Genomic DNA, 109,854 nt, shown 5'->3' with positions numbered 1-109,854 from the left:
GCCGACCCCGGAACCGGGCCCGCAACGCGCCCCCGTCGTACAGGCTCAACCTGCGCTGATCGCCAGTACGCAGGTACCCGGCGGCGACCGCCGCGGCCAGTTCCGCCATGCGTAAACACGGATCCAACCCACCGGCCGTCAACGGCGACACCGCGCCCGCCGCGTCTCCGACGAGCAGCCCGGCGGGGCACGCCAACCGTCGCAGCACACCGCCGACCGGGATCGGACCACCACGGCGCTCGACCGGACCGGTCGGCGCCGCCCGGCCGGGCGCGTCCGCGGCGAAAGCGTCCAGCAGGTGACGGACACCGGTCCGCATCGCGCCCGGATATCCCGCGACGCCGACATGCGCGTGCCGACCGTCGTCGATGACCCACCCCAGGTACCCCGGGGCGACCCGAGGGTCCAGCACGCAATGGAACGCCGGGGTGGTCGTGCCCGACGCGACCGGATGGACGATCTCGGCACCGACGAGAAAGCGCCGGTTGACATCGAGGCCGAGATCACGCGCCACCCGGGAGCGGGCGCCGTCCGCGCCGACAATGAACCGAGCCCGCACCGGCTCCGCACCCGCGAGCTGCACAAATCCCATCGACGCGCCGACATACCGCACGCCCAGGAAGACCCGCGCCCCGGCCGACTCCGCCGCACGGCGTGCATGCTCGTAGACGGCCGCCATGTCAGCCACGCGGTACTCGTCCCGCTCACTGGTCAGCCGGATCGGCGCCCGCCGCGACGGCGGATACAGCAGCACGTCCCTTACGCCAGGCCCGAGCAGCTGGTCCGGCAGGTCGAAGTCATCAAGGGTACGACGCACGAAGATCCCGGTCGTACGGATGCCCGCCGACAGCGACCTGCGGCGGTCGACCACCATCACATCCAGCTCCCGCAGCGCGAGCAGCCGAGCCGTCCGCAGCCCGGCCAGTCCCGCCCCCACGACCAGTACATCCACTGTCCGCATATCCAGCGACGCTAGGGGCCATACCTCACCCACGGGACCATCTGCACACGACCCGCCCAGTACCTCTACACCGTCACCACACTCACGCCCGTGGACAGCCCCAGACAGGCCTCGACGGAGCTCCCGGGCCTCCTGTGCGGAGTCCACAGTAGGAGGCTTCCAGCAGCATTCCGTGCTCTACGGCCTCCACAGCATGCAGGTGGACGAACGCCGGCTGCTACATCAGGCGCGGGACTCGCTGAACCAGCGCCCAGCCGAAGGCAGAAAGAGCAGGACTATGACAGCCCAAGCGAGTATGTGAGAGCCGAACACCGCTGGGCCGAACCGTATGATCCACTTCATGCCGATCCCCCGAGCGGTCGCCGTGGTCGTCGACGGTACCCAAGTCCTGGTCATCAAACGGTTCCTCCGACGCGGGCCAGGCGTCACCTGCGTCATGTGCGATGCCGGAGGCCGGCGGGGGTCGCAGTGTCCCGGACACCACTACGCGGTTCTTCCCGGGGGCCATGTGGAGGATGGCGAGTCGTCGGAGAGTGCGGCGGTCCGTGAACTCCACGAAGAGACGACTCTCACCGGGAAGATCGACCGGTTGCTCTTCACCAGCTCACACAATGGCCGGCCCGCCTTCTACTACCTCATGCGCGACGTCAACGGCGTACCGTCGCTCTCCGGCGAGGAGGCTCTGGAGCACGGGCCGGACAACAGCTTCGAGCTCAGATGGGCGACGGTCGCCGAGTTCGAGCAGCTGAACCTGTATCCCGCGGATGTGCGTGGACCGCTCGCGGAGCTGCTGCGCGGTTGACCCTTGCTCGGAGCGCCAGCTTCTCGGCCGAAGCCACTTGCCGCACTTGGCGCTTGGTCATGCGGAACGTCGACGACCACCAGCTCGCGTTGCCACGCGATGCTTCCCGACCGCTACGCCCGTTATGAGGTCCTGGCTTCGACCATCGCGGCCGGCCAGCCGCCCTGGTCGCCGATCTCGCGCGGGGCTTCACTTCCATCCCGCGCTTCTCCGCGTGGCGGAGCGGGCCACCGGCGTCGGCCGAGCGCGCCACATCCCGCAACGTGAGCACATCCTCCATTCGCTGTTCGCGGTCCAGTAGGACTCGCTGTGCACCGGCTCGATGTTCTCCACCCGAATCGGCGTGGTCGGCAGCACGGTGGCCGGATCGGCGCCGAACCCGGCCGCCGCACCGTACGGCACCACCCGGCGCAGCCTGCGCGCGGCCGTGGCGAAACCCTCGACCCCCGTACCCGCGACCCTGAACTTCGGCGTGGCTGAACCCCCGCGATCCTCCATGCCCCCAGGTTCTCGCTCGGTTTCCGCCCGGCGCTTCCCTCATTTGCGGGGGTGGGCCGGGGCGGCGAATGAAGGAGGCTCTTGCCGAGCGAATCCCCCTTGGCCGCACAGGCGATCCCGACGAGATCGCTGCCGCGGCGGTCTTCTTGGCCTGCGACCAGAGCTCGTTCACCACTGGCGCCGAACTTTTCGTCGATGGCGGCCTGGCCCAGGTCTGAACGCCGCAACGCGAGGAGGCCCAGCGCGCCACCTTCGCCACCCCGGCTCCCCGGCTCCCCGGCTGCGGGGACTTCCTCACGACAGAGCTCACCGCCGAAGTCGGCCGGATCGGCCTCGCACCTCGACGCGGACTTGGAGTCGGCGATCCACAGCGGCAGCCCGCCGGGTGCCGACAGTGCCTGGAGGGTGCCGGCGTACCGGCGGGCCTTGCCGGAGTCCAGGCGTCGATGGGCTCGTCCTTGACACTGATGGTCTGCTCGGCGCAGCGATCGATCGGGATCAGAGTGCCGTCCAGGGTGACGTAGGCCAGTCCGTCGGTTTGGGCGCGGTCGAGGGCTTCGTGCAGATCGGCGGCTTGAGCTGCGAGAGCTTCGATGCCTTCGCGGATGAAACGCTAGGCGGTGGCCCAGGAGATGCGAGGGTCGCGCCCGAGCTCGGGAACGTCGTGCTCGCCGCGGAACCAGCGCAGCACTTTTCCGACTTTCGGTGGCTCCTCCAGAAAGGCCCGGAACGCCACGGGCGGCGGCCAAGAAACTCCAATGGCCCCAGCTATTCGCTGGGATCACCTCAATGTTCGCGCGGCGCCGGGGTGTTGGTGAACACGGCGATGTCACGGTCAAAACAGACGATGACGTGTCCATCTACGCTGATTGCCACCTCTGTTACGGGTTTGGGGAAGTGCAAGTCGGGTCCGATTTGCCTGCGGGTGGTGAGTTTCCACACGCGTACCGTCTGATAACTAGAAGTGACAGCAATGGGTTGACCGTCCACTGTGGCGGCAGCGACGGCTCCGGTGGCTCTGGTGGGAAGTTCGCCGAGGGCGTTGCCCGTGGCCAGGTCCCATATCTTCACGGGGTCTGAGCTGTTGCGGCTAGCGGTGATCGCGGCCGGCCGATCGCCGATGGTGGTGACGGCGAGGTTTTGCACGGATTCGTCGTGCCGATCGGCGGCGGAGGTCGTGGTCGACCGGTTGGTGGTGAGGTCGAGCACCTCGAGGGTGCCGTCTTGGGTGACGGTCAGGGCGACTGGTCGGCCGTTGAGGGTGGTGGCGCCGACTGCGCCCGTCCAGCGCCGCCGGCTGGCGCGGGACGCATCGATCTCTTCGCCTGTGTTCAGGTTCCACATGCGGATCGTTTCGTCGTAGCTGCCGGTCACGGCCACCGGCTGCCCATCGAACTCCACTACGGCAGCCATGCAGACAGCGTCGGTATGACCGGTGAACGGCCCGCCTATCTGCGTCCCGGAGCGGAGATCCCATATGCGGACGGCCTTGTCGGAGCTGCCGGTGACCGCCGCCGGTTGGCCGCCGACAAGCGCGGTGGCAACCGCGGTAACCATGTCGGTGTGACCGGTGAGCGGATCACCGACCTGCTCGCCGGTAGGCAGATCCCACACCCGGACGGTCTTGTCGTAGCTGCCGGTCACGGCAACGGAACGCCCGTCAAGCACCGTGGCGGCGACGGCGGAGACATAGCCGGTGTGGCGGTTGAGGGATTCATCGACTCGCCGCCCTGACGACAGGTCCCACATCCGTACCGTGTAATCGTCGCTGGCGGAGACGGCCACCGGCCGCCCATCCACCACCGTCGTCGCAATCGCCCGAACGTGATCGGTGTGCCCGGTGAGCGACTTGCCGATCTGCTGGCGTGACTCCAAATCCCAGATCCGTACAGTTCCGTCGATGCCGCCGGTAACGGCCACCGCCCGCCCGTCCAGAACCGTGGTCGCAATCGCCTTCACAAAGCCGGTGTCGCCACTGAACGGTTTGCCCATCTGCTGGCCTGAGCTCAGATCCCACAAGCGTAGAGTTCCGTCGTCCGCACCGCTGGAAATTGCCACCGGCTGCCCGTTCACCACCGTGGTCACAATCAGCTCAACGTAGTACGTGTGGCCCCTCAGCGGTTTGCCGATCCGCCGGCCCGACTTCAGATCCCACAAGCGTAAGGTGCGGTCGTGGCCGCCGGAGATGGCCACCGGTCGTCCATCCATCACCGTGGTCGCAATCGCTGTGACCCAATTGGTGTGGCCTCTGAACGGCTGGCCGATCTGCTCGCCTGACCTCAGATCCCACATGCGTACAGATTTGTCGTGGCCGCCGGAAACTCCCACCGGCCGCCCGTCCATCACCGTGGTCGCAACCGCTTTGACCCAATCGGTGTGGCCTCTGAACGGCTCGCCGACTTGCTGACCGGACATCAGATCACACACCCGTACGATTCCGGTGTTGCCACCGGCGAAGACCGCCACCGGCCGCCCATCCATCACCGTGGTCGCAAGCGACTCCACGTAGTCGTAGTCGCCGCGACCGGTGAACGGTTGAGCGATCTGCTGACCTGACGTCAGGTCCCACAGGCGTAGGGTCCGATCGCGACCCCCGGAGACCGCCACCGGCCGCCCGTCCACGACTGCGGTCGCAAGCGCCCATACCCGATCGGTGTGGGCGGTTCGTGGCACCCCGACCGGCTCGCCGAACGCCAGGTCACTCGCCGGCCGACTGGTCCACGCCAACGTCCACCGGGAATTCTTCGTGAACGGAATGCGGGCCGCGCCCGATCGAGAAGAAGACATGGCGGGCATGCTAGCCGCCACCCCTGACAAAGATCAGCGGAGGAAGCGCACGCCTTTGATTGCCGTCGGTCAGGTGCGCGCCGGGTCACCGGGTCATAGGGACTGCTGCCATTGGCCGAACGGCGCGGCATACCGGCTCTTCGAATTCAGGCGGGGTTGAGGTGCCCACGTCCGCGTCGGGGGGTGGCGCATCGGGTCCGTAGTCGCCGGGTTTCGGGGTTGCGGAAGCTGTGGGCGTCGCGGGCGGTGGTCTTGATGTCGTGCCCGAGCCGGACCGGGTGGCCGACTGGATTCAGCACCTCATCGAGCCGGCGCGGCCGTTCAGCCCGAAAGCCACACCGGCTTGTCCCGGTGCCGGCCGCGATGAGGTGATCGGGCGGCAGCACGCCGCCGCCCCCTGCTGCCACCTGCTGCCACAGCGGACCCGCTGATCCGACGCTCATAGGGGCGGACGAACCTCCCGTTCCGGTCATGGCCCCGCACACGCGTCGTTGTCTACGCGGTGTTGGTCGGCGACCTCAGACGGGGCGAACGCAGGCGCACTGGCATGCCGCGAGTGTGCCCTCCGCAGCCTCTGCGGCTTCCCGCGTGGCGACTTCGGTCCTGGCGGAAGCAACCACCGCTCCGGCCTCGGCCTTCCTGATGCGTGGCTGGACCGCCGCTGCCGTACGCCCTCCGGCCTCGGCCTTCTCGTCGCGCGGCCAGACCACCAGTGCCGTGACAGCTCCGATTGCCGCCAGGCCCGCCAGCACGGTCCAGGTGGTCGTGAAGCCCGCGTTCGTGGCGACCCATCCGGCGATGGGATAGGTGACCAGCCAGGCCAGGTGGGACAGCGAGAACTGGGCGGCGAAGACCTCGGGAATTCCGGTGGGATCGACCGCCCGGCGAAGCACCCGCCCGGTCGGCGTGACGATCAGCGCCATCCCGCCGCCGACTGCCGCCCAGATCACCCCGGTCGGCAGTGATGCGGCGATGCTCACCGCGGACATCGTGACCGCCGCGCCCACCGCGAACAGCAGCACGGCGGCACCGATCAGCATGACGAACCGGTCCGCCACCCGGTCCAGGACGCGCGGGAGGACGAGGGCCACCAGCAGCGTCCCCGTTCCGGACGCGGCGAGCACCCAGGCCACGTCGGATTGGGCTCCGCCGAGAACGTCGCGGACGTAGTTCACGGTGTTGACGACCACGATGGAGCCGACGGCGGCGACCACGAGGTTCAGCGCCATGACGCCGCGCAGACTCGGGGTGGCCGCGAAAGTGCGGATCCCCGCCACGGCCCGGTCCCAGGCCTTCGTGTGCGAACTGGGGCGCGCGTTGGGGATGCGTGTGGACAGGACCAGCAGCGCGGACACGGCGAACCCGATGGAGGTGCCGAGGAACAGCAGGTTGAACGACATGAAGGTGAGCGCCACAGCCGCGAGCACCGGGCTCAACAGGCTCTCCATGGTGTAGGCAACCTGCGATGCGGACAGGGCGCGGGTGTAGTCCGCCTCCTTGGTCACGATGTCGGGGATGACCGCCTGAAACGTCGGGGTGAATGCCGCTGACGCGGTCTGGAGAACCCCGATCAGGACGTAGATGTGCCACACCTCGGTGACGAACGGCAGCGCGATCACCACCAGAGCGCGCACCACATCGAGGATCGTGAGAAACCAACGTCTGGGCAGCCGATCGACGTACGCGGCCGCGAGCGGCGCGACAACCACGTACGCGACCATCTTGATCGTCAGCGCGGTGGCGAGAACCGCACCGGCACGCGGACCTGCGAGCTCGTACGCGAGCAGCCCCAGCGCGACGGTAGCCAAACCGGTACCGAACAACGCGATGACTTGAGCGCTGAACAGCCGCCGGTAGTCGCGAATCGCGAACAATCCCATGTCCGTCTCCTCCCGGGCAACCGCAGTCACCGCCAAGCGCCGAATCGTATACCCCGTGGGGGTATTGCCTCGGGAGTGTTCTATACTAGGTGGGGGTATATGTCAACGGAGGGCCAGGGGCGGGACATCGCGCCACGGAAGCGCTCGGCGAGTTCGTTGGCGCTGGCTCCGGTCTTTGCCTGCTCCGCCCGCAGCGCGACGTCGAGCAGGGCGCGAAACCCGGCCGGGAGCTCGATGGCCCTGATCGCGTTCGGAAATGCCTGTTCCGGGGGGGACGTCTGCCTACACGGATTCCGATCCCGACGCGCAGGCAGGTCATCTCCACCTCCTGCCGCATGCAGGAAATCCTCCCGTTGAGCACATCCCACGGCAGGGGCGACCGTGCGCATACGAGGGTGTCCGGGTCCACATCAGCGCCCGTACTGCGTTGCCGGCGCACCAGGTCGTAGGCCATCAGCCGCATCGCCTTGCCCGGGCATGACACATCCAGCAGATAACGAGATCACCAAGCGCGACTCGCGCTGGAACGGCTACAAGGTGCACCTCACCGAGACCTGCGACACCGACGCCCCGCATCTGATCACCTACGCGATCACCGCGCCGTCGCCCGGCAGCGACTACCTCGCGATCGTCAACCAGGACGGTGCGGTGCAGGTCAACCGGAATCTACCCAACGAGGTCGGGACGGTGCTGCGGGCGATCGGCGATTCACGTCCATGCGGTCGACGTACCGTGTCAGGCCGGTGGCGCCAGGCGTTTTCACGCCCGCTCTGGGCACGTCACACGCCCGCGACGTCCTCGGCCTCCCAGCGCAGCAGGTCGCCCGGCTGGCACTGGAGCACCTCGCAGAGCGCGGCGAGCGTCGTGAAGCGCACCGCCTTGGCGCGGCCGTTCTTGAGTACCGCCAGGTTGGCGGGCGTGATCCCCACGCGGTCCGCGAGCTCGCCCACGGACATCTTCCGCCTGGCCAGCATCACGTCGATGTCGACGGTGATCGGCATCAGATCACCTCGTCCAACTCGGCCTGCATCTGCGTCGCTTCGACGTCGCGGGCGACGGCCTGGGCGAGCAGCATCCGCAGCACGAACACGATGAGCGCGACCCCCAGGATGGCCACGCCAATCCCGCCCATGATGACGGTGACACCCGGGTCCTCCCGCTGGCCCGGCGCGTTGAGGGCCGTGACCGCGAACCACAGGAGGGCAGCCGCCACGATCGCGCCGATCACGGCGTCCACGTACCGGAAGGCGGCGTGGGAGAACACGGTTCCGCGTCGCACCATAGTCACCAACCGCCACACGCTGACCAAGGCGACCTGGCCCGACACCATGCCCAGGATCGTGATAATGCGCAGCGCGGTCAGCGGAAGCGACCCGTCCTCCGGGTCGCTCCCGCTGACCAACACCCACACCATCGATGCCTGTACGAGCACGGTGCCGGCGAGCACCACCACGAGCACGACGCGCAGTGCACGCACTGCCAGTTTTCCCATGTCCCATCCTTCCATCGAATTACGATGAGAATCTATCGAATTTCGATAGCTTAAGCAAGAGCGGAGGGTGGGCGGCGGTTTCGCACCGTGACGGCCACGCGCCGTGGTCCTGCTTCCGGCCCTTGTCCCCTGTCCGTGATCACCCCTTCCGATCACGGCAGTCGATCACCGTGGAGCTCGGGGGCGAGCTCCGCGATGCTGAGCCGCTCTGGGTTACGCCGACAAGGCGGGACAAGGCGGTCGGATGTAACAACTTTGGGCAAAGAATCTTCATCTAACGCGCCGTGGACGCACTGAGCGCGGGGGATCCGCAGCACATCGGGGATTACTGGCTGGCTGGACGCCTCGGCTCGGGCGGTCAGGGAGTCGTGTACGAGGCCTACGACCCCGAGGGACGCAGGGTCGCCATCAAGGTGCTGCACGCGTCGGACAACAACGGCAGCCGCGACCGCTTCGCCAAGGAGGCGACCGCGGCCGGCAGGGTGGCCTCGTTCTGCACGGCCCGGGTGCTCGCCGCCGACCTGGAGGCGAGCAAGCCGTACATCGTCTCGGAGTATGTGGCGGGACCGAGCCTGCGCAAGGCCGTGATGGAGGGGCGCAAGTTCACCGAGGACGATCTCCACCGGCTGGCGACGGCGATCGCCACCGCGCTGACCGCGATCCACGACGCGGGCGTCATCCACCGCGACCTGAAGCCGGACAACGTGCTGCTCGGCCCGGACGGCCCACGCGTGATCGACTTCGGCATCGCCCGCACCATGGACATGTCGCTGACGAAAACGGGCGAGGTCTCGGGCACGCCCAGCTACATGGCGCCTGAGGTGTTCATCGGGGAGCGCGCGGGGGCACCCGCCGACGTGTTCGCGTGGGGTGCCGTCATGGTGTTCGCCGCCACGGGGCAGGACCCGTTCAAGGCGGACACCCTGGGCGGCATGATGCACCAAGTGCTGTCCTCCGCACCGGATCTGCGGGGGTTGCCGCCGCGGCTGGCCCCGCTGGTGGCGGCCGCGATGGCGAAGGATCCCGCCGCCAGGCCCGCGGCACGCGACCTGCTGCTCGCGCTGGTCAGCGGCAACGCCGCCGACACCAGGGGCCTGCTGGCCGCGGGCAGCCGCTCGGCGCAGGGCGTGCACGGGCTCGACCAGGGTGATCCCGAGCTGGGGACGATCGCGGAGGACGCCTACACGGCGCTCACGCCGGAGGAGCGCGACCTGGCCGCCGCGGTGTTCCTGCGGATGGTGACCGTGGGCGAGGACGGGTACGAGAGCGGGCGGTGGGCCTCGCGCGAGGAGCTGTACGGCGGGCGCCCGGAGCGCGAGGCGGCGGCGGTCGAGCGGATCCTGCGGGCGTTCTCGTACGTGGTGACCACGAAGGACACCTCGGTCGCGCTGTCCAGGCCCGCGCTGCTGAGGGCCTGGCCGCGGTTACGCATGTGGGTCGACGCCGACCGCGACGGCCTGGCCGTACTGGGCCAGATCTCCGCGGCGGCACGGCACTGGTCCGACAACGGCAGGCGGGACGGCGACCTGCTCCAGGGCAGCCGTCTGGAGCAGGTGCTCAGCTGGGCGGCGACCGGCCGCCGTCACGTGACGCTCACCCCCGCCGAGCGGGACTTCCTGCGGGCAGGCACCGAACTGACCAGGAAGCGGACCCGTCGCAGGACGCTGACCACGATCGCGCTGGCCGGGCTGCTGGTCGTGGCCATGGTCGCGGGAGGGCTGGCCGTCTATCAGCGGCAGCAGGCCACCGAACAGCGTGACATCCTCACCGCCAAGCAGGTGGCGACGGAGGCCGACCGGATGCGCACGACCGACCCGGTCAAGGCGATGCTGCTGAGCGTGGCCGCCTGGCGGGTCTCACCGCAGTTGGAGACCCGATCCAGTCTCATCGCCTCCCTGCAGCAGCAGGAGGCGGCGGTCTTCCGCGATCCCCTGGTCAAAGGCCTTGCCCATCGCGCCCTCAGCCATGACGGCCGCACCCTCGTCAGCGTCAGCGAGGCCGGCGTGAACGTCTACGACGTCCGCACCGGCAGGCGCACCGGTGGCTGGGCCGGGCTGAGGCTGAAGGACGGGACTCCCCAGGAGCCGGCGCTCAACAAGAGCGGCCGCCTGCTCGCCCTGACCATCGGTTCGGAGCTCGGCGTCTGGGATCTCACCTCGGGCAAGCAACTGGTACGGCGCTCCCTGTCGGAACGCGGCGGGTTCAGCGCGATCTGGGGTGAGCACGAGTCGATCCTCACCGTGATGCGCCAAGGCGAAATCGTCTACCTGTTGGACGTGGCGACCGGCAAGCAGTTCGGCAAGACCCCCTACACGGACGGCAGCATGGTCCCGTCGCAGCCTCCGCTCGTCGATCCGACAGGCAAACACCTGCTGATGACGGGTGGGCGCTTCGACGAGCTGGCGCTGCCGGGATGGACCCCGGAACGGCGCCTGGCGCCGTGCCGGACTCACTCGGACGTGGCGGCTTTCACCCCGGACGGCAAGACCATCGCCTGCGCGAACGCCACGATCGCGCTCGTCGACGCGGCGACCGGTCGTGAGCACAAACAGGGCGATGAAGACTGGCCCTGCGACATCTGCACGAAGTCCGGGGCCAAGCTGCGCTTCAGCCAGGACGGCGACTACCTGGCCGCCTTCGCCGAACGCGAGCTGCGCGTGTGGAAGGTCGCCGATCGCAAGCAGATCCTCACCTACCGGGCCGAGGACGAGCTGACCGACCTTCGGTTCGACCCCGACGGCAGGACCCTGCGCTACCTCTACGACAACATGGTCATCAGCCTCGACCTGTCGCCGAGAGCCGGCGCCACCCATGTCCGGAAGGGAGTGGGGAAGCTCAGTCCCGGAGGACAGTGGGTGGCGATGGAGGATCCCGATCAGAACCGCCTCGGGCTCTTGGACCTGCGCAGCCGCAAGGAGGTGGCGACGTTCCCGCTCGGCGAATTTGGGGCATGGGGATTCGACCGGACCGGCACACGCATGCTCATCGCCGACATCGCGAGCGTGCGGCTGATCGACCTCGCGACACGCAAGAAGCTCTGGCAGATCTCCACGCCGCACACGAACACGAACAACCCCGAGCGTGTCGACTTCAGCCAGGACGGCAAGACGATCACGCTCACGCTCCAGCCCTCTTCCCAGGAGGGCAGCTTCCGGCTACTCGTGCTGGACACCGCCAGCGGGCACGTCCTGCGTACGTTCAGCTCGCAGATCGACGGCGGGCCGTACACACCGGACGGACGCCTCGCCTCGACCTTCGGAAGGTTCATCGACCTCACCGCCGGCAGGCCGGTCGACGCGGCCTTCGATGTCGTACGCGGTGCCTCGGCAGTGGCCGTCAGCGGCCAGGGGCGGCTGGCGTTCAGCGCCGGCCCGGCCGGCCGCATCGCGATGTGGAAGGTCCAGGGGCCGGCCCAGATCACGCCGGTCCTACGCGGGACGACGGGTGAGATCGCGGAACTGGCCTTCTCCCAGAAGGGCGATCTGCTCGCCGGCGTGACCACGGACGGCATCCTCCAGGTCTGGGACGTCAACGCCATGCGGCGGCTCGGCGGCGCGTTCAACCTGCACGGCTCCCAGATCACCTCGCTCGCCTTCAGCCCGGACGACTCCACCCTCTACGCCGCCGACTGGGGTTCCGTCTACAAGCTCCCGATCGGTGCCGAGCGGATCGTCCAGGACGTGTGCCGCCGTGCCGGGCACACGCTCTCCCCGGCAGACTGGGCCTCCTTCCTCAAGGACGTGCCCTACCGCGACATCTGCCCGACCAGGCAGCCCTAGTGAGCTGGTGGCACTGGTGCACCTGCCTGGCGATGGAGCACGGTGAGTTCTGCTGCTCCGGCACTTCACGTCAAGCCGCTCATGCAGATCATCGACGATAAGGGAGCCTTCCGTGGCAGGGTCGGCGCGGAAGCCTCCTTCTCGACCGGCTCCCGGGCGGCGGACATGATGGCGGTGTTCCGCATCACCGACTTCCGCTGACCGGCCGGGCCCTGAGCGGCAAGCTGTCCCGAGTTCCGCGCTGCGCCTTGAGAGATCATGCCGCTGACCAGGCGCTGATGTGCGCCTACATGTCTCGTTCAGCCATCGTGAAGCCTCACCAGTGCCCTGGATGTCTCGCCGCAGCGCGCAAGACAGGGCTTGCGCGCCTGGGATGGCCCCCTCTGCCAGCCCTGACCCGAAAAGGAGGCAAGGAATACCCCGCTCGCTTTCAGCAAAGACTATTACCACTTGGGATCCGATCTGCACAGGATCGTTATAAGACATCCCTTATCCCGCCAACCCCACTCTCTTACTCTTTTCCCTGCTATATCCCCCAAGCAAGGACCCTGATGAAACTTTTCTTCGCAGGCCTCGTGGCAACGGCCGCGGCCGTGTGCGCGGTGGCCGTACCGGCTCAGGCGACATCCGTCGCATCCGTGCAGGCCGCTCCGGTGAACCCGGTGAAAGCCCTGAAGGCCCAACTGGTCCCGGGCAAAGGCGTAAAGATCAACGAATCAAGCGGCATCACTCTCGATTTCACCGCCGACGACCAGGCTATGCAGGTACAGGTGAACACCAACACGGTCGGCACCCTGGCTTTCGGCAAAGGCAACGTAGCGGCTGCCGACCTCCGTGTCCGCATGTCCTCACGCCAGAAAAAGCCCAACCCTCCCTACCGGGTCATCGCTGAGGGCAGAAACGCCTACGTGACCAACGCCGGCATCGCCAAGGCGCTGCCTTCCGGTCTTTCCTGGATCCAGTCGAAGGCCAGTGGGCGCGACAACGCTCTCCTCAACGTGGGCGTCACTCCCGCAGAACTGCAGTTCATGCTGGACAACGCATCAGAAGTAGCGACCGGCCAATATCAAGGCACCGCCACACTCGCCGAATTCCGGCACGACAAGTCCGCCGGGGAAGGCAACGTCGAGTTCCACCTGTACTTCGATGAACACAACCAGCTCACCCGCACGGTCGTCGACACGACGACCTTCCCGGACGACGACACCACGGCCTATGACCAGATGGCCTTCCACACCGATACCAAGTATTCGGGCTGGGGCGCCAAGGTGAAGATCGCCGCACCGGCGGCCAGCAAGGTCATCAGCGAGAAGAAACTCAACGCTAAGACCCGCAAGGCCGTCATAAAGGCCGGCTATCCGGAGAGCGGCCCCTTCTGACCTGCACGTCGGCGAGCAACGCGTACATCTTTCCCACCTGAGCGGCGTCCCCTTCAGAGGGGCAGGGGACCCCATCAGGAGGCCGTCCGTGGCTGAGCCGGCCAAGAGCACATTCCTGCAGATCTGGCAAAGGTCCGTGAAACGGCTCGGAGCCCCGAGGACCACACCGCACCGCCCTCCTCTCCACGTGGCCCAACGCGGGCGTACCGCCGACGCCTCATTGAGGCCAAGACGAGATCGCCAAACGGCCAATCAGCGAGGTCCCAGGCTCCGGAGTGTGGGGCCGCATTGGGGACGATCAGCCGGCATCGCCCGACAGCCACCGGACACCGAAACATGATCTACAAGCGAAAAGCCCTGGTCATCGCTGAGATAACCAGGGCAAGAATTGAAGCAGGGCGTTCGCCGGCACGTAGAAGCTGCGGCCGGCACGGCACTCGATCACATCGTTGAGCACATCACTGCGCGCAATCCGACCAAAAGGGAGTGCGCCCTGCTCGACGTCAAGAGCTCGGCTGTACTGCTGACCGTCTACGCCGTCGCCCGCGACGCCACCGGCGAGCCCTCCACAGATGCTTGCGACGTGACAGGGGAACAAGGTCACCTGACGTGGTCCGGTAGCCCGGTACTCGGTGGGTCAAGGCTGAGGAACGAAGCCTTGGACCTTCGATCGTCCCCAACCACCTACGGCGACCAACCACCGCATGGCGATCGTAGGGGGAACATCGGAAATCTCAGCGACTCACCCGTTCAGGTCTTCCTGCGATGTCGGCGGCAGCCCCAACACCTCCTCAACAGCCTGAATGATGATCTCGGGTTGCTCGAGTGGAATCTGGTGACTGGCATGCTCGGCGACCATCACCTGCCCGTGCGGGGACTGGTCGGCCAGAGCGCGATGGTCGGCGTTCAGATGCTCCAGATGCGCTTTGGGCATCCGCGGCCGCCTGCCTGCCGTGATCACACGGATGGGCACAGGTGGCAACCCGCTCTCCTGACGCACCTGGGCGACCTCACGCATGGCGTCCTGCATCCCGGTCAGGGTGACGGCCAGTTCGCGCAGTGGCCGCGCGTGGGTGCCGCCGAACATCGCACGCAGACGCAGCAGCCGTGGGGCCAGGAGGAACGACAGGTCGCGTACGAGCGCCGAGCCCGGCGGGGTTCCGCTGGCGGTCGGATCCACGAAGACCAGCCCCGCCACATCACCGGGATGGCGGGCGGCGTAAAGCTGGGTGACGAGCCCACCGTATGACCAGCCCACGAATACCGCTGGCAGTTCAAGGTGCAGGGCGCGAAGAAGCCGGCGCAGGTCGTCGGCCATCTCGGTGACGGTACGGGCCTGCGATCCACCGGAACGGCCGACGCCGGCCCGATCGTAGGTCACCACAGTGACACGCTCGGCCAACGCGCGCTCCAATTCTTCCCCCCAGACGCCCACGCCCTGGCCTGAGCCGCCACTGTCGAGAACCGCTGTGGGGCCTTTCCCGCAGACCTGTGCGCATAGCGCGTGATCACCTACGTCGACCATGATCGGCGTCGGTACATCGTCGTTTCCGGGTTTCTCATCCCATCCCATGGCGTCAACTTAGATTGACCAGCATGTTGGCGTCAACCATTGTTGACGATTGAGTTCGGAGTGAGTGTCCTGGAGTCATGCGGCGGCGTGGCGGTGGTCGGCGGCGCGTTTGTTGGGTTGCGGCGTGGCGGGCGTGCGGCGATGCCCCGCGCGGCGCCGCGCCGTGACCGGCCCCCAGGCCGCAGCGCGGCACGGGACGCCGGCGCACGGGCTGATGTTCCCGACAGCCTTCGGCAACCCGTCCGACCCGGACACCTTCTCGCGCCTGTTCTCCTGCCTGGCCAAAGAGACGGGTCTCGGCCACTGGCACCCGCACCAACTCCGCCACTCCGGCGCCTCGCTCATGCTCGCCCAGGGAACCCGCTCCACGTCGTCTCCGAAATCCTCGGCCACGCCAGCATCGCGATCACCAAGAACGTCTACGGACACCTGCTGGAGGGCGACCGCCGCGCCGCCACCTCCAGCGCTTTCCTGGGGGAACTGCCCCCGGTGGCTCCCAGGGCGGCTCCCAAAGACGCCGAAGACACCGGTCGAAGATCAGAAAACGAAAGGCCCTGATGGCTTAATACCTACTCAGGGGCCTTTCAGTTGCAGAGCCGACGAGGGGAATCGAACCCCTGACCTTCTGTTTACAAGGGACTTCGAGACCGTCCACCGGTGTCCACCGCCGTCATGGACGCCTGCTCAGAGCTGCCTCTGGAGCGTTCCCACTCCAGAAGCATCCAGGCTTGTCCAGAGCGGTTGTTAGCATTCGCGTTAGCAAGATCACTGACCTCGAATGACGAGCAGATAGGTTGCTTTCTGATCTTGTTCATGACCGCTGTCCGCGTAAGGGTACGGAGCTCGAGTCCGGCCTTCTGGCCGTTGGCGATCGTAGAGGCGGAGGCACGCTTTTCTCGAGACCCGAGGTAACCCCCGGCGTGTCCGGACGGATGTGACCTGACCTGCCTGTCTCACCCGTTGGAAGGCTCCGTTGCAGGCCCCAGCCCCCAGACCCGCACGGTACCGTCGTCGCTGCCAGCGGAAAGCGCGATCGTTTCGCCGTGCAGTTGACCGACCGCGACCGAACGAACTTCGGCGGTGTGGCCGGTGAGCGGGTCGCCCAGCTGCTTGCCCGTTGCCAGGTCCCACACTCGCAGCGTGCCGTCCTTGCTTCCGGACACCGCGATCGTCTTGCCGTGCAGTTGACCGACCGCGACCGAACGTACATCGGCGGTGTGGCCGGTGAGCGGATCGCCCAGCTGCTTGCCCGCTGCCAGGTCCCACACCCGTAGCGTGCCGTCCTTACTTCCCGACACCGCGATCGTCTTGCCGTCGAGCTGCCCGGTCGCTACCGAGAAGACGTAGTCGGTGTGGCCGGTGAGCTCGTTCCCGAGCTGTTTGCCGGTGGTCAAGTCCCATACCCGCACGGTGCGGTCATTGCCGCCGGAGACCGCGATCATCCGGCCGCCGAGTTGTCCGAGCGCCACCGCGTAGACGGCCCTTCGGTGGCCGACGAGCATGGTGTCCGGCAGCCGTCCCGCCCCCAGGTGCCACACCCCCACCCGGCCGGCCTGATCTCCGGCGACCGCGATCGGCTTGCCGTTCACCTGCCCCAGGGCGATCGATGACCCCACGCCGACGAAGTCGCCGATTTCCTCGCCGGAGGCCAGATCCCACATCCGTATGGGGTCGCCGCCGCCACCACTGGCGACGAACTGCCGACCGTTCATCGACCCGACCGCCAAGGCATCGATGAAGGCGTCGCTGCGGCCGTCGTCGAAGGCCGTACCGATTCTCTTGCCAGCGGACAGATCCCACACCTGCGCCTGGTCACCGTGCGCGACGATGGCGACCGTGCGGCCGTTGGACTCCGTCACGGCCACGGCCCCAGCCCATCTGGGGTCGCCGACGATCGGCTCGCCTATGAGCCGGAACGAAGGAGCCGCGTCCGGCACAGAGGCAGCCACGAACAACCCCGCCGCGACCGTCACGATCATCGCCACCGCGGCCATGACCCAGCGTCGTGGGCGTCTAGGCTGACTCCCTGCCGCTGCGTGCGGTCTCGGTGGCGGCGCCACGTCGCCGGGAGACAAGGAACGGTGATCAGTCACCAGACCTCCAGCGGATACTCGGCCTGGCGGACGAGACGGGTAACAAACCCTAGATCACCATTAGTGCGAGCGAAAGAGCAGGCCAGGAACAACGCAAGATCGGCGCCTGCTCCTTCCGGCCACAAGTCGGCTCTGGCAACGGACACGCTTCATCTTTGTGCGGGATGCGCATACTTGATCTTGTATCGGTGAACCGTACGCCGACAGCCGGAAACCCCTGTTATCCGGTGGCAAGCGGACCCGGAGCGCAGGGCCGCCACGGCCCGAGCACCGGAAGCCGCGCGGCAGTCGATCGCCCCAGCCGGTTCGGAGAGTACCGAAGTGAGCGATCGTCACCTCGTCAATTGGTGACTTCTGACGCCTGAGGGGCGCGCTGGGCGGTGCGTGCCCGGACCGGCCGAAGAGCCGCAGCCGGGCACGCAGACCGGCCAGCGCGCCCGGCGGACCGCGCAGCGGTCCGCCCTTGAAGACGTAGAGAAAAGTCTCATCCGGCCACCTGCCCTTCTGATGATCTTGATGGGAAGTCGACAGACTGCACGATCATGTGGGCATGGTCTTTGCTGCCCCTCCCGAACGCCTCCCGACAGGACCGGACCTGATTAAGGTGTGGTTCCGGTTCGTACCGCGGGAAGGTTGGCTTCCCTACGACACCGAAGGCCTCTGGGCCACGCGTTTGAGAGGGGGCACCGCGCGTGTGGCGAACGCCCCCTTCCTGCAGGACGGGGTCGCCGAGGGCGACGTGGTGCGCTTCATCACCGATGGCGAAGGCCTTCACTTGGCTTGTGAGCGGGTGGAAGTGTCGGGCAACTGCACGGTCCGGGTCCTGCCGGTGCCTGGTGGACCGTTGGGGCGCAGCGCGCAGGCTGTGCATGAGCGGTTGGCCCCGTTCGGGCTGGGTGGGGAATCCTTCAGTTCGGAGCTTCCCCTGGTCGCCTTCACCGTGCCCGCTGACGCAGACCTTGGGCGGATCAAGGCGCTGCTGACGCGTGGCCAAAGGGATGGCTGGTGGCACTTTGAGGAGTCCTGCGTCACCGACGCGTGGCGAAGCGCCTAACGGTCGGTTTGCTCCTGAGCGCTGTCGAACGGGTCCACGTTCCACGCCGCAGGCAGGTTGCTCCCGCAGAAGACGCAGACAAAGTAGTCCTCTCGCACGATGTTGCGCTCCCGACAGGCGAGGCAGCGCCGGAAAACCACCTCGGTCGTGAAGCCGGACGGACGCCTCAGGCCGGCGTCCCGGTCCACGTCGTCGCGGCTCGCCTAGGGCACGCCGACCCGGCGATCACCCTGCGGGTCTACGCCCACGTCATCCACGAGCAGGCGGCGTCCGCGGCCGACGTCTTCGCCAAGGCCGTCAACGGCTGAAGACGGGAGCCACCGTGTTAGCAAGCCCGTTAGCAAGATCTCAACATTCTCCTGACAAACCAGGAAGCCCCTGACGGCGAATCGCCTGTTCAGGGGCTTCCTGTTGCAGAGCCGACGAGGGGAATCGAACCCCTGACCTTCTGTTTACAAGGGCAGGGCAGATATCCCGTCAACGCGCGGCCGTCCTGCTCAAGTGGTGGTCGTGAAGAGTCGGCATGCGACCGGGTGAGACGGCGTTGCTGTACGCGCTGCTGTACAGCAGAGGGGAAGCGTCCCCAGCAGCAAATCCGCCCTTACTATCGCAGGACGATCGAGACTCCAGGAACAGCAACATGGGCAGTTGCCTCCGTAGTGAGTCAGCCGCTGGCCATCCGCAGGTCGCCACCGAAGCTCTCTGCTACTACAGTCCCCGAGTCGAACGCGAACTCCGCTCCCACACGCTCGGTGCCGTCCACCCCGCCGCCGAACCGCTCGACAACGCGTACGAGCCGTTCGCCGATGTGCCGTACGAAGGGAACGTCATCCGGAGCGGAGATCACATCGACGCGGCTGCCAAGCTCTTCCATCACGTAGCTCTGCCCTGGTTCGCATGGCTCGATCCGAAACGACCAATCGGCGGCGACTTCGACGCCAATAGTCACTGACTCCAACCGCAGCCACACATCGATGACTTCAGGGGCATCGGTTCCACGCACGAACTGGGCGACTATCACTTCGATCAGACGCTTGTGCGCCAGACCCGCAAGATCCATGGCATCCGCTACTTTGCTCTAGTCACAGCCCCGGGCAATCTTGGCCACGGTACTCACACCCCGCATGATGCCCGACAACCGGTGGCAAGGACCGACGCAGTCGGTCCGCGGCAGCCGATCGCCCCAGCCCGAGAAGGCGGGTACCGAAGTCAGCGATCGTCACGGCCGGGCAAGGCACATGTCCTTGCTCAACGGCAAAGCCACGTTCAGGCGCTGAGCTGTGGCCGCTCCGCCTTCGACGACCGACCGTACAACTCCCGATAGGCCTCGCGTAGTTCGACGGCTTCGACCAAGCCGTGCTCCTCGACGCCCGCGATCACCTCCTTGGCTCGCCAGTAGTTCGAGGGCACGAGCAACCCGCTCATGACCGCCTGGAGGGTGATGTGGCCGGCCTCTCCCGGCTCGTCCGTAGCCAGCAAAGCCAGGGCCAGATCGAGACGAGCGGAGGCGGCTCTACGGGGACGCGGCCCGCCGTCGTCAGTGGACTCCAGCCGTGCGAGTACCTGCCGTGCATAGCCCACCGCCGCGGGATCGCCCAGCCACGAGAGCGTCGTCGCGGTGTAGGCCTCGCTCTTGGCGGGGTCGTACCTGAAGTGGTGCTCCGGCCGATCCGGCATGGGCATGGGAGAGACCATCTGGTGAATCCGGTTGAGCGCGGCCCTGGTCTCGGTTCCCTTCCCCATCCGTGCCCACGCCCGGCCTTCCTGCCCGGTCGCCTGGATGTAGGCCGAACTCCTGCGGGGGGAGACGTCTTGCGCTCCCTGGGAGAGGACCATCGCGTGCTGGTATTCGCCCTCGGTGAGGGCCTGCCACGCCTCTGTTTCCAGGCACCACCCCTTGATCTCGGGGTGCTCAGCGTGGTCGGCCAACTGGCCAGCGGTCCGCAGGCGAGCTGCGGCGGCGGGATACTGTCGCAAGTCGATGTGGCAGGTTGCGGCGAGCAGTGACAACCAGCCACCGGCCACGAGCAGACGTCGATGCTCCGTGAGCGTCTTCCTGCCGTCGAGAAGCCGGACAACATACTCCAGGTGTCGTTTCACGCGCCCAAGTAGCTGTGCTGGGGGTGTGCGAGGGTAGGCCGACGCCAGGTCGTCCACGGCGAGTTCCAGCCGCTCCAGAGTTTCCTGGCCGACGTCGCTGGCCCCTGCTCGGCGGGCGAGCTCAATCGCATCGATCTCGTCGCCGAGGTACATCTCATGGTCAACATCGCCGAAGAGGGCGTGCTCGCTCAGCCCGTACAGTCGGCAGTACAGCTCGGCGTACTCGTCGTCCGGCCGGTGCTTGCCGCACTCATGGTCCCGGATTCTGCGGATCACGCTCTCGGGCTCGGGCAGAACCCTGTCGGCGACCCTGGACAACTGCACCGCGAGATCCCGTTGAGACCATCCTCGCCTGGTCCGCTCGGTACGTAGCCGACCAGCCCAGGCCGGAACCTTGCTCATCGCGCACACCTCCGGGGGATGGGCGGACACAGGCGGATGGCCGGGTGCGCCTCCAGTGTCCTCTCCCGCAGTCGTACCACGGGTGACTGAGATGGAACCGTGCAACGGGATACAAACAACCGCGACGCGATGACCGACGCTGAGCTGCGAGCGATCACCCAGGCTGCCGGCCCGAACGTCCGCCAGGTCATCTCCGATGCCGCGCTCGTACTGGATCTGCGCGGACGTCAACTCTCGGTGCTCCGCAACACTTATCCGGGCTGGGACATCGACTATGAGAGCGATGGGTCCGGACGGATGTGGTGGACGGCTGAGCTGCGCCGGATGCCCACCTTGGACATGGCAACCGCAGGCGTGATGCGGAGCGTCCGGCAGGAGGATGCCATCGCGCTCGCATCCACGCTGGCCTGGCAATCAGCTCTCTTGCACACCACGCGGCCCGGCATTAGGGCACCGCATACCCCACCCACCGGCGACGGCGCATGACCACCGGACCTGATCGCTGCAACGACTGCGGCCAGGACGTGTTCGGGGTCTACCTGTTCGATCACGGACGCCTCAAAATCGACCTCGACCTCAAGCCAGTCGTCGGAGGCGATTACACATACTGGAACCCCACCTACGGGACCGGCCAGCACTGGCGTGCCACCTACCGACCCGCCAAGGTATCCCCGCCACTGAACATGTCCGACCAGGACGCCAAGCAGTGGGATGGAGAGAAGGCCGCGAACGAACGTTCGTGGTTCGTGCGACATGTGTGCGGGCTGACGGCTGCACAGATCGTCCAGGAGCGGCACCGCAGGAAGAGCGCATAGTTCGCGCTCCCGTCTGGCGCCGCAGAAAGCGGAGGGCAGCAAGACGAGCGTGACGTCATGAGCAGGCGCAGCAACTTGAGTCCCGCGCTCTCTCCAGGACGGCCTCATGATCTCGCGGTTTGGATGCAACGTCGTTTCATCGCCGCGCAGCGCTTGGATACATGACGTGAAATGCCGAACATAGATTCGACCCTTAGCATTCGGCATCCTTTAAGGATGACCGAAAAGGCATGTTGATCGAATCGATACAAGAGGTCGCGGGCTCAAGAGATGACAGAGGGAGGAAGTCGTTGAACAATCGCCTTCGTGAAGGATCGCGAGAAGGCAAGCAACGCAGCACTCCCGCACATCTTCCGCGTAGCGGACAGTGATCTTGGAGCGCTCCAGCAGGTCATTCAGCTTGCGGATAAAGCACGCAAAACACTCGGCTTCCTTCCTCCGGCAGCCTTTCGTCAGGCTGCAGAACGCAGGACGCTTCTCGCGGTTAAAATGGGCGACACAATAGCCGGTTACGCCCTTTATACGCTTCCACGACAAATAGTGCGCCTTACTCATCTGTGTATTGCACAGGAGTATAGAGGCACAGGATTGGCTCGACGACTCGTCGATACAATCACCGAGTATCACAAGGACAGGTTCGGCATTACGTTGCGATGCCGGACCGACTATAAAGAGAACGATCTCTGGCCGCAGCTAGGTTTTGTCGAACGTGGGCAAATGCCGGGGCGAAGCAAGGCCGGCCACCCACTATCAATCTGGTGGAAAGATCACGGCCACCCGGACCTATTCTCCGCATCGGATTCACTCGCCATACTCAAAGTCGCTATCGATCTAAATGTTTTTATTGACATTGAAGATGGAGACAGCCGAACGGCGGCAAAGGAGTCACTTGCGCTCAACGCGGACTGGCTAGCCGACCAAATAGAACTAACGGTAACTCCAGAACTGGCACGAGAGGTCGCACGGCTTCCGGAATGCACCAACAAGCGAGAGCAGACCAAGGCACTCGGAAAGTATTGGCAACTTACAGCCGACCAAACGACCTCGAACGCCATGCATCAAAGGCTTATAGATCATGCGCGCACAAGCCTTGAACTAGATCTTTCGACCAATGAATCAGACCGCTCTGACGTTCGACATATATCTGATGCATACGCCGCCGGCATCACGGTCTTCGCTACAAGAGACGAAAGATTGCTGCAGTGGTCAAGGACGGCATTGGACATCTGCGGTGTCCGCGTAATGCGCCCTGCAGACGTTATCCTTTATATCGACGAACTTGCGCGGGCCCAAGCCTATATGCCGTCCCAGCTCCTCGATACCGAATATCGCCTGGAACCCATTCGCTCAGTGGAGAAGGAGCATCTCCTAGCTTTCCTCAACACGTCCGACGGCGAACGGAAGCCAGATTATCTTAGATTGATCAGGGAGCTATCTGCCGAAGGCAGGAGGTGGGAGCGCATGATCTTGCGCAATCCAAATGGCACGGAAACTGCGCTGATCATCTTTGGCGTAGACGACTACAGCCTTCGCGTACCGCTAATGAGAGTAAGCAATAACCGCATATCGGAGACGATCACACGACAGCTGATTCAGCTTGCTCGCACCCATGCTAGAAGCTTGAGCAAAGAGATAGTGTGCATCACCGATAATCATATGCCAGCGTCGACTCATGCCATTCTACGCAGCGAAGGCTTCGTCCATCATCAAGGAAGCTGGCTTGCCTTTGTAATAGATGCATGTGCCAATGCGGAGACGATTGAGGAGCACACCGCACGTGCGGCCGAACACGTGAACCTGCGCCTACCAACGTTGACAACGAACCTATCTCCCATTATCGCGGCAGACCTCGAACGATCGCTTTGGCCCGCGAAGATAATCGACTCCGCGCTGCCGACATTTATGGTGCCTATTCGCCCGTATTGGTCGTCCGAGCTATTCGGTTTCCCGCATATGCTAACGCCGCGCTCCAACGCTCTGGGCATAAGTCGCGAGCATGTCTACTACAGAAGCCCCACCCGAAGAGGCGAGCATACACCTGCCCGCCTGCTCTGGTACGTAAGCGGTGACAGGTCGGGAGGTCCGTCCAGTGCAATAGGCTGCTCACGTCTCGAAGAAGTGGCCATTGATAGCCCACAGATTCTGCATGGCCGATTCCAGCACCTCGGCGTCTGGAGTAGACAACAGGTGATGAACGCCGCCAAAGGAGGGAAAGCACTCGCTCTTCGGTTCGCCGATACAGAACTCTTTCGTCGTCACGTTCCGCTAAAGCGGTTGCGACAGATTGCTGATACTTTCGGCCAGCCCCTTCCGCTAAGATCAGTATCGAAGATCTCTTCGGATCTGTTCGCGGCCATATACGAGGAGGGGCAAGTCCGGTGACTACCGAGGAACGGGCTCTCTTGCTGTCGATACGTCCTAGATACTCCGAAGCGATCATGGCAGGTGATAAGTCGGCAGAGCTACGTCGTCAGCGACCCGACGTAGCCCCAGGCTCATCCATGATCATCTACACGACAGCTCCTGTAGCAGCTTTGACCGGAACCGCCAAGATCCTTGGCATCTCAGAAGGTTCCCCCGATGAGATCTGGGAGCGCCATGGCAGTGAGCTAGGACTCTCCAGAGAAGAGTTCGACGTCTATCTCACCGGAGCTGCTACTGCATACGCGCTCATGTTGAGCGATCCCCGGCGTCTTTCAGAACCCCTGCCCTTGCGTGAGCTGCGAGAAAAGGCTTCTTTCCATCCACCTCAGAGTTTTCGCTACATGACGCGAACTATGATCGATCGGTTGGCTGGAGGCAATCATCCAGATTACGGACTTCTGGAAGACTTGCTTTCGGCTGGAGTCCAGCAGCCTTTGCCCTCCTAACGCGGCTCCAGCAGTCGTCGGCTCAGGGCTGGAGTGTCTGCTCCTGCGACAGACTGCGGACCTTGCCGTTCTGGTGTCGATGGGTAGCGCTGGCACGAGGACTTTGGGGAGCTTCTACGCGATTCCGCCTGCGTTCGATGGTGCGGCGGGGCGGCCGGGCGGGACCGGCCCGGAGAGGCCGCACGCCCGCCCGGACCGCCCGGCCGCCCGCCGCCCAACGGGCGGCGGCTTGAACCCGTATAGAAGGTTGTAACCACGTCCGATCTTGTCGCTGCCGTCCATTCTCTTGACCTGCGCTAACGGGTGCCAAGAGGCACTGTGGCGTAGGTGTTCCAGCGGTAGACCCGCTCGGGGTCCAGTACCCGGTTCTGCACGATCAGGGCCACCTGATCCACGTTGACGTTTGCCGCGTCGGCATCGACCGCGTTCAAACCGTCCATATAGGGCTTGGCTGGTCCTGGTGTGTTGAAGTAGGTCAGGCTCACGTGTGGGCGGAATCCCTTGGCCTGCTCAGCTGCTGTTGGCGCGTTTCCAGCGACTTCCGCGATGCCGGTCCTGATCTCGTCCCAGATCTGGTGCAACGGCCCTACAGGGGTAGGAGCCAGCACTACGGCCTCGCCGATGACGACAGGCTGATGGAAAGTCAGCTCTATGGGGGCGAGTTGCCCCAGGCGTACGCCGACTGCCTTGATGACCTGGTCAAGCAGTTCTTCGGACACCTCGTCGACGAACCCCACTGACTGCACGGTGAGGTGCAGCCACTGGGCCGGGATCGGGTTGTGCCCGCGGATCGTGGAGAGGGCGGTTTGGTAGCGCTCCGCGAGCTGGTGCAGTTGCGGTGCGTGCTCAAAGGTCAGATGCCAGGTGTAGACCAGGCGGCCGGGCCACCAGCCTTGTCGTGGCCACCAGTGTGAGCGGACCTCGTCCACGTTCTCGATGGTCATCGGTGTGCCTCAGATCTGGGAGGGGGTGTCGGGGACGTTCGGCTCTTGGTCGATCAGGTACTCATCGATGATGGTTACCCGGTCTGCCGGCCAGATCGACTCCGACACCTCCAGCACTGCGTCATCCTCGGCTCGGGCGGTGTGGATGACGTGCATGACCTGGCCACCCTGCGGAAGAGCCAGAGTCATGGCCTCCTCCGGTGTGGCGCTGCGCGCGATCCACTGGTCGCGGGCGTGGTGGTAGCGCTTGCCACTCAGGTCCTCGACGCAGAGGAAGAGTGCTTTAGGGACGACGTCACGCTTTTCCAGGAAGGTCCCGCGGGCGATGTCGGTCGGGATGTAGCTGGCGCCGATCTCCTCGGGCGTGTTGCTCTCCTTGTCGTAGAGCACGCGGCGGCGGGTGATGACCTCGGTGCCCTCGTCGATGCCCATGGCGGCGGCAATACGTGCCGGCGCCTGTTCTGGACCGGCGAAGACGATGTCGTGCCGCAGATGCGCCGTGAGGAGTTTCTGGTCGCCGCGTGCACGGCCGTAGCGATGGCGGGAGCGCCGTTCGAGCCGGTGGTCCTGCCGTACGAAGGTGCCGATGCCGTGCTTGGATTCGGCGATGCCTTGGGCTCGTAGAACGCCGATGGCCTGTCGGATGGTCGGCAGACTGACTCTGAATCGTTCGGCCAGGGCTGTTTCCGCGGGGAGTCGCTCCCCCGGTTGGTAGCGGCCCTCGTTGATGTCTCGCCGCAGTTCCTCCGCGATGCGCTGGTATTTCGGGGCGAATCCGCCCAAACCTGCTGTCACTGTTTCCGCCTCGTGGTGATCGAACAGTAAAAACTGTCCTCGCCACGAAGTCTACTCCTCATTAGGAGTTGACGACAGGAGGTCTGCGTGGCCATCATCAATCCTACAGTCCTCATTAGGAGTTGAGGACCTTAGGTCTGGGAGAACCATCATGCGTAACATCCCCGTCGACATCACCAGCCTGGCGTTCACGGTCGCGGGCGAGCCCGAGCCCAAGATCGTGGACCGCGCCACCGGCGAGGTGAAGCGAGACGCGGAAGGGCGGGAGCTCTACACCATCCCGCTCCTGCCCAAGCCGAACGACGACCGGCGCAACCCGGTGATCGTGGTGACGTTCCCGAGTGAGACGTTCCCGCAGATCCCCGAGGGCGTGCAGGTCCGGCCGGTCGGCCTGGCCGCGTTCTTCTGGTCGATGAACGGCCGCTCCGGACTCGGTTTTCGCGCCGAGACCATCACGCTGGCCACACCGAAGGCGGCCTAGCCGCATACATAGCACCCCTGGAGCGGGCGCATCGCCTGGCAGCTAACCGCCCGCTCCGGGGCCTTCCTTCCGATGGTTCGAAAGGACAGTCCCGATTATGTCCGACTGGCTCATCCCGCTGGCCATCACCGTGGCCTCGGTCTGCACGGTCCTGCTGGTGTGGCGCACGCTGCATCCGGTCTCACTCTGGCTGTGCCTGGGCTACCCGCTCAAGGCCGCGCATGTCTACCTCACCTGGGGCAACGTCGCCCTGGGCTGCACGCTCACCCGTAAGCTGCGCCGCTGGCGCTACACCCTCGACGGCCTGCCGGTCGTCGGTCACGCCACGATCTCCCTGTCGCAGAAGCGGAAGATCCGCCGCGTCCAGATCGACAAACCGCCCCGCCTGGGCCTCATCCGCCCACACCGGCTCGGCTTCCGCGTCAACGTCAAGCTGATGGACGGGCAGACGCCCGAGGACTACGCCGCCCGCCTATCGAACCTCGCGCACGCCTGGCGCGTGCACTCGGTCCGGCTCGTCGCATCCCGGCCGGGCCGCGTCACGCTGCTGGCTACCCGAGGCGACCCACTTTCGGAGGTCCGCGCCCCGGTCCTATCCGAAGGTCTGCTGAGGGTAAGGGTTGGCCTGCTGGAGACCGGCGCGCCATGGGTGGTCGACTTCCGCACCGTTCCACACTGGCTCAACACCGGAGCCACCCAATCCGGCAAGTCCACCTTGCTCAACGCGCTCATCACCGGCCTGTCAGCGCAACCCGTCGCCCTGGTGGGCTTCGACCTCAAAGGCGGGGTGGAGCTGACCGCCTACGAGCCGCGCCTGTCCGCCATCGCCACCGAACGAGCCGAATGCGTCGGCCTACTCGACGACCTGATCTGCCTGGTCAAAACCCGAATGGCACTGTGCCGCAACAACAAGGCACGCAACATCTGGAAACTGCCAGAGGACCTACGGCCGACACCAGTCGTCGTCCTGGTGGACGAGGTCGCCGAACTGTTCCTGATGGCCCACAAAGGCGAGAAAGACGAGATCGCCTCCACCGCCACCGCCCTGCTGCGACTTGCCCAGCTCGGCCGGGCCTTCGGCGTCTACCTGTTCATCTGCGGCCAACGCGTCGGCTCCGACCTCGGCCCCGGCGTCACCGCCCTGCGGTCACAGCTCTCCGGCCGGGTCTGCCACCGAGTCAACGACCCGGAGACCGCCACCATGACCCTCGGCGACACCGACCCCGCCGCGCTCGACGCAGCCCGCCAGATCCCGGCAAACATGCCCGGCACCGCCGTTGTCGTCGCCGATGACGGCCGCTGGTACCGCGCCCGCTCCGTCTACGTCAGCGAAGAAGTAGCCGAGGCCGCTGCCCACACGCACGCCGACCTCGCGCCCACGTGGGCCGACCTGCTCACCGCCACCGATCTGACCGTCACCGACGCGGAGTTGGAGGCGCTGGCCCGCGAGGGCGAGCCCACCTGACCCACACCCTGTACGGCCCGGCCGCGAGCCCATCGCGCCAGGTCCCTATCCCGCCCATGCCCGAAACCCGAAAGGAGGCGCCCGATATGGACCGCATCCGATCGCGTCTGCTCGACACCGGCCCCGTGGTCGTCCTGGCCGCCATCGCCGCTGTCGGCTCGTTCACCCACATCAGCGACCTGGCCGCCCGGCACGGGCAACACGGCTGGCAAGCGTGGGCGGTCGCCGTGTGCATCGACCTGATGTGCGTGATGGCCGCCCGCGAACTCCAACGCGACAAACGCACCGGCCGCCACCGACACGGCGTCATCTCGTGGCCCGCGCTCGTGCTCACCGGCGGCATCGTGCTCACCTTGGCGGCCAACCTCGCCACCGCGCACCCGAGCGTGTGGGGCTGGATCACCGCCGCCACCCCAGCCGTGGCGTTCCTGGTCGCGGTCTCCATGCTCGAACGCCGCGCCTCACACCGCACCCGGGCACCCGCCGAACAACCGGTGACCGAAGACACCAGCACACCCGTCGAGCAGGTCACCACCGACACACCCGCGTTCGACGCCGCCACGCCACGACCGACCGGACCCGTCACGTCGCCGGCACTCGTGGCCTACGCCCGCCGCCTGGCCGACGACCACCACACCACCCACCAAAAGCCCATCACCAGCGAGCAACTACGCACCCGCATGGGCATCACGGCCGACCTGGCCACCGACCTGCTCACCCAGATCCGAAAGGAACCCATCTCATGACCCACCCCACCTCGTTCGAACTGGCCGAGGCCGCCCGCGCCTGGGCACGCGGCTCCTACGCCATGGAAGCCGCCGTCGAACTGCTCATCCAGCACGGCATATGGCTCCACCGCGCCGACTTCCACCGCTACGCCATCGACTACGTCCCCGCCGCCCGCACCCGCCCCTCGTACGCGGTCATCGACTGGCAGGCCGCCCACACCGCCCTGTCCGCCGGCCGACTGCCCTGCTGCGGCAGCGAGGCCGCCATCCTGCGCATCGCCCTCTCGCTCGCCGACAGCCTGCCGGTCGAGCTCCGCCCCACCATCACCGGCCTGGACCGCACCAACCTCCGGCGCGTCCTGGCCGCCATCGCGCACGCCAACGGCGACCGCGACGCCTGGATCACCACGCAAGGAGACCCGACATGAACCAGCCCTACTGCCGCCGCTACCTCGGCTCCGGCGCCATCAGAGGCACCCGATGACCACCGAGATCCACGCCTACGCCTGCGCCACCTGCAACGGCACCGGCCTCTATGACGACGACACCTGCCGCGACTGCTCCGGCACTGGCATCGACAACCACAACTGAACGCAAAACGACGCCACCACGGGGCGGCTCAAGCCTGGCAGCCACGCCGCCCCCGTGGGGCGTCACCCTCCGCACTCAACGAAGGAACTCCAGTATGCGCCACCGGCCATGCCCGGAATGCGGCGGATACGGCTCCGTCCGCGTCCGCTCCGTCCGCACCAACCAACTGATCACCATCAACTGCCCGTGCTGCGAAGGCACCGGAGAGGAGGCACCATGACCGAGGCCATCGAGCTACCCGCACCCATCAGCGCCCTCATCGGCCCGGTCATCCGCGACCTCGCCCGGCGCTCCAGCTACGACGTGACCCGCTGGCTGCACCAGGTAGAGCGGCTACGCGGCTGCCGCGAGCCCATCCGCCTCACCGGCGAGTCGGACACCATCGACAGCTTCACGGGCGAACTGCTGCGGCACTACACCACCGCCCACGAGCCCCACGGCCAACTCCTCGTCCGCTGCGGCAACCGCCGCCAAGCCCGCTGCCCGGCCTGCGCCGAGACCTACAGGCGCGACACCTTTCACCTCATCCGCGCGGGCTTGCTCGGCGGCGACAAAGGAGTCCCGGCCACCGTCCGCACCCACCCGCGAGTGCTGGCCACCTTCACCGCACCCACCTTCGGCCCCGTCCACCGAGGCCCATCCAAGGACGGCACAGCACCCATCTGCCACCCACGCAGGAGCGGCCCGGACTGCTTCACCCGCCACCAGCAAGGAGACCCGGCCATCGGCCAACCACTCGACCCGGACACCTACGACTACGTCGGCCACATCCTGTGGAACGCCCACGCCGGAGACCTGTGGCGGCGCTTCACCATCTACCTCCGCCGGCACCTGGCCGCAGCCGCCGGCCTGACCCGCAAGACCTTCGACAAGACCGTACGGATCTCCTTCGCCAAGGTCGCCGAGTACCAGGCCCGCGGTGTCGTCCATTTCCACGCCGTCATCCGGCTGGACACCCGCACCGAGGACAACACACCCGTCCCGCCACCGCCCTGGGCCACCGTCGAACTGCTCGACGACGCCATCCTTTCGGCCGCCCGCGCCGTGCACCTGCCCTCACCCGACCTCGGGCAGCCCACCCGCGAACTCCTCTGGGGCGACCAGATCGACGTCAAACACATCGCCACCACCGACTCCAGCAACGACGACATGACCGAAGAGAAGGTCGCGGGCTACATCGCCAAGTACGCCACCAAGGCCGCCGAGACCTCAGGCACCCTCGACCGGCCCCTGACCAGCGCCACCATCCGCCAGCTCCACCGCCTCGACATCGGCAACCACCCGGCACGCCTCATCCGCACAGCCTGGACGCTCGGCAACCCGACCGCTCACCCGGGCCTTGCCCACCTAAGGCTCCGCGACTGGGCTCACATGCTCGGCTTCCGAGGTCACTTCTCCACCAAGAGCCGCGCCTACTCCACCACCCTCGGCGACCTACGCCAGGCCCGCATCGACTGGACCCGCGCCCGCCTGCCGTACGACCCGGAAACCACCTTCGTCCTCGGCCACTGGCAGTACGCCGGACAGGGCTTCACACCCGGCGAGCACGCTCTCGCCGCCTCGCTCACACAGGAGGCCACGCATGACCGCTGAACTGCTCACCGTGCCCGAGGCCATGGCCGTGCTCAAAATCAGCCGATGGACCCTCTACAACCTGATCCGCTCAGGCGAGATCACGTCCATCCTCGTCGGCGCTCGCTGCCGCCGGATCCCCTCGTCCGCCCTGGACGCCTACGTGACCCGCCTATGTGAGGAGGCCGCCTAATGAGTAAGCGATCGAATGGAGAAGGCTCGATCTTCCCGTACAAGGACGGCTGGGCGGGCTACGTCTGGGTCACCACACCCGAGGGCAAGCGCACCCGCAAGTGGGCCTACGGCAAGACCCGCGAGGAGACCCACGAGAAGTGGCTCAAGCTCCACGAGCAAGCCAGCAAGGGACCGGTGGCCACCAAGCACGAGACGTTGGCGGCCTTCCTCAACCGCTGGCTCGCCGAAGTCGTCGAGCCCAACCGGGAACCCACCACGTACGTCGCCTACGAGCCGCTCATCCGGCTCTACATCATCCCCCGCCTGGGTAAGAAGCGCCTCGACAAGCTCACCGTCCGAGACGTACAAGCCTGGCTGAACACCCTGCCCACCCTCTGCACCTGCTGCGACCAGACGAAGGACCACAAGCGACCAGAACGCAAGCGCCGGTGCTGCGCCATCGGGAAGTGCTGTAGGAGCTTCCCTGCCCGGTACACGATCATGGGTATCCGCCGCACTCTTCGAGCGGCCCTCGGCCATGCCATTCGCGAGGAACTGATCTCCAAGAACGTGGCCGCCCTGACCACAATGCCCAGTGCCAGCAAGACCAAGAAAAAGCGGCAACAGGTCGTCTGGAGTGTGGACGAGGCTCGCCGCTTCCTGGAGCACGTCCAGAATGATCCACTCTACGCGGCCTACGTGCTCATCCTCGTTCTCGGCCTGCGTCGTGGCGAGGTGCTCGGGCTGGCCTGGGACTGCGTGGATCTCGACGGTGGTGAGCTCCACATCACTCGCCAACTCACAAGGGTCGGGGGCCAGCTCCTGCACCGCGACAGAACCAAGACGGACGTCTCCTCCGACTCGCTTCCGCTCTTGGGGCTGTGCATCTCAGCGCTCAAGCAGCGACGAGGGCTGCAAAACCAGGCCCGCGAAGAGGCTGACGCCAGGTGGAAGGAGTCGGACCTGGTGTTCACCACTAGGTACGGCACGCCCGTCGAACCGCGGAACCTCAATCGTGCCTTCGACTCGCACTGCCAGAACGCCGGTGTCCCGCGTATCCGCGTCCACGACACCCGGCACACCTGTGCCTCGCTCCTGGCTGCCCTCGACGTTCACCCGCGTGTGGCGATGCGCATCCTCCGCCACTCTCAAATCTCAGTGACCATGAACGTCTACACCCAGATCCCTAGCACCGAGACCCGCAAGGCCCTCGACAAGCTCAACCAGAGCCTCGACGGCTGAAATCGCTGAAAGAGCAGGGCCTCTCATGAACCGTGAGGGGTCCTGCTTCATGTCCGCTCAGTGGCGCGGTGACCGAATCGCAGCGGATCAATTACAGATATATGCACCCCTATGTGCATTTTCCTACTATTTGCCGGGAAACAAGTCCGGACCTGCACAGTTGGGCGACCCTTTTGCTCTTGACAGAACTGGAGATAGAACTTCTCTCGAGGCCAATACTCCCGAAGGATCAAGAACGGAGGCTCTCCAGATGGTTGTCCAGTGCCCGAAGTGCGGCCACAAGATCTACCAGCGGCGCCCGGCTAGGCGGCGTCCCATCGACCCGAGCGCGCTTGTCGAGCGTCCTCCTCTCCTCGAAGAAGGTGACTGGCTTACCACCGAGCAGGTTGCGGCAGAGCTGTCCATTAAGCCCGCCAGTCTGGCGAGCATGATCTCTCGCAAGAGGTTCCCGAAAGCAGACCTCAAGTGGAGGAGGCGCAATTACTGGAAGCCCTCCACCGTGAAGCGCTGGCAGGATGAGGAGTTTCAGCGGATCGTCTTCATGCCGGCCGACGGCTGGCCTCAGGAGGAGCCTTCGGAGACGCCTCCGCGGGGAGAAGGAGGAAGGTTCATCAAGATCGAGGCAGTTGAGATCATCATCCGTCCTTAAAGACCAGTCAGAGAAGATCCCTGGCCACCGATAGCGCAGTCGATGTGCCGCACTGACGACACGGAGAGGTACAGGTCGGGTAGCTGACGCGCGCCTGATGCTTGATCAGTTGAAGCAGGGCCCGCCAGCTGTGGCGAGAGACCGTTGCTGTATCCCACTGCTGTACAAGATCAAAAAGGCCCCTTCCGCGTCCCGGAAGGGGCCTTTGAGCTGCAGAGCCGACGAGGGGAATCGAACCCCTGACCTTCTGTTTACAAGACAGATGCTCTGCCGATTGAGCTACGTCGGCGCGGCCTACCAGTGTAGACGCTAGAGGCGCCTGTGACGAGCGACTTCGTACAGCGCCACTCCGGCCGCCACTCCCGCGTTGAGCGACTCTGCGGCCGCCTGCATCGGGATCCGGGTCACCACGTCGCACTGCTCCCGGACCAGCCGCGAAAGGCCCTTGCCCTCCGAGCCCACGACCACCACCAGCGGCTCGGCGAGCAGGTCGACGTCGCCGATGTCGGTCTCGCCGGCGCCGTCGAGGCCGATGACGAACAGGCCCGCTTCGCGGTACTCCCGCAGCGCTGCCGTCAAGTTGGCCGCGCGGGCCACGCGCATGGTGGCGAGGGTGCCCGCGGAGGTCTTCCAGGCCCCGCCCGTGACCCCGGCCGAGCGGCGGGAGGGGATGAGGAGGCCGTGGGCGCCGAAGGCGGTGGCCGAGCGGGCGATGGCGCCGAGGTTGCGCGGGTCGGTGACCGAGTCGAGGGCCACGATCAACGGGACCTCGGCGGCGTCGTGCGCGAGCTCCACGAGGTCGGACGGGTGCGCGTAGTCGTACGCCGGGATCTGGAGCGCGATGCCCTGGTGGACGACGCCCTCCGACAGGCGGTCGAGCTTGTCGCGGGAGACTTCGAGCAGGGCGATCCCGCGCTCGGCCGCGATCCTGATGGAGTCGCGTACGCGATCGTCGTTGTCGATGCGCTGAGCGACGTAGAGGGCGTTGGACGGGACGCCCGCCTGCAGGGCCTCGAGTACGGGGTTGCGACCGCCGATGTACTCGGGCGCGTCCTCGGAGCGCCGCTGCCGCGCCGGAGCGGGACGTCGGGTGCCGCCGCGATCCTCGCGGGCGATGCGCTCTGTACGGGCCTTGTCCTTGTACCAATGCCGCATTTCGGCAGGCGGGGTCGCGCCCTTGCCCTCGAGCGACCGGCGGCCCTGCCCTCCGGCGCCTTTGGACGGGCCCTTTTTCTTCGCGGGCCTGCCCGAAGCCCTACCGCCTGCTGCCATGCCAATAAGGGTACTCGGGCCGCCGGGCGCCTTATCCCACGCCGGGAACGGCGCGTTCCTCCGGGGCCGGGATGCGGAAGATTCCGTACAGAGCACCCAGCGCCGCCGGGTCGCCGGACGCCTCCGCGCGACGCTCCTTGACCGCCTCCGCGAACGTCGTACGCCCGGCCGCCATGTCCACCAGCACCTCGTCGTCGGTCTCGATGACGGCGTCCGGACGCTGCGCCGGACCGTGCTGGGTGTCGATCGTCCCGTCCTGGACCAGGGCATGGAAGACCTCGTCCCCCACCCGGAACTCGTACATCGCCCGCACGCCCCGCGCCGCCTCCGCGTCGAAGCAGGCCCTCAGCCCCAGAACCGCCCATCCGCCGTGGAACGCCTCGCCCTCCCGGCGTTCGCCCATGGCCCACTTCATGCCCCAGCGCGCCAGGGCCAGCACGGCGGGCGCGAGTTCGGCGCCGGCCTCCGTGAGCGTGTACGCGGGGGTACGGGCGGGCGCCGGGAGTGTGACCTTCCGCACCAGTCCTTCACGTTCGAGATGCTTCAGGCGCGCGGCCAGCAGGCCCGTGCCGAGCCCGCGGAGGCTGTTCTGGAAGTCGGAGAAGCGCTTGGGGCCGGTCAGCAGGTCACGCACGATGAGCAGCGTCCAGCGCTCCCCTACGAGGTCGAGCGTCCGCGCTGTGGCGCAGAACTGGTTGTACGTCCGATCCACTTCATCAGCTTAATCTCGGGCTTCCCCTTTTCGAACCCTCGACTACGTCGACGAGTAGCTGGGTGAGTAGTTCTGGATGTACGAGCATCACGTCGTGCGGGCCCTCGATCGCGAGCGTCCGGTAGCCGACCGACTTGGCGAACTGCTCGAATGGAAAGGTCTGGGGCTGGCAGAAGATGCCCGTCCCGGGGATCCGGTCGACGGCCCCGCTGAGGCGCGTCGTGTCCGTGAATGTACGCAGCGGGTGCGGGCGCAGCCTCTCTCGGAGCCAGGCAGCGTCGGCGGGGTCGGTGATGCCGAAGAGCTCCGGCGCGGGGGCGGGGATCAGCCCGCCGTCAGCGGAGGCGCGGATGGCCTGTACGAAGGTGCCGGGGGCGAGGGTGAACATGCCGGCGCCGTTCGGGCCTGCCCAGCCGTCCACGAGCACGACATGGTGTACACGTTCCGGCCGGAGGTCGGCCGCCTGGCGCACCACCAGGCCCGCATAGCTGTGTCCGACGAGCACCGTACGGTCGTCCTCGGGTGCGGTGTCCAGGGCGGTGAGCACCTGTTCGACGTGGTCGTGCAGGCCGGTGTCAGGGGTGTGGGGCAGGTCCGGGGTGATCGTGCGGGCGCCGGATCGTTCCAGGAGAGGTACGACGCGGTCCCAGGCCCAAGGCCCGTGCCAGGCGCCCGGCACCAGGACGAACGTGGTCATCTCTCCCCCGTCCTGGGCATCACCTGCGCGGCGAACTCCTCCATGGCCGCCCGGTGATCGTCCACGGCCAGCCTGATCACCACATGCCGGGCACCTGCCTCGATGTAACCGTTCAGCCAGTTCGCGGCCTCTTCTGGGGTGCCGGCGAACATGGCCTGGATGCTCTCGACGAACTCGAGCGGCGCGTTGTAGTAGCGCTCGATGCTGGTGCGGAGGCGGTGACGGGCGCGTTCGGGGTCCTCGTCCAGGCAGATGGTGGCGTACAGGGCCGGGGTGAAGGGGTGGGCCGCCGAGGCTCTGGGGGATCCGTGCTCGCGCATGCCGTCCGTGGGCGGCACTTCGGGGGTGCCGGCTGTCGACGAGGCCCCGGAGGCTGCCCACGAGACTTCAGGGGTACTGCCTGTTGATGGGGCTGCCGACGAGGCTTCGGGGGTGCCGGCTGTTGATGAGGCTGCCGACGAGGCGTCGGGGGCACCGGCTGTTGATGCGGCCTGGAGCGTGCCGACCGACGTCAGCGCGTTCAGGTCTTCCGCGTAGACCTTCTGCGTCGGCGGGTACGGCAGCCAGCCGTCGGCCAGGCAGGCTGCGCGCCGCAGTGCCCGTTCACCGCTGCCCGGCAGCCATATCGGCGGCCCACCGGCCTGTACGGGTTTGGGGTCGAGCGTCACATCGTGGAACGTGAAATGCCCGCCCTGGTGAGAGATCGTTTCGCCGGCCCAAAGGCGTCGCATGATGTCGATCGACTCCTCCATGCGGCTGATCCGGCGCTTGAAGCCGACTCCGAGCGCCTCGAACTGGGCCTCGGTGTTCGGGTGGGCGAATCCTCCGCCCATGCCGACGATCAGCCGTCCGTCCGCGATGCCGTCGAGTGTCGCCAGTTGGTGGGCAAGGAGGAGCGGGTGGCGGAGGGCGGGGAGCAGTACGGCGGTGCCGAGCGTGATCTGGTTCGTGGTGGCGGCGACTGCGGCAAGCATCATCAGCGCGTCGGCTCTGGGGCGCGTCACCGGGCTGTCGCCCGCCCACACCGAGTCGAACCCTAATTCCTCGGCCAGCCTCGCCTGCTCGATGAGCGCGAAGAGGTTGTGGTTGCCGAGCACTGTCCAGTCACGTGTCGGGAGTAAGTAGCCGATTTTCGGTCTCATGGGATCGTCTCCGGGTCGCGGGTGGGAGTCGCCGGTGGGGGTCGCCGGTGGGGGTCGCCGGTGGGGGTCGTGGTCGTCAGATGGTGGTCATTGGGATCTGGTCGGTGGTCGAGGTGCTTGAAATCGCAGGGGATCACGGGGGGGGGCAGGCGCCCGGACGAGGGCGGCGGAGATCGCGCTGACCCTGCCATGGGGGATGGCCGCAGAGCCGGTTGTTGGGGACCGGATGCCGGAGATGTCGGCGGTTTGGCCGCACTGCCCCGAATCCGCGCACGCGACCGGCGGGATGTTCTGGCTTGTGCGTCTAAGGGCGTGCGTGCGGATGTCACCTCGCTTTCCGCCATGCCATGGTCGCAATATTAGCCATGAGCTTCCTGATTTTGAAGTGGCATGTTCAATTTCGGGAAGCCACGAAGGGGAGGGTTCTGACGAGCCGCTCCGCGCGGTGTAGGCACGCGCGGCGAGAAGGCCATCGCACCGGCGCGGTGTACCAGCGGACGGCGTTTCTGGACGCCGACGCGGGAGCCTCTCATGAACGCCAGCGCGGGAGCCTCTCCTGAACGCCAGCGTGGGAGCGTCGCCTGGACACCGACGCGGAAAAGGCGGGTCGCACGTAGAAGCTCTCTCGGAGGTGCTGAGCTTCTGAGGGGAGCCGCGACCTTGATACCGACCAGACTGCGGGGGCGTCTCTAGCCTGACCTGGGGTGCGGATGGCATCGCCGGTCGGCGGACAGGTAGGCCTTGCAGCTCAGCTCAGCTCAGCTCACCTCGCGAGTGGCCCAGAGTGGCCTCCATCAGCCGCACCCTGCTCCGCAGTGGGAACTGCCGACGCCCGCCCCGGTCCCCGCCTTCATCCGCCTTGTCGAGCCCGTCGACCTGAGAGATTGCCCCTTTGATGCAGCGCCTTCCCTGGTCAACGGCCTCCCGCGACAGTGGCAGCCCCGCGCATACCGCACGAGACCACCGCCTATCGCGACAGTGGCGGCCAAGTGCACACCGCACGAGACCACCGCCTATCGCAACAGTGGCGGCCCTGTGCACACCGCACAAAGCCGCCACTGCCACCAGAACGTCTGCCTAGCGGGTGAGCTCCCAGCGGGCCCCATGGGGGGTGTCCTCCACCGTGATCCCCGCCGCCGCCAACTGGTTCCTGATCGCGTCCGCCGCCGCGTAGTCCTTGCGCTCCCTGGCCGCCTTGCGCTGTTCGAGCGCGACCGCCACCAGCGCGTCCACCACCGGCGAGAGGTCCGAGCCCGCACTCCGCCACTGCGGCGAGCGGGGGTCGAGGCCGAGGACGTCCAGCATGTTCTGGGTCTCGGCGAGCAGCCGGGCCACGGCCTCCTTGTCGCCGCGCGACAGCGCCACGTTGCCCTCGCGCACCACCTCGTGCACGACCGCGAGCGCCTGCGGCGTGCCGAGGTCGTCGTCGAGGGCGTCCACGAACGCCTGCGGCAGCGGCGCGTCCGCGTCGACGTCGTGGATGACCTCGGCGGCGCGCGTGACGAAACCTTCGATGCGCTGGTACGCGGCGGCCGCCTCCAGCAGGGCCTCCTCGGAGTAGTCGATCGAGGAGCGGTAGTGCGGCGCCGCCAGGTAGTAGCGCAGCTCCACCGGCCGGACCTTCTGCACCATCTCGGGGATCAGCAGCGAGTTTCCGAGCGACTTGCTCATCTTCTCCGCGCCGATCTTGAGCATGCCGTTGTGCATCCAGTAGCGCGCGAAGCCGTCGCCCGCCGCCTGGGACTGGGCGATCTCGTTCTCGTGGTGCGGGAAGATCAGGTCGATCCCGCCGCCGTGGATGTCGAAGGTCGGGCCGAGGTACTTCGTCGCCATGGCCGAGCACTCCAGGTGCCAGCCGGGGCGGCCGGGACCCCAAGGGGTCGGCCAGGTCGGCTCGCCCGGCTTCTCCCCCTTCCACAGGGCGAAGTCGCGGGAGTCGCGCTTGCAGGACTCGTCGTCGGTGTCGGCCGCGGCCCGCATGTTGTCCAGCTTCTGGTTGGACAGCGCGCCGTAGCGATCGGCGTAGGACCGGACGTCGAAGTAGACGTCGCCGCCGGAGGCGTACGCGTGGCCGCGGGCGATCAGCCGCTCCATCAGCGTGATCATCTCGGGCACGTGGCCCGTGGCGCGCGGCTCGACGGTCGGCGGGAGGCAGCCGAGCGTGTCGTACGCCCAGGTGAAGGCCCGCTGGTTGCGCTCGGCCACGACGAACCAGGGCACGCCCTCCTGGGCCGCCACCCTGATGATCTTGTCGTCGATGTCGGTGACGTTGCGGCAGAAAGCCACGTCATAGCCGGATCGTGTCAGCCAGCGCCGGAGCACGTCGAAGTTCACGCCCGAGCGGATATGCCCGATGTGCGGAGGAGCCTGCACGGTCGCCCCACACAGGTAAATCGACGCCCGGCCGGCTTCGACCGGAACGAATTCACGGATGGCGCGCGTGCTGGTGTCGTAGATGTGCAGGCTCACGAAGGCAAGGCTAACGCCTCAGAGGGCTAGTCACGCCGATAAATCCCGCCGTCACGCCGATAAATCAGCCTCGCAACGTCACTCTGTCCGGCGAGATCCGTACGATTACTCGCTCGACGCCCGGTTTGTCCTCCCATGGGAGCCCTCGGTACTTGTGCGAGAGCTCCTGAATGAGCGTACCTTCCGGGTCGGACGTGATGGTCACGCGCCCGCGTACCTCCACATACCTGTATGGATTGTCCGGATCGATGACCAGCAGGCTCGCCCGCGGGTCACGTTCGAAATTCCGCGGCTTCCGGCGCCCCCGCACAGTCGAGAACAGCACGTCGTCACCGTCCGTGCGTACCCACACGACCGTCGACTGCGGCCCGCCGTCAGGATTGAGGCTGGTCACCGTCGCATAATTCGGGGCATCCAAGAGTTTGCGCGCATCTTCCGACAGCTCGGCCATGTATCTCCCTTGATCGGTCCTGGTCCTCATTCTTCTGTAGGCTCGAACCGCCATGGACGTGACTCCCCCCTCTATACTGCGCCGCCTGGGCATTGCCCTGGCCGGGCTCGCGGTCGCCGCCCTTGCCGGGGCCGCGTGCGCTCTCTCCTTCGACGACCTGCGCGCGCTGGCCATCACCGGCGAGGCGGGTCAGGATCTCGCCTTCCTCTATCCGGCGGCCTTCGACGCGCTCCTGGTGGTCGCGCTGATCGACGTGCTGTTGCTGCGCTCCGCCCGGCTGCTGGTACGCGCGCAGGCCGCGTTCGTGCTGGTCGTGCTCATCGTGGCGGCAGCGGCGGCCAACGTGGCGACGGCGGTGCGGTTCGCGTTCGACGTGCGGGCGACGGCCGTGGGCGTGGCCCTGGCGCCCTGGGTCATGCTGGCCGTGGCCCTGTGGCTCTGGCTGCTGCTGATCAAGCACGTACAGGCACATCGAGCGGAGAGCGAGGAGACCGCGGCCGAGCAGGACATCGTCCCCTTCCATCCGGAGCCCGAGCGGCCGCCCGTCGAGATCTACTCGGAACGGCTCTCCGAGACGCCGCAGCCGGCGCCTGTCCAGGAAATCCCCAAGCCGGTCCGGGAAGTCCCCGAGCCGGTCCGGGAAGTCCCCGAGCCGGTCCGGGAAGTCCCCGAGCCGGTCCAGGAGGCCCCCGAGCCGGTCCAGGAGGTCGAAGAGACCCCTGCCCCGGTGGCGGCGCAGGTGGCGGAGTGGCCCGTGCAGCACGAAGAAGCACCGGAGCCCCCCACGCGCCCCGTCCGCTGGGGCGACCGGGTCAAGCCGACGGACGTCCTGGTCCACCCGCGCGTCGACGAGAAGGACGTGGACACCCAGCCGCACCCCGTGATCGAGGACGACGTACCGGATCCCGGGCACGGCCCCGAGCTGGCCGACGACCTCGAGCGCCCGCGGGAGGACGAGTTAGAGGACACCGCCCCCCACCCGGTGATCCACGACGACGACGCCCCGGCCCCCGCCGAACGCCTCCGCAGCACCCCACGTCCCCCTGAAGACTGAGCCGTAAGACATGAGAGGGCCCGTCCGGCACGATCCCGGGCGGGCCCAGCTATTTCCGTATTTCCGTCTAGACGCTGGAGCCGCGCCGGAGCCCGGCGACCAGGCCCACGCCGACGATGGCCAGCACCACCTGCATCACCAGCTCGATCCAGTCGATGCCGTCGGTCGTCGCGACGCCGAGCACCTGAGCGATCAGCGTGCCTACCAGGGCGGCCACGATGCCGACGACGATGGTGAGGATCCAGCCGATGGCCTGCCTGCCGGGGAGCAGGAGGCGACCGATAGCGCCAATCACGGCGCCGATCACGATGGCGCCAAGGATGGACTGGATAGTCATGGTACGAAACCTCCCCGCGAGAGTGAGCGGTTCACTCCCACGGAGATGCTCGCTACCCGATCTACCGCTTTTATGCGCGGTCTTTACGAATGAGCAGGTCAGGTGGGTGTTCCGCGCGTACGCCCGGTGCGTCCCGCGGTGAAGCGCGTCACGAGGAGCACACCGATGACCGCCAGCACGAGCTGGAGTATGTGCTCGATCCAGTCGATCCCCCGCGTGTCGGCCACGCCGGCGGCCTGCGCGATCAGCGTTCCGATCAGGGCTGCCACGATGCCGACGATGAGGGTCAGCCCGATGGACATGTTCTGCCTGCCAGGAACGATCAGCCTGGCCAGGGCGCCGACGATGGCGCCGATGACGATCGCGGAAACTATCGCGCCGATCATGTGCTGCTCCCCCCGAAACGTTCACATGTCGTGGGGACACATACCCTCAGAGCAGGCAAAACAACCAAAAAGGGGAGACGGCGGTCCGTACCGCGCCAGTGACGAACCGCCGCCTCCTGATACAGCGGGCTTCGCGACGACCCGCCGGGACACCCTCACGCATCCACACGTAAGACGCCCGGCGTTCAGGAAAGGTTGACGACCAGGGCTGTCGCGACGGCCGCGATGCCCTCTCCCCGCCCGGTCAGCCCGAGCCCATCGGTGGTGGTGGCGGACACGCTCACAGGCGCGCCCACGGCGGCGCTGAGCGCCTTTTCGGCCTCGGTACGGCGCGGCGCCAGCTTGGGCCGGTTGCCGATCACCTGAATGGCCACGTTGCCGATCTCATAGCCCGCGGCACGCACCTGCCGCGCGGTCTCCTCCAGCAGCGCGACGCCCGAGGCACCCGCCCATCGCGGGTCCGCGGTCCCGAACAGCTGCCCGAGATCACCCATGCCGGCCGCGGACAGCAGCGCGTCACACGCGGCATGCGCGGCCGCGTCGCCGTCCGAATGGCCCTCGAGTCCGGTCTCGCCCGGCCAGTGCAGGCCGGCGAGGTTGAGCTCACGTCCCGAGGCTCCTGAAGCGAACGGGTGGACGTCGACTCCGACGCCCACCCGTGGAAGATTGGTGTTCAGGAGTTGAGAACCTCGTCGAGCAAGGCCTCAGCCTTGTCCTCGTTGGTCTTCTCCGCCAGGGCAAGCTCACTGACCAGAATCTGACGCGCCTTGGCGAGCATGCGCTTCTCGCCCGCGGACAGGCCGCGCTCGCGGTCTCTCCGCCACAGGTCCCGAACGACTTCGGCGACCTTGTTCACATCGCCGGAGGCGAGCTTCTCCAGATTGGCCTTGTAGCGACGAGACCAGTTGGTCGGCTCTTCCGTGTGCGGCATCCGCAGGACATCGAAAACCCGCTCAAGGCCTTCCTGGCCGACAACATCGCGCACACCGACGAGTTCTGCGTTTTCGGCTGGCACCTGGACGGTAAGGTCGCCCTTGTCGACCTTGAGCACCAGGTAGGTCTTTTCCTCACCCTTGATGGATCGCTTCGTGATTGCTTCGATCCGAGCAGCCCCATGGTGGGGGTAGACGACTGTGTCGCCGACCTGGAAAGTCATGTGACAAGTACCCCTTCCGCTGTACTCCAGGGTACCACGCATCCACAGCCTCCCGGAACAGTGAAATCCTCATAACTGCAGGTCAAGGCCGCATATTAGGGCTTGACAAGTGCTCAACTCTATGTCTGGCATTTCCGGACATAGCTAATGACCTGCGGGGGCGTGGATATGACCATGGATTCGGATGGATATGGTGGGCGCTGCACATCACGCATGCGCGCCACCTGCGCTTAGCGCATGCGCGAGCCCTCCGCAAGACCAAGGAGAACCCGCCCGTGACCAGCCGTCGCTGGATTGTCGTCGCCGCGTTCTTGGCAGCCCCCATGCTGGCGGGCTGCGGGGCTGGATTCGACGCCACCACCAACAAGCCGTACGCGCCCAACGAGGCACTGGCATTGATCGAGAACGGTGCTTACGGCACGCGCGGCATTCAGATCCCGCAGGCGTTCATTCTCGGGCCCGACGCCGGTGCGCAGCTCGCCTGGCGCGGCTCCGCCCCGATCTACCTGAACATTCTCAACACCGCCGACACCCCCGACACCCTCGAGGCGGTCTCCGCGGGGAGCATGGGGACGGTCAAGGTCGCGGCCCCGATCCAGCTCCCGAGCCGCCAGCTCGTGAACACCGGCAAGCCCACCCCTCAGCTCATGCTCGACGCGATCCCCAAGAGCCTCAGGGGCGGCGAGAGCATCAAGCTGGACCTCCAGTTCGCCAACGCCGGGATCGTGTCCTTGAACGTCCCTGTGGTGACGCGCAGCCGTGAGTTCAAGGACTACCCACCGGCGCCGAACGCCCCCGCGGCCCCCACGCCCACCCCGACGCCGTCCGCGTCGGCCTCCGAAGAATCCCACTGACCCTTCCCCGGAAACGCCGAAACCCTTGTTCCGGTACGCGACTCGTACCGGAACAAGGGTTTTCTACTCTTCGGTGGCGTCGAACTTGTAGCCCAGGCCGCGCACGGTGAGGATGCAGCGCGGGTTGGACGGGTCCGACTCGATCTTGGCGCGCAGGCGCTTGACATGGACGTCGAGGGTCTTGGTGTCGCCGACGTAATCGGCGCCCCACACCCGGTCGATGAGCTGGCCACGGGTCAGTACACGCCCCGCGTTGCGCAGCAGCACCTCCAGCAGCTCGAACTCCTTCAGCGGCAGCTGCACCTGCTCACCGCGCACGGCGACGACGTGGCGGTCGACGTCCATGCGTACGGGACCGACGGCCAGCACCGCGGTCTCCAGCTCCTCCGTCACGTCACCCTGGCGGCGCAGGACCGCGCGGATGCGGGCCACCAGCTCGCGCGACGAGAACGGCTTGGTGACGTAGTCGTCGGCGCCCAGTTCGAGGCCCACGACCTTGTCGATCTCGCTGTCCTTGGCCGTCAGCATGATCACCGGCACCTTGGAGCGCTGCCTGAGGGAGCGGCACACCTCCGTACCGGGCAGACCCGGAAGCATCAGGTCGAGCAGCACCAGATCTGCTCCGTTGCGGTCGAACGTGTCGAGAGCCTCGGGCCCGGTCGCCGCGACCGACACCTCGAAACCCTCTTTACGGAGCATGTAGGACAGGGCGTCGGAGAAGGACTCCTCATCTTCGACGACAAGTACGCGAGTCATTGGGCTGTCTCCAGGGGAATCGAGGGTGGTACTGCCACCGCCGTGCCGCCGAAGGCGGGCAGGCGGAGCGTGAAGGTGGAGCCGGACCCTTCCTTGCTCCAAACGGACACTTCGCCGGCGTGTGCGGCGGCGACGTGTTTGACGATGGCCAGGCCGAGCCCGGTGCCACCGGTCGCCCGCGACCTGGCCGCGTCGACGCGGAAGAACCGCTCGAAGATGCGTTCGAGCGCCTCCTCCGGGATGCCGATGCCCTGGTCGCTGACGCTGATCTCCACCGAGTCACCGGCGGGCCGCACGCTGACCACGACCCGGGTGTGCTCCGGACTGTACGCGACGGCGTTGTCGATCAGATTGCGCAACGCCGTCACGAGCAGTTCGTCGTCACCCCAGATGCGCAGGCCCTCGGTGCCGCCGGAGACCAGGGTGATGTCCTTGGCGACGGCCTTGGTGTTGCAGTGGTCGATGGCGTCGTGGATGGACTCGTCGATCGAGACCTGTCCGGGGGTGGGGATGGGCTCGGCGCCCTGGATCCTGCTGAGTGTGATCAGGTCTTGGATGAGGTAGTTGAGCCGGGCGGCCTCGTGCTGCATGCGCCCGGCGAAGCGGCTGACCGCCTCGGGGTCGTCGGCGGCGTCCTGAATGGTCTCCGCCAGCAGGCTCATGGCGCCCACCGGGGTCTTCAGCTCGTGGCTGACGTTCGCGACGAAGTCACGGCGTACGGCCTCGACCCTGCGGCGCTCGGTCTGGTCCTCCGCGAGCACCAGGACCTGGCCGTGCGAGCCGAGCGGAGCCACGCGTACCGCGAAGTTCGTGGTCTCCTGGCCGAACTTGTGCCCCGCCACGTCGATCTCGCTCTCGCGGATCTCGCCGTCACGGCGTACCTGCCGGGCCAGCGCCAGCAACTCGGCGGCCATCAGCCGGTCACCCTTGACCAGCCCGAACGCCCGCGCGGCCGAGCTGGCGCGCAGCACCTTGTCATGCGCGTCGAGCACCACGGCGGAGGAAGGAAGCACGGCCAGCACGGACGCGACGCCCTGCGGCAGCGCGCTCCCGGTCTGTGTGCCATCCTCCACGGCAGCGCGTTTCGGAGCCTCGATCTGGTTTCGGTAGAAAAGGACCGCCAGGGCGCCCACGACGAACCCGGCCAGGGCCGCGAAGCTCATGGCCATCTCACTCATGTCTTCGATGGTAGGTGGCCTTCTCCCAGGCGCAGACCCTCTCATCAGGGATGGAAGGCCCCTTTCCTGGAAAGTTCATCTGACGGTAGGGGTTCGTTCATCGAGAGGCACGTACGGTGACCACATGCGCGACGCGTACCACGAAGAACTTGATTCGCTGACCGACAAGCTGGTCGAGATGACCAGGCTTGTCCGCTCGGCCATTTCCCGTGCCACCACGGCCCTCCTCGACGCCGACCTTCAGCTCGCCGAGAGTGTCATTTCCCGGGACGAGGAAGTGAACGCGACGTTCGCCGAGGTCGAGGCCTCGATCTTCGACCTGATGGCCCGGCAGCAGCCGGTGGCCGTGGACCTGCGGATGGTCATCACGGCGCTGCGCATGGGCACCGACCTGGAGCGCATGGGCGACCTCGCCGTCCACGTCGCCAAGGTCGCCCGCCTGCGCCACCCCGAGTCGGCGATCCCGGCCGAGGTGCGCTCGACCATCGTGGAGATGGGCCAGATCGCGGAGAACCTCGTCACCAAGACCGGCAGCTGCATCGCCTCGCGGGACGTGGACTCGGCGCTGGAGCTGGAGCAGGACGACGACGCGATGGACCGGCTGCACCGGCGGCTGTTCCGCAACATCCTGTCCAAGGACTGGGAACACGGGGTGGAGCCGGCGATCGACATCACGTTGATCGGGCGCTACTACGAGCGGTACGCGGACCACGCGGTGCGGGTGGCGGCGGATGTCGTCTACCTGGTCACGGGGGCTCGGCCCAGCTGACAGCGAGGCCTTCCCAAAGGCGCGGTCTTCGCAGGCGAGGCGCGCTTCGCGCGAAAGGGCTCAGGCTGTGTTGTGTGGGGGCAGGCCCCCACACCCCCGGCGAGGGGACTCCCGTCCCCTCGCGCTCCCCTTGCCTGGGCCCTCTCGGTATCGATGTTGGCTTGGAGCATTCCGCCTGGTCTCGGTTCACAGAGTCGACAGGGCCGAGTCCGTCCTTGCGTGACCCTTCACTGCAACAGGTAGCGTGCTGGCAGGAAGGGGTTGGCAGGCATGAGCGAACATCGCGAGACGACCGGTCGGTGCTATGCGTGCAAGCGCACCTTCAGCTTCGACCCGAAAGAAGTCGTGACTGTCCTGATCGATCCCGAGACCCACATGCCGCCAGGGATCACTGTCGTCGGCTCTCTTCGTCCGGCCAAACCGGAAGCCGTGGCCAGGTCTGTCGACGAGCCCATCTGCGCTGACTGCGTGACCAAAGCGCAGCGGTACAACGAGGAGAGCGGATCGGGTCGCTCCTGGGGAAGCTGGCCGTCGAGTAGCAATTGAGCTCTCGTGCCCCGAGATCAAGGTCAAAAGCGGCGAGGCGAGTCCCGAGCGCAGCCTCGGGCGAGGATGCAGCGATCTTGTGGCACAGCAAAGCACCGCCCCCTGGCCTTGAGCCCGCAAAGCGGAAGACGCAGTGAGGGCTTCGACAAGGCAGACAATGCCCGTCAATAGCGAGATCTGAGCCGTCCGGTCAGGTTTCACCGCGTTGTCCGGACACCTGGTGGAGCCATTTCCTGAGGACCGCCGGATTCTGCGCCACGTTCCAGCGCTCCAGGAATGAGCGGCCCGGCACCTCGATGTCCGCTATGACCAGGTCTGGCTCCTCCGCTTGCGCTGCGGCGGTTACCCGGCCGTCCGGGGCGATGATCCGGGTCGCCCCTCCTCCCGCACGCCCACCCGCCGTGCCGGCGACATCGGCCGCGATCACCCAGCAGTCGTTCTCCACCGCCCGGGCGACGAGCGTGGACCGAGTCCTGACCGCCCAGCCGCGCGTGACGTCCACGGGCAGGTCGTTGTTGAGCGGGCACGCCAGGACGCGCGCCCCGGCCAGGGCCAGGAGGCGGGACGGCTCGACGAAGTTGGCGTCGTTGCAGATCACGACGCCGAAGGCGTAGTCGTCCTGGCGATACAGGGGCAGGTCCTCGCCCGGGCTGAAGGCGGGTTCGCGGGGGAAGAGCTTGCGGGTGACCTCTCCGGCCAGCCGCCCGGCGCGGACGACGGCCGCTGAGCTGTGCAACCGCCCGTCGGCTGAACGCTCGGTGAAGCCTGCGACGACGGTCATCGTGGGCGGGCAATCCCGCAGGGCCGAGATCAGGTTCGCGTATGGGGGTGACATTGCGACGGCCTCGGCAGCCGGTTTGTCCGGCGGCATGCCGCCGAAATAGCACTCTGGCAGGACGAGCAGCTCCGCCCCGGCTCGTTCGCACTGTTCGATCACCCGTGGGAGGTCACCGGCCGCCGATCCCGCGAGCTCCGCCTGGAGCGCTGCCACTCTCATCCAGTGGCGCCGACGAAGCGCTCGCGAAGTTGCACGCGTGGTCCTGCCAGCCGGGACGCCAGAGCACCCTTCTCAGCCGAGGTTTCGATCGGCACACGCCATCCCGACGTCAGCACTCATACTTCAGTTGAGGAGCACAGTACCGGGCTTCACGGCATGCGCTCAAAGCTCACCAGACGATGGGCGGCATTCTTAGCCGGAGGCGTTGATCTCCGGCCGTCAGGTCACGCGTGGCTGGCTCTGAGATTCCGGCCCTCGACTGTGACACGGCCTGCCATGACTGGTCGCACGACGGCCGAGGCCCGGGGAGCGCGAGGGGACGGGAGTCCCCTCGCCGGGGGTGTGGGGGCCTGCCCCCACACAACACAGCCTGAGCCCTTTCGCGCGAAGCGCGCCTCGCCTGAGAAGACCACGCCTTTGGGGGTCGAAAGCCCCCTGGGAAGCACTGTCTGGAACCCCTGGAAGGCGTCGCCTCAGCGTCCCTGGTTGGCGACGGCCTCGATGGCGGCCTTGGCGGCGTCCGGGTCCAGGTATTCGCCGCCCGGCCGCTGAGGCTGGAAGTCGGAGTCGAGCTCGTACAGCAGCGGAATCCCCGTCGGGATGTTGAGGCCCGCGATCTCCTCGTCGCCGACCCCGTCCAGGTGCTTGACCAGGGCTCGCAGGGAGTTGCCGTGGGCGGCCACCAGGACCGTGCGGTCGGCCGACAGGTCGGGGACGATCGAGTCGTACCAGTACGGGAGCATGCGGTCGACCACGTCCTTCAGGCATTCCGTACGGGGCATCAGCTCCGGGGGAAGCAGGGCGTAGCGGGGGTCGCCGGCCTGGGAGAACTCGTCGTCGTCCGCGATCGGGGGCGGCGGCACGTCGTACGAGCGGCGCCACAGCATGAACTGCTCGTCGCCGAACTCCTCGCGCGTCTGGGCCTTGTTCTTGCCCTGGAGGGCGCCGTAGTGGCGCTCGTTGAGGCGCCAGCTCCGCTTCACCGGCAACCAGAGCAGGTCGGCCTCCGCCAGCGCCAGCTGGGCCGTCTGGATGGCCCGGGTCAGCAGGCTGGTGTGGACGATGTCCGGGCGCAGTCCGGCGTCCTGGAGGAGCTTGCCGCCGCGGCGGGCCTCGTCCTCACCCTTGGCCGAGAGGCTCACGTCCACCCAGCCGGTGAACAGGCCCTTCGCGTTCCAGTCACTCTCGCCGTGCCTAAGCAGCACCAAAGTCGCCATATCGCCAATCCTATGGTCAGGGATTACCGGCCCGGGTCGGCGAATCGGGCGAACGCCTGCAGGTTGGCCAGCGACTCCCCGCGCTTGGCCCGCCATTCCCACTCGCGCCTGATCGACGAGGCGAACCCCAGCTCCAGCGCCCGGTCGAACCAGTCGTCCGAGTACGTCAGCACGCACCCCAGCAGCCGGTCCACCTCCGCCTCCGTGACGGCGGCCAGTGGCACCCGGCCCACCAGGTAGACGTCCCCCACGGGGTCGAGCGAGAAGTGCACGCCGTACATCGCGCCGTTCTTGCCGAGCAGCCAGCGGTAGAACTCGGTGTGGTTCTCGTCGGGCTGGCGGCAGAAGAACGCCTCGACGTGCAGCGCCTGCTCCCCCACGATCAACCACGTCATGGTGGCGAGCTTGTGCTGCCCGGGCAGTTTGACCAGGAACGCGCCCGGCCGCGGCTCGTCGTAGGTGACGTCCGCGGCCTTGAGCGCGGCTTCGACGACATCGCGCATGCCGACAAGGATAGAAGGCCGCCAGAACAAAGGTCGGGCTGGAAAGGGCTAGAAGTTCAGGGCGATGGGCGTTTTGTGGAGGTTTGCGATGGCGGCCGCGTACACCTCCACCAGGCGGGACGCGGTCGCCTGCCAGCCGAACGCCGCCGCGTGCGCGCGGGCTCCCGCCGACATCGAGTCGCGCCAGCGCGGCGAGACGACGAAGCGGCGCAGCGCCTGCGCCCACTGCGCCGGGTCGTGGCCGTCCACGAGCAGGCCCGACACCCCGTCCCGCACGGCGGTGCGCAGCCCGCCCACGGCGGCGGCCGCCACGGGGGTGCCGCAGGCCTGGGACTCCAGGGCGACGAGGCCGAACGACTCGCTGTACGAGGGCACGACCGTCACCGAGGCCGCCCGGTACCAGTCGGCCAGTTCCTCCTGGGGAGCCGGAGGAACGAGGCGGACGACGTCCGAGATGCCGAGTTCGGCGGCCAGTTCGGTGAGCAGGGACGGCCTGGCCAGGCCGTTGCCCGAGGGCCCGCCGACGCAGACCACGACCAGGCGCTCGCGCAGCGACGGGTCGTCGATGAGCATCCTGGAGGCGGCGCGGAGCAGCACGTCCGGGGCCTTGAGCGGCTGGATGCGGCCCACGAAGAGCAGGACGTGCGCGTCCTGCGGCAGGCCGAGCCGGCGGCGGGCGGCGCCCTGCGAGGCGGGCTGGAAGACGGTGAGGTTGACGCCCGGGTTCACGACGGCGACGCGCTCCTCGACGGCGCCGTACAGGTCGATCAGTTCCCGCGCCTCGTCCACGGTGTTGGCCACGAGGCGGTCGGCGACCTGCACGACCTGCTCCTCGCCGACCACGCGGGCCTTGGGCTCCGGGTTGTCGCCCTGGGCGAGCAGGAGGTTCTTGACCTTGGCCATGGTGTGCATGGTGTGCACGAGCGGCACGCCCCAGCGCTCCTTGGCCAGCCAGCCGACCTGGCCGGAGAGCCAGTAGTGGGAGTGGATGACGTCGTAGCGGCCCGGGTCGTACATGGCCTCGGTCCGCAGCACCCCGGACAGGAACGCGCAGAGCTGGCTCGGCAGCTCGCTGCGTTCCATCTCCTCGTACGGTCCCGCGGTGAGGTGGCGGACGAGGACGCCTGGGGCGAGTTCGGCCACGGGCGGGAGGTCGCGGGCGGTGGCCCGGGTGAAGATCTCCACTTCCACGCCGAGGTGAGCCAGCCGCTTGGCGGACTCCACGATGTACACGTTCATGCCTCCGGCGTCGCCCGTTCCGGGCTGGTCCAGGGGCGATGTGTGCATGCTGATGGTCGCGACCCGGCTGACCCGTCGTCGCCTCACTCGACACCACCTCCAGACGGCTTATAACCATCCAGATTTTTGCGACATTCCCGACACATGGTCATAACAGGGTATTTAGGGCGGTCGTCAACATGCCCGGGAGGGCTGGCAGGATGAGGAGCATGCGGAGAACGGCTGTGGTGACCGGGGCGAGCAGTGGGATCGGCGAGGCGACCGCGCGGCGGCTCGCCGCCGAGGGTTTCGAGGTGGTGGCGGGCGCGCGGCGGCGCGAGCGGCTCGACAAGCTCGCCGCGGAGGTGCCCTCGATCAGGCCGGTGACGTTGGATGTGACCTCCCAGGAGTCGGTCGACGCGCTGGCGGACTCGCTTGAGCGGTGTGACGTGCTGATCAACAACGCCGGTGGCGCCCTCGGCCTTGAATCGGTCGCGGAGGGGCACCTGGATGACTGGCAGCAGATGTACGAGGTGAACGTGCTCGGCTCCCTGCGCATGACCCAGGCGTTCGTGCCCAAGCTCGTCGAGTCCGGCGACGGCGTGCTGGTGATGGTGACCTCGACGGCGGGCCTGGTGTCGTACGAGGGCGGCGGCGGCTACGTCGCGGCCAAGCACGCGCAGACCTCGATGGTCGAGACGCTCCGCCTGGAGCTGGTCGGGCAGCCGGTGCGGATCGTGGAGATCGCGCCGGGCATGGTGCAGAGCGAGGGGTTCGCGGTCACCCGGTTCCGCGGGGACGAGGCGGCCGCGGCGCGCGTCTACGAGGGCGTGCCCGGCCCGCTGACCTCCGACGACGTGGCCGACGCGATCGCCTGGTGCGTGACCCGCCCCGCCCACGTGAACATCGACCGCATGATCATCCGCCCGCGGGCCCAGGCCGCCCAGCACAAGGTGCACCGCGTCAGTGGCTAGACCGGCCGGGGCCGCCAAGGCGGGGGGCAGACCGGTCGGCGCCATCACCAGGGGCACGACCGGGCACAACCGGCTGCGGCGCTCCGACCGGTGGATCGCCGCCGCGCACGGCCGGCTGCTGCGGGCCGCCGAACGCCCCCTCGTGGTGGATCTCGGGTACGGGGCGTCGCACACCACGACGCTGGAGCTGTTCACCCGCCTGCGCCGGGTGGCCCCCGGCGTCGAGGTGGTCGGGATCGAGATCGACCCGGCGAGGGTGGCGGTGGCCAAGCCGTACGAGCGGGAGGGCCTGAGCTTCCGGCTGGGCGGCTTCGAGCTGCCCGTCGGGCGCCCGCCGACGCTGGTGCGGGCCTTCAATGTCCTCAGGCAGTACGGCGAGGCCGAGGCGTGGCACTACTGGGACGTGCTCAGAGGCCGGCTCGCCCCCGGCGGCGTCCTGGTCGAGGGGACCTCGTCCGAGAACGGGCGGCGCGCGATCTGGGTGGGGCTCTCTCCGGAAGGGCCCCAGACGATCACGTTCTCGGCCCGTTTCGATGCTTTCGAGCGGCCTTCTGACCTGGCCGACCGGCTGCCGAAGACCCTCATCCACCGGAATGTGCCGGGCGAGCGGATTCATGCGTTCCTGAGCGACTTCGACCACGCGTGGGCGGTGAGCGCGCCGTACGGGGCCCATGGGCTGCGGCAGCGGTGGATGGCCTCCGTGCGCGCGCTGTCGGGCTCCTGGCCCGTCGCCGGGCGGCCGCCGCTCGGCGGCCCGGCCCGGTGGCGGCTCGGCGAGCTGACCCTCCCGTTCTCGGCGGTGGATCCCCGCGATCAGAGGCGCGCCTCGAACACGGCGTAGGCCGCGCTGTCGAACAGCACGAAGCGGACGTCCTCCACGGACGTGTCCGCCTGCCGGACCGTGTCCAGGGCGATCCGCGCGGCGTCGTCCATGGGCCAGCCATAGATCCCGGTCGAGATCGCGGGGAAGGCCACCGACCTGGCCTCCAGCGTGTCGGCGACCCGCAGCGACTCCCGGTAGCAGGAGGCCAGCAGCTCCGAACGGTCCACCGACATGGAGTACACCGGCCCGACCGTGTGGATCACCCACTTCGCGGGCAAGCGCCCGGCCGTCGTCGCGACCGCCTTTCCGGTGGCCAGCCCCTTGCCGTAGTGGCCGGCCCGCAGCTTCCGGCACTCCTCGAGGATCTCCGGACCGCCGCGGCGGTGAATGGCGCCGTCCACGCCTCCGCCGCCCATGAGGGAGGAGTTGGCGGCGTTCACGACGGCGTCCGTCGGCTGCTCGGTGATGTCGCCTTTCACCAACGTGATGCGCATCTCACCGAGATTGGCATCAACGGCCGCCCCGCACCAGCACCGCGGTCCCCCTGCCGGCCATGCGCACGGCCAGCAGGACGAGCCCCGGCAGCGGCAGGAGCATGGCCACGGCTCCGGCCAGGCGCTGGTCGGCGAGGACGCCGGGCGCGCCGGACGGGGCCACGAGCGAGATCCAGTCGGCCGCGACCGGGGGCGCGAGCAGCAGATACGTCCCGACGGCGAGGTGGGTCAGGGTCACGGCGGCCAGCAGGCGGGCACGGTCGCCCCACGTCACCGGGTCCGCCTGGGTCAGGACGCCGAACACCAGCAGCCCGAGGCCGAAGAACAGGAGCTCGGTGAGCAGGTGAGGAGCGTAGCCGGACAGCGACCACGACAGCCAGGGAGTGCCGTAGAGGAGGACGAACGCCCCGAAGTAGACAGCGGGATGCGCGAGGAACCGGTACCGGCCGGCGACGGTGAACGGGGCGCCCAGGCAGAGCAGGAGCGGGGCGACGACGGTGAGCACCGTGTGCTGGACCGAGTGGACCGACAACATCGCCCGCGCGTAGCTCCCGACCCCGCCGAGCAGCACGAGCGCCGTCAGCGCCAGGCCCGCGTACCAGGCGATCGCGCGGCCGGCGGGCCAGGAGGCCGCCCTGCGCGCGGCGACCGCGTAGGCGACCGCGGGCAGCATCAGGAGGATCAGGACGGTCGGGTCCAGGCGGAGCTCGGTGATCAGCGCTCCCGGGGTGAAGGGGGCGAGCGCGTACTCCAGGGCGGCCTGGTCGTGACCGCCGCCGCCACCGGGCGGTGGCGGCGTGCGGGACAGGCCGATGGCCAGCCCGACGGCCGCCGCCATCACGATCACCTCGCCGGTGGCCAGGCGGACGAAGGTCCGGCGTACGGACCGGTCGGCGATGCCCGCGACCGTGCGGCGGCGATGGGTCCAGCCGAACACGCCCAGGAGCACGAGGGCCGCGGTCTTGGCCAGCAGGAGCTGCCCGTACGCGCTCTGCCAGAGGTCGGACGGGGCGCTGAGCCGTACCCAGGCGCTGGCCACGCCCGAGACGGCCACGGCGGCGAAGCAGCACAACGCGAGCGCGCTGAACCTGGGCAGCACCGCCGGCAGGTCGGGGGACCTGCGGAAGTGGAGGAGCACCGCGACCAGGCCGCCGACCCAGACCGAGACCGACACCAGGTGCGACATGAGGGCGGAGACGGCGATGTCGTGGTCACCCGCGGAGGCCGCATGCCCGACGTAGGCGGGCGGCAGCAACCCGAACACGGCGACCGCCAGCCGGACCGCCGAGGGCAGCCGCCAGGTGAGCCCCACGACGACGGTGGCGGCCAGCACCACGAGCAGGGCCTGGGTCTGCGGGATCGAGGTGCCGAACTCCAGCAGATCAGGCGAGGCGAGCAGGGCTCCGGCGGGCAGCGGGATGAGGTTGGACAGGGTGAGCACGTAGCTCAGCCCGGTCGCCATGGCCCAGCCGAGCGCCCACCAGCCGGCCGCGCGGCGGCAGGTTCGGGACTCGGGCGAGGAGGCGGGGGCCAGGAGGGCGGCGACGAGCGTCCCGACGCAGCCGACCGCGCACACGTCGAACCAGAACCGGGCCAGGGGCAGCCCCCACTCGGTGAACGGCCCGGCGGTGGGCAGCCCGGGAAGCTCCGGCTTGATGGCCCCGCCGAACCGCAGGACGACGACCAGCACCACGACGCCGGCGGCCACCGCCGCACCGGCGTAGGTCCTGGCCGACTTCCCTGCCGCGACCGACGGGACCGATGGGAACGCCCTGGCCATGGGTCAGCCCGCTTGCTTGGCGATCTCGGCCAGCTCCGCCTTCTGAGCCTTGATGATCTTGTCGGCCAGCTCGAGCGTGGGCCCGTGCTTGCCCGACTTCTTGACGGTCTCGGCCATCATCACGCCGTGCTCCAGATGGCCCGACAACGCCGACAACCACTCCTTGTCGAAGCCGGAGCCGGCCTTCAGGTCCGCGCCCATCCGGTCGGTCGGCTCCGGCGGCACCGTCTCCTTCCAGGACTGCAGCCACGACGACATCATGTCGATGTCCGCCTTCTCCTCCGCGATGAGCTTGGTGCTCAGATCACGGACGTACGAGGACTTTCCGCTCTTGGCCGCCACCTCGGCCAGCTGGATCGTCTGCTGGTGGTGCGTGATCATCTCCTGGCTGAAGACCACGTCAGCCTGATCGTGTGTCGTCGACGTGCTGTCCGCCGAGGCCGCGCACCCGGCCGCCAGCACCAGACCGAGCAGGGCCACAACCGCTGTACTCCAACGCATGCACGGAGATACGCACGACACGGAGACGTGGTTCACACGCCCCAAATGCCTGCTCGACAGGTTGTAGAGCTAGCCTGTAGGGCGTGAAGGGTCTTGGCGAGCTTGAGCGCAGCATCATGGACATCCTCTGGGCGGAGAGCGGCGCGCTGACCGCCCGTGAGGTCGGCAGGCTCATCGCCGACCGCGACCTTGCCCCCACCACGGTGATGACCGTGCTCGACCGCCTCACTCGGAAGGGCTTCCTCCAGCGCACCCGGGACGGCCGTGCATGGAGATATCAACCGGCCGAAAGCCGCGACGCGTACATCGCCGAGCTTATGCTGGAAGCCTTGGACATGACGGGCGACCGATCGGCCGCCCTGACTCGCTTCGCCCAGGCCGTGTCGGGCTCGGAGGCGGAGATCCTGCGCAGAGCCCTTACGGAGCTGGAGGAAGAGTGATCACGGCAGCGGCGCTGGCAGCGCTCGCCACGGCGTGCGCGGTCGGCTCCTGGCGTTTCACGACTGCCCGGTGGACCTCACGCGCTCCTCGGCTGGCCATCATCGTCTGGCAGTCCCTGGGGGTGTCCTGGGGCCTGGCCACCACCGGCGCCATGCTCGCCTACGCGGTCCAGCCGTACGGCGAGGGGGTGCTGCCCGGGCTGTTCGCGTTCGCGCGGGGGGAGGCGCCCCTGGAGGCGTGGGACCCGCTGCACGTGCTGGCCCTGATCGCGGGGCTCACCGCCCTGACCGTGCTGATCGCGGTGCTGCTCACCGCGGGTGTGCAGGCGCTGCGCGCCCGCCGCAGGCACCGCATGCTGCTCGCGCTGATCTCCCACGACGACCCCGGCGTGCCCGGGGTGCGGGTGCTCGCCCACCCCGGCGCCGCCGCCTACTGCGTGCCCGGCCTGCGTTCGCAGGTCGTGGTGAGCGAGGGCGCGCTCAAGCTGCTGTCGGAGGACGAGATGGCCGCCGTGCTCGCGCACGAGGCCGCGCACGTGCGCGAGCGGCACGACCTGGTGCTGCTGCCGTTCGCCGCACTGCGCAGGGCGCTGCCCTGGTCGAAGGTGGTGGCCGACGCGCAGGCGCAGGTGGAGCTGCTCATCGAGATGGCCGCCGACGACCGCGCCCGGCGCTACTGCTCGCCGCGCAGGCTGGCGACGGCGCTGCTCAGGTTCGGTACGGCGGGCGCCATGCCGACCCCCCACGGCATGCTCGGCGTGCACGCCAAGCACGTCATGGCCAGGGTCGACCGCCTGATCAAGCCGGGTCCCGAGCTGGCCGCCCCGGTGCGCTACGGCTACATCGCACTCTCTGTGACGTTGGTCACCTCGGCGCCTCTCCTGTGGGTCTTCCAGCTCTGACGTGCTTGCTGGCGTTAACCGTCCTGTTTGCAATTGCAAGCACTACGGGGCAGACTATGAGGCATGGCACTACCCAAGGTCGACTCGATCGGTGAATACATCCGCGAGCAGCGGCAGCAGGCGAAGATCTCGCTGCGCCAGCTCGCGGCGGCGGCAGGGGTCTCCAACCCCTACCTGAGCCAGATCGAGCGTGGGCTGCGCAAGCCGAGCGCGGAGATCCTCAACCAGATCGCCAAGGGTCTGCGCATCTCCTCGCAGGCGCTCTACGTGCAGGCGGGCCTCATCGAGGACCGCGAGCCGCCGAGCGACGTCATCACGGCGATCAGGGCCGACACGCACCTCAGCGAACGGCAACGCCAGGTGCTGATTGATATCTATGAGTCGTTCCGTAAGGAGAAGCGCGCCGAAGACGAGCAGACCTCCCAGAATGCTCGCCCCCGGCACGACTCCGGATCGGACGACGGACCGCTGTCAGAGGAGTTTCTCGCCGCTCTTGAGCCCTATACGGCGACCTCCGGCAACGGCAACGTCACCCAGGAAACCAAGGAAGGTTAACCCATGACGCTCGCAACCGAGGTCAAGAAGCTTACGGAGTCCAAGCCGTTCTACGCCGTCGCGGGTGTCGGCGACTTCGCGGTCGAGAAGCTCCGCGAGTTGCCCGAGCAGCTGCAGAGGCTGCAGTCGCGCCGCACCGAGCTGACCAAGGACCTGCCGGAGATGGCCCGCGTGTACGCCGGCAAGGCCGAGAGCTTCGCCAAGGAGTTCCCGGAGAAGGCCCGCGGGTACGCCGACCAGCTCGCCGGCAGGGCCACCGAGGCCTACGAGGACTTCGCCACGCGCGGCCGCCGGGTCGTCAGCAAGACGAGCGGCGACGCCGCGCTGGAGCTCGAAGAGGTGGCGCAGGCCGCCAAGCCCGCCACCCCGGCCAGGAAGCCCCGCACCACCAAGGCGAGGGGCTGAGCTGACGCGAAAGCCCGTCTCCCGAGGGAGGCGGGCTTTCCGCTTTGGGGTGCCCGTCTGTCAGGGTCGCCTATTAGGCTGAAGCCGATTTCATTGCGGCGTTGTGCGGAGCCAACAACATGAATTTGATCAACAGTGTCCTCAATCTCCTCTTCCTGGTGCTCGCCGCCGTCATCTTCGGCATGTCGGCGTACGCGCTCGTGCACGCGCTACGGGTGCCGACCGGCGCTTTCGTCTCGGCGGGCAAGCTGCAGAAGAACATCTGGCTGCTGATCCTGGCGCTGGCGACGCTGTTCTCGGTGGGCGGCGCCTGGAGCTACTTCATCGACTTCCTCATCGTCGGCGGCGCCGGTTTCATCGGCCTGGGCGCGCTGGGCTTCTTCTCGATCGTTGCGGCCATCGCCGCCACGATCTACATCGTGGACGTCAAGCCGGCCGTCAAGGGCATGGGCGGGCGGGGCAACAACGGTCCCTACGGCCCCTGGTGATCGACCCGGGCGTTAGGCTGCCGACATGACCTACGACCTCCACGGGCGCACGCAGCGGCTGGAACTGTCCGACCAGGTCCTCCGCGACTTCGAGGCCGTCGTGCTGGACGCGACGCCCGAGGGGATCGTGCTGGACAGGTCGGCGTTCTATCCGGGCGGCGGCGGCCAGCCGGCGGATCACGGAGTGCTGATCTGGCAGGGCGTGGAGACGCGCGTCGTGGGGGTGCGCAAGGGTGACGACCTCCAGCTGATCCCGGCCGAGGGCGATCCGATCCCGCCGGTGGGCACCGTGGTCGAGGCGGCGGTGGCCGACGAGCGGCGCTCGGCCCTCATGCGTACGCACTCGGGGCTCCACGTGCTGTGCGGGGTGGTGTTCAGGGACTACGGCTGCCTCGTCACCGGCGGCAACATGGACGAGCTCAGCGCGCGGATGGACTTCAACCTGCCCGAGGTGCCTTCCGGGTTCAAGGAGGCCGTCGAGGACGCCTGCAACACCGAGATCGCCGCCGACCGGCGCATCGACGTACGCGTCCTGCCGCGCAAGGAGGCGTTCGACATCCCCGACATCATCCGCACGGCCACCAACCTGGTCCCGGAGACCGTCCAGGACGTGCGGATCGTCGACATCGTGGGCCTCGACACCCAGGCCGACGGCGGCACCCACGTGGCCTCCACCAAGCAGATCGGCCACATCAAGGTGGCCAAGATCGAGAGCAAGGGCCGCGGCTTCCGCCGGCTGCGCATCCAGATCTCCGACTAGTCGATCACCTCGGCGAGGCCGTCGAGCAGCGGGCCGAGCCCGAACTCGAAGAGCCGGTCCAGGTCGAGGTCGAAGTCGCCGGCCAGCTCGGCCACGACCCCGGCGAAGGCCGGATAGTCGTTCGACTCGGCGATCCAGAACAGGTGCTCCTCCTGCCCGGCCATGAACTCTTCGGCGCTGAGCCCCGTGGCGGCCTGGGCCTGCCGCTCCAGCTCGAGGTTGGCGGCGATGCCCTGCACGTAGCTGTAGACCAGGGTGTGCACGTGCATCTTGGCCGTGGCGTCGAGCCTCGTGCCCGCCAGCGCGGCCATGACCCACTCCGTGTGCCTCAGCAGGCTGGCCGAGGGCAGCGGCCTGGTCAGCGAGGTGACGCCGGCCATCCACGGGTGCGCCCGGTAACCGGCCCACTGGAGGCGAGCCGACACCTCCAGCCTGGCCCGCCAGCCCTCCGGGCGCTCCACGGGCAACGGGAACTCGTCGATGACGGCTTCGACCATCAGCAGGACCAGGTCGTCCTTGCCGGCCACGTGGCGGTAGAGGGACATGGTGGCCATCCCGAGCCGGTCGGCGAGGCCGCGCATGGTCAGCTCGGAGAGGCCCTCGGCGTCGGCGATCTCGACGGCGGCCCGTACGATGCGCTCCCGCGTCATCTCGTTGCCTGAGATCTCCGGCCGCCGGGCGGTGGTCCTGCCCCCGCGCGGCTCCGCCACGATCGTCCCCACGCGCGGCTCGGCGACCACGACGCCCTCCTGGGCCAGGAGCGCGAGCGCCTTGGCGGCGGTGGCCAGGGCGACTCCCCGGTCCCTGGCGAGCTGCCTGGTGGACGGGACGCGGTCTCCGGGGCGGAGCCGGCCGTCGGCTATGCGGCGCTTGATGTCGGCGACGATCTCGGCGTAGGGGGCTGCCATCCCATCCTCCTGTACTAGTACAGATCTTGTCATCTTACCCTTGCGAGCTGCTGTCCGTACTCCGTACATTCAGCGTACAACGTCAACATCTGCGAACAAGGAGCAGATCATGAAGGTCCTCATCTCGGGCGCGAGCGTCGGCGGTCCCGTCCTGGCGTACTGGCTGCGGCGGCACGGGTACGAGACCACGCTCGTCGAGCGGGCCCCGGCCCCGCGCAAGGGCGGTCAGGCCATCGACATCAGGGGCGCCGCGCTGGACGTGGTCGCGAAGATGGGCGTCATCGAGCAGATCAGGGCTCTGCGGACGACCATGCGCGGCATGTCCATGGTGGACGGCGACGGCAACGAGCTCATGCGCAGCTACGAGCAGACGGTCAGCGGCGGCCGGTTCGACAGCCCGGACATCGAGATCATGCGCGACGACCTGACCGCCATCCTCACCTCGGTCTCGGGCGCCGAGTACGTGTACGGCGACTCGATCGCCGCCCTCGACCAGGACGCCGGCGGCGTGGACGTGACGTTCGAGAGCGGCGGCCGGGGGCGCTACGACTACGTCTTCGGCGCCGACGGCCTGCACTCCAACGTGCGCAGGCTCACCTTCGGCCCCGAGGCGCAGTTCCTCAACCACCTCGGCACGTACGTCTCCATCTTCACCGCCGACAACTTCCTCGGCCTGGACCACTGGCAGACCTGGTTCCGCGAGGGCGACACGGGAGGCGCCCTCTTCAGCGACCGGGACGCCACCGTGATGCGGGTCAACCTGGGCTTCGGCGCGGGTCCGATCGACTACGACCACCGCGACGTCGAGCAGCAGAAGCGCCTGATCCAGGAGCGCTGCTCGGGGCTGCGCTGGGAGGTGCCCAAGCTGCTGGAGGCCATGTGGAAGGCCGACGACTTCTACTTCGACGCCATGGCCCAGGTCAGGATGGAGCGCTGGTCGAAGGGCCGGGTCGCGCTGGTCGGCGACGCGGGCTACTGCGCCTCGCCGCTGTCGGGGCAGGGCACCAGCCTGGCGCTGGTGGGGGCGTACGTGCTGGCGCAGGAGCTCGGCAGGGACCCGATCGGGGCCTTCGACCGGTACGAGGAGCGCATGCGCCCGTTCGTCGCGCAGAACCAGGCGCTCGCCCACGAGAACTCCGGCCAGGGCGCCTCGCCGGAAAGCGTTCAGCGGGCGGCAACCAGCATCACGCTGGACTGACAGTCACGAACCGATACGATTTGCCGCCATGGGTACCAGACTCACCATGGCCGCACTCGGGGCCACCGCTCTGACGTTGACCGCCGTACCCGCGTACGCGGCGGGCGCCGGGATCACGGACGAGGTGACGATGACCCTCGGCAAGAACGGCACCCTGCACGTGGTCGAGAAGATCAGCGGGGCGTCGGGTGAGCTCAAGCGGACGTTCATCACCAGGACGCGGTACGACGACGGCAACGACCGCGTCTACCAGATCTCGAACGTCAAGGGCGGCACCCTCGCCGGCGACGTGCTCACCGTGAAGGGCGACGGAACGGTCGAGTACGACGTCAAGGGGGCGGTGACCACCTCGGGCGGTGTCGAGGAGCTGCGCTGGTTCGCGGTGAACGGCTGGAGCCAGCAGGTCGCCAAGGCGACGGTCAAGGTGAACGGCCCCGGGCAGGTCCAGAACCTGTCCTGCTTCGCCGGCGAGCTGACCTCGGCCATCGGCTGCACCTCGGCCTCCATGGACCACTCGGCCACCGAGGCCGACTTCGAGCAGGAGAACATCGCCCCCAGCCAGGCCCTGACCGTGGTCGTCGGCTACCCCAAGGGGTCCAGCTCCGGCGTCCCCATCCTGGAGAGGCGCTTCTCGCTGGCCTCGGCGTTCACCCTGAACACCGTCACCGGCGGCGCCCTGGCCGGCCTGCTGGTGCTGCTGCTCGGCGGCGTCGCCCTGCTCTACTGGACGCGCGGCCGTGACGCCAGGGCCGCCGGCCACGCGCAGGGCCCGGTCGATCCGGTGCAGAACGGCCACTTCTCCCCGCCCGACGGGGTACGGCCCGGCCAGATCGGCACCTTGGTGGACGAACAGGCCGACGTGGTCGACGTGACCGCGACGATCGTCGACCTCGCGGTCCGCGGCTACCTGCGGATCGACGAGCAGCCGCGCCAGACGTACGACGCGCCCGACTGGATGCTGGTCAGGCTGCCGAACGCGCCGGTCAACGCGCTGCTGCCGTACGAGCGCGCCCTGTACGACGCCATCTTCGACGGGCGGGACGCGGTGTTGCTGTCGCAGCTGTCCGGCTCGTTCGCGGCCCACCTGGGCAAGGTGCGCGACGCCCTGTACGCCGACGTGGTCAAGCAGGGCTGGTTCGCCCGCCGGCCCGACACCGAGCGCACCAGGTGGACGACGATCGGCGTGGTGCTCATCGCGGTCGGCGTGCTGGCCACGGCGGGGCTGGCCTGGTTCACCACGTACGGGCTGCTGGGTCTGGCCGTCGTCATCGCGGGCGGCGCGCTGGCCGTCGGCGGGCAGTACATGCCGGCCAAGACGGCCAAGGGCTCGGCGGCGCTGGCGCACACGATGGGCTTCCGGCAGTACCTGTTCTCCGGCGAGCTGGGGGAGGTGCCGGAGCAGCACCGGGTGGAGCTGTTCTCCCGCTACCTGCCCTATGCGGTGATCTTCGACGGGGTGGAGCACTGGTCGCGGGTGGTGGCCTCGGTCACGGGGAACGGCCACCAGTCCGACAACCTGTACTGGTACCACGGGCCCGCGGAGTGGGACCTGTCCAAGTTCGCCGGGTCGATGCGGACGTTCACCACGACGACCTCGGGCGCCATCTCCGCCACCCGCCAGTTCCGCACCCTCTGATGTCCTTCTAACGGAACCGGAGCTCACCCACCGGCCGGCCGCCGCCGAACACCGGCGGTGCGGCCAGCTCGGCCAGCTCCGGCGCGTCCAGGCCCAGCGAGCGCAGGGCCGCCACCGTGGCCGGGACGCGGGCGCGCTGGGACCCGTCCTCGATCTTGACGGTGCCCGCGCGCCCGTCCTCGAACGCGAACGCGTCGAACGCCTCCGCCCCCGCCTTCAGCATGAGCCCGGGCAGCGCGCGCATCAGCTTGGCCTCGGGGCGGTCGGTGCCCGAGGTCCACTCGGGGTAGGTGCTCATCGCGTCGAAGATCTTGCGCTCGTACGAGTCGGGGGACGACATCGGGAACGCCCTGAACGCCTTCGTCACGCCGAGCATCGACACGAAAAACAGCGGCGCCCCGCACCCGTCCACCCCGGAAGCCGCCACCCGCTCCCCCGTCAGGTCCTCCACGGTCTCGCGGATCGCCCGCTGGAGCGGGTGCTTGGGCTCGAGGTAGGACTCGGTGGGCCAGTCGTTCAGCACGCAGGTGGCCAGCATGGCGGCGTGCTTGCCGGAGCAGTTCATGTAGACGCGGCCGCAGTCCGTGGCACTCCGGTCGGACGGGTAGTCCTCGGGGCACAGCAGCGCCGACTCCTCCAGCCCGGCGCCCGCGAGGATCTTCCTGACGCCGTCCACGTGGAACGGCTCGCCCGAGTGCGAGGCGCAGGCCAGCGCCAGCAGCTCATCCTCCAGCCCGAGCCCGGAACGGAGCATGCCGAGCGCCTGGAGCGGCTTCATCGACGACCGTGGCGACGCGGGAACATGCACCGCGCCCTTCGCCTCGACCGGGCGTCCTTCCGCGTCCACCGTCAGCATGCGAGCCTGATGCGTGGACTCCACGAACCCGGACCGGACAACTTCCACAATCATCGACATTTCGCTTCCCCTTTCGGCATGAGTCTACGAACCCTTCTTCCTGGTCCAGAATGGGTTGCCATGCGAGCAGTGGTGCAGAGAGTGAGTTCGGCGTCGGTGGTGGTCGACGGTCAGACCGTCGGGGCCATCGACGAGCCCGGCCTGCTGGTGCTGGTGGGCGTCACCCACACGGACACGCGGGCCGAGGCCGCCAAACTCGCCGCCAAGCTCTGGGGCCTGCGCATCCTGCACGGCGAGAAGTCCTGCTCGGACGTGTCGGCGCCGCTCCTGGTGATCAGCCAGTTCACCCTGTACGGGGACGCCCGCAAGGGACGGCGGCCGACGTGGCAGGCCGCCGCCCCCGGGCCGGTCGCGGAGCCGCTGGTGGAGGCCGTGGTGGAGGAGCTGCGCCAGTTGGGGGCGCACGTGGAGACGGGCGTCTTCGGCGCCGACATGAAGGTGTCGCTCGTCAACGACGGCCCGATCACCCTCATCCTCGACTTCTGACCGCCCACGCCCGGGCGCCTGCCCCCGGGAGAGCCCTCAGCGGATGCGGCGGCGGAGGGCCGGGTCGATGGAGACGTTGCGTCCCGCGTCCGGTGGCACGATGACCTCCTGCGCGGCCGCCACCCCACCGGCCAGCAGCGGCGCGTCCGCCGGCACCGTCCGCTTGACCACCGCGAGCGCGATCGGCCCGAGCTCGTGGTGCCGGGCGGCCGACCCGACCACACCGACCTCCTGGCTCTCGAAGATCACCGGATCGCCGTGCGCCGGCAGCGTGTCCACACTGCCGTCGAGGTGCAGGAACACCAGGCGGCGCGGCGGGTGCCCGAGATTGTGCACCCGGGCGACCGTCTCCTGGCCGCGGTAGCACCCCTTGCTCAGGTGTACGGCCGCACCGATCCAGCCCACCTCATGGGGAATCGTCTTGTGATCGGTGTCGAACCCCAGCCGCGGCCGGTGCGCCTCGATCCGCAGCGCCTCGTACGCCCACAGCCCCGCCAACGGCTTGCCCAGGTGGTCGGGCAGCTCGTCGCGCGGCACCAGGAAGTCCTCCGTGGCCGTGGACAGCACGGCCAGGTCGTCGGCCCGCGACACCTCGACCCGCAGCATGAACCGCATCCGGTCGAGATAGTCGATCAGGCTCTGCGCGGTGCCCGGCTCGACATGGGCCAGCATGCTCTCACCGTCGTCGACGAGCGTCAGGTGGTGCAGCACGTGACCCTGCAGGTCGAGATCGAGCGTCTGCGTCCACTCGCCTGGCTTCAGGGTGTCGAGTTTCTGCGAGGTGAGGTCGTTGAGCCATTTCAGCCGGTCTACGCCGGAGATGCGGACCACCTCACGGTTGCTGCGGTCGACGACCGCCTCACCCTTGGCCAGCGCACGCTGCTCGGCGAACAGATCGCCGTAGTGGGCGGCAACGTCGGAATCCGGCCCATCGGCCGCGACGGCACCGGGGAGATCGAGCAGAGGGCTACGCATGCCCTCCAGGTTATCGGCACTCACGCCACCGCCCGAAAACCCCCACCCACTCGCCCGCGTACGGCAGCTGGAAGCAACCACTCACGTACCCAAGGCAGCCACCCAAGGCCCGGGCACGGCCACTCGCGTTCGCCGAACACCGGCAAACAACTACCCACACACCCACCTGCGGCAGCCGCTCAACCCCCCGTGAACGACCACCGCCCCAACTCCCAGCAGTCACGACAGTCACGGGAACGCCCGGAGGCGGCCGTCCTCCCGTCCGCTACCGGCAGTTGCGGCACCGTCCGAAGACTGTCAGATGGTGCACGTCGGCGACGAACCCCAGCTCCTCGTCCAGCCCCTTGACCAGCCCGTCCGCCAGCTCGGGCCGTACCTCGAACACCTCGTCGCACCCCCGGCACACCAGGTGCACGTGATCGGCCTCAGCGGCCAGATGGTAGGTCGGCGCACCGTGGCCCAGATGCGTGTGGGTCACCATGCCGAGCTCTTCGAGCAGCTCCAGCGTCCGGTAGACCGTGGAGATGTTCACGCCACGCGCGGTCTCGCGGACCTTGACGCAGATCTCCTCGGGCGTGGCGTGCTCCAACGTCTTGACCGCCTCAAGGACGAGCTGGCGCTGCGGGGTGACCCGGTAGCCCTTGGCGCGGAGTTCCTCATGCCACTGCGTCTCCGTCATGCCCCGAGTGTACGGCCCGGCGATATTCACTTGCCCCTTTCGCGCACAAGCGCATAGCGTCTTTGGTACGCGGAAAGGAGGTGGTCCAAACAATGGTGAATCATAGTTGGGCTAGCGAGGTGGTTGTCCGCTAGCGCTGCGGACTGTTGTCTCGTGACGTATGCGAATCCGAGGCAACCACCGGGGCCCCTGGCAGCCGGAGGGCGGGACCATGATCCCGTCTTTGGTCCATCCGGCCCACCTGCCGAGCAGGTGGAGTTCGCCTGGGGCCCTTCTTCATGTCCACGTCGGGAAGCCGAGCCGTTGCACGCACCTTGCCGGACGGAAGCCCCCGCTCGTGAAAGCCCCGCCTGACGCTTCAGGCCGTGGCCGGCACCGGCTCCAAGAGCACGACCGAGGCCACTCACCCGGCCACTGAGGCGACCTCGACACGACCGGAGTCACTCACCCGGCCACCGAGACCTCCGCACGACCGAGTTACACCCTCGACCACCGAGACCTCCGCCACCGCAGAGCGCCACCGGGGTTACTCACCCAGCCACCGGGACCTCGGCACGACCGGGTTACGCACCCGACCACCGAGACCTCCGCCACCGCAGAGCGCCATCAGGGTTACTCACCCAGCCACCGATATCCCAGCCGCCGATGTTCCGGCCAGCGATATCCGGACCACCGATATGCCGCCACCATGATCGCTACGCCATAAAGCGCGGGCTCGGGGGCGAGGGGGACAAACTCGAGAGACGAAGGGGACAGGCTCGAGAGACGAAGGGGACAGGCTCGAGGGGCGAGGGGGACAGGCGCGGGACCAAGAGCCCCCGAGCCTCCGTTCAGTGCTCACCCCGCGCCGCGATGCCGAGCTTGTCGCACGCGTCCCGATAGAGCTGCACCACGGCCTTACGCACCTGGGCCCGCTCGGTGAGCGTCTCCCCCCAGGGCACCCGCACCCGCTCCCCACCATCGACCACGAACTCGATCGCCTCGGCATCCACATCACTCGTCACCGCTGAGGTGGCGTCGGGCCGGCCGCCGAGCGCCCGCACGATGATCAGCGAGTCCCCGGCGTGGTCGTCATTCATGTGTCGCTTGATCGCCTCGACGGCGTCAGCGGTGAAAGGCGTGCTCATATCGGCTCAAGCTACCTTCTTCAGCTCCGCCGACATATGGTCCGTGAGCGGGTGACCCACGGCCGCCATCTCGTACGCCCACATCAGGTTGCCGTTGACCAACCCGTACAGCCGGTGCCCCGCCGTGTACTCCTTGGCGGTGCTGGTGCGGGCCACGACGTCCGTCCTCAGCTCGATCTTGTGGAAGACGACCTCGCCGATGTAGATCTCGACGATCCCGGTCGGGTGGGCGAGCACCACCTCGATCTGCCTGTCGGGCTGCGGGCGCCAGTATCCCGATTCGGTGGCCAGCGGCTTGACCCGGTTGCCGTCCTGGTCGAGCAGCCAGGTGCGGCTCACGTAGCTCAGGAACGGCTTCCCGTTGTGCCCGAACTCGATCTCCTGCCCGAAGTTGAAGCTCTCGATCGTCGGGTAGCCGCCCACGCCGGCACCTTCCCACCGGCCGAGCAGGAACGCGATGGGCTCCAGGGCGGGGTGCACCTCAGGTTCTTCCATGCTCCCCAAGCGTAGTGCTCCTGGCTCGCCGTACAGCCTCGGTGTACAGCTCGGTGGTGAGATCATCGCGGCCGATGCCGACGTCCGCCATCACCTGCCTGATCACCCGCAATGCGCCGGGCACCGCGTCGGGCTCGACCACTGCCTCGATTTCGAGAAACGTACCGTCGAGTTCGGGAATGGTCACGAGAGTGGCCAGCAAAGAAAGCCCCGACTTCGAAATCCGGTAGTTCCTGCACCGCTTTTCGTACCGGATCACTTCCTGCAACCCAAGTTTGCGCAGCACAGCTTCCATCGCCACCGGGTCCTCGACGCCGGTCTCGTACTCAGGCTTGGACCCGCTGACCGGATCGACGCTGGGATCCTTGAACGTGAGCAGGCTCACCGCGCCGTCGTCCACGACCCTCACCCGGATCTCCCTCCCGTCGCGGGAATACCGGAGATCGGGGGTGTCGTAGTAGACATCGCGGTAGACACTGGCCGTCTCCGGCGCAAGCTCCCGCAACGCGGCCCGTACGCCGACGGGATCCCACACGACGGCCTTCAACTCGGCCTCGATCCGCATGCTCCTCCTTCAGTCTCCCTCGTAGCAGCGCATGGGGCGGTGCCCTCCGGCATCCCTTGCGAGAACCTGTTGGGCGGTGTCCTCCGGCATCCCTCGTAGCAGTCCGTGGGGCGGTGCCTTTTGGCATCCCCCTGCGGGAGCCTGTGGGGCGGTGTCCTCCGGCGTCCCTTGCGGAAGCCCGTCGGGTGGCGTCCTTCGGCGTCCCTTGCGAGAACCTGTTGGGCGGTGTCCTCCGGCATCCCTCGTAGCAGTCCGTGGGGCGGCGCCTTTCGGTGTCCCCTGCGGGAGCCCGTGGGGCGGTGTTCTTTGTGGCGTTTCTTCGGTCAAGGTGGGGTCTTTCCCGCGCGGGCTTGTGTATTCGGTTGGAGTCCTTCGCCGGAAGTCGGGGGGAGTTAGGGTGACGGGTATGGAACGATCACTGGTGATCAAGGTGACCGCCGGGGCGGATGCCCCTGAGCGGTGCAACCAGGCGTTCAATGTCGCGGCCGCCGCGCTCGCGAGTGGTGTGCCCGTTTCCCTGTGGCTGACCGGCGAGGCCTCGTGGTTCGCGCTGCCGGGCAGGGCCAAGGAGTTCAGCCTGCCGCACGCCGCGCCGCTCACCGACCTCCTCGACGCCGTGCTGGCGGCGGGGCGCGTGACACTCTGCACCCAGTGCGCGGCCCGTAGGAATATCACCGTGGACGACCTCATCGACGGGGTCCGCATCGCGGGCGCGCCGGCGTTCGTCGAGGAAGTGGTCAGGGAAGGCGCCCAGGCGCTGGTCTACTGATCCTCCGAGATCGTAGGCCGCACAGCACATCCCCCTGAGGCTCATCCGCCGGCGTCCCAAAGACGGGGCGCGCGAAGAGCAGGCACCTGCCCTGAGTGCAGGTGAGGCCTCCGGCCCGCCGACATCAGCCGCCGACCCCGGTGGCCGGTATCGGTGGCCGACCCCGGTGGCCGGTATCGGTGGCCGGTGGCGAAGTTGGCAAGGTGCGGGAGTCGTGGCGGGTATCGGTGGCCGGTGGCGAGGGTGGCAAGGTGCGGGAGTCGTGGTGGGCACCAGCTCTAACTCCCGTTGCGCGCCGGTCGGCCCCTGGTTTTCGGCCCGGCCGTCATGAGCTCACCAACCGATGCTCGGACCCCGGCCCCAGAGGCCTGTCCTGACCCCCGCCGTTCGGGCGGGCAGAGCGGGTTTGCCTAGGATCGGGAGTCGATCGAGGAGGCGGAGGGTGGAGATGACCGGCGCGTTGGCGGAGGCCGAGTGGGAATCGCATCGCTCCGCGGTCTTCGGGGCGGCCTACCGGATCCTCGGCACCGTGGCCGAGGCCGAGGACGTGACGCAGGAGGTCTGGTTGCGCACCGCCGCCGCCGACCTGTCCGAGGTGCGGGATCTGCGGGCCTGGCTGGTGACCGTGGCCGCCCGGACGTCCTACAACGTGCTGCAGTCGGCCCGCGTCCGCCGCGAGTCCTACGTCGGCCCCTGGCTGCCCGAACCGCTGCTGACCGGGCCCGACGCCGCCGCCCGGGTGCTCATGGACGAGTCGGTGAGCACCGCGATGCTGGTGGTCATGGAGACGCTCACCCCCGCCGAACGCGTCGCGCTGGTGCTGCACGACGTCTTCGACTTCCCGTTCGCCCGGATCGCCGAGGTGCTCGACAGCACGCCCGCCGCCGGCCGCAAGCTCGCCTCCCGCGCGCGGGCGCGGGTCGCCGCCGTCCAGGAACGGCCCCGGGCGTCCAGGGCCGAGACCGAACGGCTGCTCAGGGCGTTCAAGGCGGCCGCCGACGCCGGTGACCTGGCCGGGCTCGTCGAGCTGCTGCACCCCGAGGCCGTGTACGTCGCCGACGGCGGCGGCGAGGTGACCGCGGCGCGCAGGCCGGTCCGGGGCGCCGAGCGGATCGCCCTGCTGGCGGTCAGGCAGATCGAGCTGAGGCGGCCCGACGCGTTCCAGGTCATCGAGGTGAACGGGCGCCCCGCCCTGGCGACCTACCACGGCGGCGAGCTGGTCTGGCTCGACACCGTGGAGATCGCCGACGGGCGGATCACGACGTTCAGGCGGCTGGTCAATCCGGAGAAACTCGCCCGCCTCGGTCACATCTGACCCCGCCGTCTTGTCTCCCTCCCGACCGGCCCCCGATCCCCGGGGGCCAGGCGCCCCCGATCCCCCGGGGGCCAAGCGGAGAGAGGACGGGACAGTGGCGCACGTTGTGATCATCGGAGGCGGTTTCGCGGGCGTGTGGAGCGCGGCGGGAGCGGCACTGGCGCGCGGAGCGGCGGACCTGCGCATCACGCTCATCTCGCCGAACGAGCACCTGGTGCTACGACCACGCCTGTACGAGCCGGAGCCGGACCTGGCCAAGGTGGAGCTCGGCAGAGTCCTCGGGCCGATCGGCGTCGAGCACCTGCGGGCGTCGGTGAGCACGATCGACACCGGCCGCCGCGTGGTGGTGGCCGACGGCCGGGAGATCGGCTACGACCGCCTGGTGCTGGCGGCGGGCAGCAGGCTCGTCCGGCCCGAGGACCTGCCCGGCGCCGAACGGCTCTTCGACATCGACACCCTGGACGGGGCCCGGCGGCTCGCCGACCACCTGCGCGACCGCGAGAACTACCACGCCGTGGTCGTCGGCGCGGGGTTCGTGGGCCTGGAGGCCGCGACCGAGCTGGCCGCCCGGGGCCGGGTGCTGCTGGTGGACCGGTCGCGGGTGGTCGGGCACCAGCTCGGCCCGGGCCCGCGCGAGGAGATCGAGGCGGCGCTGGACAAGCTGGGCGTCGAACGCCGCCTCGGGACGACGGTGACGGAGGTAGGCGACGGGTACGCCGTCCTGTCCGACGGCACCAGGGTCGAGGCGGACGCGGTGGTCTGGGCGGCCGGGATGAGGGCCAGCGAGCTCACCCGGCAGATCTCCGCCGAGCTCGACCACCTCGGCCGCGTGCCGGTGGACCGGCACCTGCGCGCCCTTCCCGAGGTGTTCGCCGCCGGGGACACGGCCGCCGCGGCGTTCGACGCCGAGCACACGGTCATGCAGGCCTGCCAGCACGCCACCCCGCTCGGCAAGGTCGCCGGGTACAACGCGGCGGCCGACCTGCTCGGCGTGCCGCTGCGCGACTTCACCCCCGGCCCGTACGTCACCTGCCTCGACCTGGGCGAGGCCGGCGGGATCTTCACCCGGGGCTGGGACCGCCGGGTGCTGGCCTCGGGCGCCGACGGCAAGGAGATCAAGACGCGGATCAACCAGGCAATCCACCCGCCGGTCGACGACGCCGCGAAGATCCTCGCCGCCGCCGACCACGTCTACCTGGAGTTGCCCTTCTTCCCTCCCGACGAGGAGACCGGTCAGCCGGGCAGGACGGCGGCCAGGCGTTCCTGGCGCAGGGCCTCGTAGCGGGAGTTGTCGAGGGGTGCCAGGTCGCCCACCCGCCACGACAGCAGCAGGTCGGCCAGAGCCGGGTTGCGGGCCAGGGCGGGCCCGTGGAGGTAGGTGCCCACCACGTGGCCCGCGTAGCAGCCCTCGAAGCCGTCTCCGTTGCCCACCCCGACGAGGGTCCGGGACAGGGGCTTGACGCCGGGGCCCAGGTGGGTGATGCCCATGTGGTTCTCGAAGCCGGTCAGGGTGGGGAGGTTGAGAGCGGCGTCCACCTCGGCGGCCAGCTCGCCGACCGCTCGGGCGGGACCGCGGGAGCTGGCGATGTCCAGCAGCCCGATCCCGTCCACCGGCTGGCCCTCCTCGCCCCCGAACGTGCTGCCCATGATCTGGTATCCGGCGCACACCGCCAGCAGGGCGGCGCCGCGGGCGATGGCGCGGTGGAGGCCGCCGTCGCGGCGCAGGCGTTCGGCGGCCAGGATCTGGGGACGGTCCTCGCCGCCGCCGATGAGGTAGATGTCGCCCGAATCCGGCACCGGGTCCGCCGAACGTACGTGGATCGTCTCGGTCGCGATCCCCCGGCGGTTCGCGCGCTGCTCCAGGACGAGCGCGTTGCCCTGGTCACCGTACGTGCTCAGCAGGTCAGGGTAGATCCAGACGATGCGAAGGGCGCTGTCAGACGGCACGGCCGAACTCCGTTCGGATCTGCTGGAAGGCGGTGTAGTTGGCGATGACGTCGACCCGGCCGGGAGGCTGCATGGACAGCGCCTCCGTGAACGAGCCGCACAGCGTGAACGGCACGTCCGCCACGTCGAGCCGGAGCGCCAGGTCGAGACGGCGCTCGCCCGTCACGAAGACGGGGCGCCCGCGCAGGATGCGGTAGTCGACGTCCCACAGCCAGGAGGTGTCGCGCCCGTCGGGGCCGTTCGCGTTGACCGAGAGGATGATCGGCAGCTGCGGGTCGGCCACGTCGAACGCCTCCAGCCACCCCGCCGGGTTCTTCGCCAGCAGCAGCCGCGCGTGGCGGCCGTCGCGCTCGACCGTGGTGTAGCGGCCGGCCACCGAGGTGACCTGGCGCAGCCGCGGCAGCGCCCGCTCCACCGGCACCCCGAACGCCTCGGCCACCGCCAGCGCCATCACCGCGTTGGACCGGTTGGCCAGGCCGGGCAGCTGGATGTCGAGCTGCCACCGCTGCCCGCGCGGATCGACGGCCACCTCGTCGTCGATCGCCCACTGCGGCTCCGGCCGGTGGAACGTGCACTCCTTGCACGCCCAGTCGGCGTCCTTACGGTCCAGCGGGCCGCCGCACTCGGGGCAGCACCAGGAGTCTTCCTTCCACCGCTGGCCGCCGGAGACCCAGGTGACCTTCGCCGCCGTGGAGGCGCCCCAGGTCACGAGCGGGTCGTCGCAGTTGGCGATGACGTGGGTGGGCTTGCCGGACAGCGCCCTGCGCCACTTCTGCGCGAGCAGCCAGATCTCGGCGGCGCGGTCCATCTGGTCGCGGCTGAGGTTCATCAGGCACACGACGCCCGCGCCGGTGGTGTCGAGGACCTCCGGCAGGTATTTCTCGTCCACCTCCAGCACGCCGTACGGGGCGGCCTTGTTCTGGGAGAGCGCCGAGACGTGGCCGGCGGGCATGTTGGCGCCCAGCGCGTTGGTGGCGACGTCGCCGAGCTCGAGGAGCGCCGAAGTGATCAGCCGCGTGGTGGTGGTCTTGCCGTTGGTGGCGCTGACCAGGGCCAGCTTGCGGTCGCGGGCCAGCTTGCGCAGGAGGTCGGGCTCAAGCAGCAGGCCCACTCGCCCGCCGATCACCGACCCGTCCCCGCGCCCGGTCATCTTGGACAGCGTCGCGGCACTGCGGCCCAGGGCGCTGGCGAGCTGGGCCCGCAGAGGAAGCTGGGTCATGCCCAAGGATCCTAGTCGGCATTGGCCGATAGTCTGGAGATGCACACGAAAACGCGGCCCGGTCGGTAGCCCGGGCGAAGCTTCACCGTATCCACCCTTCCATGGGATGTCCGGTGTGCCGGAAGCGGCCTCGACAGGCCGTCATTTCGGCATACGCGCATGGAGGGCAACGTGGTGACGATGTCGGTCTATCTGGACGGGCCGTTCTGGGTCGGCGTACTCGAGATCGTCGAGGACGGCACGGTCCGGGCGACCCGTTTCACGCTCGGGTCCGAGCCCACCGATCCGGAGCTGTACGAGTTCCTGCGGCGGCACGGCGTCTCGCTGCTCGAACGGGCGGCCGCCTCGCCTCCCGTCCCCTCGGAGGGGCGGGAGATCAAGCGGGTCAACCCCAAGCGGGCCGCGAAACTGGCGGCCCGGGCGGCGGCCGGGGTGTCCCGCCGGAGCACGGCCTCGCAGGAGGCGCTGCGGCTGGAGCTGGAGAGCCGGAAGGCGGAGGCGGCGGACGACCGGCGGGCCCGGCGGCGGGAGGCGGCTGAGCACCGGCGGGAGGTGGCCCGCCGCAAACGCCTCGAACGCCGCCGCGACCGCTGAGACCCGCCGCCGTCATCGCCGAGACCCGCCGTCATCGCCGAGACCCACTGTCATCGCCGAGACCCACTGTCATCGCCGAGACCCGCCGCCGCGACCGCTGAGCCCCGGAGGTCAGGACGGGGAGGGGGCGGTGTCGGCGAAGGCGATCTCCGGGGCGCCGCCGTGGTCGAACGGCAGGACGAAGCGGCGCGGCCACGACAGCACGCCCTCCAGCCACCCCGCCCCCATCGTCTGCCCCACGTGCCGCAGCCGCGCCGACGACTCGATCCCGATCGCCACCGTCGTGATGTCCCGCTGCACCCCCTCGTTCTCGTCGTCCCCCAGGATGACCCGCCAGGCCAGGGCCCGGTTCCGGTCCACCTCCATCGACAGCGGGTGGTGCCGCAGCGCCTTGGCGCGGTGCCCGAGCAGCTCGGTGTGCACGAGGTCGGGGTTGGCGCCGTTGCCGTTCGAGGGCTGGCGGAAGAGGGCGTACTCCATGGGCGGCGCGGGGCTGCGCAGGTTGGGGGCCGCGTGGCCGTGCGGGAAGAGCCTGTCCACCTCGTGCAGCCACCGGACCTGCGGGATCACCCACGAGGCGCCCGGCCGGTCCCCGCCGCCGTCGAGCCCGGCGAGCAGCCGCGTGGCGGTCTCGGCGGCCTTCTCGGTGAGCAGGGCGGGGTCGAACCAGCTGCGCAGCGACCAGGCGCGCCGCTGCACCGAGCGTTCGATCAGGGTCGCCAGCAGGCACTCGCCGCGCCGCGCCGGCAGCTCGCCCCAGGCGGCGCCCAGGGCTCGCGGAACGCCGGGCAGCGGCCGGTTGCTGACGAAGGCGAGCACGACCGTGTCGCACCAGATGCGCAGCCAGGCCCACTCGGGGGCGTCGGCGAGCACGTCGGCCTCGCGCAGCTCCACCAGCGTGCACGCCTGCCCGGTACGGCATGACGCGCCGCACGCCGCGGACCGGCGGCCGCGGATGGGCGGCGGCGGGCCGGGCAGCACCTTCTCGCGGGACTCCCCCAGCGGTACGCGGACCCGCAGCGGCCGGTCCATCCCGTCGGCGAAGACCGCTGCCGAGCCCGGCTGCAGGGAGACCACGTGGCGGGACTGCTCGTCGCTGAGGTTCATGGCGGCGCCGACGAGCTTCCTGTCGTCCTCCGCCGGGAGCCGGTGCACGACCTTCAGCGCGGTGTTCTTGACGACGTCGGAGACGAGCTTGGTCGGGATCTGCTCCGCCACCACGATGCCCTCGCCGTACGCGCGGATCTCCGCCAGCAGCCCGGCCAGCAGCTCCACCGCGTGCGTGGAGGCCCGGCCGTGGCCGCGGTCTCGCAGCAGCCGGTGCGCCTCCTCGATCACGATGACGTGGCGCAGCTCGTGGGACTTCTCCCGGCGGGCCCGCATCCGCAGGTGCTCGACGATGCGGATGATCAGCGTGCCCATGAGGAACGCCTTGTCCTCGTCGTTGGCCACGTCCTCGATCGCCAGCACGACGTCCCGCTCCAGCAGGCCGCCGATGTCGGCGGGGTGGCCGCCCTCGAAGAAGCGACCCGCCGAGCCGACCCGCAGGGACCGGAGCCGGAGCGAGATGAAGCCCTCCACGTCGGCCTGGACCTCGCGGCCGTAGCCGATCTCCTTGATCACGTCCATGGCGTGCTGCTGGAGTTGTTCGAGGGTGGGGATGCTGGGCGGGACGTTCGAGCCCGGCACGGCGCCGCCGGTGACGACGTCCCAGCCGGTGGCCTCGTAGACGCGCTGCAGCGCCAGCGACATGATCTGCGGGAACGGCTCCTCGGCGTCGAACGCCGCCATGAACAGCGCCCTGACCATGTCGATGTGGGCCTGGACGGGGTAGCCGGGCTCGGGTTCGAGCGGGTTGATGCTGAACGGCACCCCGTCCGGCGCCGACGGGTTGATGACGGTGACCGGGTCGTCGAGGCGCCCGGCCATGGCGGCGTACTCAGACTTGGCCGGCTCGATGGCCAGCCACGGGATGCGGGCCCGGCTGAGCTGCTCCAGCAGGTGGCGCACCGTCTGCGACTTGCCCGAGCCGGTGGCCCCGGTGACGAACGCGTGCCGGTTGAGCGTGGCCAGCGGCACCCGGAACGTCCCGACCCCCCTGTCCTGCCCGTCGAGGATCTCGCCCAGCTCCAGCTCGCCGCCGTCGGCCTCGGACGTCACGTCGAAGAAGCCCGACTCGAGCACGCGCACCCCCGGGACCTCCCGCCTGGGCAGCCCGGCCAGCGCCGCGAGAGCCCCTGCGGTGGCGGCGAACGGGGCGGCGGCGCCGTCCATCGGGTCCTGCATGGTGATGGCGAGGGCCTCCGACAGGCCGTAGGCGGCGCCGTGCGAGCTGCGCAGCCGGTACGGGTGATGGCTCATCTCGACCGACCCGACCAGCACGGGAGCGATCTGCCGCAGCTCCTCGGCGGTGGCGCCCCCGGCCAGCACGCGAACGTTCCAGAGCCCCGCCTCCCTGAAGGCGTCCAGCTCCTGCATGCGCCGCTCGGCCCGCTCGGCGTCGAAGCGGGAGCGCTCGGAGGCGTCCCCGTACTGCCTGAGCACGTTGAGCTGGGTACGCAGGTGCGCCACCTCGGCGTCGAGCAGGTCGGTCGGCTCGGCCACCACCAGCCAGGCGAAGGGCCGCGACATGAGCGTCACCAGCGTCGACTCGAACAACGTCGGCCGCCTGAGCTCGTCCGGGTCGAACTCGCGACCCTTGTTCCCCAGCGGCGGCGCCTGGCGGCCCGGGCACGGCGTCCACACCAGGTCCGCCAGGTCGGCGAGATACTCCTCGTCGAGCTGGACCCCGCGCGCCCCGCCCGGGAACAGCAGCGGCTGCGGCCCGCTCGGGCGGCCGGGCGCGTCGGTGGACCTGCGCGGCTGGCGCGGCGGCGACAACGGCCCGGCGTTGGTGATGAGCTCGAGCGGCGCGCCGGATCCCCGCGACAGCCACCCGATGACGAACGGCCGGTCGCGTTGCGCCGCCGACAGCACCGCGGGCAGCACGGTGACGAAATCCCACTCCGCCGACGAGCTTCGCGAAGGCGCTGCGATCGACTGGATTCGATACCAGGGCCCATTCAGCGACACACTCGGCTGCATTTCATTCCCCCACAGACGGTTCTTTGTTAAATTCCGCCAACCGTCAGCTCGTCACGTTGACATTGACCATGTCATTGCCTGCCCTTGCGCCAGTCCAGGCGTGGCGGTGGTGGCCCGAGGTTCGGTGGGGGTTCCCCGTCGGTGCCCTGTGCCTGGGGGTCGAGCGCGAGCACGGCCTCGCGTACGTCCTCCAGCTCGCCGAGCGTGGTCTTGGGGAAGGTCAGGATGGCGGGGTTCGCGTCGGCGAGGCGTACGCGCCTGCCCTGGGCCGTGGCGTCGGTGACGATCACGGAGGTCGTGGGGAGCTGCTGGAGCTGGTGCGGCTCGACGAGGAACTCGCGCGAGCGCTGCAGCACCCGCTCCTTCTCGGAGATCTTGTCGGCGGTCCTGCCCCACTCGGTGGACTCGGTGATGTCGCCGGCCAGATCCGCGAGGTTCTCGTCGCGGTCCTCCGTGCCGTCGTCGTCCATCTGGGAGATCGTGGAGGTGTAACCGCCGTCGAGGCCGGGCAGCGAGTCGCTGATCGTCTCGGTGAGCTGGGCCAGCTCCAGCCGGTGCTCGGTGCCGACGTGCTCGCTGGCGACGCGCGCGTCCTCGGCGTTGCCCAGCCGCATGAACGCCACCGCCGCGTGCCCCCTGCCGAGCCGCTCCCGCACGGTGGGGGTCAAAGACCGATAAGTCAGAACCAGTCCGGTACGGGAGGTCTCGCAGGCGTCCATCAGCCGGTCGAGCACGTCGCCCCTGAGCTTGTCCGCGCCCGCCACGATGATCGTGTGATACCAGGGCCGGTCCGAGGCCGGGGACTGGCGCAGGATGTGGGTGAGCGCGGTGGCCACGTACGTGCCGAGCACCCGGTTGCCGAAGGCGCCCGCCTGCCGGTCCATGCTCACCACCCGCAGCCGCGCCGGCGGCAGCCGTACGGCCTCCGAGCCGAGCGTCTCCAGCTTGCGCAGCTGCGACTCCAGCGCCCAGGCCCGCTCGATCACCACCCGCTCGCTCACCCCGCGCCCGAACAGCGTGCCGATGCGCTCCAGCTGGGTGGCCGTGATCAGCCCGAACCTCAGGTCGTCGCGCGGGTCGCCCACCTGCGCGAGCGCCCGCAGCGCGGCCGTGACCTGGCTGATCGTGGCGTTCTCGCCGAGCACCTCGAGCACCCGCTCCAGGATCGCGTTGTCGAAGCTGAGGTCGCGCGTGGTGCGGTGCTCCTCGCTCACGCTCACCACGTGCGCCAGCACGTCCGCGAACGCCTCCGGCTTGAGCGTGGCCCCCAGGTCGAGCTTGGGCAGATCGACCGGCAGCACCCAGACCAGCGGGTCGTCGCCGCCCTTGCGGGCCAGCTCGATCAGGTCCTTCGCGATCGCGCCCTCGGACAGGTCGAGCACGGTCAGGTGGCCGCCGCTGTAGAGCCGCGTGGCGCCGAGCAGCGTGATCAGCGCCGACCAGCCGGGGAGCGTGCCACCCGCCACGTCGATGCGGTCGATCTCGTCCGGCACGGCGACCGCGTACCACGAGAGCTGCCTGTCGTGGCGTTCCTTGGAGTCCTGCCACTCGCGGTAGCGCTGGGCGTGCTCCTCCTGGGCGCGGAACAGCTCCTTGTCACGTTCCTCGCGCCGGCGCTCGTTCCTGGCCTGCTGCTCCAGCACGCGGTACTTCACCGCCCGGTCACCCTGCAACAGCGCGTAACTGCAGATGCCCGCCACGCCTCCGGCGGCGGTGAGCCCGGCGATCGCGAACGGCCACGCGAGGTAGCCCGCGATCCCGGCGGCCAGGATGAGCACGGCCAGCATCAGCATGAGCGTCCGGACGAGCCGCACGGGCTTGTTGAGCATGTCCTCCTGGAGCCGCTCGCGGCGCAGCAGGTCCGGGTCGACGGGGCCGGGCGGGTCGGCGGGCTCCTCGAGCGGAGAGGGGCGCTTGGGCGGCGGGCCAGGGTCGGAGTGCAGCAGGATGTACTGCCAGCCCAGGTAGATGCGGTCCGCCTGGAGCTGGGCATGCTCGGGATGCACGTCCGTCACGTGACCCTCCGGCCGCCGATATGTCGTTAGGAGTAAGGGCCAACCCTTTCCGCTCCGTGACAGCGTATGAGCTTCGAGGCCCGTAGCGGCAGGGTTTCTCGGCAATTCTCCCAGTCCGATGGGAGTATTGCGGCAGATGGGACAAGCGAGACCTACTACCATCCTTACCCATGACGGAACCCTCCGGCGCAAGCAGTGACAAGCCCAGACGCCCGGTAGTGGTGCCCGCCCTTGCCCTGGTGGCTTTCACCGCCATCGGCATCACCGCCCTCCTGGGCGGACTGAGCGAGGCCGCCGAGGAGCCCGAGGCGCTGGGCGCGGGCGGAGTGCTCGATCAGGGCCTGTACGCCACCAAGTTCGTCGAGTCGCGCGTGACGGTGCAGAAGGCCGAGTCGCAGTTCGACGAGGACAAGCGGTTCGTGGAGCTGGTCTTCGAGGTCACCAACAAGGGCGACAAGACCTACCAGGTCGGCCTGCCCCCGGCGAAGCTGGAACAGGCCTTCACGAGCGACTCCTTCGCCGGCTCCCTGGTGAAGATCACCCCCGCCTTCCCCAAGGACGCGGGGCCGTTCACGTTCGCCCAGGCCAAGGGGGGCGAGACCGGCCAGCTTCACCCGGGGGTGACCAGCCAGGTCATCCTCCGCTACCGGCTCAAGGACAACGAGCAGCCGCCGGAGAAGATCACGATGGACGTCGCGTCGTTCGAGTACGAGCCCGGCTTCAACAGCAACGTCCCGCGCTGGCAGATGGTCGCCAACGAGAACCTCGACACCATGAAGTTCTATCCCGAGATCAAGGCGCGGGTGACTCTTGCGGTCAAGAAGGGTGACGCAACGTGACCGCCACGCAGCAAAGATCAACTGTCGCGCCCGGTCGCCGCGGCAGGAGGGCGGGCCGGGGACCGGGGATCGGCACCCGGCTGCTCAGCGGCGTCGTCGGGCTGGTGCTGCTGGGCGGCGCCGCCTGGCTGCAGACCCTGCACATGGCCGAGGGTGAGATCACCGACCCGATCACGTACACGGGCGCCAAGGGCGAGGTGGTGGACGCCCGGCGGTTCTCCCTGCGGCTCGACTCGTTCACGGCCGCCAAGTCGATCCAGAGCGGCAGCAAGACGATCGAGACCGACAACCTCTTCCTCGTCGTCAACGTCACGGCCAAGTCCAGCCTCAAGCCCTATCACCTGGAGCAGCCGGAGCTGCTGACCGCTGACGGGAAGAGGTTCGACGCCACCGACCGGGTCAACAACGACCTCACGATGGCCATGTCATGGGTGCAGCCGGACATCTGGAAGAGCGGGCGCTTCTTCTTCGAGGTGCCGTCGTCCGAGCTGGCGGGGGCGCATGTCGTGTTCGGGCTGAACAAGGGGTTCGTGGTGGAGCCGTACCAGCCGGAGGTCGAGGTGGATCTCGGCCTGGACGACGAGGGCGCGCGCAGGCTCGCGGCCTCGCCTCAGGACGTCTACTCGACCGACAAGAAGTGATCCCAGGATGAGCACGAACGAGCGCGACTGGTTCTCGCCCAGGAACGACCCGCGGCGCGAGGACGATCCGGCCCCGCCCCCACCCCCGCCCAGCCAGGAGCCGCCGCCGGGTCTCGGCAACCACTCCGGCGGCGGCGCACCGCCGCCCGGCCAGGGACGGCACTCCGGGCACGATCCGCGCCTCGATCAGGATCTGCTCGGCGAGGAGACGGCGCCGGTCCCCCGGGTGCCGTCCGCGGGCGACCTGCCCGGCCGTGGCGGCCGTGGAACGCCGCCTCCGGGCTACGGCGCGCCGAACGGGCCGCAGGAGGCGATGGGCTGGCCTGAAGCGCCTCGGGAGGCGATGGGCCGGCCCAACCCGCCGCAGGAGGCGCTGGAGTGGCCCAACGCGCCACAGGGCCCCACGCACCCCCAAGGCCCCGCACACGCCCAAGGCCCCTCGCACGCCCGGCCTCCGGCGGATGCCCAAGGCCCCTCGCAAGGCCTCTCGCACGGCCAGGGCCCGGCGCACGGTCAGAGCCCCGCCCATGGGGAAGGCCCGGCACACGCGCGAGGCCCGGCACACGGCCAGGGACCGGCACGCGCGCAAGGTCCCGCACACGCGCAGGGCCCGGCGCGGAGGCCGGGGCTGCCGCCTCGCCCCACCCCGCAGCAGCCCCGCGCCCGGCACGCCGCCCAGCCCGACCAGCAGGTGTGGCCCCCGGCCCCCCGAGAGCCCGTAGGCGGCTCCACACAGCCTCTGCCGGCCGTCCCGGCCGCCATGCCCGTGTCGCCGCAGCAGGGCCCCGGCACGCCCCTCCCGCGCCGGCAGAGCCCCGATCCGGAACCCGCGGCCCACCATGCGTCCGCTCCCGAGCCGTCGCCTGACGCCCCGCAGGAGGCCCCTCCCGGGTCGCGGCGGGCCGCCGCCCCTGGAGGCCGCAAGAAGCGCACGGTGCTGGTCGCCGTGGCCGCCGTCATCGTGTCGCTGGTCACCATGGGCGCCCAGTCGTACGACGGCTATCTCTTCTACGAGAAGACCACCACGAAGGAGACCAAGGAGACCGTCGTCTCCGCCGGCCAGGCGGCCAAGGTGAAGAACATCGAGTGGCGGGCCACGGTCACCCGCATCGAGATGCCCGACAACCTCCCGTACGGCCCCGAGGTGACCGCGCTGAGGGTGGACATCACCAAGAAGATCCTCGACGAGGGCAGCGTCACCAAGACCGGCCTGTTCACCGACGCCAAGCTGGAGGACCGGGCCGGCCGCAGCTGGGTCGTGAGCGTCGATCCGCAGAGCGACCGGCCGACGGACCGGCTGGAGGTCGGCAAGGAGTACAAGTTCCTGGCGGCGGCGGTGGTGCCGACCGCGGTGGCGGACGAGGTCGAGCTGTCGTTCAGGCCGAGCAACTACCGTTCGGACACGCCCACGGCGGACCTCTTCAAGCGGGACACCGTGGCCAAGCTCGAGGCCGACGTCGACGTCCTGAGGTTCAGGCGGCGCTGAGCGGTCGCGGCCGGCGACCGCTCGTGGGTCGCCGGCTCAGACGTCGTCGAACGGCTCGCCCCTGAGGCGCGCCCTGGTGGCCGCGAGGTCGTACGTGGCCGCCAGCAGCGCCATCGTGAGCACGGCCACGACCGTCTCGCGCACGAAGCTCAGCGGCGGCCCCTGGAACTGCCACACCCACTCCCGCTCGGTGCCGATGAGCCACCGCAACCCCCGCTCGGCGTACTCCCCGCCGACCAGCAGGCCCACGTAGCACAGGCACATCATGCCGAACAGCGGGAGGCCGGCCTTGACCACCATCCGCAGGGAGTTGGCCAGCGGCAGCCAGCGGTCCCTGAACCCGCCGGTGAGATGGTCGAAGGACTTCTGGGTGAGGTCGTGGGCGCCTTCCAGCCGGTCCACGCCCCGCTCCAGGCGGGTTCCCTTGACCAGGGCGCGGGTCTCGTCGGAGTACGAGCCGAAGACCAGCATCGCCACGGTGAGCCAGGCCAGCGGGACGGCCACGGCGTCGAGGAAGAACGGCCAGGCGTCGCCGAGGAAGCCGGTGACGGTCTCCCACAGGGGCACGTTCTTCTGCGCCTCGGCCCAGAGCTCCTCAGTGCCGGCCACCACGTTGCGGTGCTCGACCCAGTCGGTGCGCGCGGTGCCGATGTAGAGGGTGGCGTTCAGGCCGTAGAAGACGAAGGCGAACTCCGAGAAGGCCGCGCAGAAGCCGTAGAACTTGCCGTTGCCCTCGGTCTTCTCCAGGAGCTTGGCGAAGAGCAGCTTCAGCCCGAACATGACGGCCATCGCCCCCAGCGACACCCGCCAGTCGAGGTCCGTGAGTCCCCGGCCGACCTGGGACTGCTCCCCGAAGAAGGACGCCGACGTCTGGTCGTAGATGTGGTGGAACAGGTCCATCTGGTAGACGTCCCTGGCGTCCTCCGTCTGGAACCCCCACGCCAGGTAGAGCACGGCGAAGGCCGGGGCCACCCGGTCGAGCACCCGGAAGAAGCGCTCGTCCTGCATGCCCTGCTCGGTCTTAGCGCGCATCTCCCACAGGGCGTTGCGCAGGGAGTACAGCATGCCGGCGGTGACCGTCATCACCGACAGAATGATCAACGTGAGCAGCGTCATCACGAGGACCAGGCGGACCTGCCGGAAGTCGCCGTAGGCGACCTCCGTGGCGGCGTAGAGCAGGACGTAGCGGGTCAGCTGACCGGCGGCGTACCAGAGGATCAGAGGCAGGGCGCACTTCCCCGCCAGCCGTAGGGCGTGCAGGGGCAGCGAATACGGCGACGGCATCCCCTGAGCCGGCGTAGGCCCAGGTCGGGGAGGTGCCGCCACACCTGTCGAACCGGACATCTGCAGAATCGTATCGGTCTGTCACACATGTCGCAGCAGCAACCCCGGAAAGCGCGATGCTCCGCATGCCAGTGCGGGTGTGGTCCCTGGGCAGTGACAAAAGAATTATCGGCGGGGAAATGGCGGTCCCGCAGCGGGGCGCGTGCCATTGCTCTATGGAGCCACGGCCCGCACTCGACGCCGATCCCCACGTCGTGGGAGATCGCCTCCGGCGGCTGCGGCACGAGCGCGGCGTGTCGCTGTCGGAGCTCGCCAAGCGCGCGGGCATCGACAGGGAGACCCTGTCGGACGTCGAGACCGGCAAGGTCGACGCGACGGCGGAGACGCTCTGGGCGATCACCGCGCAGCTCGGGGTGCCGATCGGGGCGATACTCGACGCGCCGCCCGAGCCGCAGATCATGCGGGGCAGGGCGATGGAGGCGGAGCTGCTGGAGGTGTTCGAGGACGATCGGGTCACGTACGAGCTCTACCGGGTCACCGTCCCGCCGGGCCTCACCCAGACCTCGCCCGCCCACCACGAGGGCGTGAGCGAGCACGTCACGGTCTTCACGGGCACGCTCAGCGCGGGCCCCATGCGCGAACCGCTCACCGCCGGGCCGGGCGACCACATCTCGTGGATCTCCGACGTGCCGCACGGCTACCGCGCGCACGGCCCCGACGTCGTACGCGCCACGCTCCTCATGCGCTACCCGATCAAGCCTTAGGCACTGGCGGGCCGGCACGTGCGGCACGGCCGGTAGCCGGCGGCCCTGGCCTGGGCGATGGTGCGGAAGCCGTGCCGGTGCCGCGGCGTGATGCGCCGCGCGTTGTGGCAGGTCGGGAAGCACACCACGCCCGTGGTGTCGCTGGCCAGGTAGAACACCCGGTCCCCCGCCAGCTCCCGCACCCGCTCCAGGTCGGCGCCCTCGGCCAGCAGCAGCCGTTCCTTGGCCGCCGGGCCGAACACGTAGTCCCCCGCGACGCCGTCCGACCGGGTGACGCGGTGGCACGGGATCAGCAGCGGCACGGGGTTGCGGCCGAGCGCCGTGCCCACCGCGCGCACCGCCCTGGGCCGGCCGATCCGCTCCGCGATCCACGAGTACGGCCTGACCTCGCCGCGCGGGATCGTACGGACCGTCTCCAGCACGTCGCGCTGGAAGTCGCTCACCCCGCGCAGGTCCAGCCGCAGCCGGCCCAGGCGCCCCGTGCGCAGCGCGGGCAGCAGCCCGGCGGGCGGGCGTTCGGCGGGCAGCAGCGGGCGGGCGAAGCGCCCCCTGAACGCCTCGGCGAACCCGTCGCCCGGGCGCACGTAGGCCACGCCCTGGTCGGTGAACGCGACCCGCAGCTCCCCGATCGGGCTCGGGACGCGTACCCAGCGGGCCGCGATCCGGTCGAGCAGTCCCTCGGGCGCGTCGGCGGCCAGCGCCGACAGCCCGGCCAGCAGTGGATCGTGGGTCATCGGGCACCTCCCAGTGCGCGCAGCCGCCGCAGTCCCCGCGACACGTGCGACTTGACCGTGCCCTGGGGGATCCTGAGCACGGTGGCGATCTCGCTGACCGGCAGGTCGACGACGTGCCTGAGCACCACCGCGACCCGCTGCTCCTCGGGCAGCAGGCCGAGCAGCCCGGCCAGCTCGTCGCCGGTCTCGCGGCGCACCGCGGCCTCCTCGACGTCCTGACCGGGGTCGACTTCCTCGATCGGCTGGTCCCGCAGCTCCGGTGGCGGCTTGCGGGACCTGGTCCTGGCGCAGTTGCGCCAGACGTTCATCAGGATCGTCATCAGCCACGCCCTCGGCTGGAGCGTGGCGATGCGGTCGCGCTCGTATCCGGCCAGCGCCCTGTACGCACGCAGGAACGCCTCCGCGGTGAGATCCTCGGCGTCGGCCCAACGCCCGCTCAGCCGCAGCGCGGTCGAGAAGACCAGGCCGCGGTAGGCGCCGTACAGCTCGGCGAACCCCTCGTCGAGGTCGTCGAGCAGCGCCTTGCGCACCGGGTCGGGACAGTCGGTTTCTCTCACGTTGGTACAACACCGGCGCGCCCGGATCCGTTGCACCGAAAAGACCCGCGTCCGGATCGGACGCGGGTCTTTTACCTCAGCAGTCTCAGACGGCGACCGCGAGCGAGGAGACCTCGCCCAGCTTCGCCTCGACCTTGATGTCCCTGGTGACGCCGCCGCCCGCGATGATGCGGACGGTCCAGTCGCCGGGGGCGGCGAAGAAGCGGAAGACGCCCTCGTCGGACACCACGACTTCGCCGGTGAACTCGCCGGAGTGGTCGAGCAGACGCGCGTACGCCGTGCCGGCGCCGGTCACCACGCCCTGGATCACGGCCTGGGTGGACAGGTCGATCCCGGCGGGCAGAGTGATCGTCTGCTCCGGCGCTCCGCAACCCTGTGCAGCAGTCATCAGCGGGCCTCCCCCAGCTCGATCGGCACGCCCACGAGCGAGCCGTACTCGGTCCACGAACCGTCGTAGTTCTTCACGTTGTCCTGCTCGAGCAGCTCGTGCAGCACGAACCAGGTGTGCGCCGAACGCTCGCCGATGCGGCAGTAGGCGATGGTGTCCTTGCCGAAGTCGACCCCGGCCTCGCCGTAGAGCGTGCGCAGGTCGTCGTCGGACTTGAACGTGCCGTCGTCGTTGGCGGCCTTGGACCACGGGATGTTACGGGCGGTGGGCACGTGACCGGCGCGCTGCGCCTGCTCCTGCGGGAGGTGCGCGGGAGCGAGCAGCTTGCCGGTGAACTCGTCGGGCGAGCGCACGTCGACCAGGTTGAGCTTGCTGATGGCGCCGACCACGTCGTCGCGGAAGGCGCGGATCTTGGTGTCCTGCTCCTGCGCCACGTACTGCGTCTTGGCCCGCTCCGGCACGTCCCGAACCAGCTCGCGGGAGTCGAGCTCCCACTTCTTGCGCCCGCCGTCGAGCAGCTTCACGTTGGAGTGGCCGTAGAGCTTGAAGTACCAGTACGCGTAGGCGGCGAACCAGTTGTTGTTGCCGCCGTAGAGCACGACGGTGTCATCGTTGGAGATGCCGCGGTCGGACAGCAGGGCCTCGAAACCGGTCTTGTCCACGAAGTCGCGGCGCACCGGGTCCTGCAGGTCCTGCCGCCAGTCGACCTTCACGGCGCCACGGATGTGGCCCTTGTCGTAGGCGCTGACGTCTTCGTCGACCTCGACGAGGACGACTCCGGGGGTGTCGAGGTTGGCCTCGACCCAGTCGGCGTCCACCAGGGCGGCGGAGCGGCTCATTTGGAAACCTCCATTTTGGCGGCGGGCAGTAGACGGCGAAGGAGCAGGTACATTTCGCAGCCAAGGCAGAATCCGAAGGCTGCGTTGAGGAAGGCGGCGAGGAGAGCCGCCGCCGTGGCCGCGAGGGCCAGCGGCGTGATCCCGGTGAGATATCCGACCAGGCCCGCGATCGCGAAGACCAGCCCCACCGCCTGCGCGAACCGCGGCGGGCGGGCGTCTTCGGTCTCCTTCGGGGCGCTCTTGACGAGCGCCTTGAAGAGCATCGTGTACGGCGAGCGCGCCACGACTCCGAGTGCGAAGACCATCGCCTGGACGGCGAGAAGCCAGGCACTCCCCGTCACCAGGACGAGGGCGAGGACCAGGGTGGTGATGGCCGCGCCGAAGCGCAGCGCTCTAGGATCGGCACGCATCGCGGGATGCTCCTGAAGGGTCGACGGGGCGGACCGGATGTCCGCGGGATCGTCCTCAGGCAGCGCGACAGAGCGCGGTGGTCACGCGGCAGAAATCAACCGCGCGCCGCTTCGTCAGCAGCTCTGTCGTTGGGTACATGCCGAAGACACTACTCGGCGTCTCGTCATCTGTCACATCTCGTCCGGTTGGTGAGACGATTCGTGAGACGACGGCGGCGACACGGCCGCGGCGAGGGCCGCCAGGACGTCCGCCTTGCGGGGCTGGCCGGCGGCCCTTTTCACGATCTTTCCGCTGGTGTCGAGCACCAGGACCGTCGGGGTGCGCATGATGTCCAGCCGCCGTACGAGGTCGAGCCGGGACTCGGCGTCGATCTCGACATGGGTCACCCCCGGCACGATCCCGCTGACGTCGGCCAGGATCCGTCTGGTCGCCCGGCACGGCTGGCAGAACGCGGTGGAGAACTGCACCAGCGTCGCCCGCTCGCCCAGACCGGCGCCGAGGTCGGCCTCGGACAGCCGGTCGCCACCCGTGTCACGCACCCGTCCGTCGCGGCGCAGGCGAACCACCCCGATCACACAGCCGAGCGCCAGAGTCGCCAGCGCCACCCACCAACCAGTCATCTCCCGATGCAACCACGCGCACCCGCGTTTACTTCCGCACCGGGATCCTGATCAGCACCTTCTCCTTCTGGTCGACCACGTAGAACGCGGTGATCTCGGACATGGGCAGCGTCGTCGACCGCTTGAAGACGGCCTTGTCCTGGTACGCCTCGCGGCTGATCGTCCAGCTCTCCGTCAGCTCGTGCCGCCCGCCGGCCACGACGAGGAGGCTGCAGGTCGTGTCGACGGGCACGCCCCGCACGCTCACGTCCAGCTCCGTGCCGCTGCCGCCGGGCCAGACCGACACGGTGGCGGAGTACTTCTCGGCCCTGTTCACGCCGGAGAACTTCAGGCCCTCGGCCATCTTGAACGGCGACGCGGACGGCGCCGCCTTGCTGGGCCGTTTGGCCTGCGGCGTCGGCTCGGCCAGCCGGCTCAGCGGCGCCTGGTCGGACTCCGAGGACGAGTCCCGCATCGTCTGCGACTCCTCGGTGGACATGGGAGCCGCCACCCCGGAGGCCACCTGCTGCCGGGTGCCGCTGTTCACGACCGACACGATCGTGCCGCCGACCCCCAGCAACGCGACGGAGGCGGCCGCCACCAGCAGCAGCCGGCCGCGCCTGTTGCGCTTCGCGCTGGCGTTCAGCAGCCGGTCGAGCACCTGCCGCGGCGGGCTTGCCACCAGCTCCACGTCTCGTTCGGACACCTTGCCAAGAAACGAGGCCACGCCTTCGAGGTCGAGCAGCTCGCGGCCGCACTCCTCGCAGGTCGCCAGGTGGTTGTCGATCTCCAGCGCCTCGTCGGGGTCGAGCGCGCCCAGCGCGTGCGCGCCCAGGGCGAGCCTTACCTCCTCGCACGTCATCATGGCGCCAACCCCCGCTCCTCGAGGGCCAGTTTGAGCGCCCGCAACGCGTAGTAGGTGCGGGATTTGACCGTGCCCGGCGGTATGCCCAGCGTCGCCGACGCCTCCTTCACCGATCGCCCCCGATAGTAGACCTCCAGCAGCACCTCACGGTGCTCCTGCCTGAGCACGGCCAGCGCCTCGGCCACCGCCCACGACTCGACGGCGCGCTCCAGGTCGTCGTCCGCCGGCATGACGGCCAGCGCCTCGTCCCCGGTCTCCTGCGGTCTGGCCTTCTTGGCCCGATGCTGGTCGACAACAAGGTTCCGGGCCACCGTGAACAGCCACGCGCGCACCGGCCGGCCCGAGAGGGCGTCGGGATGTCGCCAGGCCCGCAACAGGGTCTCCTGCACGACATCCTCCGCCCGCCCGGAATCACCGGTCAGCCGCAGGACGTAGCCGTAGAGTGGCCCGGCATGCTCGTCGAAGAGGGTTCTCACGAGTTCCTCATCCGCGGTGGTGCCGGCTGCGCTCACAGGCCCGCCTTCGTCGGGCCCGTGAGCGCTGCGCTGCTGTGCCGATTGGCTCGCTCGCTGCGCTCTCTCACGTACCTCATCACGTACGTCGGGCCGGACCGGTTCAGCCTCATCCACGGATCGGCACGTCAGACGCTTCGGCCGAGATCTCCAATCCTTCGGCCACGCTCTTGACCCCGGTCACCTTCACGTCGAAGGGCAGCTTCCCCTTGAACTTGATGGTGTAGGAGACGAGCGACGCGAGCTGGTCGGGCACGCCCTCGATCTTCTCGGCCTGGATCTTGATGCCGCCGTCGACCAGCTCGACCCGCATCTCGGCGTTGAACTTCACCTTGTTCACCCCGACCGTCACCTCGCCCGACGCCGTGAGCCGCTCACCGTTGCCGCCGATCTTGACGCCTCTGGGGGCGTACTTGTCGATCGTCGCCCTGGTCAGGGTGCCGGCGATGGCCACGCGCCCGGCCTGGATGTTGGCTCTGTTCTGCAGGACGTCCGCCAGGGGAGCCGTCACGTCGTAGGCGGCGCCCCGGAGGTTCTTGATCGGCACGCCACCGTAGGTGAACGTGCCGAGATTGAACCGTACCTCCGGATAGCGCCCCGAGACGGCCTGCGTGAGAAAAGGGATGCCCTCAATTGTCACGGTCGGCTTGTCGGACAGGTCGGTCGCGGCGGCGATCCGGTTGGAGAGATCGCGCTCCACGCCCGCCACGGCGACCCGGTCGACGGCGACAAGGAGAATGACCAGCACGATCAGGAAAATGATCAGCTTCCGCATGGGGCTCCCTGTCTGTGGCGGGGGTCAAGAGCCTATCGACTGGCCTCACTCATTCCCCCATGGAAGGCCCCATCACCCGCCGGCGAACGGCGGCAGCACCTCCACGGTCGCCCCGTCGGCGAGAACGACCTCGTCATGAGGGCGTTTGCCGACCGGAGAGCCGTCCACGAGGAACGAGCAACGCCTCACCACGCGTGCCAGATCTCCATGGTTCTGTGTGATTTTCGTCATGAGTTCACCAAGAGTGACCGCGTCGAACGACTCTTCCGCCACTCCGGCCGCCTCCTTCGCCGCAGCCCAATAACGTACCTTTCCCGTGGCCATGGGCACCTCACAATCCCTTTCCGGTCTATTGTGCGTCGCCCTTAACAAGGTTGTTTCGAGAGACGCGCTGTTCACCTGTTGGACGCGCAATGGACGCGACTTACTCGTGGGATATCCTCACCTACGGGACCTGGGCGATGAAGCCCCCGGGTCCTTGCGTGTTTGAGGAGGCCGTAATGAGCAACCTGCTCCTGCTGACCAACGCCCTCGAGCCGTCCGCCGAGGTGCTCCCGGCGCTGGGCCTGCTGCTCCACTCGGTCCGGGTCTCACCCGCGGAGGCGTCCGCACTGATCGACACGCCTCCCGCCGACGCGGTCCTCGTCGACGCGCGGAAGGAACTCGTGCAGGCCAAGAGCCTGTGCCGGTTGATCCGCACGACCGGCATCGACTGCCCGCTGCTGGTGATCGTCACCGAAGGCGGGCTGGCCGCGATGACGGCCGAGTGGGGTGTGGACGACGTGCTGCTCGACAGCGCGGGCCCGGCAGAGGTGGAGGCGCGCCTGCGCATGGCCACAGGCCGCATCTCGCAGGCCGCGACGGAGGAGGTCCCCGACGAGATCCGCAGCGGCGACCTGTCGATCGACGAGGCCACCTACACCGCGCGGCTGCGCGGCCGGGTGCTCGACCTCACGTTCAAGGAGTTCGAGCTGCTGAAATACCTCGCCCAGCACCCGGGCCGGGTCTTCACCCGCGCCCAGCTGCTGCAGGAGGTCTGGGGTTACGACTACTTCGGCGGCACCAGGACGGTCGACGTCCACGTGCGGCGGCTGCGCGCCAAGCTCGGCACCGAGTACGAATCCCTCATCGGAACGGTCCGCAACGTCGGCTACCGCTTCGTCCCCGACCGGCAGGACACCGCCGCCGTCTGATCGTTGACAGAGGCACCCGCCGATATGACACATTGTCGTTGAGGTTGTTTCGCGTCTGTCATACGAGGACACCGCCGTCCCCAGATTGGTGGTGTCGGGTGGGTCTGTTCCGGTCGTTGGTGGACGAGGGCGCCAGGCCCCGCGTCTTCCGGCGTAACGAGACCATTTGCTCGCCGTTGCGGCCCGCCCACCGGATTTACCTCATCGACCACGGCTACGCCCGCGAATACACCCCCGCGGGCGAGCGCGAGGCCATCCACGACCTGCGCGGCGCGGGCGACCTCGTCGGCGAGCTCGCCTTCTGGAACCCGGCCGAGCGCGCCAAGGTGGACGCGCTGACCGAGGTGCGGGCCTGGCCCATCGACATGCGCCGGCTGCGCGAGCACGCCGCCGCCGGCCCGGCCGTGGCCACGGCGCTGGTGCAGGAGCTGTTCGCCAGGAACGTGGCCGCCCGCAGGCACGAGTCGCTGGCCCGCGCCCCCGTCGCCGCCCGGCTGGCCGTGTGGCTGCTGCACCTGGACGAGCGTTACGCGCTGGCCTCGGAGTCCGCGCCGCCGCTGTCCATGGAGACGCTGGCCGACCTCGTGGGCAGCTCCCCCGACGTGGTGCAGCGCCAGCTCACGCAGTGGGTCCAGCGGGGCTGGCTGGTACGGCCCGGCTACCGGCGGCTGCGCATCGCGGACCCGTCCGCGCTGCGCGATGTGGCGGGCGGCTGGGAGCACCTGTCGGAGCCGTGGCAGGGACGGGTGACGCCGTTCCTGACCAGGCCGGGGGCGCTCGCGGAGCCGCTGCCCCTCGGCGAGGTGCCGAAGCCGCGCCAGCTCCCCGCCGACGTGTCCGACTTCACCGGGCGCCAGCAGAGCCTGGACCTGCTCACCGCCTGGCTGGAGCGGCCCAGGCGGACGAACACCATGATCGTGCAGGGACTGCCGGGCGTGGGCAAGACCGCGCTGGTGACGCACTGGGGGCACCTGCACGCCGGCCGGTTCCCCGACGGCCAGATCGTGATCGACCTGCGCGGGCAGTCGCCGAGCCAGCCGCCGATGACCCCGGCCGAGGCGCTCGGGCAGATCCTGCGCTCGCTCGGGGTCGGCGAGCACATGCCCGCCGACGACGAGGCCGAGCTGACGCTGCTCTACCGCAGCAGGATCGCCGGGCGCAGGCTGCTGCTCATCCTCGACAACGCCGCCGACCCGGCGCAGGTGCGGGCGCTGCTGCCGGGCGGCAAGGACTGCGTGGTGCTGGTGACCAGCCGCACGCGGATGGCGCCGCTGCGGGCCACCGGGCACGCCGACCTCATGGACCTGCCGGTGCTCGACCCCGGCAACGCGGTGGCGCTGCTGGTGGCCGTGCTCGGGGAGCACTCCCCGCGGGCCGCCGACCGGGACGCGCTGGCCGAGCTGGCCAGGGTGTGCTCGTACCACCCGTTCGCGCTGCGGATCTCGGCGGCCAAGCTGGCCGAGAGCCCCGGGCTGAGCGTGCAGGAGCGGGTTCAGGAGCTGCGCAGGCCGGGCACGCTCCTGGTGGGCGATCCGGAGGAGGCGTTCAGGTCGGCGCTCGACCTGGCGTACGAGTCGCTGAGCCCGGGGCAGCGGCGCGCGTTCCGGCACGTGGGGCTGCTGCCGGGCCGGGACTTCACGCCCGAGGTGCTGGCCGCGGCGCTCGGCGCCCCGGTCAGCGAGGCCGTGGTGGCGGTGGAGGGGCTGCACCGGGCGTATCTCGTCGAGCCGCTGGCCGGGCCGCGCTACCGGGTGCACGACCTGGTCAAGCGGCTGGCCAGGGAGCTGGGCCGGCATGCCGAGGCAGGCGTGCGGGAGGCCAGGGCGCGGCTGCTCGACCACTACCTGGCGGTGGCGACCGACCCCGCGACGGCGCCCGAGTGGTTCGAGGCCGAGCGGCGCTCGCTGGTCTCGGCCGTGCGGCTGGCCGAGGAGAGCGGCGCCCAGGGGATGGCGTGGCGGCTGGCCGAGGCCGTGTTCGAGCCGTTCAGGAAGCTGCGGTACAACGAGATCAACCTGGAGATCCAGCAGGCCGGGCTGACCTCGGCGATGCAGGTGAGCAACCGGCGGGCGATCGCGCGCATGCGCAGCAACCTGGGCTCGATCCACCGGGACATCGGGCCCTCGACGCTCGCGGCCAGGTTCATCGGGGAGGCGCTGGAGGAGTTCGCCTCGCTCGGCGACGCCGAGGGGCGGGCCCGCGCGCTCAACGACCTGGCCGAGGTGCACGGCATCGCGGGCCACAACGAGGAGGCCCTGCGGTGCGCGGGCGAGGCGCTCGACCTCTACCGCGAGATCGGCGACCTGGCCGGGGTGGCGAGCTGCCTGCACACGCTCTCGCGGCTGCACCTGTCCCAGGAGCGCTACGAACTGGCGTTGCAGCACGCGGGCCAGGCCCTGGAGGTACGCGAGGAGCTCGGCGACCGCAGGGGCACGGCGCAGAGCCTGATCATCCTGGCCACGGTGCAGCGGGACCTGGGCGAGCCTAACGCGGCGCTGTCCGAGGGCCTGGAGGCGCTGTCAATCTGCCACGAGCTGGGCGACGAGCACGCCGAGGCCGAGACGCTGCTCTGCCTGGCCGAGATCTACGACCTGCTGCGGCTGCCGCACGACGCGCAGCGGGACGCCGAGCGGGCCCTGGCCGGGTACACGGCGACGGGCGACCAGCACGGCTGCGGGCGCGCCCTGTGCGCGCTCGGCCGGATCGCGCGCAACGGCTCCCGGTACGACGAGGCCCTGGCCTACTACGAGCAGGCGCTGGCCGTGCAGGTGGAGCTCCACCACGAGCAGGGCAAGGCGGAGACGCTCGGCGACATCGGGCTGGTGCACTGGCGGCTGTCCGACTACCTGCGGGCCGACGACTACCTCAACCAGGCGCTGACGATCAGCCGGGTGATCCGCGACGAGCCGGTGGAGGCCCGCATGCTCAACCGGCTCGCCAGGGTGCGGCGGCGGCAGGGGCTGCCGCACGTGGCGTTCGTGTACGCGCTCGAAGCCCTGGACATCGTGCAGGGCATGGGCAACCGGCGGGCCGAGGCGGACGTGCAGGAGACGCTGGCGAACACGTACCTGTCGCTGGGGCAGCACCAGCCCGCGCTGCGGGCGGCCAAGTCGTCGCTGGCGATCAGGGAGGAGCTGCGGGACAACCGGGCCAGCGCGTTGCTGTCGATGGCGCAGGCGCTGCACACGGCGGGCGAGCCGCAGGAGGCGCTGAAGCTCGCGTGGGAGACGGTCGAGCTGCAGAACGAGACCGGCACGAAGGACCGGTGGGCGGCGGCGCTCACGACGCTGGCGATGGTGCTGCTGGACCTCGGTCTGGCCGGGGAGGCGCTGGTCCACGCGCGCCAGGCCAGGGACGTCCATCTCGAGTGCGGGACCAGGCGGGACCTGGGGTGCGCGCTGCGGGCGCTGGGGCTGATCTCGGCCAGGCTGGGGAACCGGGGCCCGGCCGGCGGCTATCTGCGGGAGGCGCTGCGGCTGCTGGAGGAGGTCGGGGACGTCTTCGAGGTACGGCGGGTGTCGGAGGATCTCCGCGAGCTGGGGGCCAACCCCACGTCCTGAAATATCGCTAAAAGTCGTGAAATCTCGGATGTGAGGTCGCAGATCTTCTCCGGAAATTTCCGTTAGCTGGTGCTACCAGCTACTCCAACGGGGGTGATCCGGATGCTCAAGAACCATCTGCGTCGAGACCTTCAGTGGCTCAAACGCCAGGCGCGCAAGGACCGGCGGATCACTGTTGTCCTGCTCACCGGCGTGCCGGCCGCCTGGGTCCGCCAGCTCCCGCCGTCGGACCTCCTGGGCGGCTCCCCGATCCTGCTGGCCCTCTCTTTGGGGCTGCTCGGCGGGTCGGGGGCGGCCTGGCTGATGTCGGCGTACTTCGTCACCAGGACCCTCAAGGCGCGCAGGGAGCCCGCGGAGGAGCTCCGGTGGATCTCCAGGATCAGCCGGGGCAAGGAGTGGGCCTTCTGCTCGTTGAGCGCCTACGTGGCCTGGCACCTGCTGCAGTTCGTCACCGCGGTGGTGCTGGGCTGACCTGGACGACGGCGGGGCGCCACCCTCGGAATGGGGCCGGGTGGCGCCCCGCCGTCACGCCCGGCCCAGCCGGGCCTCCTCCAGCGCCTTGACGTGGATGCTCGTGTCCGCGAGCACGAACTGCACGATCTCCGCCGTGTCCAGCTCGGCCAGGCCGAGGTCGACGTCGGCGTGGGCGTCGCACCAGTCGACGATCGGGCGGGGGCTGGCGAGCGGGCCGGCGAAGTGGACGAGGCTGACGTACCAGCGGTCGCGTACGCGTCCGTGCTCCAGGTCCCGCACCCCGCGCGAGGCCATCGCGGCCGCGAACCGCTCCCACAGCCTGACCAGCGTGTCGTCCTCGGGATGGCCGCAGACCAGGACGCCGCCGGGATGCGGGCTCACGCCCGCCAGCCGCACCCGCGCGGCCGGGACCCCCTTCGCCGCCTCGGCCAGCGCGTCCCGGTAGACCGCGCGGAGCGGGTCGCCGGCCGGGATCCGGTCGCGGTAGGGCTCCAGGGACCTGAGCGTGACGTGCAGGGTCCGCCTGCCGTGCACCCAGTGCCCCGGCGCCTCGATGGTCCCGGCCAGCGCCGCCAGCCGGTCCAGCACCTTGCCCGAGGGGCGGAGCACGGCCGCCGCTCCCCACCGCCTCGCGCCCTCCACCATGGGACTGTCGTGGGTCGCCCGGCCCGCCAGCAGAGCCGCCCGCCCCTCGATCCGGAAGTCGGCGAAATCGGACATCCGTGCAGTATGCCTGATCACGCCATACCGGCGCGGATAGACCAGGGCTTGTACGGGCAGTGGCAGGTGGACGGGGAGGGAGGTGGGGCACGTGTCCGGCGATCTGGTCGTTCCCGACGCCGCTCATGGAGTGGTGGTGTTCGCGCACGGCAGCGGCAGCAGCCGGCTCAGCCCGCGCAACCGCTACGTGGCCGGGGCGCTCAACAAGGCGGGCCTGGGCACCCTGCTGTTCGACCTGCTCACGCCCCAGGAGGAGGCCGACAGGGCGAACGTCTTCGACATCGCGCTCCTGGCCGAGCGGCTGCTGGAACGTACGCGCCGGCTGCGCGAGCAGGAGGAGGCGGCGGGGCTGCCCATCGGCTACTTCGGGGCCAGCACCGGCGCGGCGGCGGCGCTGTGGGCGGCGGCCGAGCCGGGCAACGCGGTCTCCGCGATCGTCTCGCGCGGCGGGCGGCCCGACCTGGCGGGGCCTCGGCTCGCGGCGGTACGCGCGCCCACGCTGCTCATCGTGGGCGGCCGGGATCCGATCGTGGTGAAGCTGAACGAGGAGGCCCAGCAGCGTATGAGCGCCGAGAGCCGCATCACCGTCGTGCCCGGGGCCACCCACCTGTTCGAGGAGCCCGGCGCGCTGGAGACCGTGGCCGAGCACGCCAGAAACTGGTTCACGACCCATTTCAGGAGTCCCGCATGAGGTTCAGGTGGTCGACCGTCTGTCTGGAAGCGCTCGACGGGCCGGCGCTGGCCGCCTTCTACCGCGAGCTGCTCGACTGGCGGGTCAAGGACGAGGAGCCCGACTGGGTGCTGCTCGCCGCGCCGGAAGGCGGCCCCGGGCTGGCCTTCCAGAGCGACCCCGGCTTCGTCCGCCCGGCCTGGCCCGCGCCGCCGGGCGGGCAGCAGATGATGATGCACCTGGACATCGAGGTCGACGATCTCGAGGCGAGCAGCGCCCGCGCCGTCGAGCTGGGCGCGACCGTGGCCGATTTCCAGCCACAGGACGACGTACGCGTGCATTTCGACCCGGCAGGGCACCCGTTCTGCCTCTGGGTGAGCGGGTAGCGCCGGATCGACACGTTGCGGAAGCGGTCAATTACGTTGCCGTGATCCACTGTTTGTGAAAACGTCGAATGGTGGTCGAGGTCGCGCCGGTTCTTGAGCTGTCCGGCCTCGCCTGGCAGGCGCACGGCACGCGCCGCGCCCTCGCACCCGATCCCCTGACCGTCGGCCCCGGCCGCACCGCCGTGGTGGTGGCCGCCGACTGTGCCGAGGCCGACGCGTTCACCGACGTCCTCATCGGCCTGGAGATGCCCGACGACGGCCAGATCCGCATCCACGGCCAGGAGATCACCATGCGGCTGCCCGCCGAGCGCGAGATCGGGCTGGTCCCGGCCGGGGCGGGCCTGCTGCCGCACCTGACCGTCGAGCAGAACCTCGCGCTGACCGCCCGCGACGACCAGGCGTCCCCGCCCATCCGCGGCATGGTCGCGTACATGGCCAAGAAGACCGACATCCAGGGCTTCCTGCGGTCGCGGCCGCACGAGCTGGCCCACGACGAGCGGCTGCACGTGGCGCTGGCGCGGGCCCTGTGCCGGCGGACGGCGGTCAAGGTGATGGTGGTCGAGGACCGTACGGGCTGCGGGCCCTGCCACGCGGCCGTGAGCGCGGCGCTGGGCACCGACCCGAGCCTGGCCGTGCTGGTCGTCACCGACGACCGGACCAGGGTGGCCAGCCTCGCCTCCCCCTCGCGCTTCTGGGAGATCGCCGATGCCCCTGACCCGTAGAGCGTTGCTGGCCGCGTTGCCGGCGGCGGCCCTGGCCGGCTGCGCCCGCGAGCGGCCGCTGCAGGTGGCGGTGGTGTGGAGCGGCGACGAGCTGCGGCGCTTCCTCGGCGTGGTCAAGGAGTACGGGCGTCCGGTCCACGTCTTCTCGGCGGGCGACAACATCGCCGCCGTGCTGCGCGGCCCCGCGGAGGAGGTCGTCCCCGACGTGGCCGTGATCCCGAGGCTGGGCCTGCTCTTCGATCCGATGATCCGGCCGCGCATCCGGCCGTGGACGGGAGACCACCGGCAGCAGGAGTTCTGGCGCGGGCTCGTGACGCCGCCCGGGAGCCACGAGGAGCTGGGCGCCTGGTTCAAGCTCGCGCACAAGTCGCTCGTCTGGCACCGCGCCGGGGAGTACACGCCGCCCGCCGACCTCACCTCCTGGCAGCCCACCCCGGGCAGCCTGGCGATCGGGGCGGCCGACGGGTGGGTGCTCAGCGACTGGTTCGAGAACGTGCTGCTCGCCTTCGCCCCAGAGGTCTACGGCGGCCTCTTCCCGCCCGGCCTGCCGGGCAATCCCGACTGGTGGAGCGTGCCGCAGGTCGCGGACGCGCTGGAGCTGCTCGGCACGATCTGGCGCGGCGCGTTCACCCCCGAGCAGGCCCGGCGGGCGCTCACCATGCAGTTCCACGACTCGATCTTCGACGTCTTCGCCTACCGCACAGCCGGCGTGGTGGCCGCGCCGGACTTCGCCCTGCCGGTCATCGAGCACTACGGCGGCAAGGGCGTCGCGGCGCACTTCCGCTTCCCCGCCTACGGCAGCAACCTGCCCCCGCTGGTCGTCGGCGGCGACGTGGCGGTGGCGATGCGGGCCGGGCCGGCGCACGCGATCGACTTCGTCAACTGGCTGACCAGGCCGCGGGCGAGCGGCGAGCGCGACGCGCTGACCGGCTGGATCGCCGACGGCGGCTTCCTGACGCCGTTCACGCCGCCCTCCCACCAGTTGCTGCGCGGCCCGGCCCAGGAGCTGAACGCCGCCGTGAACGCCCACTACGACCTGTCCGACCGGCTCATCGGCGGCCTGGAGGGCGGCGACGGGCGAGGGCTGTGGCGGGTGCTCACCGGGCTGTTCACCGACGTCGCCGTCAACGCGGTCGATCCCGCCACTGCCGCGGCCGCGGCCCGCGACAAGCTGGTCGCAGGCAGCAAGGAGGGGGCCCTGTGAGCCGGCGGAACGCCTTCCTGTTCGAGGCCGCCTCGCACCACGACGCCAGGATCCCGCTGGTCGGGCACGGGATCGGCCGCCTGCGCGCCTCGCTCTACCTCCTCCTGGCGGTCCTGCTGTCGGCGGGTGTCATCCTGGTGCCGCTCTGCGCGACGGTCGTGCTCAGCCTCTCTGCCGGGCCAGGCGCGTACGACGTGCTGCTCGACGGCCGGGTGCTCCAGTCGCTCGGCAACTCGTTCATGTGGCTGGTGCTGGCCGTGGTCGTGTGCGCCGTGGGGCTCGGCCTGGCCTGGCTGGCCAGGAACGCGGGCCCGGTGCTCGGCGGCGTGCTGCGCTTCCTGCTGGTGCTGCCGGCCGCGGTGTCCCCGCTCACCACGGGCGCGATCTTCCGGCTGATGTTCGACACCAACCCGCGCCGCGGCCTGGTCAACGCCCTGTTCGGCACGGAGGTGGCCTTCCTCGGCCCCGTGTGGATCTGGCTGGTGTTCGGGCTGGCGCTGGTCTGGCAGTGGGCCGGGGTCGCGTTCCTGGTCTTCCACGAGGCGCTGGCCCGGCTGCCCACCAACCTGCTGCGGATGGCCAGGGCGTTCGGCGTCGGGCGGCGGCGCAGGCTCTGGTCCGTCGTGGTCCCGGCGCTCGCCGGGCCGGCCGCGCTGGCGTACCTGTTCGCGCTGGCGGCGGCGGCCCGCGTGTTCGACGTCGTGCTGATGGGCGCGCCCGGCTCGATGCAGGCCGAGATCGAGGGCGGCGGGCTGTTCTGGTGGCGGCACCACGGCGACCTGGGCGACACGCGGGCCTCCGCGCTCTCCGTGGGGCTGTCGGTCCTCGTGGCCGTGATGGCGGTGCCCGCCCTGTTCGGGCTGCGCGGGCGGGTGACCTGGGCCGAGCCGGTGGTCCCGCCGCCGCCCAGGAAGGGCTGGCGGATCTGGCTGCTGTGCGCGGCAGTGTCGGTGCTCTGGGTGCTGCCGTTCCTGGTGCTCGTGCTGACCTCGCTGCGTGACCCGGTCGCCGCGGCGCTGTCCGGGTGGTGGGGTGGCGGTCCCTGGACGCTGGGCTCGTACACGGAGGCGCTGGCCGACGGCGGGTTCGCGGGCGCGCTCGGCACCACGTGCCTGCGGGCCGTCGTGGTGGTGTGCCTGGTGCTGCTGGCCGCCGTGCCGGCCGCGTACGTGCTGGCGCACGAGCACCTGCTGCCGCGCCGGGCCTGGCGGCCGGTGCTGCTGGTCGCGGTGGCCCTGGCCGTGCTGCCGCCGCAGGCGTTCGCGGTGCCGCTGCAGCGCTGGCTCAGCCCGGTCGTCGGCACCGCTCCGGCGCTGGCCATCGTGCACGCGGCCCTGGTGATCCCGCTGGCGGTGCTGGTGCTGTACAACGCGTTCGTCCGCGTGCCGGCTCCCATGCTGGCGCGGGACCGCTGGGAGCTGTTCCACGTCGTACGCGAGGCGCGCCCGGCCCTGGTGCTGGCCGCGGTCCTGGCCTTCGTCCTGGTGTGGAACGACACGGTCGTCGGGCTGCTGCTCAACTGGCCGTCGGGCGACCACCTGCCGCTGATCCTGCTGGAGCAGGCCCGCCACTTCATGAGCGCCGCCGGGCCGCTGGCGGCGCAGTCGGTGATCGCGACCGCGGTGCCCGTGCTGCTGGTGGTCGTCACCGGGCGCTGGCTGTACCGGGGGCTGACGCGAGGAGTGCGCCGATGACGGATATCTCGCGAAAGGACCGGCTGCGCTTCCGCCTGTCCCAGCTCTCCCGGCAGGCCGGGGCGCACCTGCCCGAGCTGGGGCTCGGCGGGCTGCTGACCGCGGGCGGCACGGTCCTGCTGCTGCAGGAGAAGCTGATCGAGCGGGTGACGGAGTGGCTGCCCGTCTGGCTGCTCGTCATCCTGATCGTATCCCTCCCGGTCGTGGCCGGCTGGCTCACCCATTTCGTACGCAGCCGCCGCAAGGCCCCACCCCCGACGATCTTCCAACGCCTGCCCTTCCCCGACAGGATCGACGGGCTCGTCGGCAGGGACGCCGAGGTCCAGCAGGTCAAGGAGCGCGCGAAGGAGCGCGGGATCGTCGTCGTGCAGGGCGCGATGGGCATGGGCACGTCCTCGGTGGCGACCCTGGCCACGTGGGACCTGACCGCGGACGCCCGCAAGCAGCGCTACGCCGACCTGCGCGGCCCCGACCGGGACCACGCGGAGACGCCGCTGAGCGTGGCCCAGCGGGTCCTGCGCACCCTCGACCGGCCGCCCGGCGCGATCCAGGAGCCGGAGGACGCCACCGCGCAGGTGATCGACGCGCTCACCGGCACGGACCGGGTGCTCCTGCTGGACAACGTCAGCACCTGGAGCCAGATCGCCTGGCTCCCGCCCCGGGTGCCGGGCGCGCACATCGTGGTGGCGGGCACGTTCACCGACGAGCTGCCGCAGCACATCGAGCCGATCCAGCTCGGCCCGCTCGCGCCCGGGGCCGGGCAGGCGCTGCTGGCCCGCCACATCGGCGACGAGCGCGTCAACCGCGACCCGAAGGCGCTCGGGCTGCTGGTGGACGCCTGCCTGGGCAGCCCGCTGGAGATCGTCAGGATCGGCCGCTGGCTGGCCCGCAACCCCGGCGTCGCGCTCCAGTCCCTGGTCGACGACCTGCGAAACCTGTCCGTCGTCAAGACCCTCGACTTCGTGCTCAACCTCAGCATCAGGCAGCTCAGGCCGACGGCCAAGCAGCTGTTCGTCCTGCTGGCGGGCCTGCCGATCGCCGAGGTGGACCACCGGGCGGCCGCCGCGCTGCTCGGCGTGCCCTCCGCCGCCGACGCGATCGGGGAGCTGGCCGACCTGGGCCTGGTGGAGAACGTACGGATGACGCGCGTCAGGGTGACCGGCGCGTTCCCCAGCGGCACGCCCGGGCCTCCTCCCTCGCCGAAGGACGCCGCGGCCTGGCGCCGGCTGGTCGAGCACTTCGCCGACGAGGCCGACTCGTTCGCCGCCCTGTTACCCGGCGAGGAGGCCCGCGCCTGGTTCGCGATCGAGGACAGGGTGCTGCTGGAGGTGCTGGCGCACGGGAGCCCCGCGCCCAAGACGGCCCGGGCACTGGCGCGCATCGCGGACGGGCTGGAGACCTGGTTCCGGCTCGAACAGCGGCACGAGGACCGGCTGCGGGCCGCGGAGGCGCTGGCCGAGGCGGCCAAGGCGCTGCGCGACGAGCACGTGCAGGCCACGGCCGAGCTGCGCCAGTGCGCCATCCTGCTCACCTGGGGTGACCCGACCACTGCCCGCCAGCACTTCAACCGGGCGGCCAGGCTGCGGGTCAGGGTGGAGTCGTGGCCCGCCGAGCTGCACCTGGAGCACGCGGCCATCCTCCTGGCCGCCGGCGACGAGTTCACCGCCGTCGAGTCGGCGCTCGTACGGTACGGCCAGGCGCTGTCCGGCGGCGACCTGGCCGGGCACTCGCTCCGGCTGATCAACGTGGCCGCGCTGCTCCTGCGCAAGGGCCAGACGCTCGACGGCGACGGGCGCGACCCCGAGGCGCGCCGCCTGTACGCCGACGCCCGCGCCGTGCTGTTCGAGTCGCTCGACCTGGCCACGCGGGCCCGCGACGACGGCGCGGCGGCGCACGCGCAGGAGCTGCTCGCGCTCGCGCACCACTACCTGGGGCTGCGTTTCGACGCGAGGTCCAACCTGAAGGAGGCCGAGCGGCTCTACGCGGAGACCGCCGACGAGATCGGGCGGGCCCGCTGCCTCGTGCAGCGGGCCGGGGTGCTGCTGGAGGAGCCCGATCACCGTCCCGAGGAGGTCGTCGCGCTGCTGGCGGAGGCCGAGCCGCGGCTGCCCCCGACGGGGGTGAGCACGGCGCTGGCCCACCTCCACCTGGCCCGGCTGCGGGCCGGGAGCGCCGCCGAGCACCGCGACGCGGGGCTGGCGGCGCTCTCCCCCTGGGACGGGATCGCGGAGCCGCGGCAGGTCCGCGAGCTGCGCGCGAGCCTGTCGGAGCTGTGAGCTCACACCGGGATCGTGGCCAGGCTCCTGCCGTCGAAGGTCTCGACCGTGAAGTGGTTCAGCTCGGACTCCGGGAGGCTGGTACCGCCGTGCAGCAGCAGGGGGTCGGGGGCTCCGGGCACGCCGTACCCCTTGTCGGGCACGCCCCAGCTCGCCACCACCTCGGAGCGGCCGTCGTTGCCCACCGCCACGAGGCGGCACTGCAGCGGGCCCTTGACGCCCTTGAGCTCCAGCGCGACGTGGCTGCCCCAGCCCTTGTCCTCCAGCCCGACGAGAGCGGACACGCCGGTGCTCTTGTCGGTGGCGGAGTAGGTGTGGCCGGTCATGAGGAGCGCGCGGGCCGGGCTGTGGACGCTGTCGGGGTTGGGGCCGCTGGTGACCGAGCTGACGGCGAGGAAGACGCCGGCCGCGACGAGCACGCAGGCGGCGGCGGACATGAACGTGCGGTGCAGGCTCCGGCGGCGGCGTTCGGTGGCGGCGCGGCGCACCAGGAGTGATTCGACCTCGGGGTCGGGCGGGCTGGGCAGGAGGTCGTCCGGGTGGACGGTCTTGATCAGCTCCCCCATCGCGGCGAACGCCCCGGCCTCCTCCGCGCAGCTCGGGCAGCCCCTCAGGTGGCGCTCGAAATCGGCCTTCTCCTCCCCGCGGAGCAGGCCGAGCGCGTACGCGGCCACGTCTTCGTGACGCACCTCGGTCATGAGAGCGTCACCCCGCTTGCTGCGTGACGCATCTCCGACATGAGCGCGTCACCCCCCCTTTCGCGGTGGCTTCCGTAGTGACGCGCCTCCCTCGTCATGGCAACGTCACCCCCCTTTCGGTGTGGCTCTCATCGTGACGCGCCTCCCACGTCATGGCAGCGTCACCCCCCTTTCCTCCAGCGCCACGCGTAATGCGCGCATGGCGTAGTACACGCGGGACTTCACGGTGCCCACGGGCACCCCGATGATCTCCGCCGCCTCCTGGACCGTGCGGTCCAGGAGGAACGTCTCCGTGAGCACCTGCCGATGGGCCGGTGAGAGCGACATCATCGCGTCGGTCACGACGATCTCGCGTAACAGCTGCTCGTCCTCCGCGGCCACCGAGTTGAGACGTTCCGGGACGTCCTCGACGGTGTCGAGCGGGCGCGAGCCGGAGCGGCGCCGGTTGTCGATGACCACGCGGCGGGCGACGGTCGCCAGCCAGGGCATCAGGGAGCCGGAGTCGGTACGCAGGTCGGGGAGGTTGCGCCAGGCGCGTACCAGGGTCTCCTGCACGACGTCCTCGGCCCAGCGCCGATCGCCACCCGTCAGCCGGACGGCGAAGGCCATCAGGGGGGCGCCGTATTCGCGGTACAGGGCTCGGACCATGGCCTCGTCGGTCACGCGGTGATTCACCCGCGACTCCTCGCGCTGCGGATACCAGGGAATATCCCGCCGATATTGGAATCATCACTCTAGCCACGGAGGGGGCCAGATGATGGCAGTTTTCCCTTCTCACCGCTTCGCTGGATTTACCGCCTAAATCATGCTTTGCCCACCTGCGGCGACCCCGCAGACCGATGGCTCAGTGATCTTCTGGTTCGGCGGTGAACAGCTCGTAGCTGTGGCCGTTGGGGTCGCGCACGTACACGCCGCGGCCGCCCGCCAGATGGTTGATCTCGCGGTCCCAGCCGTTCATCGGCCCGGAGCCGTAGTCGATCGCCGGGTCCCTCTCGAGCCGCTCCATGAGCGCGTCGAAGGTGTCGTCGTCCACCAGGAAGGCGTAGTGGCCGGACTGGGGCGCGCGGCGGTCGTCGAAGTCGAGCGTGAGGTCGTCGTTGACGCTGACGGGCGCGAACGGCCCGGCGGGCGGGCCGACCCGCAGCCCCAGCAGGCCGGCGAAGAACGCCGCCGCCGCCTCGCGGTCGGCGGCGGGGACGATCAGGTGGTTCATGACGATGGCCATGACGGCATCCCTTCCGGAGAAGATGTATGTGAAACGCACATAATCATACGTGCGTATCGCATGCAACCTGCCGTAGGGTGAGGGCATGAGCGAGGAGGCCGACGGCGGACCGGCGCTGTTCCACCTGGTGCGCTTCTGGTCCCGCCGGTGGGCCGGGCGGGCGTCGGAAGAGCTGACCGGCGAGCCGCGTCACGTGCAGCACATCCTGGCGGTGGAGGCCGTGCACACGAACGCGCGCGCCGGCGGGGAGGCGCCCGAGCCGCCCACGGTCGGCACCGTGGCGCACCAGCTCGGCCTCGATCATTCGGGCGCCAGCCGCATGGTCAGGGACGCCGTCGAGGCGGGCTACCTCGCCCGCGACACCTCCGAGCGCGACCGGCGCCGCGCCTCCCTGCGGCTCACGGACAGCGGGCACGCGCTGCTGGCCGGGGCCAGGCAGTGGCAGCGCCGGGCCTTCGAGGAGCTGACCGCCTCCTGGGACGAGCGCGACCGGCGGCAGTTCGCGACCTACCTGAGCCGGCTGGCCGACGACCTCGGGGCCTGATCCCCGACCCCCGGCGGTCTCAGGCTCCGCCCGTCTCCGTCAGCCGGTCGAGCCTGAGGCCGAGGTCGATCATCTCGCAGCGCAGCGAGTCGATCTTCCCGAGCAGGTCCGAATGAATGGCCTTGTAGTTCTCGGTCATCTGCACGCGGACCCCGGCGACCTCCACGATCAGAGCCTCGAAGTCCTGGCTCACCTCGGTGCGGATGTCCGCCATCTCGGCCCTCAGCTCGGCCACGCCGATCGACACCTGCGCGACGAGGGCCGGCAGCTCGGACCGGTAGGGGCCGGCCTGGGCGGGGATGATGTCGTCGTACCGGGCGTTGGAGCGCAGGGCCGCTTCGAGAGCTTCCACCCGGAGCTTCAGGTCGAGGATCTCCGCCTCTACGTTCACGCACACCTACCTTCGCTGCGGTCGGAAGGGATCCCGGCCCAGGCGGCCGGGGGCCCTTGCTATGTGTGAGCACATGATGGCAAGCCGTTCATGATCAGGAGTGATCGATCGTCGAAGCGGGTACGGATTTTTCTCCGCCGGCAGGCGTGCTGTCCTCCCGGGACGTGCAGATTCGACCCCGGGCCGGATGACCTCGCCGGTTTGCGGGTGTCATGTCCGCAATGGTGACGGCCATCGCATGAACGCTCCCGCGAAAGAGCCACGCTTCACGTTTCGCGGAGAGCCGACGATGGCCGCAGGGACAGTCTGCTGTCTGGCCGATCGCCGGTGAAGTCCCATCGCGATCGGTGACTCCTACTTGTTGGGTGCGGAGCCGCATGACCGTACTTTCGGCCGGTGCGGCGGGCGGGCGGCGGCTCCTAGCCTGGGCGGTGTGCGGGTGCTGGAGTGGCGGGCCGGGATCGCGGCCGACGTGGTGATCGGCGCGGTGTCCGCGGCGGTGCTCGCCTTCTACGGCTACCGGATCGGCGCGAGCTGGGGTGGCGCGTACTGGGTGTCCGGGTGCACCGCCGGGGCGGCGGTCTGCGCGCTCGCGCTCGTCCGCCGGCGGAGCCGGTTGTGGACGGCGTTCGCGGGGATGGGCGTCGCGGCGGCCGCCATCGTGGTCGCCCGGGCCACCCACCTGCCCACCGAGCCCGGTCCCGGCGTGACCTTCGGGCTGTCCGTCCTCGTCGGGTCCGCCGTCCGGGTGCTTGCGCCCCGTCCGGCCTGCGCCGTCGCCGGTGGCGGGCTCGTGGTGGTGGCGGGGGCCTTCGCCGCCGGCTCCCAGGCGGCCGTGGGGACGATGAGCGCCGTGGGCTGGGCGGGCGCCGTCGTGGCCGGGCTGTGGCCGCGGCTGCTGGCCAACCGCCGCCGGGCCGTCGAGGAGCGCGTACGCCGTGGCGAGCGCATGGAGCTGGCCAGGGAGCTGCACGACGTCGTCGCCCACCACGTCACGTGCGTCGTGCTCCAGGCGCAGACCGCGCGGTTGCTCGCGCACAAGCAGCCGGAGCGGCTGGCGACCTCGCTGGCGGACATCGAGACGGCCGGCTCCGACGCCCTGGCGGCCACCCGCCGCGTCGTCGGCCTGCTCCGCGACCCGGCCCGGGGCCTGCCCTCCCTCGACGGCCTCGACGAGCTGGTCAGGCGCTTCGGCGGCCACGGACCCGCCGTACGGCTGCGGCTCCCCGAGGGGGAGGACACCTCGCTCTGGCCGCCCGAGGTGGCCACCACCGTCTACCGGATCGTGCAGGAGTCGCTGACCAACGTCTCCCGCCACGCCCCGCAGGCCCGCTCGGTCACCGTCACCGTCACGCGAGCCCCGAACTCGGTCACCGTCGAGGTCGCGGACGACGCCCCTCCCGTCCCGGCCCGGCGGCTCCGACGCTCCGGATATGGCGGATCCGGCGGGTACGGCCTGGTCGGGATGCGCGAACGCGTCGAGGCCCTCGGCGGGACGCTGCGCGCGGGCCCGCGCCCCGGCGCCGGATGGTCCGTGGTCGCCGCCCTCCCGGTCCCGGCGCGGGAGCACCCATGAGCGCCGCGGACATCACCGTCATGCTGGCCGACGACCAGGCGATGATCCGTGACTGCCTGCGCCTCATCCTGGAGGACCAGCCCGGCATCAGGGTCGTCGCCGAGGCCGCCGACGGCGCCGAGGCGGTCGCCCTGGCCCGCCGGCTGCGCCCCGACGTGTGCCTCGTGGACATCCAGATGCCCGGCCTCGACGGCATCGAGGTCACGCGGGCCCTGGCGGGGCCGGAGGTCGCCGACCCGCTGCGGGTGGTCGTCGTCACCACCTTCGACCTCGACGAGTACGTCCACGGAGCCCTGCGCGGCGGGGCGACCGGCTTCGTGCTGAAGGACGTCGGCCCCGACCTGCTCGTCGAGGCGGTCCGGGCCGCGAACGCCGGGGACGCCCTGATCTCCCCCTCGCTCACCCTCCGGCTGCTGCGCCACCTCACGGCCACCGCCGCCCCGGTCACCCATGCGCCCGCGCAACCGCTGTCGGACCGGGAGTTCGAGGTCGTCCGGGCGGTCGCCAGGGGCCGTACCAACCAGGAGATCGCCGCCGAGCTCTTCATCTCGCTGAGCACCGTCAAAGGCCACGTGTCCGGCATCATGACCAAGCTCGGCCTGCGCAACCGGGTCGAGATCGTCGCCTGGGCCTGGGAGCGCCGCCTGGTCGACTGAGCCGCTACGGATCGGCGAGACCGCCTTGGGCCCGCAGCTCTCTGCGCGACGGGAGGCCCAGCTTGCGCAGGGCGCTGGAGATGTGGCTCTCCACCGTCCGCCTCGACAGGAACAGCTCGGTGGCGATCTCCTGGTTCGTCTTCCCCTCCGCCGCCAGCAGCGCCACCTCCCGTTCCCGCGACGACAGCGTCTGCCCGTGGGACGGCCGTCCGCCCCGCCACGGATAAGGGATCGGCACGCCGTTCTGGCGCATGATCCGGCTGATCCGGGCGAGGTCCCGGTCGGCCCCCATCGCCGCGTACAGGCGCAGCGCCGCTTCGAGCAGGGGCCCGCCGTCGCCCGTGCCGCGTTCGCAGCGCCATCGGCCCAGGCGCTCGGCCGCCTGGGCCTCCTCGTAGCGCAGCCCGGCCTCCTGGAGGGTGGTACGCGCCCCGTCAAGCAGTTCGTCGGCCTCCGGCGGGTCCTGGGAGACGACGGCGCGGGCGGTCAGGAGCGCCGCCCGCGCGATCGGGGCGTCGGCGCCTTCGAGGCCGGCGCCCAGCTCGTCCACGAGCTCCACGGTCCCGGCCGTCCTGCCGAGCGCGTCCACCAGGCACAGGACGGTCTCCGCACCCCACACCCAGTTCCCCTTGGCCCGTACGAGGGAGAGCGCGGCGGTGGCGTGCGCGGCGGCGCCGGCGACGTCGTCCAGGGTCAGCAGGAGGCGGGAGAGCGTCATCTTGGCGGGGATGAGCGGCCAGACGGCGCCGGCCCGTTCGGCGATGGCGATCACCTCGCCCAGGCACGCCACGGCCTCCTCGGCCGGACCCGTCGCCGCCAGCAGCGCGCCGAGCAGCAGCCCCGCCTCCATCGACGCGGCCGGGAAAGCGGCCGTCCCCGCGCCCGGGGAGGCGGTCGTCCCGGCGCCCGGGGAGGCGGTCCAGCCGGGCGCGCCGCCCAGGCGGCGGACCCGGGCCTCCAGGCCGTCCCAGCGCCCCGCCGCCCGGTCGACCGCGGCCGTCACCAGCTCCACGACCTCCGCGACCCGCAGGTACTCGGCCTGGTCGGCCACCCGGCGCCCCTCCGCCAGCAGAGCCTCGGCGCGCTCCAGGCATCCGATGTGCAGCGCGCCCTGGGCCCAGTTGAGGCAGGCGCGGGCGTGTTCCCGGGGCACGCCACGGAGCCGGTCGTCGCGCAGCAGGTCGTCGATGAGCCGCCCGCTCCCCGGGTGCCCCTGCTCCAGCAGCAGGGACGCCCGCGCGATGCGTACCGCGATGTCCACGTCGGGGTCGCCGCTGCGGCGGGCGGCCTCCTCGGCCTCGTCGCACCTCGCGGTGTGCTCGCTCACGTGCCGGTCCACGACGGTCTCGGGCGCGGCGAGCACGGCCAGCGCCCGCCCCAGCAGCGCGGGCCGGTCGCCGAGGTCGCCGACCGCGCGCTCGATCTGCAGGTGGCCGGCCCGCGCCTCCCCCTGCTGGCGCAGCAGCCGGCCGAGCGCGAAGCGCAGCTCGCCGCGCAGATGGGCGGGCAGCGGCTCGGTGGCGAGGAGGCGTTCGAGCATGGGTACGGCCTCCGCGTGGGCCAGGCCGTCCACCGCCACCCGGCCCAGCTTGACGGCCAGCCGTACCCGCGTCTCCCGGGGCAACGAGCCGACCTCCAGCGCCTGGAGCAGGAAGCGGGCCGCTGTGGCGTCGTTCCCGTGGGACAGGGCGGTGCCGGCGGCGGCCTCCGCGTTCGACACGAACTCCTCGGTACGCCCCGCGAGCCGGAAATGGTGGGCCAGCCGGGCCACCGGCCTGGGACCCGGCCCGGTCTCCAGGGCCTGCGCGGTCCTGAGATGCAGCCACCGCCGCTCCGGCGCGGTCACGGACTCGTACACGATCTGCCGCGCCAGCGCGTGCCTGAACCGGGACCGCCCGTCCTCCTCGTGCAGCAGCCCCACGGCCTGCGCCGACGCGAGGGCCTTGGCGATCTCCAGGGGGCCGCGGCCCGTGACCTCCGCGAGCGTCCGGTCGTCGGGCGTCGTGCCGATGACCGCGGCGGCCCCGAGGATCTCCCGAGCGGCGCCGTCGAGGGAGGACAGGCGCTGCAGCACGACGTCACGCAGCACCGTCGGGACGGCCAGGGCGGACAGGACGTCGGGGCGGCCGGGGATCTCATCGGCGGGCAGGCGCTCCAGCAGCGTGCGGAGCACCTCCTCCACGACGAACGGGATGCCCCCGGTCTTCTCGTAGAGCAGGGCCGCGAACGTGCCGGGGAGCTCGGCCTTGAGGATGCTCCGCGCGAGCTCCTCCACCTCGGG

Annotated in this window: 112 protein-coding genes, 1 tRNA gene and 1 pseudogene (2 of these 114 only partly in view); 54 read left to right on the top strand and 60 right to left on the bottom strand. The window is 69.4% G+C overall.

Annotation, left to right across the window (positions count from 1 at the left end):
- Positions 1 to 961, bottom strand: the 5' portion of a protein-coding gene (locus AB0J87_RS01145) for an NAD(P)/FAD-dependent oxidoreductase (RefSeq protein WP_363962128.1). It extends 182 nt beyond the left edge of the window; 961 of the gene's 1,143 nt are visible here — the first part of the coding sequence; the start codon lies at positions 959 to 961; its stop codon lies beyond the left edge, outside the window.
- Positions 962 to 1,301: 340 nt separating this feature from the next.
- On the opposite strand from AB0J87_RS01145, the gene AB0J87_RS01140 reads away from it, so the two are divergent.
- Positions 1,302 to 1,763 carry an NUDIX domain-containing protein gene (locus AB0J87_RS01140; protein WP_363962127.1) on the top strand — a complete coding sequence of 154 codons (462 nt, stop codon included), beginning with the start codon at positions 1,302 to 1,304 and terminating at the stop codon, positions 1,761 to 1,763.
- Positions 1,764 to 1,952: 189 nt separating this feature from the next.
- Here AB0J87_RS01140 and AB0J87_RS01135 read toward each other — a convergent pair whose 3' ends face one another.
- Positions 1,953 to 2,261 (bottom strand): hypothetical protein, encoded by a 309-nt coding sequence (locus AB0J87_RS01135; protein ID WP_363962126.1) that lies wholly within the window; start codon positions 2,259 to 2,261, stop codon positions 1,953 to 1,955.
- A gap of 68 nt (positions 2,262 to 2,329) precedes the next feature.
- Between AB0J87_RS01135 and AB0J87_RS01130 the strand changes: the two genes are divergently transcribed.
- Positions 2,330 to 2,479 carry an SDR family oxidoreductase gene (locus AB0J87_RS01130; protein WP_363962125.1) on the top strand — a complete coding sequence of 50 codons (150 nt, stop codon included), beginning with the start codon at positions 2,330 to 2,332 and terminating at the stop codon, positions 2,477 to 2,479.
- Between the two features lie 568 nt (positions 2,480 to 3,047).
- Here AB0J87_RS01130 and AB0J87_RS01125 read toward each other — a convergent pair.
- The 4 genes from AB0J87_RS01125 to AB0J87_RS01110 form a co-directional block, all read right to left on the bottom strand.
- A complete protein-coding gene (locus tag AB0J87_RS01125; protein WP_363962124.1) occupies positions 3,048 to 5,048 on the bottom strand; it encodes a WD40 repeat domain-containing protein in 2,001 nt (666 codons plus the stop codon).
- 518 nt (positions 5,049 to 5,566) lie between these two features.
- A complete protein-coding gene (locus tag AB0J87_RS01120; RefSeq protein ID WP_363962123.1) occupies positions 5,567 to 6,928 on the bottom strand; it encodes an MFS transporter in 1,362 nt (453 codons plus the stop codon).
- Between the two features lie 779 nt (positions 6,929 to 7,707).
- Positions 7,708 to 7,929 (bottom strand): helix-turn-helix transcriptional regulator, encoded by a 222-nt coding sequence (locus tag AB0J87_RS01115; RefSeq protein ID WP_363962122.1) that lies wholly within the window; start codon positions 7,927 to 7,929, stop codon positions 7,708 to 7,710.
- Entirely contained in the window at positions 7,929 to 8,420 is a 492-nt protein-coding gene (locus AB0J87_RS01110) for a DUF2975 domain-containing protein (protein ID WP_363962121.1), read from the bottom strand. Before AB0J87_RS01110 ends, AB0J87_RS01115 begins: the two co-directional genes overlap by 1 nt.
- A gap of 284 nt (positions 8,421 to 8,704) precedes the next feature.
- Here AB0J87_RS01110 and AB0J87_RS01105 point away from each other — a divergent pair, with 284 nt between their 5' ends.
- The 3 genes and pseudogenes from AB0J87_RS01105 to AB0J87_RS01095 all read left to right on the top strand — a co-directional run.
- Positions 8,705 to 12,199, top strand: coding sequence for a WD40 repeat domain-containing serine/threonine-protein kinase (locus tag AB0J87_RS01105; RefSeq protein ID WP_363962120.1), 3,495 nt, complete (start codon positions 8,705 to 8,707; stop codon positions 12,197 to 12,199).
- A 551-nt stretch (positions 12,200 to 12,750) separates the two neighbouring features.
- Positions 12,751 to 13,578 carry a hypothetical protein gene (locus AB0J87_RS01100; protein ID WP_363962119.1) on the top strand — a complete coding sequence of 276 codons (828 nt, stop codon included), beginning with the start codon at positions 12,751 to 12,753 and terminating at the stop codon, positions 13,576 to 13,578.
- A 388-nt stretch (positions 13,579 to 13,966) separates the two neighbouring features.
- A pseudogene (locus AB0J87_RS01095) lies at positions 13,967 to 14,131 on the top strand (UTRA domain-containing protein); the annotation flags it as partial.
- A 189-nt stretch (positions 14,132 to 14,320) separates the two neighbouring features.
- Here the strand turns inward: AB0J87_RS01095 and AB0J87_RS01090 are convergent.
- Entirely contained in the window at positions 14,321 to 15,151 is an 831-nt protein-coding gene (locus tag AB0J87_RS01090) for an alpha/beta hydrolase (RefSeq protein ID WP_363962118.1), read from the bottom strand.
- 64 nt (positions 15,152 to 15,215) lie between these two features.
- On the opposite strand from AB0J87_RS01090, the gene AB0J87_RS01085 reads away from it, so the two are divergent.
- Positions 15,216 to 15,899: a tyrosine-type recombinase/integrase gene (locus tag AB0J87_RS01085; RefSeq protein ID WP_363962117.1), complete on the top strand. Its 684-nt coding sequence runs from the start codon at positions 15,216 to 15,218 to the stop codon at positions 15,897 to 15,899.
- 205 nt (positions 15,900 to 16,104) lie between these two features.
- On the opposite strand, the gene AB0J87_RS01080 is transcribed toward AB0J87_RS01085, so the two are convergent.
- Positions 16,105 to 17,145 (bottom strand): WD40 repeat domain-containing protein, encoded by a 1,041-nt coding sequence (locus AB0J87_RS01080; protein WP_363962116.1) that lies wholly within the window; start codon positions 17,143 to 17,145, stop codon positions 16,105 to 16,107.
- 649 nt (positions 17,146 to 17,794) lie between these two features.
- Here AB0J87_RS01080 and AB0J87_RS01075 point away from each other — a divergent pair.
- Positions 17,795 to 18,298, top strand: a complete 504-nt coding sequence (locus AB0J87_RS01075) for a DUF4265 domain-containing protein (protein ID WP_363962115.1) — start codon at positions 17,795 to 17,797, stop codon at positions 18,296 to 18,298.
- Between the two features lie 664 nt (positions 18,299 to 18,962).
- On the opposite strand, the gene AB0J87_RS01070 is transcribed toward AB0J87_RS01075, so the two are convergent.
- A complete protein-coding gene (locus AB0J87_RS01070) occupies positions 18,963 to 19,358 on the bottom strand; it encodes a hypothetical protein (protein ID WP_363962114.1) in 396 nt (131 codons plus the stop codon).
- Between the two features lie 206 nt (positions 19,359 to 19,564).
- Positions 19,565 to 20,722: a hypothetical protein gene (locus AB0J87_RS01065; RefSeq protein ID WP_363962113.1), complete on the bottom strand. Its 1,158-nt coding sequence runs from the start codon at positions 20,720 to 20,722 to the stop codon at positions 19,565 to 19,567.
- A gap of 207 nt (positions 20,723 to 20,929) precedes the next feature.
- Here AB0J87_RS01065 and AB0J87_RS01060 point away from each other — a divergent pair, with 207 nt between their 5' ends.
- The 4 genes from AB0J87_RS01060 to AB0J87_RS01045 all read left to right on the top strand — a co-directional run bounded on the left by AB0J87_RS01060 (position 20,930) and on the right by AB0J87_RS01045 (position 24,485).
- Positions 20,930 to 21,286, top strand: a complete 357-nt coding sequence (locus AB0J87_RS01060) for a hypothetical protein (RefSeq protein ID WP_363962112.1) — start codon at positions 20,930 to 20,932, stop codon at positions 21,284 to 21,286.
- The gene (locus tag AB0J87_RS01055) at positions 21,283 to 21,615 is read left to right on the top strand and encodes a hypothetical protein (protein WP_363962111.1); all 333 of its coding nucleotides are present in this window, start codon (positions 21,283 to 21,285) and stop codon (positions 21,613 to 21,615) included. Before AB0J87_RS01060 ends, AB0J87_RS01055 begins: the two co-directional genes overlap by 4 nt.
- Positions 21,616 to 21,921: 306 nt before the next feature.
- Positions 21,922 to 23,997, top strand: a complete 2,076-nt coding sequence (locus AB0J87_RS01050; protein WP_363962110.1) for a GNAT family N-acetyltransferase — start codon at positions 21,922 to 21,924, stop codon at positions 23,995 to 23,997.
- Positions 23,998 to 24,116: 119 nt separating this feature from the next.
- The gene (locus AB0J87_RS01045; protein WP_363962109.1) at positions 24,117 to 24,485 is read left to right on the top strand and encodes a hypothetical protein; all 369 of its coding nucleotides are present in this window, start codon (positions 24,117 to 24,119) and stop codon (positions 24,483 to 24,485) included.
- A 296-nt stretch (positions 24,486 to 24,781) separates the two neighbouring features.
- On the opposite strand, the gene AB0J87_RS01040 is transcribed toward AB0J87_RS01045, so the two are convergent.
- Complete coding sequence (locus tag AB0J87_RS01040; protein ID WP_363962108.1) at positions 24,782 to 25,429, bottom strand: 2'-5' RNA ligase family protein; 648 nt, start codon at positions 25,427 to 25,429, stop codon at positions 24,782 to 24,784.
- A gap of 9 nt (positions 25,430 to 25,438) precedes the next feature.
- On the bottom strand, positions 25,439 to 26,224 hold the full coding sequence (locus AB0J87_RS01035; protein ID WP_363962107.1) for a GntR family transcriptional regulator: 786 nt from the start codon (positions 26,222 to 26,224) through the stop codon (positions 25,439 to 25,441).
- 151 nt (positions 26,225 to 26,375) lie between these two features.
- Here AB0J87_RS01035 and AB0J87_RS01030 point away from each other — a divergent pair, with 151 nt between their 5' ends.
- The 8 genes from AB0J87_RS01030 (at position 26,376) to AB0J87_RS00995 (ending at position 33,126) form a co-directional block, all read left to right on the top strand.
- Positions 26,376 to 26,705 (top strand): hypothetical protein, encoded by a 330-nt coding sequence (locus AB0J87_RS01030; protein WP_363962106.1) that lies wholly within the window; start codon positions 26,376 to 26,378, stop codon positions 26,703 to 26,705.
- Between the two features lie 97 nt (positions 26,706 to 26,802).
- Complete coding sequence (locus AB0J87_RS01025) at positions 26,803 to 28,170, top strand: FtsK/SpoIIIE domain-containing protein (protein ID WP_363962105.1); 1,368 nt, start codon at positions 26,803 to 26,805, stop codon at positions 28,168 to 28,170.
- Positions 28,171 to 28,256: 86 nt separating this feature from the next.
- Positions 28,257 to 28,916 carry a DUF2637 domain-containing protein gene (locus AB0J87_RS01020; RefSeq protein WP_363962104.1) on the top strand — a complete coding sequence of 220 codons (660 nt, stop codon included), beginning with the start codon at positions 28,257 to 28,259 and terminating at the stop codon, positions 28,914 to 28,916.
- On the top strand, positions 28,913 to 29,326 hold the full coding sequence (locus tag AB0J87_RS01015) for a hypothetical protein (RefSeq protein ID WP_363962103.1): 414 nt from the start codon (positions 28,913 to 28,915) through the stop codon (positions 29,324 to 29,326). Before AB0J87_RS01020 ends, AB0J87_RS01015 begins: the two co-directional genes overlap by 4 nt.
- A gap of 379 nt (positions 29,327 to 29,705) precedes the next feature.
- The gene (locus AB0J87_RS01010; protein WP_363962102.1) at positions 29,706 to 31,082 is read left to right on the top strand and encodes a replication initiator; all 1,377 of its coding nucleotides are present in this window, start codon (positions 29,706 to 29,708) and stop codon (positions 31,080 to 31,082) included.
- Entirely contained in the window at positions 31,072 to 31,254 is a 183-nt protein-coding gene (locus AB0J87_RS01005) for a helix-turn-helix domain-containing protein (protein ID WP_363962101.1), read from the top strand. The genes AB0J87_RS01010 and AB0J87_RS01005 overlap by 11 nt, the downstream gene beginning before the upstream one ends.
- Positions 31,254 to 32,477: a site-specific integrase gene (locus tag AB0J87_RS01000; protein WP_363962100.1), complete on the top strand. Its 1,224-nt coding sequence runs from the start codon at positions 31,254 to 31,256 to the stop codon at positions 32,475 to 32,477. Before AB0J87_RS01005 ends, AB0J87_RS01000 begins: the two co-directional genes overlap by 1 nt.
- Before the next feature lie 250 nt (positions 32,478 to 32,727).
- The gene (locus AB0J87_RS00995) at positions 32,728 to 33,126 is read left to right on the top strand and encodes a hypothetical protein (RefSeq protein WP_363962099.1); all 399 of its coding nucleotides are present in this window, start codon (positions 32,728 to 32,730) and stop codon (positions 33,124 to 33,126) included.
- A 216-nt stretch (positions 33,127 to 33,342) separates the two neighbouring features.
- On the opposite strand, the gene AB0J87_RS00990 is transcribed toward AB0J87_RS00995, so the two are convergent.
- The 7 genes from AB0J87_RS00990 to AB0J87_RS00960 all read right to left on the bottom strand — a co-directional run bounded on the left by AB0J87_RS00990 (position 33,343) and on the right by AB0J87_RS00960 (position 39,869).
- A tRNA-Thr gene (locus AB0J87_RS00990) sits at positions 33,343 to 33,415 on the bottom strand.
- Between the two features lie 20 nt (positions 33,416 to 33,435).
- Entirely contained in the window at positions 33,436 to 34,398 is a 963-nt protein-coding gene (gene rlmB, locus AB0J87_RS00985) for a 23S rRNA (guanosine(2251)-2'-O)-methyltransferase RlmB (RefSeq protein ID WP_363962098.1), read from the bottom strand.
- A 31-nt stretch (positions 34,399 to 34,429) separates the two neighbouring features.
- Entirely contained in the window at positions 34,430 to 35,110 is a 681-nt protein-coding gene (locus AB0J87_RS00980) for a winged helix-turn-helix transcriptional regulator (protein WP_363962097.1), read from the bottom strand.
- A 4-nt stretch (positions 35,111 to 35,114) separates the two neighbouring features.
- The gene (locus AB0J87_RS00975) at positions 35,115 to 35,807 is read right to left on the bottom strand and encodes an alpha/beta hydrolase (RefSeq protein ID WP_363962096.1); all 693 of its coding nucleotides are present in this window, start codon (positions 35,805 to 35,807) and stop codon (positions 35,115 to 35,117) included.
- Complete coding sequence (locus AB0J87_RS00970; protein WP_363962095.1) at positions 35,804 to 36,949, bottom strand: LLM class flavin-dependent oxidoreductase; 1,146 nt, start codon at positions 36,947 to 36,949, stop codon at positions 35,804 to 35,806. The genes AB0J87_RS00975 and AB0J87_RS00970 overlap by 4 nt, the downstream gene beginning before the upstream one ends.
- A 1,077-nt stretch (positions 36,950 to 38,026) precedes the next feature.
- On the bottom strand, positions 38,027 to 39,418 hold the full coding sequence (gene cysS, locus AB0J87_RS00965; RefSeq protein ID WP_363962094.1) for a cysteine--tRNA ligase: 1,392 nt from the start codon (positions 39,416 to 39,418) through the stop codon (positions 38,027 to 38,029).
- 64 nt (positions 39,419 to 39,482) lie between these two features.
- Positions 39,483 to 39,869 carry a PPOX class F420-dependent oxidoreductase gene (locus tag AB0J87_RS00960; RefSeq protein ID WP_363962093.1) on the bottom strand — a complete coding sequence of 129 codons (387 nt, stop codon included), beginning with the start codon at positions 39,867 to 39,869 and terminating at the stop codon, positions 39,483 to 39,485.
- 52 nt (positions 39,870 to 39,921) lie between these two features.
- Between AB0J87_RS00960 and AB0J87_RS00955 the strand changes: the two genes are divergently transcribed.
- Positions 39,922 to 40,923, top strand: coding sequence for a DUF2637 domain-containing protein (locus AB0J87_RS00955; protein WP_363962092.1), 1,002 nt, complete (start codon positions 39,922 to 39,924; stop codon positions 40,921 to 40,923).
- Positions 40,924 to 40,990: 67 nt separating this feature from the next.
- On the opposite strand, the gene AB0J87_RS00950 is transcribed toward AB0J87_RS00955, so the two are convergent.
- The 4 genes from AB0J87_RS00950 to AB0J87_RS00935 all read right to left on the bottom strand — a co-directional run bounded on the left by AB0J87_RS00950 (position 40,991) and on the right by AB0J87_RS00935 (position 42,802).
- The gene (locus tag AB0J87_RS00950; protein WP_355204349.1) at positions 40,991 to 41,260 is read right to left on the bottom strand and encodes a GlsB/YeaQ/YmgE family stress response membrane protein; all 270 of its coding nucleotides are present in this window, start codon (positions 41,258 to 41,260) and stop codon (positions 40,991 to 40,993) included.
- A 98-nt stretch (positions 41,261 to 41,358) separates the two neighbouring features.
- Entirely contained in the window at positions 41,359 to 41,646 is a 288-nt protein-coding gene (locus AB0J87_RS00945; protein WP_350733263.1) for a GlsB/YeaQ/YmgE family stress response membrane protein, read from the bottom strand.
- Positions 41,647 to 41,831: 185 nt separating this feature from the next.
- On the bottom strand, positions 41,832 to 42,302 hold the full coding sequence (ispF, locus tag AB0J87_RS00940; protein WP_350733262.1) for a 2-C-methyl-D-erythritol 2,4-cyclodiphosphate synthase: 471 nt from the start codon (positions 42,300 to 42,302) through the stop codon (positions 41,832 to 41,834).
- Positions 42,303 to 42,319: 17 nt separating this feature from the next.
- The gene (locus AB0J87_RS00935) at positions 42,320 to 42,802 is read right to left on the bottom strand and encodes a CarD family transcriptional regulator (RefSeq protein ID WP_043624891.1); all 483 of its coding nucleotides are present in this window, start codon (positions 42,800 to 42,802) and stop codon (positions 42,320 to 42,322) included.
- Positions 42,803 to 43,077: 275 nt separating this feature from the next.
- Between AB0J87_RS00935 and AB0J87_RS00930 the strand changes: the two genes are divergently transcribed.
- Complete coding sequence (locus AB0J87_RS00930; RefSeq protein ID WP_363962091.1) at positions 43,078 to 43,656, top strand: copper chaperone PCu(A)C; 579 nt, start codon at positions 43,078 to 43,080, stop codon at positions 43,654 to 43,656.
- Positions 43,657 to 43,719: 63 nt separating this feature from the next.
- Here AB0J87_RS00930 and AB0J87_RS00925 read toward each other — a convergent pair whose 3' ends face one another.
- Together AB0J87_RS00925 and AB0J87_RS00920 are read right to left on the bottom strand one after the other, a co-directional pair.
- Entirely contained in the window at positions 43,720 to 44,412 is a 693-nt protein-coding gene (locus AB0J87_RS00925) for a response regulator transcription factor (protein WP_185070431.1), read from the bottom strand.
- Positions 44,409 to 45,590: an ATP-binding protein gene (locus AB0J87_RS00920; RefSeq protein ID WP_363962090.1), complete on the bottom strand. Its 1,182-nt coding sequence runs from the start codon at positions 45,588 to 45,590 to the stop codon at positions 44,409 to 44,411. The genes AB0J87_RS00925 and AB0J87_RS00920 overlap by 4 nt, the downstream gene beginning before the upstream one ends.
- A gap of 124 nt (positions 45,591 to 45,714) precedes the next feature.
- Here AB0J87_RS00920 and phoU point away from each other — a divergent pair, with 124 nt between their 5' ends.
- A complete protein-coding gene (phoU, locus tag AB0J87_RS00915; protein WP_350733256.1) occupies positions 45,715 to 46,359 on the top strand; it encodes a phosphate signaling complex protein PhoU in 645 nt (214 codons plus the stop codon).
- A gap of 270 nt (positions 46,360 to 46,629) precedes the next feature.
- Positions 46,630 to 46,905, top strand: a complete 276-nt coding sequence (locus AB0J87_RS00910; RefSeq protein ID WP_363962089.1) for a hypothetical protein — start codon at positions 46,630 to 46,632, stop codon at positions 46,903 to 46,905.
- Positions 46,906 to 47,095: 190 nt separating this feature from the next.
- On the opposite strand, the gene AB0J87_RS00905 is transcribed toward AB0J87_RS00910, so the two are convergent.
- From AB0J87_RS00905 to mshA, 4 genes are all read right to left on the bottom strand, one after another.
- A complete protein-coding gene (locus AB0J87_RS00905; protein ID WP_363962088.1) occupies positions 47,096 to 47,902 on the bottom strand; it encodes a carbon-nitrogen hydrolase family protein in 807 nt (268 codons plus the stop codon).
- Between the two features lie 473 nt (positions 47,903 to 48,375).
- Positions 48,376 to 49,119, bottom strand: coding sequence for a phosphoglyceromutase (locus AB0J87_RS00900; RefSeq protein ID WP_363962087.1), 744 nt, complete (start codon positions 49,117 to 49,119; stop codon positions 48,376 to 48,378).
- 23 nt (positions 49,120 to 49,142) lie between these two features.
- Positions 49,143 to 49,622, bottom strand: a complete 480-nt coding sequence (locus AB0J87_RS00895) for a YbjN domain-containing protein (RefSeq protein ID WP_363962086.1) — start codon at positions 49,620 to 49,622, stop codon at positions 49,143 to 49,145.
- A gap of 48 nt (positions 49,623 to 49,670) precedes the next feature.
- Positions 49,671 to 50,909, bottom strand: coding sequence for a D-inositol-3-phosphate glycosyltransferase (gene mshA, locus AB0J87_RS00890; protein ID WP_350733436.1), 1,239 nt, complete (start codon positions 50,907 to 50,909; stop codon positions 49,671 to 49,673).
- A 161-nt stretch (positions 50,910 to 51,070) separates the two neighbouring features.
- Here mshA and AB0J87_RS00885 point away from each other — a divergent pair, with 161 nt between their 5' ends.
- Positions 51,071 to 51,814 carry an SDR family NAD(P)-dependent oxidoreductase gene (locus AB0J87_RS00885; protein WP_363962085.1) on the top strand — a complete coding sequence of 248 codons (744 nt, stop codon included), beginning with the start codon at positions 51,071 to 51,073 and terminating at the stop codon, positions 51,812 to 51,814.
- On the top strand, positions 51,807 to 52,655 hold the full coding sequence (locus AB0J87_RS00880) for a class I SAM-dependent methyltransferase (protein WP_363962084.1): 849 nt from the start codon (positions 51,807 to 51,809) through the stop codon (positions 52,653 to 52,655). The genes AB0J87_RS00885 and AB0J87_RS00880 overlap by 8 nt, the downstream gene beginning before the upstream one ends.
- Here AB0J87_RS00880 and AB0J87_RS00875 read toward each other — a convergent pair.
- The 3 genes from AB0J87_RS00875 to AB0J87_RS00865 are packed head-to-tail and all read right to left on the bottom strand — an operon-like array spanning position 52,628 to position 55,391.
- Positions 52,628 to 53,131, bottom strand: a complete 504-nt coding sequence (locus AB0J87_RS00875; protein ID WP_350733246.1) for an O-acetyl-ADP-ribose deacetylase — start codon at positions 53,129 to 53,131, stop codon at positions 52,628 to 52,630. The two genes, AB0J87_RS00880 and AB0J87_RS00875, sit on opposite strands and share 28 nt — an antisense overlap.
- Positions 53,132 to 53,147: 16 nt before the next feature.
- Positions 53,148 to 54,911 (bottom strand): cytochrome c oxidase assembly protein, encoded by a 1,764-nt coding sequence (locus tag AB0J87_RS00870; RefSeq protein ID WP_363962083.1) that lies wholly within the window; start codon positions 54,909 to 54,911, stop codon positions 53,148 to 53,150.
- A 3-nt stretch (positions 54,912 to 54,914) separates the two neighbouring features.
- Positions 54,915 to 55,391: a DUF305 domain-containing protein gene (locus AB0J87_RS00865; RefSeq protein ID WP_363962082.1), complete on the bottom strand. Its 477-nt coding sequence runs from the start codon at positions 55,389 to 55,391 to the stop codon at positions 54,915 to 54,917.
- Positions 55,392 to 55,495: 104 nt separating this feature from the next.
- Between AB0J87_RS00865 and AB0J87_RS00860 the strand changes: the two genes are divergently transcribed.
- The 6 genes from AB0J87_RS00860 to AB0J87_RS00835 all read left to right on the top strand — a co-directional run bounded on the left by AB0J87_RS00860 (position 55,496) and on the right by AB0J87_RS00835 (position 58,962).
- Positions 55,496 to 55,852: a BlaI/MecI/CopY family transcriptional regulator gene (locus AB0J87_RS00860; protein ID WP_357725389.1), complete on the top strand. Its 357-nt coding sequence runs from the start codon at positions 55,496 to 55,498 to the stop codon at positions 55,850 to 55,852.
- On the top strand, positions 55,849 to 56,754 hold the full coding sequence (locus AB0J87_RS00855) for a M56 family metallopeptidase (RefSeq protein ID WP_350733240.1): 906 nt from the start codon (positions 55,849 to 55,851) through the stop codon (positions 56,752 to 56,754). The genes AB0J87_RS00860 and AB0J87_RS00855 overlap by 4 nt, the downstream gene beginning before the upstream one ends.
- Positions 56,755 to 56,817: 63 nt before the next feature.
- Positions 56,818 to 57,309, top strand: a complete 492-nt coding sequence (locus tag AB0J87_RS00850) for a helix-turn-helix domain-containing protein (RefSeq protein WP_363962081.1) — start codon at positions 56,818 to 56,820, stop codon at positions 57,307 to 57,309.
- Positions 57,310 to 57,312: 3 nt separating this feature from the next.
- Positions 57,313 to 57,714 carry a hypothetical protein gene (locus AB0J87_RS00845; RefSeq protein ID WP_363962080.1) on the top strand — a complete coding sequence of 134 codons (402 nt, stop codon included), beginning with the start codon at positions 57,313 to 57,315 and terminating at the stop codon, positions 57,712 to 57,714.
- Between the two features lie 119 nt (positions 57,715 to 57,833).
- Positions 57,834 to 58,202, top strand: a complete 369-nt coding sequence (locus AB0J87_RS00840; protein ID WP_192789781.1) for a DUF2516 family protein — start codon at positions 57,834 to 57,836, stop codon at positions 58,200 to 58,202.
- 25 nt (positions 58,203 to 58,227) lie between these two features.
- The gene (locus AB0J87_RS00835; RefSeq protein WP_363962079.1) at positions 58,228 to 58,962 is read left to right on the top strand and encodes an alanyl-tRNA editing protein; all 735 of its coding nucleotides are present in this window, start codon (positions 58,228 to 58,230) and stop codon (positions 58,960 to 58,962) included.
- Here AB0J87_RS00835 and AB0J87_RS00830 read toward each other — a convergent pair.
- A complete protein-coding gene (locus AB0J87_RS00830; RefSeq protein WP_363962078.1) occupies positions 58,959 to 59,870 on the bottom strand; it encodes a TetR/AcrR family transcriptional regulator C-terminal domain-containing protein in 912 nt (303 codons plus the stop codon). The two genes, AB0J87_RS00835 and AB0J87_RS00830, sit on opposite strands and share 4 nt — an antisense overlap.
- A gap of 109 nt (positions 59,871 to 59,979) precedes the next feature.
- Here AB0J87_RS00830 and AB0J87_RS00825 point away from each other — a divergent pair, with 109 nt between their 5' ends.
- Both AB0J87_RS00825 and AB0J87_RS00820 read left to right on the top strand, forming a co-directional pair.
- Complete coding sequence (locus AB0J87_RS00825) at positions 59,980 to 61,068, top strand: FAD-dependent monooxygenase (RefSeq protein ID WP_363962077.1); 1,089 nt, start codon at positions 59,980 to 59,982, stop codon at positions 61,066 to 61,068.
- A 28-nt stretch (positions 61,069 to 61,096) separates the two neighbouring features.
- Entirely contained in the window at positions 61,097 to 62,704 is a 1,608-nt protein-coding gene (locus AB0J87_RS00820) for a DUF2207 domain-containing protein (protein ID WP_363962076.1), read from the top strand.
- A gap of 7 nt (positions 62,705 to 62,711) precedes the next feature.
- Here the strand turns inward: AB0J87_RS00820 and AB0J87_RS00815 are convergent, their stop codons facing one another.
- On the bottom strand, positions 62,712 to 63,620 hold the full coding sequence (locus AB0J87_RS00815; RefSeq protein WP_363962075.1) for an asparaginase: 909 nt from the start codon (positions 63,618 to 63,620) through the stop codon (positions 62,712 to 62,714).
- Positions 63,621 to 63,680: 60 nt separating this feature from the next.
- Between AB0J87_RS00815 and dtd the strand changes: the two genes are divergently transcribed.
- Positions 63,681 to 64,106, top strand: coding sequence for a D-aminoacyl-tRNA deacylase (dtd, locus tag AB0J87_RS00810; RefSeq protein WP_357725373.1), 426 nt, complete (start codon positions 63,681 to 63,683; stop codon positions 64,104 to 64,106).
- Between the two features lie 36 nt (positions 64,107 to 64,142).
- Here the strand turns inward: dtd and AB0J87_RS00805 are convergent, their stop codons facing one another.
- From AB0J87_RS00805 to cyaB, 5 genes are all read right to left on the bottom strand, one after another.
- Positions 64,143 to 65,081 (bottom strand): folate-binding protein, encoded by a 939-nt coding sequence (locus AB0J87_RS00805; protein WP_363962074.1) that lies wholly within the window; start codon positions 65,079 to 65,081, stop codon positions 64,143 to 64,145.
- A 265-nt stretch (positions 65,082 to 65,346) separates the two neighbouring features.
- Positions 65,347 to 65,760, bottom strand: a complete 414-nt coding sequence (locus AB0J87_RS00800; protein WP_185070409.1) for a Fur family transcriptional regulator — start codon at positions 65,758 to 65,760, stop codon at positions 65,347 to 65,349.
- 830 nt (positions 65,761 to 66,590) lie between these two features.
- Positions 66,591 to 66,887 (bottom strand): DUF2470 domain-containing protein, encoded by a 297-nt coding sequence (locus AB0J87_RS00795; RefSeq protein ID WP_355204292.1) that lies wholly within the window; start codon positions 66,885 to 66,887, stop codon positions 66,591 to 66,593.
- Between the two features lie 6 nt (positions 66,888 to 66,893).
- The gene (locus AB0J87_RS00790) at positions 66,894 to 67,382 is read right to left on the bottom strand and encodes an FABP family protein (protein ID WP_363962073.1); all 489 of its coding nucleotides are present in this window, start codon (positions 67,380 to 67,382) and stop codon (positions 66,894 to 66,896) included.
- Positions 67,369 to 67,947 (bottom strand): class IV adenylate cyclase, encoded by a 579-nt coding sequence (gene cyaB, locus AB0J87_RS00785; protein ID WP_363962072.1) that lies wholly within the window; start codon positions 67,945 to 67,947, stop codon positions 67,369 to 67,371. Before cyaB ends, AB0J87_RS00790 begins: the two co-directional genes overlap by 14 nt.
- A gap of 406 nt (positions 67,948 to 68,353) precedes the next feature.
- Here cyaB and AB0J87_RS00780 point away from each other — a divergent pair, with 406 nt between their 5' ends.
- From AB0J87_RS00780 to AB0J87_RS00770, 3 genes are all read left to right on the top strand, one after another.
- Positions 68,354 to 68,716 carry a DsrE family protein gene (locus AB0J87_RS00780; RefSeq protein WP_185070406.1) on the top strand — a complete coding sequence of 121 codons (363 nt, stop codon included), beginning with the start codon at positions 68,354 to 68,356 and terminating at the stop codon, positions 68,714 to 68,716.
- A 448-nt stretch (positions 68,717 to 69,164) separates the two neighbouring features.
- On the top strand, positions 69,165 to 70,031 hold the full coding sequence (gene sigJ, locus AB0J87_RS00775) for an RNA polymerase sigma factor SigJ (RefSeq protein ID WP_363962071.1): 867 nt from the start codon (positions 69,165 to 69,167) through the stop codon (positions 70,029 to 70,031).
- A gap of 94 nt (positions 70,032 to 70,125) precedes the next feature.
- Entirely contained in the window at positions 70,126 to 71,313 is a 1,188-nt protein-coding gene (locus AB0J87_RS00770; protein ID WP_363962070.1) for an FAD-dependent oxidoreductase, read from the top strand.
- On the opposite strand, the gene AB0J87_RS00765 is transcribed toward AB0J87_RS00770, so the two are convergent.
- Positions 71,265 to 71,978 (bottom strand): glutamine amidotransferase, encoded by a 714-nt coding sequence (locus AB0J87_RS00765; protein WP_363962069.1) that lies wholly within the window; start codon positions 71,976 to 71,978, stop codon positions 71,265 to 71,267. The genes AB0J87_RS00770 and AB0J87_RS00765 overlap by 49 nt on opposite strands.
- The gene (locus tag AB0J87_RS00760) at positions 71,968 to 73,197 is read right to left on the bottom strand and encodes a MurT ligase domain-containing protein (protein ID WP_363962068.1); all 1,230 of its coding nucleotides are present in this window, start codon (positions 73,195 to 73,197) and stop codon (positions 71,968 to 71,970) included. Before AB0J87_RS00760 ends, AB0J87_RS00765 begins: the two co-directional genes overlap by 11 nt.
- Before the next feature lie 159 nt (positions 73,198 to 73,356).
- Between AB0J87_RS00760 and AB0J87_RS00755 the strand changes: the two genes are divergently transcribed.
- Positions 73,357 to 73,791, top strand: a complete 435-nt coding sequence (locus AB0J87_RS00755; RefSeq protein WP_363962067.1) for a YjdF family protein — start codon at positions 73,357 to 73,359, stop codon at positions 73,789 to 73,791.
- A gap of 111 nt (positions 73,792 to 73,902) precedes the next feature.
- Here the strand turns inward: AB0J87_RS00755 and AB0J87_RS00750 are convergent, their stop codons facing one another.
- Together AB0J87_RS00750 and AB0J87_RS00745 are read right to left on the bottom strand one after the other, a co-directional pair.
- Entirely contained in the window at positions 73,903 to 76,779 is a 2,877-nt protein-coding gene (locus AB0J87_RS00750; protein ID WP_363962066.1) for an ATP-binding protein, read from the bottom strand.
- Between the two features lie 167 nt (positions 76,780 to 76,946).
- Positions 76,947 to 78,890, bottom strand: a complete 1,944-nt coding sequence (locus AB0J87_RS00745; protein ID WP_363962065.1) for a hypothetical protein — start codon at positions 78,888 to 78,890, stop codon at positions 76,947 to 76,949.
- 170 nt (positions 78,891 to 79,060) lie between these two features.
- Here AB0J87_RS00745 and AB0J87_RS00740 point away from each other — a divergent pair, with 170 nt between their 5' ends.
- The 3 genes from AB0J87_RS00740 to AB0J87_RS00730 are packed head-to-tail and all read left to right on the top strand — an operon-like array spanning position 79,061 to position 81,856.
- Entirely contained in the window at positions 79,061 to 79,729 is a 669-nt protein-coding gene (locus tag AB0J87_RS00740; protein ID WP_363962064.1) for a hypothetical protein, read from the top strand.
- Complete coding sequence (locus tag AB0J87_RS00735; RefSeq protein WP_363962063.1) at positions 79,726 to 80,370, top strand: hypothetical protein; 645 nt, start codon at positions 79,726 to 79,728, stop codon at positions 80,368 to 80,370. Before AB0J87_RS00740 ends, AB0J87_RS00735 begins: the two co-directional genes overlap by 4 nt.
- Positions 80,371 to 80,377: 7 nt before the next feature.
- Positions 80,378 to 81,856, top strand: coding sequence for a hypothetical protein (locus tag AB0J87_RS00730; RefSeq protein WP_363962062.1), 1,479 nt, complete (start codon positions 80,378 to 80,380; stop codon positions 81,854 to 81,856).
- 36 nt (positions 81,857 to 81,892) lie between these two features.
- Here the strand turns inward: AB0J87_RS00730 and AB0J87_RS00725 are convergent, their stop codons facing one another.
- The gene (locus tag AB0J87_RS00725) at positions 81,893 to 83,140 is read right to left on the bottom strand and encodes a hypothetical protein (RefSeq protein ID WP_363962061.1); all 1,248 of its coding nucleotides are present in this window, start codon (positions 83,138 to 83,140) and stop codon (positions 81,893 to 81,895) included.
- Positions 83,141 to 83,355: 215 nt separating this feature from the next.
- On the opposite strand from AB0J87_RS00725, the gene AB0J87_RS00720 reads away from it, so the two are divergent.
- Positions 83,356 to 83,904 carry an XRE family transcriptional regulator gene (locus AB0J87_RS00720; RefSeq protein ID WP_350733197.1) on the top strand — a complete coding sequence of 183 codons (549 nt, stop codon included), beginning with the start codon at positions 83,356 to 83,358 and terminating at the stop codon, positions 83,902 to 83,904.
- On the opposite strand, the gene AB0J87_RS00715 is transcribed toward AB0J87_RS00720, so the two are convergent.
- From AB0J87_RS00715 to AB0J87_RS00670, 10 genes are all read right to left on the bottom strand, one after another.
- Positions 83,901 to 84,638 carry a methylated-DNA--[protein]-cysteine S-methyltransferase gene (locus AB0J87_RS00715; protein WP_363962060.1) on the bottom strand — a complete coding sequence of 246 codons (738 nt, stop codon included), beginning with the start codon at positions 84,636 to 84,638 and terminating at the stop codon, positions 83,901 to 83,903. The genes AB0J87_RS00720 and AB0J87_RS00715 overlap by 4 nt on opposite strands.
- A complete protein-coding gene (locus tag AB0J87_RS00710) occupies positions 84,635 to 85,195 on the bottom strand; it encodes an RNA polymerase sigma factor (protein ID WP_350733193.1) in 561 nt (186 codons plus the stop codon). Before AB0J87_RS00710 ends, AB0J87_RS00715 begins: the two co-directional genes overlap by 4 nt.
- A gap of 85 nt (positions 85,196 to 85,280) precedes the next feature.
- Positions 85,281 to 85,583: a DUF1416 domain-containing protein gene (locus tag AB0J87_RS00705; RefSeq protein WP_185070393.1), complete on the bottom strand. Its 303-nt coding sequence runs from the start codon at positions 85,581 to 85,583 to the stop codon at positions 85,281 to 85,283.
- On the bottom strand, positions 85,583 to 86,422 hold the full coding sequence (locus AB0J87_RS00700; protein ID WP_350733191.1) for a sulfurtransferase: 840 nt from the start codon (positions 86,420 to 86,422) through the stop codon (positions 85,583 to 85,585). The genes AB0J87_RS00705 and AB0J87_RS00700 overlap by 1 nt, the downstream gene beginning before the upstream one ends.
- Positions 86,419 to 86,832 carry a DUF4395 domain-containing protein gene (locus tag AB0J87_RS00695; protein WP_363962059.1) on the bottom strand — a complete coding sequence of 138 codons (414 nt, stop codon included), beginning with the start codon at positions 86,830 to 86,832 and terminating at the stop codon, positions 86,419 to 86,421. The genes AB0J87_RS00700 and AB0J87_RS00695 overlap by 4 nt, the downstream gene beginning before the upstream one ends.
- A gap of 171 nt (positions 86,833 to 87,003) precedes the next feature.
- The gene (locus AB0J87_RS00690) at positions 87,004 to 87,453 is read right to left on the bottom strand and encodes a thioredoxin family protein (protein ID WP_363962058.1); all 450 of its coding nucleotides are present in this window, start codon (positions 87,451 to 87,453) and stop codon (positions 87,004 to 87,006) included.
- A 28-nt stretch (positions 87,454 to 87,481) separates the two neighbouring features.
- Positions 87,482 to 88,297 (bottom strand): zf-HC2 domain-containing protein, encoded by an 816-nt coding sequence (locus AB0J87_RS00685; RefSeq protein ID WP_363962057.1) that lies wholly within the window; start codon positions 88,295 to 88,297, stop codon positions 87,482 to 87,484.
- Positions 88,294 to 88,809 carry a sigma-70 family RNA polymerase sigma factor gene (locus AB0J87_RS00680; protein WP_363962056.1) on the bottom strand — a complete coding sequence of 172 codons (516 nt, stop codon included), beginning with the start codon at positions 88,807 to 88,809 and terminating at the stop codon, positions 88,294 to 88,296. The genes AB0J87_RS00685 and AB0J87_RS00680 overlap by 4 nt, the downstream gene beginning before the upstream one ends.
- Positions 88,810 to 88,918: 109 nt before the next feature.
- Positions 88,919 to 89,584, bottom strand: a complete 666-nt coding sequence (locus AB0J87_RS00675) for a DUF2993 domain-containing protein (RefSeq protein WP_363962055.1) — start codon at positions 89,582 to 89,584, stop codon at positions 88,919 to 88,921.
- Positions 89,585 to 89,656: 72 nt separating this feature from the next.
- A complete protein-coding gene (locus AB0J87_RS00670; RefSeq protein WP_363962054.1) occupies positions 89,657 to 89,908 on the bottom strand; it encodes a MoaD/ThiS family protein in 252 nt (83 codons plus the stop codon).
- Between the two features lie 176 nt (positions 89,909 to 90,084).
- Between AB0J87_RS00670 and AB0J87_RS00665 the strand changes: the two genes are divergently transcribed.
- From AB0J87_RS00665 to AB0J87_RS00655, 3 genes are all read left to right on the top strand, one after another.
- Positions 90,085 to 90,777, top strand: a complete 693-nt coding sequence (locus tag AB0J87_RS00665) for a response regulator transcription factor (protein ID WP_185070386.1) — start codon at positions 90,085 to 90,087, stop codon at positions 90,775 to 90,777.
- Positions 90,778 to 90,875: 98 nt separating this feature from the next.
- Positions 90,876 to 94,337: a tetratricopeptide repeat protein gene (locus AB0J87_RS00660; RefSeq protein ID WP_363962053.1), complete on the top strand. Its 3,462-nt coding sequence runs from the start codon at positions 90,876 to 90,878 to the stop codon at positions 94,335 to 94,337.
- Between the two features lie 102 nt (positions 94,338 to 94,439).
- Complete coding sequence (locus AB0J87_RS00655; RefSeq protein ID WP_350733174.1) at positions 94,440 to 94,808, top strand: hypothetical protein; 369 nt, start codon at positions 94,440 to 94,442, stop codon at positions 94,806 to 94,808.
- A 54-nt stretch (positions 94,809 to 94,862) separates the two neighbouring features.
- Here the strand turns inward: AB0J87_RS00655 and AB0J87_RS00650 are convergent, their stop codons facing one another.
- Complete coding sequence (locus AB0J87_RS00650) at positions 94,863 to 95,531, bottom strand: hypothetical protein (protein ID WP_363962052.1); 669 nt, start codon at positions 95,529 to 95,531, stop codon at positions 94,863 to 94,865.
- Between the two features lie 91 nt (positions 95,532 to 95,622).
- Between AB0J87_RS00650 and AB0J87_RS00645 the strand changes: the two genes are divergently transcribed.
- The 6 genes from AB0J87_RS00645 to AB0J87_RS00620 all read left to right on the top strand — a co-directional run bounded on the left by AB0J87_RS00645 (position 95,623) and on the right by AB0J87_RS00620 (position 102,483).
- Entirely contained in the window at positions 95,623 to 96,222 is a 600-nt protein-coding gene (locus tag AB0J87_RS00645) for an alpha/beta family hydrolase (RefSeq protein WP_363962051.1), read from the top strand.
- Positions 96,219 to 96,587, top strand: a complete 369-nt coding sequence (locus tag AB0J87_RS00640; RefSeq protein WP_363962050.1) for a VOC family protein — start codon at positions 96,219 to 96,221, stop codon at positions 96,585 to 96,587. Before AB0J87_RS00645 ends, AB0J87_RS00640 begins: the two co-directional genes overlap by 4 nt.
- Positions 96,588 to 96,655: 68 nt before the next feature.
- On the top strand, positions 96,656 to 97,309 hold the full coding sequence (locus AB0J87_RS00635) for an ATP-binding cassette domain-containing protein (protein WP_350733168.1): 654 nt from the start codon (positions 96,656 to 96,658) through the stop codon (positions 97,307 to 97,309).
- Positions 97,293 to 98,513, top strand: coding sequence for a hypothetical protein (locus AB0J87_RS00630; RefSeq protein WP_363962048.1), 1,221 nt, complete (start codon positions 97,293 to 97,295; stop codon positions 98,511 to 98,513). Before AB0J87_RS00635 ends, AB0J87_RS00630 begins: the two co-directional genes overlap by 17 nt.
- Entirely contained in the window at positions 98,510 to 100,207 is a 1,698-nt protein-coding gene (locus tag AB0J87_RS00625) for an ABC transporter permease subunit (RefSeq protein ID WP_363962046.1), read from the top strand. Before AB0J87_RS00630 ends, AB0J87_RS00625 begins: the two co-directional genes overlap by 4 nt.
- A complete protein-coding gene (locus AB0J87_RS00620; protein ID WP_363962044.1) occupies positions 100,204 to 102,483 on the top strand; it encodes a hypothetical protein in 2,280 nt (759 codons plus the stop codon). Before AB0J87_RS00625 ends, AB0J87_RS00620 begins: the two co-directional genes overlap by 4 nt.
- A 2-nt stretch (positions 102,484 to 102,485) precedes the next feature.
- Here the strand turns inward: AB0J87_RS00620 and AB0J87_RS00615 are convergent, their stop codons facing one another.
- The 3 genes from AB0J87_RS00615 to AB0J87_RS00605 all read right to left on the bottom strand — a co-directional run bounded on the left by AB0J87_RS00615 (position 102,486) and on the right by AB0J87_RS00605 (position 104,406).
- Positions 102,486 to 103,181, bottom strand: a complete 696-nt coding sequence (locus AB0J87_RS00615; RefSeq protein ID WP_363962042.1) for a zf-HC2 domain-containing protein — start codon at positions 103,179 to 103,181, stop codon at positions 102,486 to 102,488.
- 150 nt (positions 103,182 to 103,331) lie between these two features.
- Positions 103,332 to 103,856 (bottom strand): sigma-70 family RNA polymerase sigma factor, encoded by a 525-nt coding sequence (locus AB0J87_RS00610; RefSeq protein WP_350733159.1) that lies wholly within the window; start codon positions 103,854 to 103,856, stop codon positions 103,332 to 103,334.
- 169 nt (positions 103,857 to 104,025) lie between these two features.
- Entirely contained in the window at positions 104,026 to 104,406 is a 381-nt protein-coding gene (locus AB0J87_RS00605) for a VOC family protein (protein ID WP_363962039.1), read from the bottom strand.
- An 85-nt stretch (positions 104,407 to 104,491) separates the two neighbouring features.
- Between AB0J87_RS00605 and AB0J87_RS00600 the strand changes: the two genes are divergently transcribed.
- Complete coding sequence (locus AB0J87_RS00600; protein WP_363962037.1) at positions 104,492 to 104,950, top strand: MarR family transcriptional regulator; 459 nt, start codon at positions 104,492 to 104,494, stop codon at positions 104,948 to 104,950.
- A 19-nt stretch (positions 104,951 to 104,969) separates the two neighbouring features.
- On the opposite strand, the gene AB0J87_RS00595 is transcribed toward AB0J87_RS00600, so the two are convergent.
- A complete protein-coding gene (locus AB0J87_RS00595; protein ID WP_355204218.1) occupies positions 104,970 to 105,341 on the bottom strand; it encodes a hypothetical protein in 372 nt (123 codons plus the stop codon).
- Positions 105,342 to 105,774: 433 nt separating this feature from the next.
- Here AB0J87_RS00595 and AB0J87_RS00590 point away from each other — a divergent pair, with 433 nt between their 5' ends.
- Together AB0J87_RS00590 and AB0J87_RS00585 are read left to right on the top strand one after the other, a co-directional pair.
- A complete protein-coding gene (locus tag AB0J87_RS00590; RefSeq protein ID WP_363962034.1) occupies positions 105,775 to 106,917 on the top strand; it encodes a histidine kinase in 1,143 nt (380 codons plus the stop codon).
- Positions 106,914 to 107,573 (top strand): response regulator transcription factor, encoded by a 660-nt coding sequence (locus AB0J87_RS00585; RefSeq protein ID WP_363962032.1) that lies wholly within the window; start codon positions 106,914 to 106,916, stop codon positions 107,571 to 107,573. The genes AB0J87_RS00590 and AB0J87_RS00585 overlap by 4 nt, the downstream gene beginning before the upstream one ends.
- A 4-nt stretch (positions 107,574 to 107,577) precedes the next feature.
- On the opposite strand, the gene AB0J87_RS00580 is transcribed toward AB0J87_RS00585, so the two are convergent.
- Positions 107,578 to 109,854: the 3' portion of an AAA family ATPase gene (locus tag AB0J87_RS00580; RefSeq protein ID WP_363962030.1), read on the bottom strand. It continues 624 nt past the right edge of the window; 2,277 of the gene's 2,901 nt are visible here — the last part of the coding sequence; its start codon lies beyond the right edge, outside the window — the gene reads right to left on this strand; it ends in the stop codon at positions 107,578 to 107,580.

The sequence above is a fragment of the Nonomuraea sp. NPDC049625 genome, from assembly GCF_040675285.1.
Lineage (GTDB): Bacteria > Actinomycetota > Actinomycetes > Streptosporangiales > Streptosporangiaceae > Nonomuraea > Nonomuraea angiospora_A.
This window is presented reverse-complemented; position numbering and strand designations above follow the sequence as displayed.

What these genes read in the sequence shown, in the direction of transcription:
- AB0J87_RS00620 (WP_363962044.1), top strand. Translation starts at nt 100,204, where the DNA reads ATGACGGATATCTCGCGAAAGGACCGGCTGCGCTTCCGCCTGTCCCAG.
- AB0J87_RS00675 (WP_363962055.1), bottom strand. Translation starts at nt 89,584, where the DNA reads ATGCGGAAGCTGATCATTTTCCTGATCGTGCTGGTCATTCTCCTTGTC.
- AB0J87_RS01125 (WP_363962124.1), bottom strand. Translation starts at nt 5,048, where the DNA reads ATGTCTTCTTCTCGATCGGGCGCGGCCCGCATTCCGTTCACGAAGAAT.
- AB0J87_RS00690 (WP_363962058.1), bottom strand. Translation starts at nt 87,453, where the DNA reads ATGACTGGTTGGTGGGTGGCGCTGGCGACTCTGGCGCTCGGCTGTGTG.
- AB0J87_RS00910 (WP_363962089.1), top strand. Translation starts at nt 46,630, where the DNA reads ATGAGCGAACATCGCGAGACGACCGGTCGGTGCTATGCGTGCAAGCGC.
- AB0J87_RS00780 (WP_185070406.1), top strand. Translation starts at nt 68,354, where the DNA reads ATGGAACGATCACTGGTGATCAAGGTGACCGCCGGGGCGGATGCCCCT.
- AB0J87_RS00995 (WP_363962099.1), top strand. Translation starts at nt 32,728, where the DNA reads ATGGTTGTCCAGTGCCCGAAGTGCGGCCACAAGATCTACCAGCGGCGC.
- AB0J87_RS01090 (WP_363962118.1), bottom strand. Translation starts at nt 15,151, where the DNA reads ATGGGATGGGATGAGAAACCCGGAAACGACGATGTACCGACGCCGATC.
- AB0J87_RS00850 (WP_363962081.1), top strand. Translation starts at nt 56,818, where the DNA reads ATGGCACTACCCAAGGTCGACTCGATCGGTGAATACATCCGCGAGCAG.
- AB0J87_RS00895 (WP_363962086.1), bottom strand. Translation starts at nt 49,622, where the DNA reads ATGCGCGATGTCGTCGAAGCCGCGCTCAAGGCCGCGGACGTCACCTAC.
- AB0J87_RS01100 (WP_363962119.1), top strand. Translation starts at nt 12,751, where the DNA reads ATGAAACTTTTCTTCGCAGGCCTCGTGGCAACGGCCGCGGCCGTGTGC.
- AB0J87_RS00725 (WP_363962061.1), bottom strand. Translation starts at nt 83,140, where the DNA reads ATGCCGTCGCCGTATTCGCTGCCCCTGCACGCCCTACGGCTGGCGGGG.
- AB0J87_RS00640 (WP_363962050.1), top strand. Translation starts at nt 96,219, where the DNA reads ATGAGGTTCAGGTGGTCGACCGTCTGTCTGGAAGCGCTCGACGGGCCG.
- AB0J87_RS01060 (WP_363962112.1), top strand. Translation starts at nt 20,930, where the DNA reads ATGACCGACGCTGAGCTGCGAGCGATCACCCAGGCTGCCGGCCCGAAC.
- AB0J87_RS01045 (WP_363962109.1), top strand. Translation starts at nt 24,117, where the DNA reads ATGATCATCTACACGACAGCTCCTGTAGCAGCTTTGACCGGAACCGCC.
- AB0J87_RS00795 (WP_355204292.1), bottom strand. Translation starts at nt 66,887, where the DNA reads ATGAGCACGCCTTTCACCGCTGACGCCGTCGAGGCGATCAAGCGACAC.
- AB0J87_RS01120 (WP_363962123.1), bottom strand. Translation starts at nt 6,928, where the DNA reads ATGGGATTGTTCGCGATTCGCGACTACCGGCGGCTGTTCAGCGCTCAA.
- AB0J87_RS00820 (WP_363962076.1), top strand. Translation starts at nt 61,097, where the DNA reads ATGGGTACCAGACTCACCATGGCCGCACTCGGGGCCACCGCTCTGACG.
- AB0J87_RS00825 (WP_363962077.1), top strand. Translation starts at nt 59,980, where the DNA reads ATGAAGGTCCTCATCTCGGGCGCGAGCGTCGGCGGTCCCGTCCTGGCG.
- AB0J87_RS00935 (WP_043624891.1), bottom strand. Translation starts at nt 42,802, where the DNA reads ATGACTTTCCAGGTCGGCGACACAGTCGTCTACCCCCACCATGGGGCT.
- AB0J87_RS00885 (WP_363962085.1), top strand. Translation starts at nt 51,071, where the DNA reads ATGCGGAGAACGGCTGTGGTGACCGGGGCGAGCAGTGGGATCGGCGAG.
- AB0J87_RS01030 (WP_363962106.1), top strand. Translation starts at nt 26,376, where the DNA reads ATGCGTAACATCCCCGTCGACATCACCAGCCTGGCGTTCACGGTCGCG.
- dtd (WP_357725373.1), top strand. Translation starts at nt 63,681, where the DNA reads ATGCGAGCAGTGGTGCAGAGAGTGAGTTCGGCGTCGGTGGTGGTCGAC.
- AB0J87_RS01040 (WP_363962108.1), bottom strand. Translation starts at nt 25,429, where the DNA reads ATGACCATCGAGAACGTGGACGAGGTCCGCTCACACTGGTGGCCACGA.
- AB0J87_RS00905 (WP_363962088.1), bottom strand. Translation starts at nt 47,902, where the DNA reads ATGAGAGTGGCAGCGCTCCAGGCGGAGCTCGCGGGATCGGCGGCCGGT.
- AB0J87_RS01135 (WP_363962126.1), bottom strand. Translation starts at nt 2,261, where the DNA reads ATGGAGGATCGCGGGGGTTCAGCCACGCCGAAGTTCAGGGTCGCGGGT.
- AB0J87_RS00695 (WP_363962059.1), bottom strand. Translation starts at nt 86,832, where the DNA reads ATGCGTGCCGATCCTAGAGCGCTGCGCTTCGGCGCGGCCATCACCACC.
- AB0J87_RS01070 (WP_363962114.1), bottom strand. Translation starts at nt 19,358, where the DNA reads ATGGATCTTGCGGGTCTGGCGCACAAGCGTCTGATCGAAGTGATAGTC.
- AB0J87_RS00715 (WP_363962060.1), bottom strand. Translation starts at nt 84,638, where the DNA reads ATGACCCACGATCCACTGCTGGCCGGGCTGTCGGCGCTGGCCGCCGAC.
- AB0J87_RS00830 (WP_363962078.1), bottom strand. Translation starts at nt 59,870, where the DNA reads ATGGCAGCCCCCTACGCCGAGATCGTCGCCGACATCAAGCGCCGCATA.
- AB0J87_RS00840 (WP_192789781.1), top strand. Translation starts at nt 57,834, where the DNA reads ATGAATTTGATCAACAGTGTCCTCAATCTCCTCTTCCTGGTGCTCGCC.
- AB0J87_RS00720 (WP_350733197.1), top strand. Translation starts at nt 83,356, where the DNA reads ATGGAGCCACGGCCCGCACTCGACGCCGATCCCCACGTCGTGGGAGAT.
- AB0J87_RS01110 (WP_363962121.1), bottom strand. Translation starts at nt 8,420, where the DNA reads ATGGGAAAACTGGCAGTGCGTGCACTGCGCGTCGTGCTCGTGGTGGTG.
- AB0J87_RS00730 (WP_363962062.1), top strand. Translation starts at nt 80,378, where the DNA reads ATGAGCACGAACGAGCGCGACTGGTTCTCGCCCAGGAACGACCCGCGG.
- AB0J87_RS00800 (WP_185070409.1), bottom strand. Translation starts at nt 65,760, where the DNA reads ATGACGGAGACGCAGTGGCATGAGGAACTCCGCGCCAAGGGCTACCGG.
- AB0J87_RS01055 (WP_363962111.1), top strand. Translation starts at nt 21,283, where the DNA reads ATGACCACCGGACCTGATCGCTGCAACGACTGCGGCCAGGACGTGTTC.
- AB0J87_RS00950 (WP_355204349.1), bottom strand. Translation starts at nt 41,260, where the DNA reads ATGACTATCCAGTCCATCCTTGGCGCCATCGTGATCGGCGCCGTGATT.
- AB0J87_RS00900 (WP_363962087.1), bottom strand. Translation starts at nt 49,119, where the DNA reads ATGGCGACTTTGGTGCTGCTTAGGCACGGCGAGAGTGACTGGAACGCG.
- AB0J87_RS00925 (WP_185070431.1), bottom strand. Translation starts at nt 44,412, where the DNA reads ATGACTCGCGTACTTGTCGTCGAAGATGAGGAGTCCTTCTCCGACGCC.
- AB0J87_RS01020 (WP_363962104.1), top strand. Translation starts at nt 28,257, where the DNA reads ATGGACCGCATCCGATCGCGTCTGCTCGACACCGGCCCCGTGGTCGTC.
- AB0J87_RS00650 (WP_363962052.1), bottom strand. Translation starts at nt 95,531, where the DNA reads ATGTCCGATTTCGCCGACTTCCGGATCGAGGGGCGGGCGGCTCTGCTG.
- rlmB (WP_363962098.1), bottom strand. Translation starts at nt 34,398, where the DNA reads ATGGCAGCAGGCGGTAGGGCTTCGGGCAGGCCCGCGAAGAAAAAGGGC.
- AB0J87_RS00705 (WP_185070393.1), bottom strand. Translation starts at nt 85,583, where the DNA reads ATGACTGCTGCACAGGGTTGCGGAGCGCCGGAGCAGACGATCACTCTG.
- AB0J87_RS01140 (WP_363962127.1), top strand. Translation starts at nt 1,302, where the DNA reads ATGCCGATCCCCCGAGCGGTCGCCGTGGTCGTCGACGGTACCCAAGTC.
- AB0J87_RS00815 (WP_363962075.1), bottom strand. Translation starts at nt 63,620, where the DNA reads ATGTCGATGATTGTGGAAGTTGTCCGGTCCGGGTTCGTGGAGTCCACG.
- AB0J87_RS00585 (WP_363962032.1), top strand. Translation starts at nt 106,914, where the DNA reads ATGAGCGCCGCGGACATCACCGTCATGCTGGCCGACGACCAGGCGATG.
- AB0J87_RS01075 (WP_363962115.1), top strand. Translation starts at nt 17,795, where the DNA reads ATGGTCTTTGCTGCCCCTCCCGAACGCCTCCCGACAGGACCGGACCTG.
- AB0J87_RS01080 (WP_363962116.1), bottom strand. Translation starts at nt 17,145, where the DNA reads ATGGCCGCGGTGGCGATGATCGTGACGGTCGCGGCGGGGTTGTTCGTG.
- AB0J87_RS00700 (WP_350733191.1), bottom strand. Translation starts at nt 86,422, where the DNA reads ATGAGCCGCTCCGCCGCCCTGGTGGACGCCGACTGGGTCGAGGCCAAC.
- AB0J87_RS00955 (WP_363962092.1), top strand. Translation starts at nt 39,922, where the DNA reads ATGGACGTGACTCCCCCCTCTATACTGCGCCGCCTGGGCATTGCCCTG.
- sigJ (WP_363962071.1), top strand. Translation starts at nt 69,165, where the DNA reads ATGACCGGCGCGTTGGCGGAGGCCGAGTGGGAATCGCATCGCTCCGCG.
- AB0J87_RS01015 (WP_363962103.1), top strand. Translation starts at nt 28,913, where the DNA reads ATGACCCACCCCACCTCGTTCGAACTGGCCGAGGCCGCCCGCGCCTGG.
- AB0J87_RS00760 (WP_363962068.1), bottom strand. Translation starts at nt 73,197, where the DNA reads ATGACCCAGCTTCCTCTGCGGGCCCAGCTCGCCAGCGCCCTGGGCCGC.
- AB0J87_RS00605 (WP_363962039.1), bottom strand. Translation starts at nt 104,406, where the DNA reads ATGGCCATCGTCATGAACCACCTGATCGTCCCCGCCGCCGACCGCGAG.
- AB0J87_RS00920 (WP_363962090.1), bottom strand. Translation starts at nt 45,590, where the DNA reads ATGAGTGAGATGGCCATGAGCTTCGCGGCCCTGGCCGGGTTCGTCGTG.
- AB0J87_RS00655 (WP_350733174.1), top strand. Translation starts at nt 94,440, where the DNA reads ATGCTCAAGAACCATCTGCGTCGAGACCTTCAGTGGCTCAAACGCCAG.
- AB0J87_RS00835 (WP_363962079.1), top strand. Translation starts at nt 58,228, where the DNA reads ATGACCTACGACCTCCACGGGCGCACGCAGCGGCTGGAACTGTCCGAC.
- AB0J87_RS00960 (WP_363962093.1), bottom strand. Translation starts at nt 39,869, where the DNA reads ATGGCCGAGCTGTCGGAAGATGCGCGCAAACTCTTGGATGCCCCGAAT.
- AB0J87_RS00945 (WP_350733263.1), bottom strand. Translation starts at nt 41,646, where the DNA reads ATGATCGGCGCGATAGTTTCCGCGATCGTCATCGGCGCCATCGTCGGC.
- AB0J87_RS00635 (WP_350733168.1), top strand. Translation starts at nt 96,656, where the DNA reads ATGGTGGTCGAGGTCGCGCCGGTTCTTGAGCTGTCCGGCCTCGCCTGG.
- AB0J87_RS00805 (WP_363962074.1), bottom strand. Translation starts at nt 65,081, where the DNA reads ATGCGTAGCCCTCTGCTCGATCTCCCCGGTGCCGTCGCGGCCGATGGG.
- AB0J87_RS00845 (WP_363962080.1), top strand. Translation starts at nt 57,313, where the DNA reads ATGACGCTCGCAACCGAGGTCAAGAAGCTTACGGAGTCCAAGCCGTTC.
- AB0J87_RS00975 (WP_363962096.1), bottom strand. Translation starts at nt 35,807, where the DNA reads ATGACCACGTTCGTCCTGGTGCCGGGCGCCTGGCACGGGCCTTGGGCC.
- AB0J87_RS01010 (WP_363962102.1), top strand. Translation starts at nt 29,706, where the DNA reads ATGACCGAGGCCATCGAGCTACCCGCACCCATCAGCGCCCTCATCGGC.
- AB0J87_RS00870 (WP_363962083.1), bottom strand. Translation starts at nt 54,911, where the DNA reads ATGGCCAGGGCGTTCCCATCGGTCCCGTCGGTCGCGGCAGGGAAGTCG.
- AB0J87_RS00970 (WP_363962095.1), bottom strand. Translation starts at nt 36,949, where the DNA reads ATGAGACCGAAAATCGGCTACTTACTCCCGACACGTGACTGGACAGTG.
- AB0J87_RS00790 (WP_363962073.1), bottom strand. Translation starts at nt 67,382, where the DNA reads ATGGAAGAACCTGAGGTGCACCCCGCCCTGGAGCCCATCGCGTTCCTG.
- AB0J87_RS00755 (WP_363962067.1), top strand. Translation starts at nt 73,357, where the DNA reads ATGGAGGGCAACGTGGTGACGATGTCGGTCTATCTGGACGGGCCGTTC.
- AB0J87_RS01005 (WP_363962101.1), top strand. Translation starts at nt 31,072, where the DNA reads ATGACCGCTGAACTGCTCACCGTGCCCGAGGCCATGGCCGTGCTCAAA.
- phoU (WP_350733256.1), top strand. Translation starts at nt 45,715, where the DNA reads ATGCGCGACGCGTACCACGAAGAACTTGATTCGCTGACCGACAAGCTG.
- AB0J87_RS00665 (WP_185070386.1), top strand. Translation starts at nt 90,085, where the DNA reads ATGAGCAACCTGCTCCTGCTGACCAACGCCCTCGAGCCGTCCGCCGAG.
- AB0J87_RS00630 (WP_363962048.1), top strand. Translation starts at nt 97,293, where the DNA reads ATGCCCCTGACCCGTAGAGCGTTGCTGGCCGCGTTGCCGGCGGCGGCC.
- AB0J87_RS00670 (WP_363962054.1), bottom strand. Translation starts at nt 89,908, where the DNA reads ATGGCCACGGGAAAGGTACGTTATTGGGCTGCGGCGAAGGAGGCGGCC.
- AB0J87_RS00615 (WP_363962042.1), bottom strand. Translation starts at nt 103,181, where the DNA reads ATGACCGAGGTGCGTCACGAAGACGTGGCCGCGTACGCGCTCGGCCTG.
- mshA (WP_350733436.1), bottom strand. Translation starts at nt 50,909, where the DNA reads ATGCACACATCGCCCCTGGACCAGCCCGGAACGGGCGACGCCGGAGGC.
- AB0J87_RS01025 (WP_363962105.1), top strand. Translation starts at nt 26,803, where the DNA reads ATGTCCGACTGGCTCATCCCGCTGGCCATCACCGTGGCCTCGGTCTGC.
- cyaB (WP_363962072.1), bottom strand. Translation starts at nt 67,947, where the DNA reads ATGCGGATCGAGGCCGAGTTGAAGGCCGTCGTGTGGGATCCCGTCGGC.
- AB0J87_RS01130 (WP_363962125.1), top strand. Translation starts at nt 2,330, where the DNA reads ATGAAGGAGGCTCTTGCCGAGCGAATCCCCCTTGGCCGCACAGGCGAT.
- AB0J87_RS01115 (WP_363962122.1), bottom strand. Translation starts at nt 7,929, where the DNA reads ATGCCGATCACCGTCGACATCGACGTGATGCTGGCCAGGCGGAAGATG.
- AB0J87_RS00685 (WP_363962057.1), bottom strand. Translation starts at nt 88,297, where the DNA reads ATGATGACGTGCGAGGAGGTAAGGCTCGCCCTGGGCGCGCACGCGCTG.
- AB0J87_RS00740 (WP_363962064.1), top strand. Translation starts at nt 79,061, where the DNA reads ATGACGGAACCCTCCGGCGCAAGCAGTGACAAGCCCAGACGCCCGGTA.
- AB0J87_RS00875 (WP_350733246.1), bottom strand. Translation starts at nt 53,131, where the DNA reads ATGCGCATCACGTTGGTGAAAGGCGACATCACCGAGCAGCCGACGGAC.
- AB0J87_RS01000 (WP_363962100.1), top strand. Translation starts at nt 31,254, where the DNA reads ATGAGTAAGCGATCGAATGGAGAAGGCTCGATCTTCCCGTACAAGGAC.
- AB0J87_RS00600 (WP_363962037.1), top strand. Translation starts at nt 104,492, where the DNA reads ATGAGCGAGGAGGCCGACGGCGGACCGGCGCTGTTCCACCTGGTGCGC.